This is a genomic window from Anaeromyxobacter oryzisoli, assembly GCF_022690765.1.
In the GTDB taxonomy this organism is placed as follows: Bacteria; Myxococcota; Myxococcia; order Myxococcales; family Anaeromyxobacteraceae; genus Anaeromyxobacter; species Anaeromyxobacter oryzisoli.
Genome location: NZ_JALCZA010000005.1, coordinates 55610 through 143967, shown reverse-complemented (window position 1 = coordinate 143967; position 88358 = coordinate 55610). Strand labels below are relative to the sequence as shown.

Below are 88358 nucleotides of genomic sequence, written 5' to 3'. Positions count from 1 at the left end.
GGGATCGACGGCCGGCCACCGGACTGCTCCAGCTCTCCTGTCGCCCCCCACGACGGTGGACCGGTCGAGAGCCGCGGCGAACGCCTCCATCATGCCGGTGAAGCACGGGCTTCTTCGGGGCCGATCTTGTCACTCCGGTCCCCGCCCGGGGGCGACGCTCCGGCCTCTACCTCCTTCCCGAGCCAGTCCACGCTCGCCGTGCAAGTGCGCTCGTACTTGCGGCCCCCCAGCACGAAACGCCTCGCGGAGCGGATGCGGGACTGGGACGATGTGATGAATGATCAGGCCTGCGGCGGGGTCCCTCCACCCCGCGACGGTTTAGACACCGGAGGCTGCGCCTCCGCCCCGCCGCCCTGAGCCAGTCGAAGGGCGTCGGGGCCCCACCTCCGCTGCGCGGGGCCCGTGACCTCGCGCGCTTCGCTTCGCGACCGGGCCTTCTCCAATCGGCACGAGCCCGAACCCGCACGCGAGCCGAACCCGCGAGGTCGCGACTTCACGTCGTGTCGCCAGGGATTGGAAGGATCCTGTAGGCGACCGATGGCCCGTCACGTATAGTTTCAGTGCGACGAGCGGTGCGGTGGTCCTCGCGTGTCCATCGCCTCCGCTCGCGGAATTCACCAAATCACCTGGGGGAACTCGACATGCCTGGACCGCACTCCGTCCCCGCTACCGTCCGCGTGGGCCTGCTGCTCGGTGTGCTCGCGTTTGCCGGCTGCGCCGGGACGCTGACCACCACGCACGCGTACAAGACCGACGCCTACGAGCTGAACGTCCCGGTGAAGGACGAAGGCTGCTACGACTCCGCGGTGCTGCTCGGCGCGGACGCGCCGCGGACCCAGGACATCGCGGGCAAGGTCGTCGCGGCTCTGGACTCGACCGTGACCGCCGCCACCGACGGGTCCATCGCGGCCCAGCGCAACCGGCACGTCGGCGTGTTCGTCGGCAGTGGCGGCGAGGAGCTGATGGTGACGTGGAAGGCGGTGGACGCGTCGCAGACCTTCGTCACCGCGGCGACCAAGACCGGGTTCGTGGGCGGCGCAGGCCAGCGGGGCTGGTCGTGCGAGATCGTCGACAAGATGGTCGAGCTGGCCACGAAGAAGTGAGCGCGTCCCTGCGTAGGGCCATCCTGGCGCTCGCCGCCGTCACGGCGGCGTGCGCCACGACCACGCGCGTCGATCCCACGACGGCCGCCCGCGCGGCGCGGGAGGAGAACTGCGAGATCCGGTTCTTCGAGGCCGAGAAGCCGAGCGTCCCCTTCGAGACCCTCGGGAAGGTCGAGTCGCACATCGCGCAGAACCGCCTCTTCGGCGGGACCGCCACGCTCGAGCACGAGGGGTACGCGGAGCTGAAGAAGAAGGCGTGTGCCCTCGGGGGAGATGGCGTCGTCATCGACGACCACCTCCAGACGTCGGTGGCCGAGATGAGCCACCTGCACGTCTGGGCGACAGTGATCAAGCTGTCGCCGCCCAAGTGACGGCGCTGCAGCCACCCGACGGCGGCGAACGCTTGCTGTCCTGGCGCGTATCCTCGGCGGCGCGGCGACTGCCGAGCTCCAATACCGAGCGCTTTCGAGCGCCGAAGGCTGCCGAGCTCGGCACGGGAGCGCCGCTCATCGAGCCCGGCCGCTGTCGGCAGGGCCGCCTGCGTCGCCCGGCACCGCCGCCCGCACCAGCCGGAGCCGGCGCGGGCGGTGCGGGGCGGTCGCTTCGTCTTCGTCGGGCTACTTCGCGCCCCCGGCGACCACGGCCGTGGACGAGCCCGCCGGAGCGAGCGCGAGCTTGCCGCCGGTGAGCTGCGCCGCCTTCACCTCGGCCTGGCGCGACAGGTCGATCGACTCGCCGAGCAGGCGCGCCATCTCCTGCGGCGCGTGGAAGCCCATCGAGTTCTCGGCGGCCACCAGGTCGAGGCGCCATTGCGCGGCGCGCTGCAGCTCCTCGAGCTCCTGGAGCGCAGGCGTCCTCTTCACGACCTCGCGCCAGGCTGCGAGGAGGTTCGCCTTCGTCTCCGCGGCAAGCTTCTTGTCCTGCTCGTCCTTCGGCAGCTTCAGGAAGGCCTCCTGCTTCTCGAGCGTCGCCCTCGCCTTCGCGGCCGCCGCCTCGCGGGCCTCGCCGTCGTAGGGCCTCCGGACCGCGACGATCGCGTCGATCATCCCCACGGCGGCCTTCCCGGCGCGGGTGAGGAGCGCGAAGTGGCGGTCCTGGATCCCGAGGACGCGCGCCTTGAGCTCGTCGTCGCCGTACGGGTGGCACCCGGCGCAGGACCGGTTCAGCTCGAGGAGCGGGCTGCGCACCCAGTGCTCCGAGATCTTCTGCGCGCCCTCGCGCTTGTAGGGCATGTGGCAGTCCGGGCAGGACACGCCGCTCCGCGCGTGGATGCCCTGGCTCCACATCTCGAACTCGGGGTGCTGCGCCTTCAGGAGCTCGAAGCCGGTCTCGGCGTGGGTCCAGTCCTTGAAGCGCTCGCCCTTCACCTGCATCCCGTCGTACAGGTGCTCCATCTGCTCGGCCTCGAGCCCCTCGCCCCACGGGAAGAGCAGGGTCATCCCCTTGCCGCAGAAGTACTCGACGTGGCACTGGCCGCAGACGTACGAGCGCTTCTCCTGGCGCGTGCCGTCGCGGTTCGGATCGTAGGGCCGCGCGCGGTCGCCCTTGCGCCAGCGCTCGATCGAGGGGAGGTGCGAGACGTCCGCGCTCGAGGCGGCGAGCTTCTGGATCCCGGCGATGAAGCCCGGGCGCGTCACCCGGAGCTCCATCGACTGCGGGTCGTGGCAGTCCACGCAGGAGACGGGGTGCGCCTTGCCGCCGGGGGAGATCTGCTCCAGCGCCTTGTGCGCGTCCCAGTAGCCCATCTCCCCGACCTGGGCGAGGCCGGCCTGGAGCTGCTCGGCCTCGCTCGCCTGCGGCGCGGCCTCCTTCCCGAGCTTCCGGTAGAGCGGCGTGATCGAGCCGTGGCAGTGGAGGCAGTTGCCGGACTGCTTCCCCTCGGCGGGCACGTTCCGCTTCGTCTTCTCCTGGTCGGTGAGCATGAAGGCGTGGCCGCGCCGGTCGCGGTAGTCCACCGCGAACAGGTAGCCGGCGAAGATCCGCTTCAGCCAGGGATCGCGGTCCGCCTTCTCCGGCGCGGGCTGGCTCTCGCTCGCGCCGGCGGCGCCGCCGTACTTCGTGCTGGTCGGCTCCGCGGTGCGCCTGTAGCCGTCGTACTCGCGGGGCCAGTTGTTGCCCCACTTGGCCGGGTCCGTGTCGTTCTCGGTGACCTCGACGAGCTTGACGTACGCGTACTTCGCCTGCTCCTTGCGCTCGGCGACGTTGACGAGCAGCGCGGCGACGCCGACCGCCACGAGGGCGAAGACGCCGACGACGAGCGCGACGAGGAGCCCGCGCTGCGGCTGGGGCTGTGGGGCGGCGGACATGACGTTGCTCCTTCTGCTGAGGTGCGGTGCAGCGTGAGGAGTGGATCAGCGAAGGTGGCCGACGGAGGCGTGACAGCGGACGCAGGAGACGCCCTCGCCGTGCGCGACGTTCTCGACGAGGGCTGCGTGGCAGCGGCGGCAGTTCGCCTCGACGACGGCGCTGCTCTCTGGCCGCGCGCGGATCACGTCGGGGTAGCCGCCGAGGGTGAACGCCATGGAGTGGTGGTACCCGTTCAGCGCCTTCACCACGTACTTCGAGATCGGGCCGGCGGGCGTGTGGCAGTCGTTGCAGGTCGCCACGCGGTGGTGCGGCGCGGCCTGCCAGCCCGCGTAGTGGCTCGCCATCACGTGGCAGTTGGCGCACGTCGCGGGATCGTTGCCGACGTACGAGGAGCCCTTCGCGTACTGGAAGGCGTAGGCGCCCATGCCGAGGGCGACGCCAGCGACCGCGGCCAGCGTGAGCGGGATCGGGAGAAGGGTCGTGCCGCGGCTCGTCGTCATGGAGTCCTCGAGGTCGCCGTCGCTCTCCTCGAACCGCGCGCCGACGCTCGGGGACGCGCCGGCCCCGCAATCCTACGGGACCGTGAACGGCCGGGGGTGGGAACGGATGGGCGGCGCAGCGTTCGGATGCGCGCACCCGACCTCGCCGACGTGCCCGGCTCCGGGAGGGCCGGTGTGCGGCCAGTTGCCGCAGCGCGGACGCGGAGCGCGAGCGCGGCCTACGAGCGGAGGCCGAACTCAGGCGCCCGCGTCCTCGCCGACGAACGTCGGGAACACCCCGAGAAGCTCGGAGCACCCTCCGAGGAGCCGCTCCGCGGGCGCCTGGAGGGTGGCTCCGTCCGGCGCCTCCCACACCGCGGCGAGCGGAACCGAGGTCTGATGATCGGAGCCGCGACGGACTTACGGGGCCCGCCCGGCACGTCCCGCCGCCGCACATGACGAGCACAGGCCGTACAGCTCGAGTCGATGAGACGTGATCCGGAATCCGAGCCGCCGGGCGACCTTCTCCTGGAGCTCCTCGATCGCCTTCTCCTCGAACTCCCGGACCGCCCCGCACTCGACGCAGACGACATGATCGTGGTGGTGCGAATCCGCGGGCTCGAACAGAGCATGCGCGCCACCGAAGTCCCGCTCGGTCGCGTCGCCGCTCTCGACCAGGAGCCGGAGCGTCCGGTAGACCGTGGAGTAGCCCGTCGCCGGCTCCCGCTTGCGCACGCGCTCGAGGAGCTGCTCGATGGAGACGTGGGTCCCGGCGCGGAAGAACTCGTCGAGGATCACGTCGCGCACGGCCGAATGCTTGAGACCCCGCGCCTTCAGGCGGGCAGAGAGCGCTGACACGCGCGCCGAGACGTCCTTCTCCGGCGCAGATCGGGCGGGTCGGGGCGGGGTGGCGGGAGAACGCGGCACGGGCAACCTCGAGGAGGGCACCGTACCGCAGCGGTGAGCGAGTTTCCACGCGGACGCGTCGCCCCGGACCACCAGCGGACGGGGCGCTGGGCTCCTTCCCGATCAGGCGGCCTCGACGAGGACGCCGCCGGCCTTTCGGACGTTGCCGCCTGCTGCAGGATCCGAGCGTTCGCCAGCGTGAATCCGCGCGATCGGCGAGCCGGCAGGCGCCGCACGCAGAGCCAGCGTCCGCCTCCGTCGCTCGCGCGCGATCGAGCCTTCGCGCGCGTCGCGCTCCTGCGCACCGTTGACCGCGGTCAAGGATCGCCCCTCGTCGTCCTGATAATGAAAGTGACTGTCAGAATCGTTGATGCGATCCCGCCGCCGCCCCCACACGCCGGCCCACTCGAAACGCAGGGAGCCCAGCATGCCCGTGAACCGACTCTTCACCCTTCTCGCCTTGGCCGTCTCGGCCTCTCTCCCCGCTGCCGCGTCCGCGGGCGACGGTCCGATCCAGGACAACAGCTTCCTCGTCGAGGAGGCCTACAACCAGGAGCCGGGCGTCATTCAGCACATCAGCACGTTCAATCGATCCCTCGAGACCGGCGCGTGGGGCTACTCCTTCACCGAGGAGTGGCCGGTCCGTGGCCAGACGCACCAGGCGAGCGTCACGTTCAACTTCTCCGACCTGCGTGCCGGGCCCGGCACGCGCGGCGTCGGCGACGTCCTCCTCAACTACAGGTGGCAGGCGGTCGGTAGCGGCGAGACGCCGGTGGCGTTCGCCCCGCGGCTCTCGGCCGTCCTCCCGACAGGCGACGGCCGGCGCGGGCTCGGCAACGGCGGCGCCGGGGGCGAGGTGAACCTGCCACTCAGCGTCGTGCTGTCCGACCGCTTCGTGTCCCACGTGAACCTCGGCGGCAGGTTCGTGCCCTCCGCGCAGACGGCTCTCGGTCACGGCAACCTGGCCAGCTTCACGGTCGGGCAGAGCCTGATCTGGCTCGCACACCACAACCTGAACTTCCTGGTCGAGGCGGTGTACTCGTCGACCGACATCGCCGCGCGCGACGGGAACCTCCGCACCGAGAGCCTGACCGTGAACCCTGGCCTGCGCGCCGCGCTCGACATCGGCGGGCTCCAGATCGTGCCGGGCTTCTCCGTTCCGATCGGGGTCGGGCCGAGCCGCGGCGACAACGGCCTCTTCTTCTACCTGAGCTTCGAGCACCCGTTCCGCCTCGCGGGCCCCACCGCGCCCGAACCGGCGGCGAACTCCCGGACGTGAGTGGGGGATGGCGATGCTGCCGCTCGGGCTCCTGGGTGATGGCGAAGTCGGGGAGATCGTCGCAGTCGCGGGTGCGGATCAGAAGACTGGCGCGGCGCGCGCCGAGGACATGGGCCTTCGGATCGGCAAGCGCGTGCTGATGCTGAACAACGGCGCCGGCCCGCTCCTGGTGAAGGTCGACGAGTCGCGCATCGCGATCGATCGAGGCGTGGCCATGAAGATCAAGGTGAGGACTGCGTGAACACGAACCTGGCGAGGCTCGCGGTCGGAGAAACCGGCCGCATCACGGCGATCGGATCGACCGGCGCGATGAAGCGGCGACTCATGGACATGGGGCTCCTCCCAGGCGCCGAGGTCCTGGTCGAGAAGGTCGCGCCGCTCGGCGATCCGATCGAGGTGCGCGTCCGGAGCTACTACCTGTCGCTCCGCAAGAAGGAAGCGGAAGGCATCATGGTGGAGGTGAAATCGTGACCGCCGCGCCGAAGCTGCGCACCTCCGCGGCCGCCGATCCGCCGGGCGACGCCCGCGCCATCACGGTGGCCGTCGCGGGCAATCCGAACTCCGGCAAGTCCACGCTCATCAACGCGATCGCTGGCACGCGGCTCCAGGTCGGCAACTGGCCCGGCGTCACGGTGGAGAAGAAGGAGGCGTCGTTCGAGCACGCCGGTCGGCACATCCGCCTCGTCGATCTTCCCGGGACCTACTCCCTCTCGCCTTACTCCCAGGAGGAGATCGTCGCGCGCGACTACCTCGCCCACGAGCGTCCAGACGTCATCGTGAACGTCGTCGACGCGACGAACCTCGAACGCAACCTCTATCTCACGGTGCAGCTCCTCGAGCTCGGCATTCCCGTCGTGATGGCGCTGAACATCCACGACGAGGCCGAGGCGAAGGGATACCGCATCGACGTGCGCCGCATCGAGGAGCGGCTCGGCATCCGGGTCGTGCCGACCTCCGCGACGAAGAAGAAGGGGCTCGAGCAGCTCCTCGAGGCGATGGTCGGGACCGCGCTCGCGCGCGGTGCACGCAAGCCCGTCGACCTCTCCTACGGTCCGGACCTCGACGCGGCCGTACGCGACGTCGCGCGCGAGCTGGTCGCACGGCACCCGCAACTCGTCGATCGATACCCGCTCCGCTGGCTCGCCTTGAAGGTGCTCGAGGACGACGAGCGCGTCAGCGCCGAGACCTCGCTCGATCGCGACGCCTTCGCCGCGGCGACCCTCGAGCACCTCCGCACCGCCCACGGGGAGGACCTCGAGGCGCTCCTCGCGGAGGCGCGCTACGCGCTCGCCGCGGGCCTCGCGCGCGAGGTCCTGCAAAAGCCCGAGCTCCAGAAGATCGAGCTCACCGAGCGAATCGACCGGATCGTCCTGAATCGCTTCCTCGGCATCCCCATCTTCCTCGCCACGATGTGGATCGTCTTCAAGCTCACGTTCGATCTCTCGTCGCCCTTCGGCGAGTGGATCCAGGGGATGACGAGCGGTCCGTTCAAACGGTGGGCGGCGACCCTCCTCGGCGGCGTCGGGGCGCCAGGCTGGACGGTGTCGCTCGTGAACGACGGCATCATCTCGGGCGTGGGATTCGTCCTCGTGTTCGTGCCGGTCATCTTCGCGATGATGTTCTTCATCACCCTGCTCGAAGGTTCCGGCTACATGGCCCGCGCCGCCTTCGTCATGGACAAGGCGATGCACGCCGTGGGGCTGCACGGAAAGTCCTTCATTCCGATGGTGCTCGGCTTCGGCTGCAACGTCCCGGGCGTCTACGCCACGAGGACGCTCGAGAACCAGCGTGACAAGGTGCTCACCGCCCTCCTCGTCCCGCTCATGTCCTGCGGCGCCCGGCTCCCCGTGTACGTCGTCTTCGTCGGCGCCTTCTTCCCGCAGAACCCGGGCACCGTGATCTGGTCCCTCTACGTCATCGGCATCGTCCTCGCCCTCGTCATGGGGGTGGTCTTCAAGCGGACGCTGTTCCGCGGCGACGCCCCCGCGTTCATCATGGAGCTCCCGCCATACCGCATGCCTTCCTTCCGGAGCCTCTGTCTCCACACCTGGGAGAAGGGGAAGCACTTCCTCACGAAGGCGGGGACGTACATCCTGGCGGTCTCCGTCATCGTCTGGTTCCTGCTCCACCTCCCCTGGGGCGTCGAGAGCAAGAAGGACTCTTACCTCGGGAAGGCGGGGCAGGTGATGGCGCCTGCGCTCGCGCCGCTCGGCTTCGGCACCTGGGAGGCGGCCTCGTCGCTCATCACCGGCGTCATCGCCAAGGAGATCGTGGTCGGGACGATGGGCGAGATCTACGCGCCGGCGCCCGAGCACGCGGAGGAGGCTCCGACGCTGGGCGAGGACCTGAAGGAGATCGTGACGTCCTTCGGCGCGGCCGTGGGGGAGTCGGTCGGCAACGTCGTCTCCACCGTCGGCATCTCCTCGCTGTCGTTCGAGGAGAAGGAGGACCACTCCGCGCTCAAGGGCGCGCTCCGGGGAGCGTTCACGCCGCTCACCGCCTTCGGCTTCATGGTGTTCGTGCTCCTCTACATGCCATGCGTCGTGGTCGCGATCGCCATGCGTCAGGAGTTCGGCGGGTGGAAGTGGTTCGGGGTGGCGTTCGCGTATCAGACGGCGCTCGCCTGGGTGGCGGCGCTCCTCGTTCATGAGGGCGGACGCCTCCTCGGGCTGGGGGGTTGACCGTGGGAGCCAGCGATTTCCTCGCCTCCGTGCTGATCCTCTCGGCAGCCGTGTACCTTCTCTACCGCTCCGTCTGGAAGAACCAGGGGGCATGCCACGGCTGCGCGTCCGGCGGGTGTCGGCGCCCGCCGCCGCGCGAGCCGGCCGAGCTGGTGCGTCTGGGCCAGCCCCGGCGACCAGCCGCTGGCGAGGACGCACCGCCGCGCACCGACGCATGAGGAGGACCCGGGGTCCCGGTCGTCTCCGAGACCGGGACCTCGCCGCATCGTCGCCAGCTCGGGCGCCCGGGGGCGGGCGCTTCGTGCGCGCTCGAGTAGTAGACGTTGGGGCCGCGAGAAGTGCGCGAAGGCGAGCGGTCTCACCCCGCGCGAGCTCTCAGGCCGACGGCGGGCCCGCGCCGCCGCCCGGACGCGGCGGCGCGAGGCGGCCGGAGCTACTTCGCCTGGAGGTACCCCTCGGACGCGAGCAACTCGGCCGTCAGCACCGCGCCGCCGGCGGCGCCGCGCACCGTGTTGTGCGACAGGGCGACGAACCGGTAGTCGAAGATCGCGTCGGGGCGGAGGCGGCCGATGGTCACGCCTTGGCCGTTCCCCGCGTCGCGATCGAGCCGGGTCTGGGGCCGGGAGTCGTCCTCGAAGTAGGTGAGGAACGGCTTCGGCGCGGAGGGGAGCCCGAGCTGCTGCGGCTTGCCGGCGAAGCTCCTCCAGCGCGCGAGGACCTCCTCCCGCGAGGGCTTCCGGTCGAACTGGACGAACACCGCGGCCAGGTGACCGTCGGTGACGGGCACCCGGATGCACTGCGAGCTGATCACCGGATCGCGGGCGGCGACGATCCGGTCGCCCTCGACGCGGCCCCAGATCTTCATCGGCTCCTTCTCGGACTTCTCCTCCTCCCCCTTGATGAACGGGATCACGTTGTCCACCATCTCGGGCCAGGACTCGAAGGTCTTCCCGGCGCCGGAGATCGCCTGGTAGGTGCAGACCGCGATCTTCCTCGGGCCGAACTCGAGGAGCGGGTGGATCGCCGGGACGTAGCTCTGGATCGAGCAGTTCGGCTTCACCACGATGAACCCGCGCCGCGCGCCGAGCCGCTTGCGCTGCGCCGCGATCACCTGGACGTGCTCCGGGTTGATCTCCGGGATCATCATCGGCACGTCGGGCGTGGCGCGGTGGGCGGAGTTGTTGGAGACGACCGGGGTCTCGTGCCGGGCGTAGTCCTCCTCGAGCCTCGCCGTCTCCTCCTTCGTCATGTCCACCGCGCAGAAGACGAAGTCCACGGCGTCGGAGATCGCGGCGACGTCCGACGCGTTCTTCACGGTGAGGGCGGCGGTGGCGGCCGGGATCGCGCCCTTCATCGCCCAGCGCCCCTTCACCGCGTCCGCGTACTTCTGGCCGGCGGAGTTGGCGCTCGCCGCGACGAGCGTCACCTCGAACCAGGGGTGGTTCTCGAGGAGCGAGACGAACCGCTGCCCGACCATGCCGGTCGCGCCGAGCACGCCGACCTTGAGCTTCTTCTGCGACATCCGGGGGCCTCCGGGAAGGTGAAAGTCAGGAAGTGTAACACGGGGAGCGGGGGAGCTCTGCCCGGGTCGAGGTCCCATGTGCCCGCACGCGTACCCGCACGCGTACCCGCACGCGTACCCGCACGCGTACCCGCACCCGTACCCGTGACCCCGCCTCCCGTGTCCCTGGCCCGTGCCCCGATATCCCCCGGGTCCCTTGGCCGCCTCCTGTACCCGCATGGCAGGCAGGCTGTCGGGGCCACGGGGGCCACGCGAGGCACCCCACGCGGGGACAGGGGACGGTCACGGGATCAATAAAAGACCTCCTCCAGGCACAGCCCCTGCGGCGGCGCGGTGGGGCCCGCGAGGGTCCGGTCACGCGACTCGATGAGGGTCGGAATGCTCCCGGCGGCCCGCTTCCCCCGGCCGACCTCGACCAGGGTGCCGACGATGTTGCGGACCATGTGCTTCACGAAGGCGGTCGCCTCGACCACGACCTCGATCCGCCCCCCGGCCTCGCCGAGGACCTCGAGCCGGCGCACCTCGCGCACCGCGTGAGCGCAGGCGCAGTCCGAGGCCTGGAAGGCGGCGAAGTCGTGCCGGCCGACGAGGGGCGAGGCGGCCGCCCGCATGGCCGCGACGTCCAGCGGCTGGAAGATCTGCCAGGCGACCCGCCGGGTGAGCGGCGCGCGGGTGTCCACGTTCTCGATCACGTAGCGGTAGCGCTTCCCGCGGGCGCTGCGGCGGGCGTCGAAGCCGTCCGGCTCGAGGCTCGCCGCGCGCACCGCGACGTCCGCCGGCAGCAGCGCGTTCATACCGCGCACGTAGGCCTTCTCCGGGAGCGGATGGTCCTCCGGGAAGGACACCACCTGCCCCCGCGCGTGCACCCCGGCGTCGGTGCGTCCCGCGGCGGTGACGCGGCGCGGCCCCTCGTGCAGGGTGGCGAGCGCCCGCTCGATCTCCGCCTGCACCGACGGGCCGTTCGGCTGGACCTGCCACCCGACGTAGCGGGTGCCCTCGTACTCGACGATGAGCTTCACCACTGACACGGAGGCGAACTTAGCACCCGTCTCACCGAATCCGAACCCGCACCCGTCGTACCCGTGCCCGTCACCGTCACCGGCCTGGCGTGACCCGTGAACCGGTTCCCGTGGCCCGTGGCCCCGATCCCCGTGATCCGACGGAGATACGGGCCAAGGGAAACGGGACACGGGAGGCGGGCACGGAGACGGTCACGGTCACGGTCACGGTGACGGAACACGGATCGTCGGTTTCCCGCTCGCGGAGACCGCGGAGACCGGTCGCCGATCACAGCCCGCCCGCCGCGCAGAAGGCGTCTCCCGCCTTCGCGACGTTGTTCGACTCGTCGCACTCGCCCACCACGCCCTTCCCGCTCGCGTCGCGATCGACCTCGACCTGGACGCCCACCGGCGTGCGCGGCGGGGGCGCGATCCGGATGGTCACGTCCTCGAAGCCTCCGGGGAGGATCGTGGTCGTCGTCGAGACGGTCACGTACGCCGCGCCGGCCGGATCCGCCCTGAAGGTGACCGGCACCCCTTCGGCGACGGGCACCGCGCCGCGGTTCCAGACCCGCGCCGTCACGACGAGCGCCCCCGGGCACGAGGAGAGGTCCACCGTGACGTCGCGCGACTCGACGGCGAGGTCCGGCGCCGAGTAGTTCGGATCGCCCACCGGGTTCTTCCGGAAGGCGTTCAGCCCGGCCATCTGCCAGAAGTTCGGGATCGGCCAGGGCAGCCGGCCGTCGTCCTCGACGTTGGTCACGCTGTAGGCGTGCTGGTTCCAGAGCGGGCGCGTCCCGACCCAGCGATCGTTCAGATCCTTGTAGACGGTGATCCCCTTCTTGCTCGAGCCGTACTGGTTGCCCCACGGGCACACGTACGCGCAGACCGAGTTGGTCGCCACCACGATCTCGGCGCGCCCGTCCCGGTTGACGTCGGCGATCACCGGGTTCTCCTGCGTGGTGCAGCTCGGGTTCTCCGCCTCGAAGAGCGGGTCCCCGGTCGCGCCGTCGTAGACGTGCGTGTAGCACTCGTCCCCGTACACCACCTGCGAGTGGCCGTCGTTCATGAAGTCGAACACCGAGCTGGCGGTCACCTCCGAGTGGTCCTGCGTCGGCCGCGACCAGAGCACCGGGTTCGCCGCGAACGGCTTGAACACGGAGTAGGTGAGCTTCGAGGCGACGCCGATCTCGAGCGCTCCGTCGGCGTCGAAGTCCGCCACCGTGGGCGGGCCGCCGCCGCCCCCCGGGAGCGGCGCCGGTCCCCAGAGCAGGTTCCCCTGGAAGTCGTGCAGCCGCACGAACCCGGCGCCCACCACCACGATCTCGGGGTGATCGTCGCCGGTGAAGTCCGCCACGGCGACGGTGCCGTCGTCCCAGAGCGATCCGTCCGGCTGCCGCGCCGGCCACCCCGGCTTCGGCTGGCAGGCCGCGTCGTAGACGGTGTTCCCGGCGACGATCTCCGGCTTCCCGTCGAGATCCACGTCGGCGACGACCGAGATCGGCCCCATGAAGTTCGAGCCCTGCCCGGACGTCCCCTGGCAGACGACCTTCCCGTCCGCGTCCAGCACGATGGCGCCGACGATCACGTTCCCGCGCGGACCGCCGGTGAGGTTCGCCATCGTCGGGGCGCCCCACCGGATGCGCGGCCCGACGGTCTCCCAGAGGAAGCGCCCCTGGTCGTCGAAGGCCACCACGCCGTCCTTCGACGGGTCGAACCCGGAGAAGCGGCCGGTCACGAAGACGAGGTGCCCGTCGCCGCGCAGGTCGCCCGCCGCGATCCCGGTGAGCCCGTTCACGAGGTGATCGGGGTCGCTCGTCCAGAGGAGAGCGCCCGTGTCGCCGCGGACGGACCGCATCACGCCGGGCACCTCCTCGGCGGCGCCGAGGTCGCCGCGGATGCTGTTGAAGACCACCTGCGGCGGGGTGAACACGTCGCCCGCCGTCGCCGGCCGGAGCGGCACCACCACCGGCGTCATGAGCACGTCGCGGTACTCGGACAGCACGCTCGAGCCGGTCCACTCCCAGGCGACGCGCGGCGCGAACGGCCCCTTCTCCGGGACGAACCGGCACGACGGGTCCGAGGTCATGCAGGACCCGCTCTTGCACGTCTGCTGCGCGCTGCAGTCGCTGGAGGCGCTGCACGGCTTGCCGCGACAGACGCCCGGCTCCGCGCAGGTCTGGTCCGACGCGCAGCAGATCCCGCCGCACTGCTGGGTGCCGGCGGCGCAGACCGGGGCGGCGACGCAGCCGTCCCCCTGCCGGAGCTGCCCGGCCGGGCAGTCCTTGTGCGTGCCGCCCCCGCAGCCCACGACGAGCTGCGCCACCGCGAGCACGGCGACACCACCGAGCCGGTTTCCGCGTCCGTCCACGGTGCCTGCCCCCCGCGCGCCCGACCGAGGGCGCGCGCGCTCCTCGGTGCACCGCGCGCGCCAGCGGGTGCGCCCGCGAGCCGACGGGGGGCACCCGCTCGCGTCGCAGCGCACGCCCGCGACGGCGCGGTCGCGTGTGCCAACGATCGCCGGCGGCAGGTGTTGCCCCGCGACGCCGAACGCAAGCGGGTCGTGCCGTGGGCGCGGGAGGGAACCTCCCTTCACACTGCGAGAAGCGCCTTGCTCCGGCGCGGACGCCGGGCGGGTCGATCCGGTCCCGGGCGGTGCGGCCGGGTCCGCCCGAGCCGCGCCGGCGCGGGTCGCGCGCGGGCCCGGCTTCCGTTGACCCCGCGACGGAACCCGCGCTATATCGCGCTTCAACTTTTCTTGAACGGCGGTTCGGGAGGTCGTCGCATGGCGAAGGAGCAGGCCATCCTCGCGCAGCTCGACTCGAGCGCGCAGCGCGGCGTCCGTCCCGAGCGCGCCCAGGCCGCCCTCGCCGACGTCCCGTCGCTCGCCGAGAGCCTCTTCGAGCTGGAGACGGAGCTCACCCGCGCGACGCACGACGCCGAGGAGAAGCTCCGGGCCGCCGCGCGCCACCTCGTCGCCGCCGGCGGGAAGCGGATCCGGCCGATGGTGACGCTCCTCTCCTGCGGCGCCTGCGGCGGGGACATGCGCGCGGCGGTGCCGTACGCCGTCGCCGCCGAGCTGACGCACTCCGCCACGCTGCTGCACGACGACGTGATCGACGACGGCCCGGTGCGCCGGGGCCAGCCCGCCTCGCGGGTGATCTGGGGGAACGCGGTCTCCGTCCTCTCCGGCGACTGGCTCCTCACCCGCGCCCTCGAGATCGTCTCCGCCGAGGACGGCAGCGCCGCCGCGCTCCCGCCGCTCCTCTCGACGATGCGTCGGCTCGTGGAGGGCGAGGTGCTCCAGCTCTCGCTCCGCGGCTCGTTCGCCGCCTCCGAGCAGGACTACATGGAGGTGGTCATGGGGAAGACCGCCTCGTTGTTCGGCTGGGCGGCCGCCGCGGGCGCCTGGGCCGCCGGCGAGAGCGGCCGCATCCCCGAGGCGCTGGTCCGCTTCGGCGAAGGGATCGGCATCGCGTTCCAGCTCGTGGACGACGCGCTCGACTACGCCGCCGATCCCGTGCTCCTCGGCAAGCGGCTCGGCACGGATCTCATCGAGGGGAAGGCGACGCTCCCGCTCATCCGCGCCTGCGAGGCCGACCCGAAGCTCCGCGAGCGGCTCTCCGGCGTCGTGGACGGGCTCGAGCCGGCCGAGGCGGTCGCCGGCGCCGTGCTCGAGTCGGTGAAGAAGGTCGGCGGCGTCGAGGCCGCGCGGGCCCTCGCCCGCGAGCACACCGTCGCCGCCATGAGCGCGCTGGACGAGATCCCCGACGGCGTGCACCGCCGGGCGCTCCACGAGGCGGCGGCGTCCCTGACCGAGCGGGCGTTCTGACTCGCCTTTCGCTGTTTTTCGAGCATGCGAACGCAACTCGAGGCGAGTCAAATGAGCGACACCGGAGTCTGAGCCGAAGAAGCGGCGCGGACGTCCCCTGACGCCGGCGCGCCGCAGCGGCGCGCGCCCCCGCCACGGCGTGCTACCCTCTCGCCGATGTCGTCGCCGATCGGCTTCGTCGTCCTCACCTACTCGGACCCACCCCAGATCGTCCGGCTCCTCACGCGTCTCCGGGAGCTCTACGGGCCCGCTGCGCCGATCGCGCTCCACCACAACTTCGGACAGTCTCCGCTCGACGTCTCGGCGCTCCCGGCCGGCGTGCGCGTCGTGCAGCCACACCTCTCGACGGGGTGGGACTCCTGGAACACCGTGGAGGCGACGCTCGCCGGGCTGCGGCTGCTCTACCGCGAGGCCGAGGGGCCGGACTACGTCGTCCACCTCTCCGGGTCGGACTACCCCGTCGCGCGGCCGGAGCGCGTCGTCTCCGACCTGCGCGCGGTGGGAGCCGACGCCTACGTGAAGGCCACGCCCGTCAGGCCCTGGCGCCGCGATCGCGGCGCCGTCGCCGGCCCGCTCGGCTTCGGCGTCAACGAGGGCGCCGCCAACCAGAAGGTCTGCTACCGCCGCTATTTTCCGACCACCTTCCGGCCGCTCGGGATCCGGCTCCGGATCCGTTCGCCGCTCCTCGCGCCGCTCCTCTCCCCCTTCTCGTCGCGGCTCGGCTGCCACGCCGGAGAGCACTGGTGGACGCTCGGTCGCCGCGCGGTGGAGCACCTCCTCGCCACGCGAGAGGACCGCCCCGAGCTCGCGCGGTGGTTCGCGGAGCGTCCCATCCCGGAGGAGGGGTACGTGCAGACCGTGGTCTGCAACGGGCCCGGGCTCCGGATCGAACGCCGGAACTTCCGGCACGTGGACTGGAGCTCGCGCGCGCGGAGCCCGCGGACGATCGGCGTCGCCGACGTGCCGACGATCCTCGCGGGCGGAGCCCACTTCGCGCGCAAGTTCGCCCCCGACGACCCCGCGCTCGACGCCATCGACGCCGCGCTCGGGCTCCCGCCCTGGCGCGGGGCGAGCGCGCGCTGACGGGACCGATCCGGCGCGGCGATCCCGCTGCGCCCGACCGGCCGGGCTGGCAGACGCCCGCCCGATCGCCGACAATGATCCCTGCCGTTCACCGGGAGGGAACTCGGCATGCTCGCCGTCGCCGTCACGCTCGCCGCCGCGCTCGCGGCCGCCGCTCCGAAGCCCGCAGCCCTCGAGCCCGCCGCGGCCGCCCCCTGGGAGCGGCCCGGCTTCAGCGCCTCCGCCGCCGAGATCGCGCGCGCCGCCGCGGCGCTCCCGGACCCCGCGAGCCGCAAGGGCGGGATCGACGTGCTCTTCGAGGAGGGGATCTTCTCCTTCGACGAGGCCGGCCGGGTCACCTACACGTACCGGCTCGTCTACCGGCCCCTGACGCGCGCCGCCGCCGAGAGCTGGGCGGAGACCGCGCGCGCCTGGTCGCCGTGGCACGAGGAGCGCCCGTCGGTCCGCGCCCGCGTCGTCCTCCCGGACGGCACCGAGCACCTCCTCGATCCCAGGACGCTGTCCGAGGCCGCCGACGACGACGGGACCGACGGGCTCATGTACTTCGATCGCCGCGTGCTGCGCGGCCCGATCCCGCACGTCGCCGAGCGGAGCGTCGTCGAGGAGGAGTCCACGGTGCGCGAGACCGCGCCCACCTTCGACGGCGGCACCGTCCACCGCTGGTGGGTCGGTCGGCCGGTGGTGACCCGGAAGATCCGGCTCGTGGTCTCCGCGCCGGAGAAGCTCCCGCTCCGGTTCGCCCTCCGCGGCGGCCTCGGCGGCAAGCCCCTCGAGCGCCGCGAGCAGGGGCGGCGGGTGCTCGAGTGGAGCTGGACGGACGTCCCCGCCCGCAGGTCGCCCGAGCCGAACCTCCCGCCGGAGCGCGCCGCGAACCCTCACCTCGCCTTCGGCACCGGCCGGTCCTGGCAGGCGATCGCGGCCGGCTACGCCGAGCTCGTGGACCGGCAGCTCGCCGGCGCCGATCTCGAGGCCCGCGCCCGGGAGCTCGCCGGCGGCGCCCGCGACCGCCGCGAGGTCGCGCAGCGGCTCCTCGCGTGGATCGGCGGGAAGGTCCGCTACACCGGGCTCGAGCTGGGGCAGGCCGCGATCGTCCCCGTCCCCCCCGCCGAGGCCCTGAAGCGCGGCTACGGCGACTGCAAGGATCTCTCGCTGCTCCTCACCGGGCTCCTGCGCGCGCTCGGTCACCCGGCGGAGCTCGCGCTCGTGCGGACCGGCGTGGACGACCCGGCGGACCTCCCCGGCCTCGGCGAGTTCGACCACGCGATCGTGCACGTCCCCGGCTCGCCCGAGCTCTGGATCGACCCGACCGACCCCGACACCGCCGCCGGGGAGCTGCCGCCCGGCGATCAGGGCCGGCTCGCGCTCCTCGCGAACCGCGGCGCGACGAAGCTCGTCCGCACGCCGGACGCCGGCGCGGCGGCGAACCGGATCGAGCTCGACCGCGAGCTCGTCCTCGCCGAGGCCGGCCGGGCGCACGCCACGGAGACGCGGCTCCTGCGCGGCTCCCGAGCGGCGGCCGAGCGCCAGGCGCACCGGCGCATGCGCGCCGCCGACCTCGCGAAGGAGGACGAGGAGACCGCGAAGCAGGTCTTCGTGGACGCGAAGCTCGTCTCGGCGCGCCGGGACGGGCTCGAGGGGGCGGGCCCGGTGACCGTCCGGCTCGAGGCGGACCAGTCCCGCTGGGCGGTGACCGCCGACGCCGAGGCCGAGGCCGTCGCGGGGCCGGCGCTGGCGTTCGCCCGGCTCCCGGAGCCGCTCCAGCCGAAGGGGTCGTCCGACAAGGACAAGGACAAGAGCGACGCGGCCGACGCGGGCGGGCCGGACGGAGCCGACGGCGCGGGTGACGACGGCGAGGCGGACGGGGACGAGGACGAGCGCGCCGCGTCCCCCGCGAAGCGCACCGCCGACTTCCTCGCGGGCGAGGCCCACGAGACGGTGGTGCGGTACCGGGTGGTGCCCCCGCCCGGCTTCACCGCCGGGCCGCTCCCCGAGCCGGTCCGGATCTCGGTGGGGCCCGCCCGCTACGAGCGATCGTTCGCGGTCGAGAAGGACGGCTCCGTCACGGGCGTGCACCGGTTCGTGCTCGCCTCCCGGCGGATCGCCGCGAAGGACGCGGAGGCCCTCCGCGCCGCGCTCGCGCCGTTCGCGGAGGACGGCCCCCGCGTGAAGTTCGAGCGGATCTCCGAGCGGCTCCTCGGCGAGAACAAGGGGCGCGAGGCGATCGCGGAGATCCGCCGGCTCGCCGCGCTCCACCCGACCGAGGCCCGCCACCACGCCCACCTCGCCCTCGCCCTGCTCCGGCTCGGGATGGGCGAGGCGGCGCGCAAGGAGGCGCGGCGCGCGGCCGAGCTCGAGCCGTCGAACGGCTGGGCGCACCGGGTGGTCGCCACCGCCCTCGAGCACGACCTCATCGGCCGCTACCTGGAGCCCGGGTGCGATCTCGCGGGCGCCGCCGCCGCGCAGCGCCGCGCGGTGGAGCTCGAGAAGGACGCGCCCGCGACGCGCGCGCACCTCGCCTTCATCCTCGAGCACGGCGCCGGGTGCGTGCAGTGGGCGAAGGGGGCGAAGCTCGACGAGGCGGCCCAGGTCCTCCGCGCCATCCGCACCCAGCTCAAGAACAAGGAGCACGACGACGAGCTCCTCGAGGTGTACCTCCGCGCCGAGCGGTTCGCCGACGCGCGGGCCCTCGCCCGCGAGATGAAGGACGGCCCCGCGACGCGCGTCGCGCTGCTCGCCGCGATCGCCGCGCTGGACGGCGCGCCGGCGGCGGTCCGCGAGGCCTCGCGGATCCCCACCGCCGATCGGCCCGCCGCGCTCCAGGGCGCGGTGGCGCCGCTCCTGCGCGCGCGCCGCTACGCCGAGGCCGCGGCGCTCCTCGAGGCCGCCGGGCAGGGGTCGGCGAGCTCCGCCGAGCTGCGCTCGCGCGCGGCGCTCATCGGCCGCATCCAGCGGAGCGATCGGATCCGCTTCGACGCGGCCGACCCCGCCACGCTCTTCCCCCGGGCCGTGCGGGACCTCATCGCCGGCGCGGGCGCGGCCAAGCTCTCCTCGTACCTCCTCGGCGGCGGCGCCTCCGACCGCGAGGCGCTGGAGGCGTTCCGCACCGGGTTCGAGGCTGCGCTCCGCACGGACCGCAGCGGCAGCGTCACCCCCGAGACCGCCGGCGACATCGCGCTCTCCCTCGTCGAGTGGTCGAAGGACGGCGACGCCGAGGCGGGGTACCGGTTCCGCTACTCCTTCCCGTTCGCGCCGAAGCCGTTGGTGCTCCACGCGCTCCCCACCGACCGCGGCTTCCGCCTCGTCACCGACGAGCCCGAGCACGCCGTGCTCGCCGCGTCCGCGCGCCGGCTCGTCGAGGCGGGCAAGCTCCCCGCCGCCCGCCGCCTGCTCCGGTTCGCGCGGGACGCCGCGCCGCAGGGCGCCGAGCAAACCGCCGGCGCCGTCCTCGCCGCGCTCTGGACGCACGGCGACGAGGCCGGCGCGGACGAGCTCCGCGTCGCGGCCACGGCCCTCGCCGCCATGAAGGGCGACGCGGAGCTCGCGCGACGGCTCGAGGACCTGCGCGCGCAGGAGCGTGACCCCGCCCGGCGGCGCGCGCTCGGCTGGGCCCTCGCGCAGTCGCACAGCGCCGGCGAGCGCTGGGAGGCGCTCCTCCGGATCCTGCCGGAGCTCGCCGACGCCGACGCCGGTGGCCGGACCTTCGGCCTCCGCGCGATCGCCCTCGTCCGGCTCGGCCGGAGGGCCGAGCTCGCGCAGCTCGCCGAGGCGCGGCTCCGGAGGTCGCCGGACGAGGTGGAGCCGCTCCGCTGGCTGCGCCGGGCCGCGATGGCGGCCGCCGACGTCGAGGGGGTGCTCCGGGAGGGGCGCCGGCTCCTCGCGACGGGCCGCGCCGAGCCGGAGGACTGGAACGAGGTCGCGTGGGTGGCGCTCTTCCGGGATCCGCCCGCGCCCGACGCGCTCGAGCAGGCGCGCAAGGGCGTGATGCTCACCCAGGAGAAGTCGGCCGCGGTCCTCCACACGCTGGCGATGGTCCACGCGGCGCGCGGCGAGGGCGCCGAGGCGCTGCAGGTCCTCGTGAAGTCGATCGCGGCGCGCTCCGGCCGGGAGCCGGAGTCCTCCGACTGGCTCGTCGTCGGCCGGATCGCCGAGGGCTACGGCCTCGTGGACGAGGCGATCGCCGCCTACCGCCGCGTCACGCCGCGGAAGGGCGACACCCTCGGTTCGGACGTCCTCGCGGCCCGCCGCCTCGAGAAGCTCGGAGCGAAGGTGACCCCCGCCACGGCGACGGCGCCGCGCGCCCAGCGCGGCACGTGAAGGACGGCCCCGGCGTGGCGTGGCCGGGGGTCCCTTCCCGGCCGCCGTCGCCCCGCCTCGGTCGGAGCGACGCGCCGTCCGCACGGCGCGCAGCCGGTCGAGGCGGTCGAGCCGCTCGCCGCTCGCCGCGGGGAGGAGGCTCGACCCCTCGCACCTTTCAACGAACGTTGAAACATACCGGGAGGTGGGGTACAGACGGGCATGGCCTACCGCTCGCTGCGCGCGTTCCTCGATCGGCTGGAAGCGGCGGGGGAGCTCGTCCGGGTCCGGGAGCCGGTCGACCCCGTCCTCGAGATGGCCGCCCTCGCCGACCGCGCCGCGAAGCAGGGCGGCCCCGCGCTCCTGTTCGAGAACGTGCGCGGCGTGCCGGGGTCGATGCCGGTCGCGATGAACCTCTTCGGGACCCGGCGGCGCACGAGCTGGGCGCTCTCCTCCGACGACCTCGAGGATCACGCCCGGGAGCTGCGGGAGCTGCTCCACATGGCGCCGCCGCAGTCGCTCTGGGAGAAGCTCAAGCTGCTGCCGAAGCTCGGGAAGCTGGCCTCGCTCGCGCCGAAGCACGTCGCCTCGGGTCCGTCGCAGGAGGTGATCGATCGCGAGCCCGACCTCCGCGCCCTCCCGGTGCTCACCACCTGGCCGCACGACGGGGGGCCGTTCATCACGCTCCCGCAGGTGATCACGCGGGACCCGGAGACGGGCGTCCGCAACGTCGGGATGTACCGGCTCCAGGTCCTCGGGCCGCGGCGGCTCGCGATGCACTGGCAGCTCCACAAGACCGCCACCGCCCACTACCGCGGGTACCAGCGGCGCGGCGAGCGGATGCCGGTCGCCATCGCCCTCGGCGGCGATCCCGCCCTCACCTACTGCGCCTCGGCGCCCCTCCCGCCCAACGTGGACGAGTACCTGCTGGCCGGGTTCCTGAGGGGCGAGGCGGTGCAGACGGTGAAGGGCGTCGCGACCGGGCTCGACGTCCCGGCCGACGCCGAGCTCGTCATCGAGGGCTTCGTGGACACCGCGGCGCCCCTGGTGCGCGAGGGGCCGTTCGGCGATCACACCGGCTTCTACTCCCTCGCGGACGACTACCCCGCCCTCGACGTGGTGGCGGTCACGCACCGGCGCGACCCGATCTACCCGGCCACCGTGGTCGGCCCGCCGCCGGTCGAGGACCAGTGGCTGGGCAAGGCCACCGAGCGGCTCTTCCTGCCGCTCATGCAGATCGTCGCGCCCGAGATCGTGGACATCTGCATGCCGGTCGAGGGGGCGTTCCACAACCTCTGCCTCGTGTCGATCCGGAAGGAGCACCCCGGCCAGGCGAAGAAGGTCATCCACGGCCTGTGGGGCTCCGGGCAGATGGCCCAGACCAAGACGCTGGTCGTCTTCGACGAGGACGTGGACGTGCAGGACGTGTCCCAGGCCGCCTGGCGCGCCTTGGCCAACGTGGACGTCCAGCGCGACCTGGTGATCGCCGACGGCCCGGTGGACGCGCTCGATCACGCGGCCGCCCACTTCGCGTTCGGCGGGAAGCTCGGCGTGGACGCCACGCGGAAGTGGGTCGAGGAGGGCGGACGCGAGTGGCCGGAGGTCTGCGTCCACCCGCCCGAGGTGATCGCGCGGATGGACGCGCTCTACGACCGGCTCGTGCCCGGCGCCGCTCCGCTCAGGCGCCCCCGCATCCCGCCGCCGCCGGCGGCGGCCTGGACGCCGCGCCGGGGAGGGAACCTCCAGTGAACGTACCGCTCCCCGGGGAGGCCCACCGCGCGAAGGCGGTGCGGGCCATGTTCGACCGGGTCGCCCCGTCGTACGACCTCCTGAACCGGGTCATGACCTTCCGGATCGACCAGGTCTGGCGCCGCCGCCTCCTCTCCGACCTCGCGCCGCGGGACGGCGAGGCGCTCCTCGATCTCTGCGCCGGGACCATGGACGTGGCGGCGCTCGCGCGGCGGCGCGCCCCGGGCCTGCGGATCGTCGCCGCCGACTTCTCGATGGAGATGCTGCGCCGCGGCGTGGAGAAGACCGCGCTCCCCGCCTCGCAGGCGGACGCGATGGCGCTCCCCTTCCTCGACGCGCGGTTCGACCTCGCCACCGTCACCTTCGGCATGCGCAACCTCGACGCCTACGAGGTCGGCCTCGCCGAGCTGGCACGCGTGCTCCGCCCGGGGGGCCGGCTGGGCGTCCTCGAGTTCTTCCGCCCCGAGTCGAGCGGCTCGCGGTTCGTGCACGGTGCGTACAACCGCCTCGCGCTGCCGGTGTTCGGCCGGATCCTCTCGCCCGATCCCGAGGCGTACCGCTACCTGGTCGCCTCGATGGAGCGCTTCGCCTCCCGCCCGGAGTTCGAGGCGGCGGCGCGCCGGACCGGGTTCCGCGACGTCCGGGGGACGACGCTGTTCCCGGGCGTCTGCGGCCTCGTCACCGCGGTGAAAGCATGAAGCTCGTCGTCGGGATCTCCGGCGCCTCGGGCGCCCCGTACGCGCGGCGTCTCCTCGACTTCCTCGCCGCGGACGGCGTGCGGCACGGGGTCGAGGTGGACCTCGTGTTCACGCGGACCGGCCGGCAGATCTGGCGCCAGGAGATCGGGGACGAGCCGCGCTACCCGTTCCCGAGCTGGGACGACCAGGACTTCACCGCCCCGTTCGCCTCGGGCTCCGCGCTCTACGACGCGATGGTGGTCGTCCCCTGCTCGGCGGGGGCCCTCGCGCGGATCGCCCACGGCGTCTCGATCGACCTCGTCGGCCGGGCCGCGGACGTGATGCTGAAGGAGCGCCGGCGCCTCGTCCTCGTGCTGCGCGAGACGCCCCTGAGCCTGGTGCACGCGCGGGCGATCACCCAGGTCCTCGAGGCCGGCGCCGAGGTGCTGCCCGCGTCGCCCTCGTTCTATTCGGCGCCGGCGACCGTCGACGCCCTGGTGGACACCGTCGTCGGCCGCGTCCTCGACCGCCTCGGCCTGCCGAACGACCTCATGAAGCGCTGGGAGGGGAGCGCCCCTCGCGCGCAGGGGCCCGTGGAGGAGCCCTGAAATGACGATCTCGACGCTCGCGCACCGCGCCCTCGAGCGCGACGGCCTCGGCCCGATCCGCGACAAGGTCCTCGCCGGGGAGCGCATCTCCGACGACGACGCGCTGAAGCTGTTCGAGGTCGCGGACCTCGCCGCCCTCGGCGCCCTCGCGAACCACGTCCGCGAGGCGCGCCACGGCGACCTCACGTTCTACAACCGGAACGTGCACCTCAACCCGACCAACGTCTGCGTCGCGTCGTGCAAGTTCTGCTCGTTCGCGCGCAAGGACGACCAGCGCGCCTCCGACGGGTACACGATGAGCCTCGACGAGGCCGTCGAGAAGGTGCTCTCGCGGCGGCCGCTCGGGATCACCGAGGTGCACATCGTCTCGGGGCTCCACCCGGACCTGCCGTTCGAGTACTACACCGAGCTGCTCTCCCGGATCCGGAAGGCGTGGCCCGAGCTCGCCATCAAGGCGTTCACCGCGATCGAGCTCAACTTCTTCGCGGAGAAGTTCGGGATGACCTACGAGCAGGTCATCCGGCGCCTCATGGACGCCGGGCTCGACACCATCCCCGGCGGCGGGGCGGAGATCTTCGCGCCCCGCGTCCGCAGGAAGGTCTGCGACGACAAGGCGACCGCGGAGCAGTGGCTCGAGATCCACCGGACCGCGCACCGGCTCGGCGTGAAGACCAACGCGACGATGCTGTACGGCCACATCGAGCGGCTCGACGAGCGGATCGATCACATGCGCCGGCTCCGCGCGCTGCAGGACGAGACCCACGGGTTCCAGGTCTTCATCCCCCTCGCCTTCCACCCCGAGCACAACATGATCGGGAAGGCCTTCCCGAAGCCCACCGGGTACGACGGCCTCCGGACGCTCGCGGTCGCGCGCCTCTACCTCGACAACTTCGACCACATCAAGGCGTACTGGGTGGCGCTCGGCGAGCGGCTGGTCCAGACCGCGCTCGCGTTCGGCGTGGACGACCTCGACGGGACCGTCCTCGAGGAGCGCATCTACCACATGGCGGGGTCCACGGTGCCGCAGGCGCTCAGCGAGCGGACCCTCCACCAGCTCATCCGCGCCGCGGGCCGGGTGCCCGCCGAGCGTGACAGCCTGTACCGGGTGCTGAAGGTCCACGAGGCGCCGGTGCCGAAGATGACCGCGTAGCCTCCGCTCGCCCCGAGCGCGGGCCCGCCGAGCGGGCCGGCGTCGAAGGGCGAACCGCCGCCACCGGACAGAGAGCCCAAATGCGAAAGATCCGCGCCGCCGCCGTCTCCTTCCTGAACGCCTGGCCCCTCACCGCGGGGCTCGAGGGCTCCGAGCGCGTCGAGCTCGTCCTCGCCGAGCCCTCCCGCTGCGCCGCGATGCTCGAGGCCGGCGAGGTGGACCTCGCCCTCGTCTCGGTCGCCGCGCTCACCAAGGGCGAGTACGAGATCGTGCCCGGGATCGCGATCGGCGCGGACGGGCCGGTGCAGACGGTGGTCCTCGCCGGCGAGCAGTCGCCGGCGATCTGGGACGAGGTGTTCCTCGACACCGCGTCGCGGACCTCGCACGTGCTCGCGAAGCTCGTCCTCGACGGCATGGGCGTCCACCCGAAGTTCACGCCGGCGCCCGCCCTCGAGGGGCTCGCCCGGGCGAAGGGGACGAAGGGCGCCCTCGTCATCGGCGACCGCGCCTTCGACGTGCGCGCGAGCCACGTCCTCGACCTCGGCCGCGAGTGGACCCACCTCACCGGGCTCCCGATGATCTTCGCCCTCTGGATGGCGCGCCCGGGCACGGTCTCGCCGGCGGACGTCCAGGAGCTCACGCGCGCCGCGCAGCACGGGCTCGGGATCCGCACCGAGCTCGCCCGCAAGTTCGCGGCGCAGAAGGGGGGCGATCCGGAGAAGTACCGGCGCTACCTCACCCGGCGGATCCGCTACGGCTTCGGGCCGTACGAGCTGCAGGGGCTCGAGGCGTTCCTCGAGCGCGCCGCCGCGAAGGGCTTCCTCCCGAAGATCCAGGTCCGCTTCGTGGACGACCGCGCCCCGGCGGTGCGGCCCCGCCGCGCCGTCTCCCTCGACACCGCCCTCCAGAAGGGGGCCGACGGCGAGCGGCTGGACGCCGACGAGGCGGAGCGGCTCGACGCCGAAGCGTCGCTCCTCGATCTCGGCGTCGCCGCCGACCTGCGGCGGCGCGCCCTCCACCCCGGCCGCCGCGTGACCTACATCGTCTCGCGGAACGTGAACTACACGAACGTCTGCACCACCGCGTGCCACTTCTGCGCGTTCTACCGGCCGCGCGGCCACGCGGAGGCCTACGTCCTCTCCCGCGAGGAGCTCGCCCGGAAGATCGACGAGACCGTCGCGCTCGGCGGGATCGAGCTCCTCCTCCAGGGCGGCCTCCACCCGGACCTCGGCGTCGAGTGGTACGAGGACCTGTTCCGCTGGGTGAAGGCGAAGTGGCCGGTCATCAACCTCCACGCGCTCTCGCCGGAGGAGATCTGGCACATCGCCCGGACGAGCGATCTCTCCCTCGACGCGACCATCGACCGGCTCGTCGCGGCGGGGCTCGACTCGATCCCGGGGGGCGGGGCGGAGATCCTCGACGACGAGGTCCGGCGGCGGATCGCGCCGCTCAAGTCCTCGACGGACGAGTGGCTCACGGTGATGGAGGCGGCCCACCGCAAGGGGCTGCGGAGCACCGCCACCATGATGTTCGGCGTGGGCGAGGAGCCGCGTCACCGCGTGAACCACCTGCTGCGCCTCCGCGACCTGCAGGACCGGACCGGCGGCTTCACCGCCTTCACCTGCTGGCCCTTCCAGCCGGCGAACACCCGGCTCGCCCCCGGCGACGGGAGCGCCCAGGCGTACCTCCGCACCAACGCCGTCTCGCGGCTGGTCCTCGACAACGTCCCGAACCTGCAGGCCTCGTGGGTCACGATGGGCGGCGGCGTCGCCCAGGCGGCCCTGCACATGGGCTGCAACGACTTCGGCCAGGTGATGATCGAGGAGAACGTCGTCTCCGCCGCGGGGACCACGTTCCGGATGGACTCGGAGGAGGTCGAGCGCCACATCCGCGACGCGGGGTTCGAGCCGGCGCGGCGGAACATGAAGTACGAGCTCCTCGAGGGGGCGCGCGCATGACGGCCAGGGTGTACGGCGCGCCCTGGGTGCTCACCGGCGCCCGCGCGGACGGCCTCGCCGGCGCCGTCGCCGACGGGGCCGTCGCCCTGGACGGCGACACCGTCGTCGCCGTGGGCCCGCGCGCCGAGGTCGAGGCGCGCCACGGCCGGGCCGAGCGGCTCGACGCGGTGCTCCTCCCGGCCCTCGTGAACGCCCACCTCCACCTCGAGCTCTCGCACATGAAGGGCTGGGTCGCCGGGGGCGAGGGGCTCCCCGCCTGGATCCAGCTCTTCGTGGCGGCCCGCGCCAGGACGCGCGCGGGCGAGCCGGAGGAGGCGATGGGGATGGCGGCGGAGGACCTGGTCCGCGCCGGCGTCGCCGCCGTCGGAGACGTCACGAACACGCTCGGCTCGCTCCGCCCGCTCGCCTCCGCCGGCCTCGCCGGCACGCTCTACCACGAGGTGTTCGGCTTCACGCGTGAGCGGTTCGACGCCGCGCTCGCCCGGGCCCGCGCGGCGCGGGCGGCCGCCGGGGCGCCGCCTCCGGGGCTCCGGGTCGTGGAGAGCCCGCACGCGATCTACTCGACCCACGCCGCCGGCCTGGCCGCGCTGCTCGCGGGCGGCCCGGGCTCGCTCCACCTCGCCGAGGATCCCGCCGAGCGCGAGTTCTGCGCGGGGCGCGGGAGCGCGTTCGGGCGCATGTACCAGGCGCTCGGCGCCGCGCTGTTCGACGCGCTGCGCGTCTCCGGCCGCTCCCCGGTCGCGGCGGTCGCCCCGCACCTGCGGCCGCACCACCTCGTGGTCCACTGCGTGGATCTCGACGACGACGACCTCGCCCTGCTCGCCGCGAGCGGCGCGACCGCGGTCCTCTGCCCGCGCTCGAACCGCTACATCGTCGGGAAGCTCCCGCGGGTCGAGGCGCTCCTCGCCGCGGGCGTGCCCCTCGCGATCGGCACCGACTCCCTCGCCTCGTCGCCCTCCCTCGCGCCGCTCGCCGAGCTGGCGGTCCTCCGGCGCGAGCTCCCCGCGATCCCCGCGCGCCGCCTCCTCCCCCTCGCCTGGAACGGCGCCGCCGTCGGCGCGCCGCACGTCGGGCGCCTCGAGGCCGGCCGCGCCCCCGGCGTGCTGGCCGCGCCGCTCGACGGCGCGCGCGTGGACGATCCGTTCGAGTTCCTCGTCTCCACGTTCGGCGCCGACGAGCGCCCGTTCACGTGGATCTCCCGCCAGCGTCCGGAGCCCGCCGCATGACCGTCCGTCCCCCGGCCGCCGAGGCCGTCCGCCCCGCCGCCGGCCCGGGCGGGCTGGTCGCCCTCGCGCGGATGGTGAAGCTCAGCCACTCGCTGTTCGCCCTCCCGTTCGCCGCGGCCGCGGTGGCCCTCGTCGCGCGCGACGCGCGGCTCGACGCGCTCCGGCTCGGGCTGGTCGCGCTCGCGGTGGTCGCCGCCCGCACCGCCGCCATGGCGATGAACCGGATCGCCGACCGCGCCTTCGACGCGAAGAACCCGCGCACCCTGCGCCGGGAGCTCGTGACGGGCGAGGTCTCGCTCGCCGCCGCGTGGGCGCTCCTCGCGGGCGCCGGCGGCGCGTTCGTGGCCGCCGCCACGCTGATCTCGCCGCTCTGCGGCCTGCTCGCGCTCCCGGTCCTCGCGATCCTGCTCGGCTACTCGTACGCGAAGCGCTTCACCTGGGCGTGCCACCTCTGGCTCGGCGTCGCGCAGGCGCTCGCGCCGGTCGGGGTCGCCCTCGCGCTCACCGGCCGGGCGCCCCTCGCGTCCGTCGTCCTCGGGGTCGGCGTCGGCGCCTGGATCGCCGGCTTCGACGTCTTCTACTCGCTGCAGGACATGGACTACGACCGCGGCGCGGAGCTCGCCTCGATCCCCGCCCGCTTCGGGGTCCGCGGCGCGCTCGCCTGGGCGCGCGGTCTCCACCTCCTCGCGGTCCCCTGCGTGCTCGCCGCCGGCGTCCTCGCCGGCCGCGGTCCCGGGTGGCTCGCGGGGGCGGCGATCCTCGCCGCGACGCTCGTCGCCGAGCACCTCCACGTGGCGCCCCGCGGCCAGCTCCGGCCCGAGCGGATCAACGTGGCGTTCTTCAACTACAACGCGTTCGCGTCCGTCGCCTTCGCGGTCTGCGCGCTCGGCGACCTCGCGCTCCGGTGATGGACGGGAGGGGGGCCATGACCGCCGACGGGCCGCGCGCCGCTCCGACGTCGTACGCGCTCCAGAAGGTGGACCTCTCCGTGGCGGACGCGGTGGGGGCGCTCATGGAGCTGTGGGGCTTCCGCCGCCAGCTCGGCCGGATCTGGGCGGTGCTGTTCCTCTCGGAGCGCCCCCTCGCCGCGCCCGAGCTGTGCGATCGGCTCCGGATCTCCACCGGGCTGCTCTCGATGAGCCTCGCCGAGCTGCGCCGGTGGGGCGTCGTCCACCGGGTCGAGATCCCCGGCGACCGCAAGGAGCACTTCGAGGCCGAGACCAACGTCTGGCGGCTCGTCACCCGGGTGCTCCGGGAGCGGGAGGGGCGCGCCGTGGAGGGCGCGCTCGCCACCTTCGAGCGCGCGCTCGAGGACGTCCGCGCCGCCCTCGCGGACGTGGATCCCGCGGTGAAGGCCCTCGCGCGCTTCAAGCTCCGGCGGCTCGAGGTGCTCGCCGGGCTCTCGCGCGCGGCCCTCGGCGTGCTCCGGGTCCTCGTGGACTCGGCGCGCGCCGACGTCGGGCCGATCAAGGCGCTCTCCGACGCGCTCGGACGGCGCGGCTAGCCCGCGAGCTCCCGTGCGGGCTCCGGCGTCGCCACCTCCGCCGGCGCCGGCAGGGCCACCCAGAAGGTCGCGCCGCGCCCGGGGGCGCTCTCCACGTGGATCGCCCCGCCGCTCGCGTCCACGAGCTGCCGCGCGATCCAGAGCCCGAGCCCGAGCCCGCCGTAGTGCCGCGCCGAGACGGCCCGCTCGAACTGCTCGAAGATCCGGGCCTGGTCCTCCGGCGCGATGCCGATGCCGTGATCCGCGACCTCGAGGATCGCGAGCGCCCCCTCGCGCCGCAGCGAGACGCGCACCGGCGCGCCGGCCCCGTACTTGAGCGCGTTCGCGAGGAGGTTGGTGAGCACCTGCTCGATGCGGAGCCGATCGCCGTCGACGGCGATCCCGGGCGCGACCGCCACCTCGAGCTCGCAGCCGGCGCGGCGCGCCGCGTCGCCGTGGCGCCCCGCCGCGTCGCGCACGGTCCCGGAGAGGTCGAAGCGGGCGCGCTCGAGGACCAGGCGGCCCATGGCGATCCGCGAGACGTCGAGGAGGGCCTCGACCAGCCCGCCGAGCCGGGCCACGCTCGCCGCCGTCGCGGAGAGCCGCTGGCAGACGGCCTCGGCCGGCGCGCCGTCGCGGCGGAGCAGCCGCTCGGCGTGCTGCACCTGGAGGAGCGCGGAGGCGATGGGCGTCTTCAGCTCGTGGCTCGCCACGGACATGAAGACGTCGCGCGCCGCGATCGCCTCCGCCTGGGCCTGCTCGCTCTCCTTCTGCGCCTGGATGTCGGTGCAGGACACGAACCAGTGCGCGTCCCCGGCCAGCGCGTGGAGCGGCACCGCCGAGATCAGGAACCAGCGGTGGCTCCCGTCGGCGGAGCGGAGCCGGTGCTCGGCGGTCGCGGCGGCGCCGGACGCGAGGAGGCGGTTCCACTCGGCCCGCGCCCGCTCGCGCTCCTCCGGGTGGAAGAGGTCGCCCAGGCGCGCGGCGGCGAGGTCCTCCGAGGTCCGGCCCGTGAACGCGAGGAGCTGCGGGTTCGCGTAGTCCACCTCGCCGTCGGCGGCGATCACCAGCACGAGCTGCGGGATGGTCTCGAGGACGAGCCGGAGCCGCCGCTCGGACTCGCGGCGGTCGGCGTAGCCGGCCCGGATCGAGGCGCTCGCGAGCACGAGCAGGGCGCCCATGAGCGTGAACAGGAGCGTGGCGCCGAGGGCCTTCGGCGAGGACGCCCACGCCCCGCTCAGCGGCAGCACCACGCGGTTCGCCAGGACCGCCGAGAGGGCGGTCGCGAGCCCCCCCGGGCCGAGGCCGCCGAGGTAGGCGGCCACGAGGACCGCCGGGTAGAAGAACACGAACGGGGTGGACTCGGCGACGGGCTCGAGGAGGAGCTTGAGCGAGAGGGCGAGCAGCGGGAGCGCGACGGCGATCGGATAGGTCGCGAACGCCGGCAGCCGCGGCGGGGGTGGCAGGCGGAGGGCGATCATCCTGTCGGGACGGCCGGCGCGGCCTCGAGCGACCCCGCATCCGGTCGGCGGAGCCTACCCTCGCAGCCGGGGCGGCGCACGCCCGATCCCCCTCCCGCCCCGCCCGGGGCCGCCCGATCGCAAGAGGCCGCGCTCCTCGACCCCGCCGGCCGGCGTGACACCCGCGCGCGTCCGTGCGGCTTCCGCCCGCGCCCCGGATCCTTGCCCACCCCGCGCGGGAACGGTAAGAACACCCCTCCATGCTGTCCCCAGACGTCCTGAAGAAGCTCGAGGCGATCGAGCGCCGCTTCGAGGAGCTGACCGCCCAGCTCTCGGACCCGGCCGTCGCGTCGAGCGGCGAGCGCTTCCGCAAGGTGTCGAAGGAGCGGGCCTCGATCGAGGCGACCGTGACCGCCCTGCGCGCGTACCGGCGGCTCGTCCAGGAGGTCGAGGACAACGAGGCCCTGCTCGAGGACGCCGAGCTGCGCGAGATGGCGAAGGAGGAGCTCGGCCAGCTCCGGCCGCAGATCGAGCCCGCCGAGGAGCAGCTCAAGACGTACCTGCTCCCGAAGGACCCGAACGACGAGAAGGACGTGATCCTCGAGGTCCGCGCCGGCGCGGGCGGCGACGAGGCCGGCCTCTTCGCGGCCGAGGTGCTCCGCGCCTACCTGCGCTACGCCGAGCGGCGCGGCTGGAGGACCGAGGTGATGGACACCTCGGGCGGCGCGCTCGGCGGGATCAAGGAGGCGACCGTCACCATCTCGGGCGACGCGGTCTACTCCTCCCTCAAGTACGAGTCCGGCGTACACCGCGTCCAGCGCGTCCCCGCCACCGAGGCCCAGGGGCGGATCCACACCTCGACCGTCACCGTCGCGGTGATGCCCGAGGCGGAGGACATCGACGTCCAGGTGAACCCGGCGGACGTCGAGATGGACGTGTTCCGCTCCACCGGCTCGGGCGGCCAGTCGGTGAACACCACCGACTCCGCGGTGCGCCTCACCCACAAGCCGACCGGCATCGTGGTGAAGTGCCAGCAGGAGAAGAGCCAGCTCAAGAACCGGAACATGGCGATGAAGATGCTCCGGGCGAAGCTCTACGAGATCGAGCAGGAGCGGCAGCGCAGCGCCCGCGACGCCGCCCGCAAGAGCCAGGTCGGCACCGGCGACCGGTCGGAGAAGATCCGCACCTACAACTTCCCGCAGGACCGGCTCACCGATCACCGGGTGAACTTCACCCGACACAACCTGCCGGCGGTGATGGACGGCGACGTGCAGGACGTGATCGACGCCTGCCGGACCTTCTACGCGGCGCAGGCGCTGCGCGAGGCCGCGCGGGGCGACGCCTCGGTCGCCGTCGAGAAGCGGGCGTGAGCGGCGGTCCCTCCTCCTGGACGCCGCTGAAGCTCCTCACCTGGACGCAGGGCTTCTTCGCGCAGCGGGGCGTGGACGCGCCGCGCCTCACCGCCGAGGTGCTCCTCGCGCACGCCCTCTCCTGCGATCGCGTCCGGCTCTACCTCGACTTCGACAAGCCGCTCGGGGAGGCCGAGCTGGCGCGCTTCCGGGACTTCGTCCGGCGCCGCGCCGACGGCGAGCCCACCGCCTACCTCGTCGGGAGCCGGGAGTTCTACGGGCGGCCCTTCGCGGTGGACCCCCGGGTCCTCGTCCCGCGCCCCGAGACCGAGCTCGTGCTCGAGGCGGCGCTCGCCGCGCTGCCCCCCGACGGCGCCGCCCTCGACCTCTGCACCGGGTCCGGGATCCTCGGCGTCACCCTCGCGCTCGAGCGGCCGGGCGCCCGGGTGCTGGCGACCGACCTCTCCGACGACGCCCTCGCCGTCGCCCGCGCGAACGCCGCCGCCCTCGGCGCCGAGGTGGGGTTCGCCCGCGGCGATCTCTGGGAGGCGGTCCCGGCGGACGCCCGCTTCGACGTGATCGTGTCCAACCCGCCCTACGTCCCCCGCGGCGAGCTGGACACGCTCCAGCGCGAGGTGCGCCGGGAGCCGCGCCTCGCCCTCGACGGCGGCCCGGACGGCGCCGACGTGCTCCGGCGGATCGTGGCCGGGGCCCCGGGCCGGCTCGCGCCGGGCGGCACCCTCGTCCTGGAAATGCACGAGTCGCACCGCGAGCTCCTGCCGCTGCTGTGCCGCGAGGCGGGGCTCGAACGCGCGGAGGCGCGGATGGACCTCGCGGGCCTCCCGCGTTACACGGTCGCCCACGTGGCGAGCGGGCCGGCCCCGGCGTAGAATCGCGCGCGTCTCTCGCGCGCTTCTTGCAAACATCGGGACCTCGTCGCCGGACAGCCCGGCACCGCGCGCCCCACCCGGCAGAACGGAGAGAAGTCGTTGGACAAGATCGTCGTCGAGGGAGGCGTGCCGCTCCGCGGGACCGTGGAGGTCTCCGGCGCCAAGAACGCCGCCCTCCCCATCGTCGCCGCCTCGCTCCTCGCCGAGGGCGACCACCTCGTGCGCAACGTCCCGGACCTCGCGGACGTGCGCACGCTCGGCCGCCTCCTCGGCCACATGGGCTGCCAGGTGGAGCGGAACGCCGGCGAGCGGCGCGCGGTCGGGATCCGGGTGCCGCGCGCGGTGACGCCCGAGGCGCCCTACGAGCTCGTGAAGACCATGCGCGCGTCGGTGCTCGTCCTCGGGCCGCTCGTCGCGCGCTGGGGCAAGGCCCAGGTCTCGCTCCCCGGCGGCTGCGCCATCGGCGCGCGCCCCATCGACCAGCACCTCAAGGGCCTCACCGCGCTCGGCGCGGAGCTCCGCCTCGATCACGGCTACGTCCACGCCACCTCGCCGCGCGGCCGGCTCCGGGGCGCGGTCTTCACCTTCGACGGCCAGACCGTCACCGGCACCGAGAACGTCATGATGGCCGCCGCGCTCGCCGACGGCGAGACGGTGCTCCGCAACTGCGCCCGCGAGCCGGAGGTGAAGGACCTCGCCGACGCGCTCGTCGGCATGGGCGCGCTGATCGAGGGGGCCGGCACCGACGAGATCTGGATCGAGGGGGTCGAGCGGCTCCGGCCGCTCGACCACGACGTGATCGCGGACCGGATCGAGGCCGGCACCTTCCTCGTCGCCGGCGCGCTCCCCGGCGGCGACGTGGTCGTGAAGGGCGCGATCCCCGCCCACCAGGAGGCCCTCGTCGAGAAGCTCCGCGCGGTGGGCGCCCAGGTGAGCGCCGTCCCCGGCGGCCTGCGCGTCGTCGGCGACGGGCGGCCCCGGCCGGTGGACGTCCGGACCCAGCCGCACCCGGGCTTCCCCACCGACATGCAGGCGCAGATGATGGTCCTGCTCTGCCTCGCCGACGGGACGTCCCGGATCACCGAGACCGTCTTCGAGAACCGGTTCATGCACGTGCAGGAGCTGCTGCGGCTCGGCGCCGACATCTCGGTGGACGGCCGGGTCGCGCTCGTGAAGGGGGTGCCGGGCCTCTCCGGCGCGCCGGTGATGGCGAGCGATCTCCGCGCCTCCGCCGCCCTCATCCTCGCCGGGCTGGCGGCGAAGGGCACGACCGAGGTGCAGCGCGTCTACCACCTCGACCGCGGCTACGAGCGGATCGAGGAGAAGCTCGCGCCCCTCGGGGCGCGGATCCGGCGGGTGAAGGGCTGATCGCAGTTCACTCCGGGCGCGAGGGCGCCCCGGCCACAGGGCAGATCGGCGGACGCATGACGACGGCGGAACTCATCACCGTGGCGGTCCCGAAGGGGCGGCTCCTCGAGGAGTCCTCCCTCCTCTTCGAGCGGGCGCTCGGGGTCTCTCCCAGGAAGCTCCTCGAGGGGACGCGCAAGCTGGCGGCCGACGCGCCGGAGGCGGGGCTGCGCTTCATCTCGATCCGGGCCGCCGACGTGGCGAGCTACGTCGAGCACGGCGCCGCCCAGGTCGGGATCGTCGGCCTCGACGTGCTCCGCGAGGAGCCCCGGGACCTGTACGAGCCGCTCGACCTCGGGATCGGCCGGTGCACCGTCATGGTCGCCCGGCCGAAGGACGCGCCGCCGCTCCCCCGCGGGGTGGCGCCGCGCGTCGCGACCAAGTACCTCTCCCTCGCCGCCCGGCATTTCGCCGCCAAGGGCGTCCCCGCGGAGATCATCCCGCTCCACGGGTCGATCGAGGTCGCCCCCTCGCTGGGGCTCGCCGACGCGATCGTGGACATCACCGAGACCGGGGAGACGCTGCGGGCGAACGGGCTCGTCATCGAGGAGGAGGTCCTCCAGGTGTCCGCCCGCCTGGTAGTGAACCGGGTCGCCCTGAAGCTCCACGCCGAGCGCCTCCGCCGCCTCATCGGTGCCCTGCGGGCGGTCGTCGCACCGCCGGTCCGGAAAGCACGTTGAAAGCCGGCGCCGCTTCTGTCTAGTATCAGTTGTCCGTACACTGGTCTTCGGCTTGAGCCCCCGTTCACGCTGATCATCGTCTCTACCGGTCCCGAGGAGGACCCGTTCACGTCATGGATTGCCCGCGGTGCAGCGTCGAGATGCAGGAGATCACGCACGAGGACAGCACGCTGCAACGGTGCCCGGAGTGCGGTGGGATCTGGGTCGTGGACCCGGCCGACCTGAACAAGATGCTGCTGCACGCCAACCTGCCCGCCCTCTCCACCATCGGCGGGTTCGTGAACGTGGACGAGATCTCGGGCATGTGCCCGGCCTGCAACGTGGACCTCGTGGTCGTCGAGGGCGGCGAGAAGCGCTCGCTCGCCTACGACACCTGCGAATCCTGCGGCGGGGTCTGGATCGACGGCGACGAGGACGAGCCGGCGGCCGAGCTCGACTGGGACCGCGCCAACGCGCAGGTCGTGGACTTCTTCAAGCGCTTCTCGAAGAAGAAGTAGCTCACCAGATCCGGTCGTCCCGCCACGGGTACGCGGTGTTCGAGTACCCGCGGATCTCCCAGTAGCCGCGCCGGTCGGCCTTCATGAGCTCGAGGCGCGAGACCCACTTCGCGCCCTTCCACGCCCAGAGCTGCGGGACGACGATCCGCACCGGGCCGCCGTGGTCGCGCGGGAGCGGCGCGCCGTCCACCTCGTGGACGAGGAGCACGTCCGGCTTGAGCGCCTCCTCGAGCGGGAGGTTGGTCGAGTAGCCGTCCGAGGCGTGCGCCATGAGGTGGGTCGCCTCCGGCGCCGGGCGCGCGAGGGCGAGCACCGTCTCGAGGCGGACGCCGCGAAGGCGCAGGTCGAGGATCGACCAGCCGGTCACGCAGTGGAAGTCGGCCTCCTGCTCCACCTGCGGGAGCGCGAGGAGGTCCGCGTAGGAGAGCGTGAGGGGGTGCTCGACCGGGCCGTCCACCACGAGGCGCCAGCGCTCCGGCGCGACGTCCGGGGTCTCCACGCCGAGGTCGAGCACCGGCCACTCCCGCTTCTCGAAGACGTTCTGGCCCGGCGGCTCGCGCGGCATCCCGTGCCGGTTCTGCGGGCCCTCGCCCTGCGGGTGCGGGTCGGAGAGCGACGGCGTCGCCGCCATCTTCGCGCCGAAGCGGGCGCGGAGGAGGGCGACCCCTTCGTCGATGCGGCGCTGGAGATCCTCCACGGTGTCCACGGTGTCCTCCGGCCAGGGTCGGGCCGGCCACGGAGCTTAGCGTCTGGCCGGATCCCCCGCAGCCCGGCGTCGCGCCCGCCGGCCTCGGAACGGCCGCCCCCGGATCGCGGGCCGGCGCCCCCTCCGGTCCCCATCGCCCCCCGCGCCGAACTCCTTGACTCCCGCCCGCCTTCGCGGCAAAAACTCTGACCGCGACGCGGGAATAGCTCAGTTGGTAGAGCATCAGCTTCCCAAGCTGAGGGTCGCCGGTTCGAATCCGGTTTCCCGCTCCAAATTACGAGGGGTTCCGTCGAGAGGCGGGACCCCTCCTCGTTTTCGGACAAGGTGGCGGACAAGGGTTCTGGGCCGGGGAACGTCCGCTTGGATCGCGCCGGGCCCAGGGATCAGCGAGGTGTTGGTCCCACGCAACCTCCGTCCCGCGGTTCCAGGGTGACCGTCCGCTCATCCCCACGACGGAGATCCACCACGGCCATGGCGCAGGCGGCCCCCTTTCCTCGTTGCACGACCACGTACCGGCCGGCGGGCAGGTTGTCCAGGCGGCGATCGGCCAGGTAGTAGGGCTCCGTCGTCGCGCGCGAGCTGGAGATCGCCTCGAGCACGCGCGGGGTCGCGGGATAGACCTGCACTGGGGGCAACTTCGCCGTACCGGCAGAGTCCACGACCGCGACCGTGAGCCGGTTCGGCGACAGGGGCCACCGGATGAGGAGCGTACGATCCTCGTCCGCGCCCAGGCCTGGGACGTGGAGCGAGGGCGGGACGGGGAGATCTCTGCGCGTGCGTCCGAACAGCGAGGGCCCCACGACCGCCTCCCCCGGCGGGATCCCGCGGAGCTCGCAGCGGCCACCGGGGTCCGTCTTGCACGGCGCGGCGCCGATCGCGAGCAGGGCGAGGTCGGCGACGGGCTTCTCCTCCTCGTCGAGCACGAGGACCTTCAGCTGGGCGCCCTGGGAGAGTGTCACGGCGACCTCGGTATCGCCTGCGCCGATCTGTCGGGTCGCGGCCAGGAAACCCTGACGCCAGACATTCAGCTCCACGGGACCGTCCTGAATCTCGATCTCGAACGTGCCGTCCACGACCGTCTTCGCGAGTTCCTGCCCGGTGACTGTCCGGATCGCAGCCTGCCAGAGCGGGTTGCCCGCGCGGTCCACCACTCGACCCCTGAGCTTCCGCCCCGCCCCGATCACGATCTCGCCGACGTCGATCTCATCCCCGCGGACGTCGAGGGTGCGGTACACGGGCGGTCGGCCAGGGACGGAGAACGACACGGCCGAGTTCCGTGAACGCTCGCTGAAACGGAAGGAGAACCGCCCCTCCGTCGTCGGAGCGCTCCTCGGACCGTAGCCGAGCCCGGTCACCACCGCCTCGGGTGCCGGTACCGGCCCATTCGGACTGGTCAACAGCAACCGTCCCCGGAGGACCTGATAGCGCTGCACGGGGACCACGACGTCCGGCCCGTTCCCCGCGGCGGCGACTCCGGTTCTCGGTCCGGCGTGGAGGTCGCTGTGAGTGAACACCCGGTACGGACCTCGATCGACCCCCCGGATCGCAAAGGAGCCATCCTCCAGCGACGTCGCCGCGGCGAAGCTCCGCGCCCGGGCGTCCGCCTTCTCGACCACGGGAATGGCCCACACTTCGACCCCGGCGAGCGAACGACCGCCCGGGTCGAGCACTCGGCCCGCGATCCTGCCCAGGCCCGCGGGCGTGATCGAGGTCGTTCCACCGCTGGGAGGAACGTCGACCCGGACGACGGCTCCCCGCAGCGCTTCCCCGGAGAGGCGCGCCATGACAAGCGTCGGGCCGACCTGGACTGGCAGCCGAACCATGCCAGCCGCGTCGGTCACCGAAGCGTCCCGCGGGTGCTCCAGGGAACGGAAGAGATCCCACGCGGTCCCCAGGTGGGAGAGGGCGACGACGGCCGCGCCGGGCGTGGGGCGGCCGGCTTCGTCCCGCACGACGAGCGTGAGGCTGGGCCGTTCGTCCTCCAGTCCACCAGGACTGGGACCAGCCGTGCCTGACGACAGCTTACGCGCCTGCGCCGCGTTGAGCGCGAGGGCTTCGTTCGTGGGGGCGAGCTCGCGGGCGAGGGCGTACAGGCGCTCCGCGTCATCGGTCCGGCCCCCCTGACCCGCCTTCCAAGCCAGGGCCGCGAGCGCGTTCACCACGCGCTCGTGGAGCCGAGGGGCGGCGGTCGGGCTCGTGCGGAGGACGTACAGGAGATCGCGGCCCGCTTCCTCCCACCGCTTCATCGCGGCGAGCGCGCTCGCGCGGGACAGGCGGACCTGGTCATCCCCGGGGTGAGCTTCCGCCGCACGGTTCAGGTCCGAGAGCGCACCCGACAGATCAGAAGCGTGACGCCGCTCCCCAGCGCATAGGATCGCGATCGCTGCGTCCCCGCGCCCGCTGGCGCAGGCCCGCTCGTGGAAGGTCTTCGCATCATCCATCTTGCCGAGGAAGCGTGCCTCCTCCCCCCGGTCCCAGGCCACGAGCGCATCCAGAAACGGGCGACGCGGATCGGCGGGGTCCGAGCGCTCCTTCACGAAACGCTCCATCTCCTCGAAACTGCCGCCCCAGCGCGGCCGGATCGACTGGAGCCAGATAAAGCGCGGGAAGTAGCAGCTGGGGCAGCGGGCGAGGGCCCCCTCCATGGCGCGCCGGGCCTCCTCGCGCGAGCCACGCAGCAGGTGGACGCTGATGAGCTCCTGCAGCGCCAGCGTGAGCCCAGGCCGGAGGGAGCTGGCCCGATCGAGGTCCGTCCGGGCGCGCTCGACGGCCTTCGACATCGCCTGGAGCTCCCGGTCCGACGTGTCCGCCACGATGCGGGCGCCGCGCCAGAGGAACGCCGTCCGTTGCCAGTAGATCCCGCGAGCCAAGCTGGGCGCGAACGACCGCGGCGAGGCCGCGATCCATGCCTCGATGAGCTCCAGCTCCTTCGGGTGCGGGGTACCGAGCGCATCTCCCACGCTCACCATCCAGCCCTCGTACCGTGGGTCGGCCTCGAACCTGGCCTGGACCGCCTCCACGAGCCTCGTGACGCGCTGGAACTCCCGGCGGACGAGCAGACCGTGGACGGCGGCGCGATCGACGTCCTGGCGTGGGAACCCCGCCTCGTCGACGCCGGCGCGCCCGATCAGGGGGATCTCCTCCGCGGCGATCCGCGCGGGCACGACCTCGGTCCAGGTCAGGCTGCGCGTAGCCTCGACGGCCGAGTTCTCCTCGGCAAAAGCCGAGCCGCGATGCTGAAGACCAGCAGGATCGCGAGCAGCCGGGCACACCTCACTCTGTACATGGGGCCCCTCCCCTCCGTGGGACTATAGCAGCCTGGAACCGTTGCCCCAGTCGGCTTGAACGCGCTGCAGCTCGACACCACGGACGGTCACTTCTCGGTTCACCGCAACCCTTCAATACACGTTGAGGAACATCCCCCGAGACGCCGGCGTCTGGGCGTCCGCGAGCAACGCGTGGCCAGCCTTATTCTCAGGGTCGAACGCCCTTGCGCCCCAGTCGATGAACCTCCTCGCTGGTGAGCCCGGTGGGGAACCGAACTTGCACCAGCCGAAGCCCGCACGGCTGCAACCGTGGCGGGCACTTTACTGTCGGGCCGGGCCCCATGCCCGACACGCGCCGGCAGGCTCACCCGGAGTCAGGCGGTGTCTCCGTGCGATCCCGTGGCTGCGCTCACACCTGCGCCGCCTCGAGCCGCCCGGTGACAACAGATCACGCTCCTGTAGGTGCGAGACCTCGGCCGCTTCCATGCGCCCGAAACTTCCCGGTCTCTGCGATCCGCTCAACTCACGATCGGACCACCGCATCGACCAGACCGGGAAGCGGTCGCCTGCGATGGTGAAGGATTATGACGGACGGACGGTGAAATAGCGTGGGAAGCAACACCTCGCGGCGCGAGACGCACCGCCTCGTCGCGTCTGCTGGCGGAGTGGCCCGCCCCATTCAGGAAGGGTAGCGTGCGAGCATGCACGCCCGCCTCGAGCAGCCGAGCCGCTCCATCCAGGAAGTCCTCGACCGCCTCCACGCGCGACTCTCGGAGCCGGAGGTCCGCGCGCTGTTCATGGGGGCCCAGGCCTCCACGAGCATCCGGATCGGCCCCCAGCACCTCCTCGAAGACATCTTCGGCTCGGAGCTGGAGCTCGGCGAGGACGTCAAGGACGCCAACGAGAACCTCCAGGCGGTCATGTGGCTGTGGAACTCCATCGTGCACGACCACCATGGCGATGGGGTCCGCTTGTCACGCTTCGATCATCCGTCGCCGCCGACCGTCGAGAGCGTGTCCGCGCTGGTCGCTCGCCGGAGGACCGAGCTGACCTGGTTCCTGCGCGGGATCGACGCCGGCGGCGATGACCCGATGGAGCTCGGGGAGGAGGGGCAGCGCCTCTTGAATGGGATCGCGGAGGGGAGCGCATTCCTGGAGGCGTATCAGGAGCTCTTGGCCAGGAAGACGAGCCATACCGCAGAACAGATCCGGGAAGCCATGAAGTCGATCGACGACCTCACGAGTACCCTCGAGTCGCTGATGAACGACCTCATGTCGGTCGGCGACGACGTACGCAAGAACGCCCTGGCGGAGTACCAGCGGCGCGAGGGGCGCGGCACGGATGACGGGTTGCAGGCGTCCAGGCCCACCCGGGTGGGCCGGAACGATCCCTGTCCTTGCGGCAGCGGCAAGAAGTGGAAGCGCTGCTGCGGGGGACCGGCCCCGCTGCAACACTGATGGCGACCCTCTCGACGACCTCCAGAACCTGTTGATGGATGGGGTGCGCCGGCTGACGAGTATCGGGCCGTCGCGAGCCGGCTCCCACCCGCTCGACACCGTGCTGCACCTCGCCCCGACCGACGCCGCTCAGCCCGACATGCGCCTCGCGCGGTCGGAGTGGCTCGCCCTCTCGCAGGTGAACGGACGCCGGATTCGGAGGGGGTGCTCCAGCTCGCGGGCGGCGCCGAGGCTTCCCGCGGCGTGGTAGACGGATGATGACATGAACCTCCGCGCTCGCTCCGTCGCCGCCGCCATCCTGTTCACCGCCTGCGCGCACCACCACCCGACATCCCCGCCGGTCGCGTCATCCGCCGCGACTCCGGCCCCGGCGAAGGAGCGCACGATCTTCGTGGACGGCACCGCTGGCCGGCTCCGGGTGTCGGACGGCGGCGTCGGCGAGCCCGCGGTGGTCCTCCTCCACGGGCTCGCCGCGGACCTGGAGGTCTGGCGCGGGCAGCTCGATCACCTGCGCGCGAGCCGCAGGGTCGTCGCGTATGACCAGCGCGGCCACGGCCGGTCCGAGAAGGCCCGGGATGGGGTCTACACCGTGGAGGCGCTCGCCGCCGACCTCGAGGCGGTGCGGCGCGCGATGGGGCTCGGGCGCGTGATCCTGATCGGCCACAGCATGTCGGGCGCGGTCCTCACGACCTATGCAGTGGCGCACCCGGACACCGTGGCCGGGCTCGTGTACCTCGACGCGATCGGCGACTTCCACGCGGTGCCGCCCGAGGCATTCCAGCCGATCATCGAGCAGGAGGCCTTGCCTTCGTTCGACGCGAGCGCGCGGCGCACCGCGCTCGAGGGGATGCTGGGGCCGAAGGCGAGACCCGCGACCCGGGAGGCGGTGCTCGCCTCCGCCGATCGCATGGATCCGCCCGCGTTCGCGGCGCTTCGGCGGAGCATGTTCGCGCTCCGGGACGCGCGCGCACGCATCGCCGCGTATCGGGGGCCGTCCGTCGCGATCGAGGCGGCCGACAATCCGTACGCGGAGAGCATGGCCGGCCAGGTCCTCGACCTCCCGCTCACCCGCGTAAGCGGCGTCTCGCACTGGCTGCAGCTCGACGATCCGGACGCCGTGAACCGCGCGCTCGACGCCTTCCTCGCCAGGCTCTCCGTCGCGCGCTGATCGACGACGAAGCCGACACCGGCTCGCGCTGCTTCATGTCCGATCGTGAGGTGGATCGCCTGGTCCGACGACGGCAGCCGCCTTCGAGGCTAGAAGCGCGTCCGAGGCTGTGACGCCTCCCGGCCGTTCACCGCCATGCTCCAGTGGTGAACCTCTCCCTCGTCGACCACGAAGAGGACGAGCTCCGTGCCGGGGAGGTCGCGCTGGACGCTCGCGAGCCAGGGCCGGTCGGCGAGGAGGCGGTCCCGGAGCGCGGCGTCCTCCAGGGAGCGCACGCGGCCGGTGACGCGCATCATCCGGCCTCCCGCGGGTGACGGCTCGAAGAAGGCGACCTCGACGCGAGGGTTGCGGCGGAGCTGCGCGGCCAGGCTCTTGGTCGACGCGGTGTGGAAGTGGAACCCGCGTTCGTCGGCGTACCACAGGAGCAGCCCGCGCACGCGCGGTTGCTCTCCGTCGCACGTGGCGAGCCAGCAGGCGGGGTTCCGGTTGGCGAAGTCGATGATCTCGCGGCTGAGCATGGCGGAACGCTACCGCCCCGCCGCGCCGCCGCGCTTCCACGCGCGTGCGGCGGAGTTCAGCGCCGCTGCGGTCGATGGTGACCGCGCCGCAGCATCGCGCGGTAACGCGAGGGCGGCAGGTTGAACGCGCGCGTGAACGAGGTCGCGAGGTGGGAGGCGCTGCAGAAGCCGCACTCGAGCGCGACCTGCGTGACGGGTCGATCGTCCGCTGCGAGCAGCCGCTTCGCACGCTCGAGCCGCGCGCGCCGCAGGTACGCCCCGGGGGGCCACCCCGTCTCGCGCTTGAACTCGCGGGAGAAGTGGAAGGGGGACATCCCGGCGGCGCGCGCCAGGTCGGGTACGGTGAGCGCTTCGGCGACGTGCGCGTCGGCAAGCTCGACGGCGCGCCGGATGGCCCGGCGCTCCGGCACCCGATCGGGGGCCGCCCCTCGCCCAGCACCGCCCGGAGGATGAGGTGCACGAGCCGAGTCGCCGCCGCGTCCACGACGGCGTCGTGCCCCGGGAGGCGCGCCGAACGCTCGAGCATGATCTCGCGAACGGCGCCGACGATCTCCTGCGTCCCCGCGAAGCAGTCGCCTCGCATCGGCGGGAGCGCGTCGAGGCCGTGGTGTCGCAGCGCGCGCCTCAGCAGCCCCGGCGCGACGAACACCGCCGCGTACCGCGCCGGCGCGGTCCCGGTGAGCTCCTCGTGCGGCACGCCCGGGCCGATCGCGCAGAGCTGCCCGGGCCGCGAGCGGACGACGGCGCCGTCGATCCGGACGCGGCAGTGATCGTCGAACGGCACGATGAAAGACCACGCCGGATGCGTGTGCCCCGTGGTGATGGCGTAGCCGCACGGGCCAGCGACGGGGATGAACACGCCCAGGTCACGCGCCAGCGCCCAGTCCACGTACCGCAGTTGATCGGCGGTGATCTCGCCGACGAGTTTGCAGATACGCCTCATGGCGGACATCCTACCGCCGCGTCCAGCGTCGGCGCCGAGAGGCTCGGGCGTCGCCTGCAAGGCGCATCGTCCGCACCGGTGTGGACGCGACCCGCTCGAGCCGGTCACGGACCGTGCGGGTCACGGAGGCACGCGCTTCCGGTCCGGATGCACGCCGACGTCTCCGTTCGTCTAGCGACGGCGCTCGCCCCGGCCACCGGGGCGGACCGGCGCCGGCCTGACGCCGGGCCGCGCGGGGTGACCGCGGACCGGCGCGGGTCTGTAGTGCCAGCGCGACGGGGATCGCCACCAGCCGTGCCCGTACCAGGCGAACCGCCTCGGGCCGAAGGTCCCGAAGTACGGCCACGGGCCGCTGCCCCAGATCCACGGCGCGACGACCCAGCTCCAGCCGAAGGACGGGTAGAAGACGTACTCCAACGGTTCGCCGTACCCGTTCGGCGGCACGTACGTGAAGGCATCGCCGTACGGCATCCAGATCCAGCCGTACTGCTGGGTGTAGACCCATTGACCTGCGGGCAACGGTGCAGCAGGAGCCTGCTCCTGCGGAGCCGGTGGGGTCGAAGACGGAGCCGGAGGGGGCGGCTCGGTCGGAGGCGGAGAGGGCGGCGTGACCTGCGAGCGGGGCTCGTCGGAATCCGGCGCAGGTGCCGGCCGAGCCAGGGCAGGGACGACGCCCAGCATCGCGCACACCGCCAGCTTTCGAAGCGACGTCATCTGAACGTTCGACCCACCGCCGAGCCGCGAGTTAAGAGCCGGCCCCCTCGGGGTACCGTCGCCGCGGTTCGGTTCGCGTCCCCGAGCTCGTGCGAATCGGGACGTGGCGCGGGTGCGATACCCTCGGCGCGTGCGCCTCGCCCTCCTCGCGGCCGCGACGCTGCTCCTGGCCGGCGTCGCCCTCGCCGTGCTCCCCACGGTCGAGCGCCGCTTCCTCTACTTCCCGCTCCGCGAGCCCCGCGCGGGCGCCGAGATGCGGGCGCGCGCCCTCGGGCTCGAACCGTGGGTGGACGACGCCGGGGCGCTGCTCGGGTGGCGGGTCCGCCACCCCTCGGGCGCGCCGCGGGCACGGCTCGTCGTGCTCCACGGCAACGCCGGCTCCGCGCTCGAGCGCACCTACTTCGCGGAGGCGTTCCGCGACGCGGATCCCGCGTGGCCGCTGGACGTGCTCCTCCTCGAGTACCCCGGGTACGGTCCGCGGCCTGGCGAGCCGACGGAGCGCGCGCTCGTCGCCGCGGCGCTGGAGGCGGTGCGGGCCGCGCGGCGCGAGGGGAGCGGCCCCGTGTGGCTGGCCGGCGAGTCGCTCGGCTCCGCGGTCGCGGCGCTCGCCGCCGCCGCGGCGCCCGGTGAGGTGGACGGCCTGATCCTGGTGACGCCGCTCGCGAGCGTTCCGTCCGTCGCGCGCCGCCACTACGGCCCGCTCCCGGGCTGGCTCTTCCGCGACGCGTACCGCGCGGACCGGGCGCTCCCGCGCTACCGCGGGCCGGTGGCATTCCTCGTCGCGGGCCGGGACGAGGTGGTGTTCCCCGACCTCGGCCTCGCGCTCTTCCATGCGCAGCCCGCGCCGAAACGGCTCTGGGTGGACGCGCGGGCCGGGCACAACTCCGTCGACTGGCGGCCGGGGCTCGGCCGATGGCGAGAGATGGTCGGGTTCCTCGCGCGGTGAGCCGGTGAGGCGCACGCGCAGCGCGCCCGGCCACGCCGACGCCTGTCCGGCGAATGGCCAGGCGGCCGCCCGCTCGGCGGCGCGCGCGCCCGGAAGAGCGCGGCGCCGCCCCGGCCCGGAGCGCATCGACGTGGCAGTCCCATCCTCGGGAGGTGAACGATGGACGTGCAGGCCTTGGTCGCGCAGACGCGAGATGCGCTGTCGGTGAAGCGGGTCTTCGGGGATCCCATCCAGCAGGGAGACGTCACCCTCATCCCGGTGGCCATCGTGGGTGGCGGCGCGGGCGGCGGGGGCGGCGCGGGGCCGTCGGGACAGGGCTCCGGCGAGGGGGGCGGCTTCGGCGTCAGCGCCAGGCCCGCCGGCGTGTACGTGGTGAAGCACGGCGAGGTGAGCTGGCGACCGGCAGTGGACGTGAACCGGATCGTGCTCGGGATGCAGATCGTCTGCGCGATCGGCCTGCTCGCGCTGCTGCGAGGGCTGCGGAGGAGGTAGCGGGCTAGCTCGCGACGCCGCTCCGCGCGTAGACCTGCACGAGGTAGTCGCGCATGGTGCGGGCGGTGTTGAAGGCGGGGCCGAGGCTGCGGAGCGACGCCTTCACCCGCCGCACCCAGCCGCGCGGCACGCCGCCGGCGTCGCGCTCGTAGAAGAGCGGCACCACCTCGCGCTCGAGGAGGCCGTAGAGCGCGTCCGCGTCGCGGGCGTCCTGCAGCGGGGCGTCCAGCATCGTGTCCGAGCGGATCGCCCAGCCGTTCGCGCCGTCGTAACCCTCGCACCACCAGCCGTCGAGGATGCCGAGGTTGAGCCCCCCGTTCATCGCCGACTTCATCCCGCTCGTCCCGCTCGCCTCGAGCGGGGGGCGCGGCAGGTTCAACCAGACGTCGCAGCCCGCGACGAGGAGCTTCGCCATGGCGAGATCGTGATCCTCCAGGAAGACCACGCGCGCCGCGAGCTGCTCCTTGAAGCCGAAGACGTGTCGAACCATCGCCTTTGCGGCGTCGTCGCGCGGGTGCGCCTTTCCGGCGACGAGCAGCTGGACCCGGTGGGCGCCGCCAAGGAGCGCGACGATCCGCTCCGTGTCGGCGACGAGGAGGTTCAGGCGCTTGTAGGAGGCGACGCGCCGGGCGAAGCCGAGCGTCAGCACGTCGGGATCGAAGGAGCGCGAGGCGCGCTCGACGTACTCGATGGGCTCGCCGCGGGCGAGCCGATCCGAGACGGAGCGCGCCCGCGCGAACGCGACCAGGTCGGCGCGGAGCCGGCAGCGCGTCGCCCACAGCTCCTCGTCCGGGATCGCGTCGATCGCCGCCCAGCGCCAGGGATCGGCGGGGTGCTCGATCCACTCGGGGCCGAGGTGGCGGTCGAGCAGCGCGCGCATGGGCCCCGCCATCCAGGTCGGGACGTGGACGCCGTTCGTCACGTGTCCGATGGGGATCTCGTCCTCGCGCCGGTCGGGCCAGTGGTGCGCCCACATCGCGCGGGCCACCTCGCCGTGCCGACGGCTCACCGCGTTCGTCGATCGGCTCGCGCGCAGGCCGAGGTCCGTCATCCCGAACGGCTGCGAGGGGGCGGCCCCCTCGGGCCGGCCGAGGGCGAGGAGCGCGGGGGCCGCTGCCCCCACCTCGGCCCCGAACGTGCGGAGCGCGTGCTCGATCTCGGCGACGGGATAGGTCTCGTTGCCCGCCGCCACCGGAGTGTGCGTGGTGAAGACGACGCGCCCGCGGGCGGCGGAGAGGGCGCGCTCGATCGGCTCGCCGCGGGCGAGCCGATCGCGGACGAGCTCCAGCGCGGCGAGCGCGGGGTGCCCCTCGTTGAGGTGCAGCAGCACGGCGTGGACGCCCATCGCCTCGAGCGCCCGCACGCCGCCGATCCCGAGCACGACGTACTGCAGGAGGCGGTACTCGCGCCCGCCGATGTAGAGCTGCGCGGTGATGAACCGCTCGACGCCCGAGTTCTCCGGGACGTCCGTGTCGAGCAGGTAGAGCGGCACGCGTCCGACGTCCGCGCGCCACACGCTCGCGTGCACCATCCGGTCCCGCACCGGGATCTCGACCGCGAGCGGCGCACCGCTCGCGCCGAGGACGCGCTCGACCGCGAGCTGCTCCGGGGCCGAGACGGTCCAGCACTCGTGCTGCCACCCCGACCGGTCCAGCCGCTGGTGGAAGTAGCCTCGTCGGTAGAGGAGCCCGACCCCGACGAGCGGGACGCACCGATCCGACGCCTCCTTGAGGAGATCGCCCGCGAGGACCCCGAGGCCGCCCGCGTACACCGGGAGCGAGGCGTGGACGCCGTACTCCGCGCAGAAGAACGCGATGGGCGCGTCGGGCATGGCTGGGAGCGCGGGGGTGCACGGCCGCGCCAGCGCTTCGTCGAGCCCGCGCGAGAGCCGCTCCATGCGCTCGAGGATCGCCGGGAGGGCCGCGGCGCGGTCGAGCGTGTCCTGCGGCGCCTCGCGGAGGAGCCGCACCGGGCTCTGCCCGCACGCGTCCCACCACTCCGGGTCGATCGATCGCCAGAGGGCATCGCCCTCGGGCTGCCACGACCACCAGAAGTTGTAGGCGAGGCGAGCGAGCGGGCGGAGCGGCTCGGGGAGCCGCGCGGCGAGCGTCTCGCGTTCGCTGCGCGCCGTGGTCTCTGCCATCGCCGCCTCGCCGTCGGCACGAGGCCCTGCGCCGGGCCAAGCGCCGTCCTCGCGAAGGTGCGACGGGCAGCCGCCGGAGGCCAGGGCGAGATGCGCGGTCGCGGCGCGCCTGCTCCTAACGGCTCGATAGCCCGAGGGACGAGCGCGCCCCACGCCGGACGCTCTTCGCCGAACGGCTCGCACCGGACGATCCCGGCGGCTATGCGCAGGGGCGTGAAGACCTACCGTCGAGCGGGGGCGAGGCCATGAAGACCGCGGCGCTGCTCGGCGCGCTCGCCCTCGCGGTGGTCGCGGTGGTGAAGGCCGGCGCGCCCGCGCTGGCGGCGCGTGGAGGGAAGCCGATGATCGGGAACCCGAGCCTCGGGACCAACCCAGGCCACGTCGGCCGCGGCACCCCGCTCGTCCCCTCTGGGAGGAACCAGCTCGCCGTGTTCGCGCAGGGCTGCTTCTGGGGCGTGGAGGAGCGCTTCCGGAGGGTGCCCGGCGTCGTCGCCACCGCGGTGGGCTACACCGGCGGCCACGCCGCGAACCCGACCTACGACGAGGTGAGCTCGCACCGGACGGGGCACGCGGAGGCGGTCCTCGTCGAGTTCGACCCCACCCGGGTGACGTACCGGCAGCTCCTCGACTTCTTCTGGCAGACCCACGACCCGACCAGCGGCGATCGGCAGGGGCCGGACGAGGGCAGCCAGTACCGCTCGGCGATCTTCACCTTCGGCCCCGAGCAGCAAGCGGAGGCGCTCGCGTCGCGCGCCGCGGAGCAGGCGCGGCTCGCCGACCCGATCACGACCGAGATCGCCCCCGCCGGCCCGTTCTGGCGGGCGGAGGACTACCACCAGCAGTGGGACGAGAAGCACGGTTACCTGTCCTGCCCGGTGCCGCATCGCCCGCGGGACAAATCCTGACAGCAAGCGGCAGGACGGCGGAGGCTGAGCATGAGGATCGGCTTCGTGGGGCTGGGCCGGATGGGGAGCGGCATGGCGGCCCGGCTCGTCGCCGCCGGGCACCAGCTCGTCGTGTTCAACCGGACGCGCGGCAAGGCCGCGTCGCTCGCGGCCCGCGGCGCGGCGATCGCCGAGGCGCCGGCCGAGGCGGCGCGCGGGGTGGACGCGCTCGTGACCATGCTGTCGGACGACGCCGCCGTCGAGGAGGCGCTCTTCGGCGGCGACGGCGCGGCGCGCACCCTCCCCCGCGGCGCGGTGCACGTCTCGTCGAGCACGATCAGCCCGGAGCTCTCCGCGCGGATGGCGGAGCGGCACGCCGCCGCCGGCCAGCGCTACGTCGCGGCCCCCGTCCTGGGACGACCCGGCATCGCCGAGCGCGGCGAGCTCGTCGTGCTCGCGGCGGGGGCACCGGACGCGCTCGAGGCGAGCCGCCCCATCCTCGACGCGATCGGGAAGCAGGTGCGCGTGGTCGGGGTCGAGCCGCCGAAGGCGAACGTGGTGAAGCTCGCCGCCAACTTCGTCATGGCCGTGACGCTCGAGGCCCTCGGCGAGGCCTACGCCCTCGTCGAGAGCGGGGGCGTGGACGACGCCACCTTCCTGGACGTGCTGAACGGCGCGGTACTCCAGTCGCCCTTCGTCGAGGCGTACGGAAAGAGGATCGCCGGGAACGCCTTCGCGCCGGCGGGGTTCCGGCTCGCGCTGGGCGCGAAGGACGTCCGCCTCGCGCTCCAGGCCGCCGAGCGCGCCGCCGTGCCCATGCCGCTCGGGAGCGTCCTCCTCTACCGCTTCGTCGCGGCGATCGCGGGCGGGCACGCCGACGAGGACTGGGCGGCGGTGGGGCGCGTGAGCACGGCCCGGCGCGGGACGATCGTCTGATCTCCACCGATCGGCAGCCCGATCGCGAGCTCGGCCGCACGTGCGGGCGCTCGCCCGGCCGCGAGTCTCCGCGGGTCGTCCCCGAACCGTCGCTCGACACCGCGCGGCGCGGGGCGCTCGAATCTGGCGTTCCGGGCGCGGGAGGTCTCCCCCGCGCTCGCCGAGCGAAGCCGAGGAGGGAACGTGAGCCCGAACGCCGCCGCCGAGGCGAAGCCGACCCGCCGCGCGTGGCTGTCCTGGCTGCTCGGGACCTCGCTCGGAGCCGTCGCGCTCTCGATCCTGTACCCGCTCGTCCGCTACGTCCTGCCTCCGCCCAGCGCGGAGTCGCAGACCGGCCGCGTCCTCGCCGGCCGCCGCTCCGAGCTGCCGCCGGGCTCCGGGAAGACCTTCCGCTTCGGGGCGAAGCCTGGGATCGTGGTCGCCACGCCCGGCGGCGAGATCCGCGCCTTCTCCGCGGTGTGCACGCACCTCGCCTGCACCGTCCAGTACCGCAAGGACCTGCAGCACATCTGGTGCGCCTGTCACGACGGCCACTACAGCCTGGAGGGCGTGCCGATCGCCGGCCCGCCTCCGCGGCCGCTCGAGCGCTACGACGTGGCGGTGAAGGGCGACGAGATCTGGGTCTCGCGGCAGCAGGGGTGAGCATGAGGTCGGCCCGCTCCGCCTGGCGATTCCTCGACGACCGGCTCCGGCTCGAGCCCGTCGTCGCGTTCCTCCGGGAGAAGGAGGTCCCCCGTCACCGCCTCACGTGGGCGTACTTCTTCGGCGGGCTCTCGCTCTTCTTCCTCGCCGTCCAGGTCACGACGGGGATCCTCCTGCTCCTCTACTACCGGCCGACACCCGAGGCCGCGTACGAGAGCGTCGAGTTCGTGATGACGCGGGTCGAGTTCGGCTGGCTGGTGCGCTCGGTCCACGCCTGGTCGGCGAACCTGATGGTCCTCTCCGTCGTCGTCCACATGTCCAGCGTGTACCTGATGCGCTCGTATGGGCGCCCCCGGGATCTCACCTGGTGGACGGGGATGCTGCTCCTCGCGGCGACCCTCGGGTTCGGGTTCTCCGGGTACCTGCTCCCCTGGAACACGCTCGCCTTCTTCGCGACGCGGGTCGGCACCGACATGGTGGGCAAGGTCCCGCTCGTCGGGGGATCGCTCCTCCGCGTCCTGCGCGGCGGCGAGGACGTCTCCGGCGCGACGCTCACGCGCTTCTTCGGGCTGCACGCGGCGGTGCTGCCGCTCCTCGCCTTCGTCCTCCTCGGCCTGCACCTCCTCCTCGTGCAGCGCCACAACGTGCACGTGCCGCCGTCGCTGCGCGAGGAGGCGCGCCGCCGCCCGGGGATCCCGTTCCTGCCGGACTTCACGCTCCGCGAGCTGGTCGTGTGGCTCATCGGCCTCGCGCTCCTCGCGGCGCTCGCCGCGTTCCGTCCGTGGGAGCTCGGCGCGCGCGCCGATCCGTTCGCCTCGGCGCCCGCCGGCATCCAGCCGGAGTGGTACTTCCTCTTCGTCTTCCAGACGCTGAAGCTCCTCCCCGCCCGGATCCTCGGCGTGGAGGGAGAGCTCCTCGGGCTCGCCGCGTTCGGCGCGGCGGCGGTGCTGTGGTTCCTCGCCCCGGTGCTCGACCGCGCGTCGCGCCGCGGCGAGCCGAGCCGCACGGCGACGGTCGTCGGGCTCGCCGTCCTGCTCTACGCCGCCGCGATGACGCTCTACGCGGCGCTCGCCGGGAGGCGGTCGTGACCGCCGCGGCGCGCGCGGCGATCGCGCTGATTCCGCTCGCGCTCGTCGCGATCATCCGGATCGCCGCCGCGGCCGAGCCCCCGACCGCGCCGCCCGGCGGCACGTGCGTGGAGTGCCACGCCGGCCTCGGGGGCGAGCTCGCGAAGCCCGTCGAGGCGTTCACCCGCGACGTCCACTCCCAGCGCGGCCTCGGCTGCACCGCGTGCCACGGCGGCGACCCGACCTCCCCCGACCAGGAGGTGGCCATGTCGCGCGCGAAGGGGTTCCGCGGCGCGCCCGCGCTGCGCGACGTCCCCACGCTCTGCGGGGGCTGCCACGCCGACGTGGTGTTCATGAAGCGCTACGCGCCGAACCTCCCGACCGACCAGCTCGCGCGGTACGTCACGAGCCGGCACGCGACCGAGCTCGCGCGGGGCAACCCCCGCGCGGCGGTGTGCAGCTCGTGCCACCAGGCGCACGGCATCGTCTCGACCCGGGACGCGCGCTCGCCCGTGTACCCGACGCGGGTCGCCTCGACCTGCGCGCGGTGCCACGCGCGGCCAGGTGGGCAAGGCCCGGTGGAGCGGTGGGAGCGCTCCGTGCACCACGCGGCGCTCGTCGCGGGCGATCTCTCGGCGCCGACCTGCCCGCGGTGCCACGGCTCGCACGGCGCGGCGCCCCCCGGCGTCGAGTCGGTGCCGGCGGTCTGCGGACAGTGCCACCCGCGGAACATGCAGCTCTTCCGCGGCTCGCCCCACCTGTCCGCGTTCGAGGCGGGGTCCCTCAGCGCGTGCGGCGAGTGCCACGGTCACCACGACATCCTCCACCCCGACGACGCCTGGGTCGGCGTGGGGAAGGGGGCGGTCTGCGCGAGGTGCCACGCGCCCGACGATCCGGGCGGAGAGGCGGCCGCGAAGCTGGCCGCCGATCTCGGCGGCGCGACCGCGCTCCTGAGGAACGCCGAGGCGCGGGTGGAGGCGGCGCGGGAGCGGGGCATGCTCATGACCGACGCGCAGGTCGCGCTCGAGGACGCCCGCCAGCAGATCGTGCAGGCGCGCACGCTCGTCCACGCCGCGTATCCGCGGCAGGTCGACGAACAGACGCGGCAGGCGAGCGTGGCGTCTCGGAAGGCGCTCGACCTGGCGAGCCGCGCCTTCGGCGAGATCCGCTACCGGCGAACGGGGCTCCTCGTCGCGCTCGTCGTCATCCTCGTGACGATCGTGGCGCTCCTCCTCCAGATCCGCGTGGTGGACGCGCGGCGGCGCCAGGCGAACGCCGGTCGCCGCTGACGCCTTCAGGCGAGAAGAGCCGGCTGGCGCCTCGGTCACGCGAGCAGGAACGGGCTCGTCGCGACGCCGCTCGAGGAGCGCCGGCCCCCCGAAGCCGGGGCACCTCTGGCAGCGGCCGCCGTCGCGGGGCCCTGAGACCCGTCGTCACCCCGCCCAGCTCACCTCGTACTCGGACTCGAGGAACCCGGTCTCGCGGCCCTTGACCTCGACCCCGTGGACGCCGGTCGTCTCGAGCGCCGCCGTGAGCACCCCGCAGTGGAACGGCGGGACGAGGAAGTCCCTGCGGAAGACGAGCCGGGCGTGGCGATCCCCGAGCCATTCGGTCCGTCGCTGACCGTAGCTCACGGTCGCGCGGTAGCCGTGCGCGGCGTTCGACATCATCCGGCGCGGATCCCGCCCGACGAACGAGGTGAAGGCGCGCCCGATGAGGGACGCGAGCTCGGAGCGGGCCGCGCGGTGCCCGAACAGCCAGAACGCGCGATCGACGCCGTGCTCGGCGCGCTCGAGCGCGTCCGCGCCGCACCAGGCGATCTGCAGGTACTCGACCACCGGGTAGCCGAAGAAGTCCGTGCGGTGCCCCTCGTGACGCGGGTCGCAGCCCCGCGCCGCCGCCTCGCCCGCGCGCTCGCGGATGACGTCGAACATCGCGTTGAAGATGAGGCCGCGGACGGTGTCGCGCGTCGAGGCCGCGGCGATGCGTCGCCGGAGATCGGCGGGGTCGCAGGGCATGGAGTGCGCGTCCTCGCTCGAGAACATCTGCTTGCCGCGCGCCCCCCGCGACTGCCCTTCCCGCCACCCGCCGCAGCGGCAACCGCCCCGCGGCGCGGCCCGGCTTCACCCGGAGCGGGAATGCCTCGGAGGGCGACCGCGGTTCCTTCCGCATGATCGAGCTCACGTCGAACGCCCTGCCGATGCATGCCCACGATCCCCTCGCCGGTATCCAGGCGGCCGCCGATCGGGTCGCCGCCGCCTTGCGACCGGGCGCAGCCTCAGCCTCATCCGACGTGCTCGAGCGCGCGCTCGCCGCGCTCTCGAGCGAGCTGGTCCTCGCCGATCGGGCGCTCGCGCTGGACCCGGAGGGTCGCCGAGCCGCCCGGGAGACGGCCCACGCGCAGCTCGGCCGCCTCCTCGCCGTGAGCCCGCTGCTCGCGCGGGCGATCACCAAGCCGCGCGGCTACGCGGGCGACCACGCGATGATCGACATGCTGTATCGGGGAGAGCGCGCACCGGACGGCGCGGCGCTCGCGCTCGACGAGGTCGTGCTGAAGCTCGCCACGGTGGTCGCCGTCGTGCGCCGCAAGGAGTACGCCGTCGAATGGCTCGCGGACCGGCTGCGCACGCCGGGCGTCCACGTCGTGGACCTCGCCTGCGGGCCGTGCCGGGTCGAGCGCGAGGTGCTCGAGCGCGGCGTCACGGCGCGGCTCGTCGGGATCGACAGCGATCCCGAGGCGCTCGCCTACGCCCGCGGGGTGCTCGGTCCGCACGCCGGGGCGGTCGAGCTGGTGAACGACAACGCCGTCCGGATCGCCCGGAGCGCCACCCCCACCCCGGCGCTGGCGGGCGCGCGCCTCGTCCTCTCCCTCGGCCTCTTCGACTACCTGCCCGACACCATCGCGATCCGCGTGCTGCGCGCCCTGCGCCGCGACATGGATCCGCGCGGCGAGGTGCTGATCGGGAACTTCGCGGCCGGGAGCCCGGATCGCGCGTTCATGGACTGGGCGCTGGACTGGCCGCTCATCTACCGGACCGAGCGCGAGGTCCGCGCGCTCCTGGTCGCGGCGGGCTTCCCCGCCGGCGGGATCTCCGTCGAGCAGGAGGCGCTCGACGGGCTCGTCCTCATGGCGACGGCGCGCTGCGCGTGACCGGGTTGGCAGGACGGCGCGGCACGCGCACGGTGAACACCGTGCCGGCCGCGTCCGTGGAGGTCGCGCCGATCGAGCCGCCGTGTGCGCGCGCGATCTCCCGCGCGATGAACAACCCCAGCCCGAGCCCGTGCCGGCGCGCGCCGGCGGCCCCCTGACGGAAGGGCTCGAACACGCGGGCGAGGACCTCGGGCGGGATGGGAGCGCCGCGGTTCGCCACCGAGACGACGACCTCGTGGGCGGCGGCGCCGTCCCACGTGACGACCACCGGGGCCACCGGATCGCCGTGGCGCAGCGCGTTCCCGACGAGGTTCGAGATCGCCTGCTCCAGCCGCCCGGGATCACAGACGAGCCGCGGGTCTCCGCCGCCGGCCAGGCGGACGCGCCCCGGCGCGGACGCCTCCGCCTCGTCCACCACGACCCGCAGCAGCGCGTCGAGGCGCTGCTCCGACGGCTCGAGCGGGAAGCCGCCCGCGTTCGCCCGGGTGTAGTCGAGCAGATCGCCGATCATCCGGTCCATCCGGTGGACGCTCGCCACGATCGCGGAGAGCCGCCGCTGCTGCTCGGGAGCGAGCCTCCGATCCCGCAACAAAAGAGATGCGTGCCCCTGGACCGCCGACAGCGGGTTGCGCAGGTCGTGCCCGACGATGCCGAGCAGGTGCCCACGGATCGCCTCGGCCCGCTTCTGCGCGGTGATCTCCCGGGCCACGATCCCGACGCCCAGCGCGCTCCCCCCGAGCATCACCGGGTACCAGCTCTCCAGCCACGTGCGGGGCGCGCCGGGGGCCTCCCCCGGGCGCTCGACCTCGACCTCGAGGGCGGGCCGGCCCGTCTCGAGCACGTCGCGCCAGAGCGCGGCGAGCTGCTCGCCGGCGGGCGGCGCGAGCACCTCCTCGACCCTGCGCCCCGCGAAGGCGGTGGGCGGCTGGAGGTTGGCGGCGGCGAAGACCGCGTTCACGTGCAGGAAGCGGAGCTCGCGGTCCACGAACGCGAGGCCGATGGGCGCGCTCGAGAGCATGGTGTCGAGGACCGCGGCGGTCCGCTGCGCCTCGGCCCGCAGCGCGGCCTCGCGCTCGAAGGCCCACGCCCGCTCGAGCGCCTGGGCGCAGGCGCCGGCGAGGGCGAGCATGAAGGCGCGGTCCGCTTCGTCGAACGCGCGCGGCTCGGCGAAGTCGATCCCGACGACGCCGAGGATCCGCCCGCGCGCCGGGAGCGGGAGCGCGACCGTGGCGCCCTGCTCGAAGGGGCGCGCCGCGCGCGCGAGCCGGGGGTAGCGCGCGCGGAACGCGGCCGGGCTCTCGAGACAGATCGGCTCCCCGGTCCGGTACGCCTCCGCGAGCGGGGCGGGCAGGTCCGCCGCGTACCGCCGCCAGGCGACGAGCGCGCGCTCGGGGTAACCGACCGCGTCGAGCACCTCGAGCTCCCCACCCTCATCGACGCGTGACACGCTCCCCGCGGCGGCGTCGAGGAGGCCGACGGCCGCCTCGAGGATCACCCGCGCGACCTCCGCCGGGCTCTCGGCCTCCGCCAGCCCGGTCGAGACGGCCTCGAGACGCAGCAGGATCTGGGTCGAGCGCTCCGCCTCGGCGTCGGCCCGCTCCGCCCACTCCTCGATGCGCCGCGCCTCCGTGACGTCGCTCGCGAACACCGCCGCGACCGGCCCGCCGTCGCCGCGGATCGGCGCGGCGCTCACGAGCCAGCGGCGCGTGCCCCGCAGCCCCGGCACCTCGCCGCCGACCTCGCACTCGGCCATCGCCTCGCGCCGCTCGATCGCGCGGCGGAGCTCGCGCGTGTCCGAGAGCGGCGACCGGCCGAGGAGCGTGGCGAGCGGCAGCCCGCGCGGAGGGCGCTCCACCGCCGCCATCCGGGCGAGCGCCTCGTTCATCGCCACCACGTGGAGGTCGGCGTCGACCAGGACGATCCCGACGGGGGCGCTCCACAGCGCGCTCACGATCCCCCATGCCGCCGCGTGCTGGGGCAAATCCAGGGCGGGCGGCGCCGAGGCTCCCCCGTCGAACGGCTGCAGGTCCCCCACGTCCTCCATGTAGCGACGACGCGGCGCCCGGGCACGAACGCGCGCCGCACGCATCCGAGGGCGACGGACTGTCGCCTCATCGCGGCCGGCGGCGGCGCCGCGCCGCCGAGGGCGCGACCGGGCGCCGGCGTGCCGCGCCGTCCTGCCTCGTGAAGCGCGAGGGGCCTCGCGGTGGACACGCCGCCCGCCGGGCGACATGCTCCACGGCCATGCCGGCCTCGCGCCCCGCCATCCCCTCCCGCCTCCCCGACGTGGGCACCACGATCTTCACGGTCATGTCGCGCCTCGCGGCGGAGCACGACGCGATCAACCTCTCGCAGGGCTTCCCGGACTACTCGGCCCCGCCGCTCCTCTACGACCTCGTGTCGAAGCACATGCGGGCCGGCTCGAACCAGTACGCCCCGATGGCCGGGGTCCCCGCCCTGCGCGAGGCGATCGCCGCCAAGGTCGAGGCGCTCTACGGCGCGCGATACGACCCGGAGCACGAGATCACCGTGACCGCCGGCGGGACGCAGGCGATCTACACGGCGATCACCTGCCTGGTCCGTCCCGGCGACGAGGTGATCGTGTTCGAGCCGGCGTACGACTCGTACGCTCCGTCGGTCGTCCTGAACGGCGGGAAGGTGGTGCGGGCGCGGCTCGCGTACCCCGACTACCGGCCCGACTGGGCGGCGGTCCGGCGCCTCGTCACCCCGCGCACCCGCGCCGTCATCGTGAACACGCCGCACAACCCGAGCGGCACCACCTGGACCCAGGCCGACCTGCGGGCCCTGGCCCGCCTCGTGGACGGGACGGACATCGCCGTCATCGCGGACGAGGTGTACGAGCACATCGTCTTCGACGGCCTCCGCCACGAGAGCTGCGCGCGCTACCCCGAGCTCGCGGCCCGCTCGTTCGTCGTCTCCTCGTTCGGGAAGACGTACCACGTCACCGGCTGGAAGATCGGCTACGTCCTGGCGCCCCGCGAGCTCACGACCGAGTTCCGCCGGGCGCACCAGTTCGTCGTCTTCACCGTGAACACGCCGGTCCAGCTCGCCCTCGCCGAGTACCTGCGCGACGCGAGCCGCTACCTCGAGCTCGGGGCCTTCTACCAGCGCAAGCGCGACCTGTTCCGCGCCGCCCTCTCCGCGTCGCGGCTCCGGCCGCTCTCCTGCACCGGGACGTACTTCCAGCTCGCGTCGTACGCAGGGCTCACGGACGAGCCGGACGCGGCGCTCGCCGAGCGGCTCACGCGCGAGCTCGGCGTCGCCTCGATCCCGGTCTCGCCGTTCTACGAGGAGCCGCCCGGCGAGCCCGTGCTGCGGTTCTGCTTCGCGAAGAACGACGACACCCTGCTCCGCGCCTGCGAGAGGCTGGCGCGGGTCTGAGGGTCGTCGGCGCGAGCCCGGCTCGCGCGAGCTGCGCTTCGCGCCCGGTCACCTCCTGGCTCGAGGGCACCGCGACGACGACCTGAGCGCGCAGCCCTGCACCGCCTCCCGGGGGAGCGAGCCGCTCCACGATCCGGTCCACGTCGCCGATTGGTGAATCGACCTGCGCGTCGGCGCCGCGTACGTCGATGGGGCGCCCTCACGGGTAGTGGACAGTCCCCGCTCCCGCACGGTTCTATTCGGCGGCCTGGCTCGCGAGGGCCGGGCCGCACGGCCGGTGCCGCTCGGTGAAGAGCGCGCTCCGGCAGCGCACCGAGGGCGCGAAGCCGCCCGGACCGTGGGGGGAACATGAACCGTCGAATCCTCTGCGCGACCGCGGCGGTCGTGCTCCTCTCGTGCGGCCATCAGGCCGAGGACGCGCAGCGCACGCTCTCGAGCAGCGCGCGGACGCTCGCCGTCCACGTGAACGGGTACGTCCTCGATCTGAAGGCGTCGCCGCCTGCCGTGCCGCCCGAGCTGGACGCGCTCGAGCCGGAGCCCGGGAGCTGGGTGGCGATCACGAAGCAGCCCGACGGTCGGCTCGAGCGGATCGATCTCCCCCCGGTCGAGCCCGGCGTCCGGCCGGCGTCCCTCGTCGGGCAGGACCCGCCCCCGGCGCCGCTGGTGCCGGGCGCCAGGCCAGGGAAGGACGGCGAGCGCGTCCGCCCGAAGAAGTGGATCGTCCAGTTCGAAGGGCCCGTCGGCGCCACGCAGCGCAGGCAGCTCGAGGCGCTCGGCGCCACCGTCGGCGACTACCTCCCGGACTTCGCCTTCCTCGTGACCATGGACGACACGGCGCGGCGCGCGGCCGAGCAGCTCGCCGGCGTGCACGGCGTCGCCCGCTACAGGGCCGCCTACAAGATCGCGCCGGGGCTCAAGGACGAGGCCGGCGCGATCCGGCTCCCGAAGGACGGCGCGCCGGCGCGGCTCCACGTCCGCGTGCACGGCGACCTCGGCACCGCGCTGGCCGAGGTGCTCCGCTCTCGCGGGAAGGTGACGAGCGCGGCCCGGGACGTCGCGCGGGTCGAGCTCGACCGCCGCGCCATCGCCCGGCTCGCGCAGGTCGAGGACGTGATCTTCATCGAGGAGGCCCTGCAGCCGCAGCTCTTCAACGACACGTCGCGCTGGGTCATCCAGACCAACGTGCAGGACCAGACCCGGATCTGGAGCGCCGGCCTGCACGGCGAGGGACAGATCGTGGGCGTGGGCGACACCGGCCTCGATCACGACATGTGCTACTTCCGGGACCCGACGGGCGCGCCCATCGGCCCGACCCACCGCAAGGTGGTCGGCTACGTCGCGCTGACGGACGACTACGACGGCGACATGGGACACGGCACCCACGTCTCCGGGACGGTGGCCGGCGATCAGCGGCCCATCACCGGCAAGGACACCGCCAACGGCATGGCGCCGCTGGCGAAGCTGTTCCTGACCGACCTGACCCCGGGCGAGTCGAACGGCATCTACCCGCCGGCCGATCTCGGCGACCTCTTCATCACGCCGTACCAGGCCGGCGCGCGCCTGCACACGAACAGCTGGGGCGCGTCCGTCAACATGTACGACACGATGGCCTGGAGCGTCGACCGCTTCATGTGGCAGCACAAGGACTTCCTCGCGCTCTTCGCGAACGGCAACTCGGGGCCGGGCACGGGGTCCGTCGGGACGCCGGCCAACGCCAAGAACGCGGTGAGCGTCGGCGCCACCCAGAACGGCGTCGGTGACGAGATCCAGGCCTGGTTCAGCAGCAACGGTCCGACCTGGGACGGCCGCGTGAAGCCGACGATCTCCGCGCCCGGCGTGAACATCGTCTCGGCCGACTCGGACGGCCTCCGCGACAGCTTCAACTGCACGACCGTCTCGTACAGCGGCACGTCCATGGCCACCCCGACCGTGGCCGGCGCGGCCGCGCTGGTGCGCCAGTACTACCTGGAGGGCTTCTGGCCGAGCGGGATCGCCACCCCCGCCGACGCCTTCGTCCCGTCGGCGGCGCTCGTGAAGGCCACCCTGGTCAACACCGCCGAGAACATGACCGGCGACTACGTCGGCGGGCCGATCCCCGGCACCGGCCAGGGCTGGGGACGCGTCAACCTCTCCGACGCGCTCCGCTTCCAGGGCGACCCGAAGCTCCTCGAGGTGGTGGACTTCGCGAGCGGCCTCGAGACGGGCGCCACGTGGACCCGGAGCTGGTTCTCGCCGGGCGGCGCGCCCCTCAAGATCACGCTGGTCTGGACCGACTACCCGGGCAGCACCGCGGCGTCCAAGGCGCTGGTGAACGATCTCGATCTCGAGGTGGTCGCGCCCGACGGCGGCGTCTACACCGGGAACGTCTTCGCCGGCGGCGTCTCGATCCCGGGCGGCACCCCGAACCGGCTCGACGTGGAAGAGCAGGTGCTGATCCAGGCGGCGCCGCGGGGGCAGTACACGGTGCGGGTGGTCGGCTACAACGTCCCGTACGGCCCGCAGCCGTTCGCGCTCGTGGTGAGCGGCGCCGGCGGGGTCACCTCCACGGGCTTCGTCACGCTCGATCGCGCGCGCTACGGCGCCGTCCCCGCCCTCGAGGTGAAGGTGGCGGACGCGGACCTGAACCAGGATCCGACGGTGGCGGAGGAGCTGACGGTGACGATCCGGAGCGCCACCGAGCCCGCCGGCGAGACGGTCCGCCTGGTCGAGAGCGGCCCGGACGTCGCGACCTTCATCGGCTCGCTGCCCATCGCGATCGCCGCGGGGATCGCGGGCGACGGCGTCTTGCAGGTCGCGGACGGCGACTCGATCACGGCGGAGTACCGCGACGCGGACGACGGGAACGGCGTCCCCGCCACGGTCACCGCCAGCGCCGTGGTGGACCTGACGCCGCCGGTCATCAGCGGCGTCCAGACGCGCGACCTCGGGCAGGGCGCCGGGACCGTCACCTGGAGCACGAACGAGCCCGCCTCGGGCGCGGTGGAGTACGGGAAGACGCCCGCCCTCGGCGCCACCCTGTCGGAGGCCTGGCTCACCACCGGCCACGCGCTCCAGATCGGCGGCCTCGAGGAGGCGACCCGCTACTACTACGCGGTGCGCGCGGTGGACGAGGCGGGCAACGTCGCCCGCGACGACGCCGGGGGCGCGCTCTACGGCTTCACCACCACGAGCGAGCCGCCCGAGCTCTCCGTCTACTCCTCGAACTCCGTCTACACGCCGCAGCCCGACACGCTCGTCTTCGGGACGGCCACCGATCCGTCCGGCGTCGCCTCGGTGACGGTCAACGGCGTCGCCGCGCCCTGGCGCGCGACGGACGGCTACTACGAGCTGAAGGTGGCGCTCTCCCTCGGGGACAACCCGATCACGGTGGTGGCGACCGACGGGATCGGGAACGCCAGGACCCTCTCCTTCACCGTGACCCGCCACCTGCCGCCCGACCTGGTGCTCCGCGACCTGGTGGGTCCGACGACCGGCGGCATGGCGGAGGCGGTCCACGTCGAGCAGACCCTCTGCAACGTCGGGCTCGGGAGCGCGCCGGGGTCGGGCTGGATCGGCTGGTTCCTCTCCGAGGACCAGGTCCTGTCGTTCGAGGACGATCTCGGCTTCCAGTCGATCCTGGCGTGGGGCGACGAGATCGCCCCCGGCGAGTGCGTCGCCCTGCCGACCGACGTCCGCACCCCGGTCTGGGCCTACACCGCGGAGAGGACCTACTGGCTCGCCGCCTACGTCGATCTCTGGAACCAGGTGTGGGAGTCCGACGAGACGAACAACGCCGTCTTCGGCAACCAGATACGGATCAAGGGCGGAGATCCGGTGATCTCCTCGTCCACCGCGCCGTCCCAGGTCGGGACCGCGGTCGCGTTCCCGATCACCCTGACCGGCAAGAACCTCGGCCCCGGCGCGACGTACGGGGCCGACATCGGGCTCTACCTCTCCACCGACGCCACCATCACGTCGGACGATCGGTTGATCGGCTCGGTCCCGACCGGGTTCCTGTACGCCGGGTACCCGTTCGACCTCACCGTCCAGGTGACCCTCCCCGACGAGATCGCCGCCGGGAGCTACCACCTGGGCGCGATCGTCGATCCCAGGGGGCTCGTGACCGAGTCGAACGAGGAGGACAACGTCCACCTGATCGGGCCGCTCACCGTGGCCGGACCGAATCTCCACATGACCGCGGTCCAGGCGCCCGGCGCCGCCCTCACCGGCGGCACCGTCACGATCCACCACACCGTGGCGGCGGCGCCGACGGGCGGGAGCGCGGGCGGGTTCGACGTGGCGCTCTACCTGTCGCCCGATCCCGTCATCACGACGTCCGACGTGTGGCTCGCGAACGTCCCGGTGACCGCGCTCGCCTCGGGCGCCTCGCTCACCGCGGACACCCCGGTGGTCATCCCGACCACGATCGCCGGCGGGACCTGGTACGTCGGGGCGATCGCCGACTCGCGCGGCGCCGTCCTCGAGATCGACGAGACCGACAACGCGCTCGCGGGGAACACCGTCACCGTGACCGCGCCGGATCTGATCCTGACCTCCGCCAGCGCGCCCGCGACAGGGGTCACCGGCGGCGTCCTCACGGTCCCGAACACGGTCGTCGCCTCCGCGACGGGCGGGGGCGCACCAGCGTTCCACGTGGGGGTGTTCCTCTCGGCGGACCCGGTGATCACCGCCTCCGACACGCTCATCGGCTCGCGCGAGGTGGGACCGATGGCGCCGGGGGCCACCAGCAGCGACGACACGGTCGCCACCCTCCCCACCAACCTGCCGGCCGGGACCTACTACGTCGGCGTCATCGCGGACGACTTCGTCATGACGATCTGCGACTACGTGAACGACTTCTGCACCAGCACCGTCGACGTCGCGAAGGAGCCGGACGAGACGAACAACACCTACCTCGCCGGCGCCATCACCGTGACCGGCCCCGACCTGACGGTGGACGCGGTGAGCGCCGACGGCACCGCCTACACGGGCAGGCCCTTGACCGTGCACGACATGGTGCGGGCGACCGGCGGCGGCACCGGCCCGTTCGCGGTCGCCTACTACCTCTCGTCGGACGCGGTCATCACCACGTCCGACGTCCTCCTCGGCCGTCGGACGGTCCTGGCGCTCGGACCGGATCAGACCAGCACCGCCGACACCACCCTGACGGTGCCGCTCGGGCTCGCCCCCGGCACCTACTTCATCGGCGCCCTCGTCGACTCGTACGACGGGGTGCTCGAGAGCATCGAGGGGAACAACGCCCTCGCCGGCAACGCCGTCGCGGTGATCGGCCCCGACCTGCGCGCGACCGCGGTGAGCGGGCCGGCGAGCGTGAACGCCGGGACGACGGTGCCGGTGACCTTCACCGTCGCCGCCGCGGCGGGCCTGGGGGACGCGGGCGCGCTCCGCGTCGGCCTGTACCTGTCGCAGGACCAGGTGATCACCTCGACGGACCAGCGGCTCGGGGAGGCCTACGTGGCGGGGATGACCGCCGGCGCGAGCGTCACCTCGACCGTCCAGGTGACGATCCCGGGCCACCTCGCCCCGGGCACCTGGTACCTCGGCGCGATCGCCGACAGCTGGAGGCAGTACGCGGAGCCGGACGAGACCGACAACGCGGTGGCCGGCGGCGCGGTGTCGATCACGCCGCCCGATCTCGTGGCGGTCGCCGTCTCCGGCCCCTCCGCCGCGCGCACCGGGGAGACGGTCTCCATCTCGTCCACGCTGACCGCGGCCCCGACCGGCGCGATCGCGAGCGGCGTCACGTTCGCGTTCTACCTCTCCTCCGACGCGACCATCACCACCGGGGATCGCTACGTCGGAGCGCGCTGGCTCTCCAGCCTGGCGTCGGGCGCGAGCAGCACCGCCGACGTGACGGTGACGATCCCCCTCGACGTCCCGGGCGGCACCTGGTACCTGGGCGCGATCGCGGATCCCTCCGGCTCCGTGCCGGAGTCGGACGAGACGAACAACACGATCGTCGGGGGCACCGTCGCGATCGCCGCGCCCGACCTCGTCGCCAGCGCCGTGACCGGTCCCGCGAGCGGCGTCGCGGGGAGCACCATCGTGATCGACGACCTCGTGGGCGCGGCCGTCGGCGGCGGCGCCGCGGGCGAGTTCTACGTCGGCCTGTACCTCTCGGCGGACCCGGTGATCACGCCGTCCGACACGGTGGTCGGGACCCGCTGGGTGTCGGGGCTGCAGCCGGGGGCGGCGAGCAGCGGTTCGACGGCGGTCACCCTCCCGGCGTCGCTGCCGGCGGGCACGTACTACCTCGGGGTCATCGCGGACGACTTCCCGATGTACGTCGGCGACGCGCTGGACGGCTACTGGGTCGAGAACGCGGTGCTCGAGCCCGACGAGGGCAACAACGCGCTCGCCGGTCCGCTGATCACGATCACGCGACCGTGACGGGTCACGAAAACGACCGACCTTCGCGCGCGGACCTGCGCGGAGGTCAGAGGCTGTACGGCGCGCCCGCACACGCCCAAAGGTGAACCTGTTGAAGAACGTCACATGATCGCGCGACACTCGGGCAGATGCCCGACGGCTCGGCAGGCTGCGATTCGAAGCGGATCGCCTTCGAGGCGGTCTCCTCCGCCTTCGGCTCGCTCGGCCGCGTCTGCCTCGCCTTGAACGCGGCGTTCGAGATCGCGCACGTGTCGCCGCGGATGGAAGCGCTCCTCGGGCCGGGCGTCGCCGCTCGATACCGCGGGCGCCCGGTCGAGGAGCTGCTCGGGCCGGACCTGCTCGGGCCGAGCAGCGCGATGCGCGCGGCGCTGGAGGCGGGAGAGCGGCGCGAGGGGTGGCGCGCGTGGCTGCGGACGGAGCCCGCCGGCTCGCGCCTCGTCTCCGTGAGCGCGGCGCCGCTGGATCACGTCAGCGACGCGTGCGATCCCGACGCGAGATACCTGCTCGTGCTGCGAGCGGCCGAGGAGGACCCCGGCGCGGGCGGCGCGGCCCCGACGAGCTTCTCCGGCGTGATCGCGCGATCGCAGGCGATGGTCGGCGTCATGCACCTCCTCGAGAACCTGCAGCACTCGGACGTCTCGGTCCTCATCACGGGTGAGAGCGGCGTCGGGAAGGGGGTCGTCGCGCACGCGCTGCACGCCAGCTCGTCGCGGCGGGCGCGCCCGTTCGTCGCCGTGAACTGCGCCGCGCTCCCGGACACGCTCCTCGAGTCGGAGCTCTTCGGGCACGTCCGCGGCGCGTTCACCGGTGCGGTCCGCGATCGCGTCGGGCGGTTCGAGCTGGCGCACGGAGGGACCATCTTCCTGGACGAGATCGGCGACATCCCGCTGCACCTGCAGGCGAAGCTCCTGCGCGTCATCCAGGAGCGGACGTTCGAGCGGGTCGGCGACAGCCGGACCATCAAGAGCGACGTCCGGATCGTCGCGGCGACGCACCGTGATCTGCACCGCGGCGTCGCGGAGGGCCGCTTCCGGGAGGACCTGTACTACCGCCTGCGGGTGTTCCCGATCGAGATCCCGCCGCTGCGCGAACGGCCCGAGGACATCGAGCCGCTCGCGCGGCACCTCCTCGCGCGCGTCGGGGCTCGCAGCGGGCGCGCGCTGCGGTTCTCCCCCTGCGCGCTGCGCGTGCTGCTGGCGCACCCCTGGCCGGGGAACGTCCGCGAGCTCGAGAACGCCATCGAGTACGCCGCGACGGTCGCGCTGGGACAGACACTCCAGCCCGAGGACCTGCCGCCCGACCTCGCGGGTCCCAGGGACCTCGCGCACGCCGGCGCGACCGCGGCGGCGCTGCCCGCGAGCGACCAGGGCGAGCCCGCGCCGCGAGCGCCGGCGTCCACCACGGCACCGGCGACCCCGCCTTCGACGTCGCGGTCGCCGCGGAGGCCCCCGCCCCGCGCGGAGCTGCTCGACGCCCTCACGAACTACCGGTGGCACATGACGAAGACGGCCTGTCACTTCGGCGTCTCGCGCACGACCCTGTGGCGCTGGCTCCGGGCCGAAGGCATCTCCTGCTGACGGAACGTTTCGTTCGGCCGCGTGCAACGTTTCGCACGCGACGCGGTCGCGAACGAAGCGTTGCAGCGCCGTCAACCCTGGATAACGCCGGCGATCCCGCGCCGGGCCTGCGCTGGCACGCCGCACGCTCCTCCCGGCCGCGCGCTCCAGGCGGACTGGAGCGCCGCGGCGGGCAGTTGGGCCGCCGCGCATCGTTCACAGCTGAGCGAGGTTCACGGATGATGAAAGGCTTCAAGCGACTGGCGCTCGCGCTCTGCGCGGCGTCCCCGGCCGCCGCGATCGCCGCAGGCGGTACGACGTACGGGTACATCACGGGCACGGTGAAGGACATCAAGCTGGGCGGCGCCATGTCCGGCGTCACCATCACCGACGGCAGGCAGTCCGTCACGACCAGTGGCAACGGCAGCTACACGCTGAAGGAGGCGGCGGGCAGCACCTACACCCTCAAGGCCTCCACCCCGGGCTACCAGACCACCTGGCAGATCAGCAGCGTGACGGCGAACGTCTCGACCATCGTCGATTGGGCGCTCACGCCCGCCTACGGCACGCAGCCGATCCCCGCGGCGAACATGCGCTACGCCGTGTTCTCCTGGAACGACCTCGGGATGCACTGCGACCAGGACGACTACTCGTACTTCATGGTGCTCCCCCCGTACAACACGCTCCACGTGCAGGTGATGGATCGCTCCGCCGACGCGCTGGTGACGAGCGGGATCACGGTCAGCTACTCCTTCCCGAAGAAGACCAACTCCACCCTGCACACGAACTTCTGGAGCTACGCGTCCCAGTACGGCTTCAACGTGGCCCCGAACGTCGGCATCACCGGCTCGCCCCTCGCCGGCACGATGCACCTCGACGCGAACGGCCTCGGCTTCGTGGCCGAGGGCATTCCGATCACGCCGTACGACGACGACGGGACCTGGGATCCCTACGGCACGGCGGTCATCACGGTGAAGGACGCCGCCGGGAACGTCCTCCAGACCACGAACGTGGTCGCGCCGGTCTCGACCGAGATGATGTGCGTGAACTGCCACGCGGCCTCGAACCCGCAGCTGGACATCCTGCAGCGGCACGATCAGCACCAGGGGACGACGCTCGCCGCCGACCAGTCGAAGGGGATCGTGCACGCCTGCTCCGAGTGCCACCCGGACAACGCGCTCGGCCGCGCCGGGAAGCCCGGCGTGGAGAACCTCTCCCTCGCGATGCACAACTTCCACAAGGACAAGATGGCGGCGACCTCGACGGCGGTGAGCACGACGCCCGACTGCTACAACTGCCACCCCGGGCCGAAGACGCAGTGCATGCGCGGCATCATGTTCCGCGCGGGGAAGAGCTGCCACGACTGCCACGGCGACATGTCCTGGATGGCGAGCTCGCTCCAGAACGGGCGCCGCGACTGGCTCGACGAGCCGAAGTGCGGCGGCTGCCACGACGCCAAGCACGCCGAGAACTCCGGCACGCTGTACCGGAACTCGATCCTGAGCAACGCGCCGAACAGCCTGATGAACGGCAAGCTCTACTGCGAGGCGTGCCACAACTCGACGCACGGTGAGCTCACCACGGCCAACGCGGCGGATCCGACGATCCCGCAGCAGCTCCAGGGCGACTCCTACTGGATCTGGAACTGCACCGTCTGCCACGCGAACAAGACCATCCAGCAGATGCACCGCTGATCACCTCGGAGGGAGCCCGCGCGGCGCTCGCCGCGCGGGCCGCCCTCCAGGAGCGCACGCGCATGACCCGCTTCGTCTCCATCACGAGCACCCTGATCGTGGCGGCCGCGCTCGCGGTCGCCGCCTGCCGGCGCGGCGACGACCCGCGCGCGGCCCTCGATCGCTTCTTCGGCACGGCGGTCCGGCACGACTACGCCGCGACGTACGACTGCTACGACGCCGCCTACCGCGCCAAGGTGAGCCGCGAGGACTTCGTGCGGCACCGCGCGGACGCGTCGCCGCTCCAGGGCTACCGCGTCGTGTCCCTCGAGCAGCACGGCGACCGCGCCCGGGCGACCGTCGCGCTCGACTTCGGCCCGTCCGCGAAGGCCGGCCGGCTCGCGCCGGTCTCGACCACGGTCGAGGAGAACCTCGTCCGCGAGCGCGGCGGCTGGAAGATCTCCGTGTTGTGAGGCACCGGCGCGAGCGCGGCGCGCGAGCCGCTCCTCGCTCGCCGCGCTCCCGCTCCCGGGCGGCGTCGGCCTTTGCGCCTCGAGCTCGCTTGATGCCGGGCCGCGGTTCTGCTTACCTGCCCGGTCCCGAGGAGGATCACCGCGTCCATGTCCCAGCAGAGCTCGACCGCCGAGAAGCAGCAGCAGCCTGTACCCGACGTGAAGCCGCCCAGCCCGCCGAGGGATCGCTGGACGCAGTGGGTCGCCCTCACCACGACCGTGCTCGCGGTGTGCGCCGCCATCTCCTCGCTGAAGGGCGGCGGCTACTCGACCCGGGTGCAGCTCGCCACCACCCGCGAGAACGACCGCTGGTCGCAGTACCAGGCGAAGAGCATCAAGGAGACGCTGCTCGTCGCGGAGCGCGATCTGCTCCAGGTCCAGGCGCTCGAGGCGCGGACGCCCGAGGCCCGGGAGGCGATCGCCGGCCGCGTCGCGAAGCTCGAGAAGGACATCGGGCGCTACGAGGGCGAGAAGGCCCAGATCCGGGCGGAGGCGGAGGGCGTCCAGCGCGACGAGGCCCGGTTCCAGCGCATCGGCGCCGCGTTCGGCCTCGCGGTGATGCTCCTGCAGATCGCGATCATGCTCTCGTCGGTCGGCGCCCTGATCAAGCGGCCGATCATGTGGGTCATCGGCCTGCTCTTCGGCGTCGTCGGCCTCGCCTACATGTTGAACGGCTTCTTCGGGAAGCTGTAGACCGACCCGACCGACGGCGGGGCGGGCCGTCAGCGCGCCGCGCCCGCTCCCGCGCCGCCGCACCACTCCAGGGCGCGCGCCTCCGCCAGCGCTTCCTGGAAGCCGCGGTCGGCCAGGAGCGCCTTCGCGATCTCCGCGCCGAGCCGCTGCCCGGCGGCGACGTCGCTCGGGTAGTGCACGCCGGCGATCACCCGATCCTCGCCGATCTGCGCCCCCCGCCGGAGCAGCGCCTCCCGCCGCGCCGGCGCGAGCTCGGCGAGCACCGCCGCGAAGAGCGCGCCGCGCGTGGCGTGGCCGCTCGGATACGAGAAGGTGCGCTCGCGCTCCGCCGCCGGCGCGACGCGCGCGTCCGCGACGTAGGGGCGCTCGCGCGCGTAGGCCCGCTTCACCGTCCCGATGCAAGGACGGGCCGCCCGCGCCGCGCGCGCGAGCAGCGCCTCCGTCCGCGGGTGGCGCCCCGCCTCGAACCCCGGGGCGAGCGCGCCGGCGAAGTCCTCGAGGGAGAGCTCCTCCTCCGACCCCGCGCGGGCGACCTCCTCCGGCGTGCGGGTCCGCTGCTCCCACAGGACCACCGCGAGATCCGCGGCCGCCTCGGGCGAGCCCGCCGGGGGGTACGGCCCGAGGAGCGCCGCGGGCCCGCCCGTCGCCCCTGGGAGGGGGCAGGCGTCATCCGCCAGGGCCGGCAGGGACAGGGCGAGGAGCAGCGCGAAGCGGACCAGTCGCATCTGGCGATTCTACGCCAACGGCCGAGGAGCCCCCTCCGGAGGTGTCGACAAGCGTCTCCCGTCCCGGGCACAACGGTCATCGTCCCCGCGCGGCTCCGCCGCATACAGTCCGAGCACGAACGTCACACATACCCGCCACGCCGAGGTGCCCATGAGCTCGTCACGGTCCTTCCTCGAAGCGCGTGATCTCCTGCTCGCCCGCCGCACCGACTACGACGCCGCCCGCCGGGAGTTCCGGTGGCCGAAGCTCGAGCGGTTCAACTGGGCCCTCGACTACTTCGACGAGATGGCGAGGGGGAACGACCGCCCCGCGCTGTGGGTGGTGGACGAGAACGGCGGCGAGCTCAAGCTCTCCTTCGCCGAGATGTCCAGGCGCTCGAGCCAGGTCGCGAACTTCCTCCGGCGCCACGGGGTCCGGCGGGGCGACGGCGTGCTCCTCATGCTCGGCAACGTCGTGCCGCTCTGGGAGGTGATGCTCGCCTGCATGAAGCTCGGCGCGGTGATCATCCCCGCGACGACGCTCCTCGGCACCGACGACCTGCGCGACCGGTTCGAGCGCGGCGGCGTCCGCCACGTCGTGGTCGGGGCGACCGACGCCGGCAAGTTCGACGCGCTCCCGGGGGACTACGGCCGGATCGTGGTCGGCGGCGAGCGCGCCGGCTGGACGAGCTTCGGGGAGTCCGCGGCCGCCCCCGCGGCGTTCACCCCCGACGGCCCGACCGACGCGACCGATCCGCTCCTGCTCTACTTCACCTCCGGCACGACCGCGAAGCCGAAGCTCGTCTCGCACACGCACCAGAGCTACCCGGTCGGCCACCTCTCCACCATGTACTGGATCGGCCTGCTGCCGGGCGACGTCCACTACAACGTGAGCTCGCCGGGCTGGGCGAAGCACGCCTGGAGCAACGTCTTCGCGCCGTGGAACGCCGGCGCGACCGTGTTCGTCTACGGCTACGCGCGGTTCAACGCGAAGGCGACGCTCGACGTCATCACCCGGTGCGGGGTGACCTCCCTGTGCGCGCCGCCCACCGTGTGGCGGATGCTGATCCAGGAGGACCTCGCCGCCTACCCGGTGAAGCTGCGCGAGCTCGTGGGGGCCGGGGAGCCGCTCAACCCGGAGGTGATCGAGCAGGTGAAGAAGGCCTGGGGCCTCGTCATCCGCGACGGCTACGGCCAGACCGAGACCACCTGCCAGATCGGCAACTCGCCCGGCCAGAAGGTGAAGGCGGGCTCGATGGGCCGGCCGCTGCCCGGGTACGAGGTCGCGATCCTCGACGACGACGATCGGCCGGCGCGCGAGGGCGAGATCTGCCTGGCGCTCGACCCGCGCCCGCTGGGGCTCATGACGGGCTACAAGGACGACCCCGCGAAGACGGCGCAGCTCATGCGCAACGGCCACTACCACTGCGGCGACGTCGCCACGATCGACGACGAGGGTTACCTGACGTACGTGGGCCGGCGGGACGACGTGTTCAAGTCGTCCGACTACCGGATCAGCCCGTTCGAGCTGGAGAGCGCGCTCATCGAGCACGAGGCCATCGCGGAGGCGGCGGTCGTCCCGAGCCCGGATCCGCGCCGGGCGGCGGTGCCGAAGGCGTTCCTGGTGCTGCGCGACGGCTACGCGCCGAGCCGGGAGCTGGCGCTGTCGATCTTCCAGCACATCCGCAAGGTGCTCGCGCCCTACAAGCGGATCCGCCGGATCGAGATCGCCGAGCTGCCGAAGACCATCTCGGGGAAGATCCGCCGGAGCGAGCTCGGCCGCTCCGAGAAGCAGCGGCGCCTCGGGCCCGAGCGGGGCCCCCACGAGTACTTCGAGGACGACTTCCCCGAGCTCAAGTCCTGATCCGGCACGAGCTGGCCTGTCGGGAAACGCCAGCCGACCCGGGCGCATCGGGCATCGCCCCGCCGCCCGGGCGCGCATAGAGTCGCCTGAGGGAACCCCATGACTCACGCGCACGCAGAGCTCGCAGCCCTCGCCGAGTACCGGCCGAAGCACAAGGTCCGCGTCGTCACCGCCGCCGCGCTGTTCGATGGCCACGACGCCGCCATCAACATCATGCGGCGGATCCTCATGGACCGCGGCGCCGAGGTGATCCACCTCGGCCACGACCGCTCCGTGGACGAGGTCGTCACCGCCGCGCTCCAGGAGGACGTGCAGGCGATCGCGGTCAGCTCTTACCAGGGCGGCCACCTCGAGTACTTCAAGTACGTGGTGGACTCGCTCCGGGCGCGGGGGGGCGAGGACATCCAGGTCTTCGGCGGCGGGGGCGGCGTCATCGTCCCGGCGGAGATCCGCGAGCTCCAGGAGTACGGGGTCGCGCGGATCTACAGCCCGGAGGACGGGCAGCGGATGGGGCTCCACGGCATGATCGGCGAGATCGTGCAGCGCTGCGACGTGGACCTCTCGCCGCGCGCCCCGCGGACGCTCGACGCGATCGCCGGCCACGGCGAGGCGGCCTGGCGCGCCCTCGCCCGGCTCGTCACCGCGCTCGAGGACGGGCACGCCGATCCGAAGCTCGTGATGGCGCTCCACGCCCAGGCGCCGGCCCGGCGGGTGCCGGTGGTGGGGGTCACCGGCACCGGCGGCGCCGGCAAGTCCAGCCTGACCGACGAGCTGATCCGCCGCCTCCGCCTCGACCAGGACGACGCCCTGCGCGTGGCGGTGATCAGCATCGACCCGTCGCGGCGCAAGAGCGGCGGCGCGCTGCTCGGCGATCGGATCCGGATGAACGCGATCGGCCCGTGGGCGCGGGGACCGCGCGTCTTCTTCCGGAGCCTCGCGACGCGCGCGATGGGCGGCGAGCTCAGCCGCGCCCTCCCCGACGTGGTGGCCGCCGCGAAGGTCGCCGGGTTCGACCTCGTGATCGTCGAGACCCCCGGCATCGGCCAGGGCGACGCCGCGATCGCGCCGCTCGTGGACGTCCCCCTCTACGTGATGACGCCCGAGTTCGGCGCGGCGAGCCAGCTCGAGAAGATCGACATGCTCGACTTCGCGGAGCTCGTGGCGATCAACAAGTTCGACCGCCGGGGGGCCGCCGACGCGCTCCGGGACGTCGCCCGCCAGGTGCAGCGGAACCGGGGCGCCTTCGACGCGCCCGCCGAGTCGATGCCGGTCTTCGGCACCATCGCGAGCCGCTTCAACGACGACGGGGTGACCGCGCTGTACCAGGCGCTCCTCGCCCGCCTGCGCGCGCTGGGGCTGCCGGCGAAGGAGGGGCGCCTGCCGGCGGTGCAGACCCGCCACAGCACGCACCAGGTCCCGCTCGTGCCGGTCGGGCGCGTGCGCTACCTCGCCGAGATCGCCGACGCGGTGCGCGGCTACGAGCGGCGCGTCCGCGAGCAGGCGGCGCTCGCGCGCGAGGTGCAGCAGCTCCGGGCGGCGCAGCGCATGGCGCGCACCGAGCAGCCGGACCGGCCGGAGGCCGCCGAGGCGCTCGAGCCGCTCGTCCAGGCGCGCGAGGCGCGGCAGGATCCGGCGGCGCGGGCGCTGCTCGCGTCCTGGCCGGAGCTGCAGCAGGCCTACGCCGCCGACGAGTTCGTCATGAAGATCCGGGGACGCGAGGTGCGCACCGCGCTTTTCCACACCTCGCTCGCCGGGACCCGGATCCGCAAGGTCGTGCTGCCCCGCTGGGAGGACGACGGCGAGCGGCTGCGGTGGCTCATGCTGGAGAACGTCCCCGGGGCGTTCCCCTACACGGCCGGCACCTTCCCGTTCAAGCGCGAGCGGGAGGATCCCACCCGCATGTTCGCGGGCGAGGGCGACGCCTTCCGCACCAACCGGCGCTTCAAGCTCGTGTCGGAGGGCATGCCGGCGCGGCGGCTCTCCACCGCGTTCGACTCGGTGACCCTCTACGGCCAGGACCCCGACCCGCGCCCGGACGTCTACGGCAAGGTCGGCAACTCCGGCGTCAGCATCGCGACGCTCGACGACCTGGAGGTGCTGTACTCGGGGTTCGACCTCTGCGACCCCGCCACGTCGGTGAGCATGACCATCAACGGGCCGGCGCCGACGATCCTCGCGATGTTCATGAACGCCGCGATCGACCAGCAGGTCGAGCGGTTCACCGCGGCGCGCGGGCGCGCCCCCACCCGGGACGAGGCGGCGGAGCTCCGGCAGCGCGCGCTCTCCACGGTGCGCGGCACCGTGCAGGCCGACATCCTCAAGGAGGATCAGGGGCAGAACACCTGCATCTTCTCCACGGACTTCAGCCTGAAGGTGATGGGCGACATCGCCGAGTACTTCGTGCGCCACGAGGTGCGCAACTTCTACTCGGTGAGCATCAGCGGCTACCACATCGCCGAGGCCGGCGCGAACCCCATCACCCAGCTCGCCTTCACCCTCGCGAACGGCTTCACCTACGTCGAGGCGTACCTCGCGCGCGGGATGGACGTGGACGACTTCGCGCCGAACCTGAGCTTCTTCTTCAGCAACGGGATGGACCCCGAGTACACGGTGCTCGGCCGCGTCGCGCGCCGCATCTGGGCGGTGGCGATGCGCGATCGGTACGGCGCAAGCGAGCGGAGCCAGAAGCTCAAGTACCACGTGCAGACCTCCGGGCGCTCGCTGCACGCCCAGGAGATCGCCTTCAACGACATCCGCACCACGCTCCAGGCGCTGGTCGCGATCTACGACAACTGCAACTCGCTCCACACGAACGCCTACGACGAGGCCATCACCACGCCGACCGAGGAGAGCGTCCGCCGCGCCATGGCGATCCAGCTCGTCATCAACCGGGAGTGGGGGCTCGCGAAGAACGAGAACCCGAACCAGGGCGCGTTCGTGATCGAGGAGCTCACCGACCTCGTCGAGGAGGCGGTGCTGGCCGAGTTCGAGCGGCTGGCCGACCGCGGCGGCGTGCTCGGCGCGATGGAGACGGGGTACCAGCGCAGCCGCATCCAGGAAGAGAGCATGCACTACGAGCTGCTCAAGCACACCGGCGAGTACCCGATCATCGGGGTGAACACCTTCCGCAACCCGCACGGCGAGCCGGTCCCGGACCACGTCGCGCTGGCGCGCTCGACCGAGGAGGAGAAGCGCTCCCAGCTCGAGCGGCTGCGCGACTTCCACGCGCGTCACGCGGCGGAGGCGCCGCTCCAGCTGCGCCGCCTGCAGCAGGCGGTGATGGAGAACCGGAACGTGTTCGAGGTGCTGATGGACGCGGTACGGGTGTGCTCGCTCGGGCAGATCACGAGCGCGCTCTTCGAGGTGGGTGGGCAGTACCGGCGGAACATGTAGCCCGCCGGGTCGGCCGTGGACGCTTCGCGCACTGGAGATCGATCATGAGGGAATACGCCGCCCCGCTTCGCGACATGCAGTTCGTCCTGCGCGAGCTCGCGCCGCTCGAGGAGATCGCGCGCCTGCCCGGCTGCGGCGACGTCACGCTCGACGTCGCCGAGGCGATCCTCCAGGAGGCGGGGAAGTTCGCCGCCGGCGTGCTCTCCCCCCTGAACGCGAGCGGCGACCGCGCGGGCGCCCGCGTGCAGGACGGCGAGGTCTCGACCGCCCCCGGCTGGCGCGACGCCTACCGCCAGTTCGTCGATGGCGGCTGGAACGCGCTGTCGCCCGATCCGGCGCTCGGGGGCCAAGGGGTGCCCCGGCTCGTCTCCGCGCTCGTCGAGGAGATGTGGAACGGCGCGAACGTGGCGTTCGCCCTCTGCCCCATGCTCACGCGCGGCGCGATCGAGGCGATCGAGCTCCGCGGCTCCGAGGAGCTGAAGCGCACCTACCTGCCGAAGCTCGTGAGCGGCCAGTGGACGGGCACGATGGTCCTCACCGAGCCGCAGGCGGGCTCGGACCTCTCCGCGGTGCGCACCCGCGCGACGCCGCAGCCGGACGGCACCTACCGCCTCGAGGGGCAGAAGATCTTCATCACCTACGGCGAGCACGACCTCGCCGAGAACATCATCCACCTCGTGCTCGCCCGCACGCCCGACGCGCCGGAGGGCGTGAAGGGGATCTCGCTCTTCGTCGTGCCGAAGTTCCTCGTGGGCGCGGACGGGCGCCCCGGCGCCCGGAACGACGTCCGCTGCGTGTCGCTCGAACACAAGCTCGGGATCCACGCGAGCCCGACCGCGGTGCTGGCCTTCGGCGACCGCGGCGGCGCGGTGGGCTGGCTCGTCGGCGAGGAGCACCGCGGCCTCGAGTACATGTTCATCATGATGAACGCCGCCCGGTTCGCGGTGGGGATCGAGGGGATCGGGATCTCCGACCGCGCGTACCAGCTCGCCCTCGCCTACGCGCGCGAGCGGCTCCAGGGGACCGAGCTCGGCGCGCGCAGCAGGGAGAAGGTGGCGATCGTGCGCCACCCCGACGTCCGCCGCATGCTGATGCTGATGAGGTCGCGCACCGAGGCGATGCGCGCCCTCGCGTGCGTGGTGGCGGCGGCGACGGACACCGCCCGCTGCCACCCTGAGGCCGACCGGCGCGCCCGGAGCCAGGCGTTCGTCGATCTCATGATCCCGGTCGTGAAGGGCTGGAGCACCGAGACCGCGATCGAGGACGCCTCGCTCGGCGTGCAGGTCCACGGCGGCATGGGCTACATCGAGGAGACCGGCGCGGCCCAGCTCCTGCGGGACGCGCGGATCACCACCATCTACGAGGGGACCACCGGGATCCAGGCGTCCGATCTGGTCGGCCGCAAGGTCGCGCGCGACGGCGGCGAGGCGATCCGCCGGGTGATCGCCGAGATGCGCGACGTCGGGGGCCAGCTCGAGCAGGCGCGGCTCGAGACCCTGTCGGCGATCGCCGCGCGGCTCGAGGACGGCGTCGTCGCGCTCGAGCAGGCGGTGGACTTCGTCGTGGACACGTACGCCACCGACGTCCGCGCCGTGGCGGTCGGGGCGGTGCCCTTCCTCGAGCTGTTCGGCGTGGTGGCCGGCGGGTGGCAGAGCGCCCGCGCCGCCCTCATCGCGCACCGGCGGCTGGCCGAGGGCGCCCCCGAGGCGGGCTTCTACCGGGCGAAGCTCGCCACCGCCCGCTTCTACGCCGACCACGTGCTCGTCCGCGCCCCGGGGCTCTCGCGTACCGTGGTGTCCGGCGCCGAGGGCGCGCTCTCGATCGAGGACGATCAGCTCTGACTCGCGCGCTCGCGCTGCAGGCCTGGGCCGCGTGACCGTCATCGTGACCGTGACCCCCCGTGCCCGCCTCCCGTGTCCCCCTGGCCCGTGATCCGTCCGTCCGTCGGTCGACGGGGATCGGGCCACGGGCCACGCGACCCGGTTCACGGGTCACGGAGAAGCCGGTGACGGTGACGGGCACGGCTCACGCCGAGGCCTATCCGGCCGCCCCGGGCCCGAGGCTCGAGGGCCGAGCCTCGTCGCCCTCCCGGCCCGCCCGGCGCCGGTACTCGCCGGGCTGCACGCCGCTCCACCGCTTGAACGCACGGTGGAACGCGCTCGTCTCCTGGAACCCGAGGGCGCTCGCGATCTCGGCGATGCTGAGCCGGGTCCCGCAGAGCTGGTGGACCGCCGCGTCCCGCCGGAGCTCGTCCTTGATCGCCTGGTAGCTCGTCCCCTCGGCCTCGAGCCGCCTCCGCAGCGTCGTCGGCGCCACGTGGAGCTCCCGGGCGACGTCCTCGAGCACCGGCCACTCCGGCTTCCCGATGCTCCCGCGGAGCCGGCGGCGGAGGCGCGCGGCCCAGCCCGCCTCGTTCTTGTACTTGAGGAACACCGAGCGCGGGGCGGTGCGGAGGAACGTCGCGAGGGACGCCTCGTCCTGGATCACCGGCGCGGCGAGCTGGGCCGCGTCGAAGCGCACCGCGGTGCGCGCCGCGTCGAAGCGCAGCCGCTGCGAGTACATCACCGCGTACTCCTGCGCGTGCGGCGGCCTCGGCTCGGAGAACTCCGCGAGCGTGAGGGGGATGCGCCGCCCCGCGAGCCAGCACGTCAGCCCGTGGACGAGGATGAGCAGCGTCTCGTCCGCGAAGCGCCGGGCCTCGAGGGGCTCGATCGAGCTCACGAGCTCGACCACCGCCTCCCGCCCCTCGACCCGCAGCTCGCCGTGGACGTCGTCGAGGAACACCGCGAACCCGCGGAGGATGCGCTTCAGCGCGTGCGCGACGGTCCCGGTGTGCAGGGCGGCGTGGCAGAGCAGCGCGAAGCTGCCGCACTTCATCCGGCGCCGGTCGAGCCCGAAGAACTCGTCGTCGAGCTCGCGCGAGACGGCGAGCCACAGCGCCGAGAACGCGTCCGCGGTGACCCGGGCCTGCGGCGCGCCGAGCAGCTCGGCCGGGATGCCGGCGGTCGCGAGGACCCGCGCGCGCGCCTCGCCGGACAGCCGGGCGACCGCGGCTTCGACGAAGTGCATCGAGACGGTGTCCTTCTCCGCCGTGTTCATGAGGAGCGGGGATCCTACCGCCGCCGCGCGCGGGGTGGCAAAGCGCGGCCCCGGTCAGGGGGCGGCCGGCGCCGCCCCGAGCGCCTTCTCGATGAGGAAGACGTCGGGCTCCTCGGGATCCCGCCGGAAGGAGTACCCGAGGCGCGCGAGGAGCGCCCGGACCCGCTCGTTCTCGGCGAGGATCTCCCCCTCGAGCCGGACGGCGCCGCGCGCCCGCGCCAGCTCCGCGAGGAGCTCGAGCAGCCGCCCCCCGAGGCCCCGCCCCTGCCATTCGTCCGCCACGACCACCGAGATGTGCGCGCTCTCCGGATCGGTGAGGGTGTACCGCGCCACCGCGATCTGGACCTCCCGGCCCTCCCGCTCGACCAGGCCGACGAGCGCGAGCTCCCGGTCGTAGTCGATCTGGGTGAAGCGGACCAGCATCTCCCGGGTGAGCTCCTTCACGCTCGTCATGAAGCGGAAGAAGCGCGCGTGGTCGGAGAGGTTGCGCACGAAGCTCGCCTCCAGCTCCGCGTCCTCCGGGCGGATCGGGCGCACCGTGACGGTGGTCCCGTCCCGCAGCTCGAAGCGCGCGCCGACGTCGCTCGGGTACGGGTGGATCGCCATGTGGCCGTAGCGGTCGGCCCCCGGCGGCGGCGGGGCGATCGCCGCCCGCGCCCCCGACGCGTAGACCTCGCTCCCCGCCACGACCAGCGGCGAGAGCTCGAGCTCGCGGAGCTCCGGCAGCTCGGAGACGAGCTCGGAGATGGCCCAGAGGGTCCGCTCGAAGGCGGCCCGCTCGGGCGCGGCCAGCCCGCCGGCGGCGGTGAACGCGGGCGCGGCGCGGCTCGCGCGCACGAGCGTCTGGATGATCGCGGTGTCGAGCGGCGGCAGCGCCACGATGGGCTCCCCGACCAGCCCGGCGGCGCTCCCCCGCCCGAACCGGACCACGGGCCCGAAGACCGCGTCGCGCGCGACGCCCACCCACAGCTCGGCCCCGCTCACCCGCTGCCCGGCGGCGGCGAGGTCGCGCACGCCGACCGCGGCGAGGAGCCGCTGCAGCTCGCCGGTGGTGAGCCGGTCGCGCCCGCGCTCGATCGCGCGCCGGACCACGTCCCGTGCGCGATCGAGCTGCGGGATCGCGTCGGGCGCGAGCGGCCCCGGGAGCTGGCGGAGCAGCCGCTGGTTGTGCGCGTAGCTCGCGAGCAGCCCGAACGCCTCCACCGCGCTCTCCGGCGTGTCGAGCGCCGGGATGCCCGCCTCCACGAAGCGGGCCCGGGCGCTCCGGACCCGCTCCCCGCCCATCCAGCAGGCGACGATCGGCTTCGCCCCGCCCCGGCTCGCCGCGACGACCGCCTCGGCGCACGCGTCGGGGCGCGCCAGCGCCTGCGGCGCCAGCATCGCGAGCACCGCGTCCACCTCCGGAGCCCCGAGGCAGGCCTCCGCCGCGGCGCCGTAGCGCGCCGGCGCGGCGTCCCCGAGGAGGTCCACCGGGTTCGCGTGCGAGCCGACCGGCGGGAGGACCGCGTCGAGCCGCCGGCGCGTCTCGTCCCCGAGCGGCGGGACCTGCACGCCGAGATCCGCCGCGCGGTCCGCGGCGAGGACGGCTGGCGCGCGGGCGTTCGAGAGGATCGCGAGGCGGTTGCCGCTCACCGGCCGCGCGGTGGCGAGGAGCTGGGCCGCGGCGAACATCCGCTCCATGGAGGAGACGCGCACGGCGCCGGTCCGCGCGAGCGCGGCGTCGAACGCGTCGTCGGACGGCGCCCCCGCCCCGCCGCCGTACCGGCCCGCCTTCACCACCACCACCGGCTTGATGCGCGCGGCGAGCCGGAGCCCGCTCAGGAACGGGCGGGCGGCGCGGACGGTCTCGACGTAGAGGAGGACGCTCCTCGTCTCGCGGTCGAGGGCGAGGTACTCGAGCACCTCGCCGACGTCCACGTCGAGCGCGTCCCCGAGCGACACCACGGTCGAGAACCCGATCCGGCGGGACGCCGCCCAGTCGAGCGCGGTCGCGCAGATGGCGCCGGACTGCGAGACCAGGCCGATCGACCCGGGGATCGCGCCGCCGTTCGTGAACGTCGCGTCGAGGCGCGCGCCGGTGCGGACGAGCCCCACGCTGTTCGGGCCGAAGAGCCGAAGCCCGCCGCGCCGCGCCTCGGCGAGGAGCGCCCCGGCCGCGCCGCGATCGCGCTGCGCCGGCGCCCCCGGCACGCCCGCCAGGATCACGGCGCCGCCGACGCCGCGCTCGGCGCAGGCGCGCACGAGCTCCGGGAGCGCCGCGGCGGGGTAGGCGAGGACGGCGAGGTCGATCTCCCCCTCGACCTCGGAGAGCGTGGCGCTGCAGCGCACGCCGGGGAGGGCGCCGGCGTCGCCGCCCACCGCGTGGATCGGCCCTGCGAACCCGCCGGCGACCAGGTTCCGCAGCACGCGGCCGCCGGGCGAGTCGAGGCCGGCGGCGCCGAGGACGGCGACGGCGCGGGGGGCGAAGACGCGCTCGAAAGGGTGCGGGCGCACGCGCTCGGTTTGCCCGTCGCCTGGACTCGCACCGCGGCGACGAGCCGGCCTCCGCCCACCGTTATACCAGCCGGCGCGCGCGCTCGCCTCCGCGCGAGGGCCGGACCGGGCGGGGGTCCCCGCCCCACCTCCGCGCAGCGCGGGACCGCCGCAGCGGCCCGCCCGGACGGGTCCGGCCCGCGCCGCCGCCGGGCTACGCGAGCCGGATCACGCCCAGGCTGTTCAGCAGGATGAGCAGGATGAGCACGGGCGCCACGTAGCGGATGAGCGCGTAGAGCGGGCGCTCGTACCGGGGCGCCGAGGCGTACCCGCGGTCCATCTCCTCGACGAACGAGCGCCGCGACACCAGCCACCCGCCGACGATCGCGATGGCGACCCCGCCCACCGGGAGGAGCACGTTCGAGGACGCGAAGTCGAACAGGTCGAAGAACGTCTTCCCGAAGAGCTTCACGTCGGCGAGCACCGGGCTCTGCGAGAGGGTCGCGAGCACGCCGAGCGCGAACATGATCGCGGCGGTGACGATCGCGGCGGCGGGGCGGCGCAGGTGGCCCTTCTCGACGAACCACGCCACCGGCACCTCCATCAGGCTCACCATCGCGCCGATGGTCGCGATCGCCGAGAGCACGAAGAAGAGGAAGGTGAAGAGCCCGCCCGCGGGCATCCGGCTGAAGACCAGGGGGATGGTGTTGAAGAGCAGCCCCGGCCCCCCGGCCGGCGTGCCGCCGAAGGCGAACACGGTGGGGAAGATGGCGAGCCCGGCGAGGAGGGAGACGAGCGTGTCGGCGAGCGCGACGCGCGCCGCGTTCGGCACGATGCGGGTCTGGTCGGGCAGGTACGACCCGTAGGTCGTCATCGTGCCCATGCCGAGCGAGAGCTTGAAGAACGCGAGGCCGAGCGCGGCGAGCAGCACGCTGGCGGTGAGCTTCGAGAGGTCGGGGCGGAAGAGGTACGCGACCCCGTGGGCCGCGCCGGGCAGCGTGAGCGCGCGGACGTCGCAGACGAGGAGGAGCGTGAAGAGGACCGGCATGAGGGTCTTCGTGACCCGCTCGATCCCCTTCGAGACGCCGGTCGCGATGATCCAGCAGGTGAGGACCGTCACCAGGGCCTGCCAGAGGAGCGGCTCCCACGTGCCGCCCGCGAGCGCCCCGAACGTCGCGGAGGTGAGGGGCGCGCCCGTCCGCAGCGCGGCGGCGGACTTGAACACGTACGCGAACACCCACCCGGCCACGTCCGTGTAGAACGCCATGATGAAGACCGCCGAGACGAACCCAGCCCAACCGATCGCCGCCCAGAAGGGCTGACCAGGGACGGCCCGCCCGTAGGCGCGGACCGCGTCCAGGCGCATCCGCCGGCCGATCGCGTGCTCGACCACCATCACCGGCACGCCGACGAGGGCGACCGCGAGCAGGTAGGTGAGCACGAAGGCCGCCCCGCCGTTCGAGCCGGTGAGGTACGGGAACTTCCAGATGTTGCCGAGCCCGATGGCCGAGCCGACGGTGGCGGCGAAGGCCCCGAGGTTGGAGGCGAACGCGTCGCGGCGCGCCTCCGTTCGTACGGCGGCGGAGGGGTTGAGCTGAACGTCGGGTGTCACGGTGATCCTCGAGGTCTATCCGGTGCGGAGGCGGGCGGAGTTTCCCGCGCTTCGGCCTCGAACGCCAGCCCGGGCGGGCGCCCGCCGCGAAGGCAGGCGCTGCGGCCGCACGCGACCGCGCGAGCGGCGCCGTTCGGTCGATCGCGACCGACCCGGGCGATCCCCCACATCGGCGCACCTCGTGCCGCTCACGCCTCCGGCCGCCAGGCCACCGCCGTCAGGCTCTCTCCTCGTTCCGGGCAGCGCAGCGCCGCCCGGTCCATCCGGCGCGCCTCGGCACCGATCCGCGCCCGCGGCGCGCGGCCGCTCCGATCGACGGAGGCGCCCCGCCGCACCATCAGGCTCTGGGCGACGTAGAACGCGGCCTCGCGGCGCGGCGGCAGCAGCGCGATGCGCTCGAACCCGACGGCGCCGAGCGCTCGCCGCAGGCTCTCCGGACCGAAGAGGGTGAGGTGGCGCGGCGGCTCGAGGCCGCGCCAGTCCGGGCCGAAGCGCCTCAGCCCCTCGGCTTCCACGTTCGGCGTCTGGATCCAGACCCGCCCGCCGGGCCGCAGCAGCGCGTGGACCCGCCGGAGCGCGCCCACCGGATCGTGCACGTGCTCGAGGACGTGGCTCAACGTGACGTGCTCGAACGTGCCCGGCTCGAGCGCGACGTCGTCGAGCGTCCCGACGTGGACCGCCAGGCCGGATGCTCGGGCACGCGCCGCGGCCACCTCGTCGAGGTCGAGGCCGACGACGTCGAACCCGAGGGCGCGGCCGATGCGCAGGAAGTCGCCGTTCCCGCAGCCGACGTCGAGCAGCCGCGCGCGTCCGGACGGCGCGGGGAGGTGGCGGATCAGGTGATCGGCGCGGGCGCGGCGCGCGGCGCTCCACCGCGTGAGGAACGCCGCCCCGGGGGCCGCGGGCCGGAGCGCGTATCCGAACGCGTCGTCGTAGTAGGCGAACAGCCGGAGCCGCCTGAGGAGCAGCCCGACCCCGGTCCCCTCCGAGAAGACGTGCCGCGCCCGTGACGCGTCGTGGGTGTAGTAGCACCGGTAGGCGAGCCCGATCCCGCCGAGGGTCGGACGCGGGTCGAGGAAGGCGGCCCCGCACCCGGCGCAGCGCCACAGCGTCCACGTGCCCGGCGCGACCCGGAAGATCCGATCCGTCAGCCCCTCGTACAGGGTCGTCCGCTCGCTCGAGCCGCAGACCGCGCAGCGCGGGACCGGCTCCAGCTGCTCGCGGGGCCACTCGGTCTCCCACGGAGCCGCCGCTTCAAACGTGCCTGGAGACGCCGTCATCGCGCGCACCCAGCCCCCGGCTCGGGCCGCAGCGCGACGTACGCCCCCTCGTACGCCCCGCCGACGCCCCCGGGGGATTCGACCGCCCCCCGCACGTGCACGCGGGCGCGTCCCCGGCGCTGGAATGTCGCGAGGAACCGCTCCCAGTCCGCGGGCGCCGGGAGCCGGGCGATGGCGCTGAAGTCGCCGTCGATCGGCCTGTCGAAGTCGAGCGCGCTGCGCTGGATGACGACGCTGGCCTCGAGCCCATGCTCGCGGAGCGCGAGGTGCAGCAGGGTCCACCCGGCCAGGATCGCGAGCGCGGACAGGCTCCCGCCGAAGGCGGTGGCCCGGTGGTTGACGTTCGGCGCGAGCGGCGCCTCGAGGCGGATCGAGGTCCCGTCGTAGTCCGCGACGACCGCCCCGAGGTGACGGGTGATCGGGATCTGCTCCTGGACGAGCCGCGTGATGTCGGCGAGGGTCATGCTCGGATCCTCCGGGGCGAGCGGGCGCACGGCGAGGCGGGCCGAGGAGGATAGCGCGGTTCCCGCAGCGCGCGGGCGTCCATCCTCCATGGCACAGTTCGATCCCGCATCGCGGTACGCGCGATCGCGAACGCCCGGCCTCCGCCCCTGGCGCGCGCCGCAGTGGGCCGCGAGCGCCTGGCCGCCCGCCTCGCCGGGCCTCGGCCACGCCTCCGGTGCCGACGGATGCTACTGTGCCGGCTCCGGCCGGAAGGCCGGCCCGCCCTCATGATCCCCATCACCCGCTTCAGCGTCGACCTCGCTCCCCTCACGACCGCCCTCGATCTCGCCGGCACGTTCGCGTTCGCCCTGAGCGGCGCGGCGGCGGGCGTGAAGCACCGGCTCGATCTGTTCGGCGTCCTCGTCCTCTCCTTCGCCGCGGCGACCTCCGGCGGGATCTTCCGGGACGTCGTGATCGGCGCGGTCCCCCCGGCCGCGCTCCGCGAGCTCCCCTACATGGCGATCCCGCTCGCGGCGGGGGTGGTGACGTTCTACTGGCACCCGCTCGTCGAGCGGCTCCGCCACCCGGTCCTCCTCTTCGACGCCGCCGGGCTGGCGTTCTTCGCCGTCTCCGGGACGCAGAAGGCCCTCGCCTTCCACCTCGATCCCCTCCCCGCGGCGATGCTCGGGATGGTCACCGGGATCGGCGGCGGCATGGCCCGCGACCTGCTCGTGGCCGAGGTCCCCTCCGTGCTGCGCGCCGAGATCTACGCGGTCGCGGCCCTGGCCGGCGCGGGCGTGGTGGTCCTCGGCGGCCTCGCCGGGCTGCCCTCGGCGGTGGTGACGCCCGTCGGGATCGCGCTCTGTTTCCTGCTGCGGGTCGCCGCCCTGCGGTACGGCTGGAGGCTGCCCGTCGCGGGAGGACACCCGCCCGCCTCGGACGACGAGCCCGGCCAGGGTCCCGGCTCGCGCGGGCGCGCGTGAGCGACGGCGCGCCAGGGTCGGCGCGCGACGAGCCGGCGCGGGCGGCTATTTCACCGTGAAGTACACGCGCGCGCCCTTCTCCTTCGCGTGCTCGCCGCCCTGGACCAGGAAGAGCCGCGCCTGGTCGAGCCCCGCCCCGAGCAGCGCCTCGCGGGCCCGCTGCGCCCGCGCGGCGGCGAGCGCCCGGTACGTGTCGGGCGCGATCTCCGCCGCGGCGGCGAGCCGATCCTCCATCTCCTGCGCCGTGGGCGCCGGCTCCCGCGGCTTCCGCGCGCCCGGGAACGCGGCCTCGTACGCCGCCCGGACCAGCCGGGCGCGCTCGTCCGGGGCCACCGTCACCTCGTCCGGCGACGCGGGCGGCGGTCGCAGCGCGGCAGCCTTCGCGCGACGGAGGCTCCGCTCGAGCGTGGCGCGCCGGAGCGCCGGCCCGTCCTGATCCGGGTCGGTCACCCCCTCGAGCTCGAGCCCGAGCGCGGGGCGCTGCGCGAGCGACCGCGCGAGCAGCGTGAAGCGCTCCTGCGCGGCCGGCACCGGGTCGGCGGTGCCCGGCGCGAACTCCACCATCGACAGGTCCGCCTGGTCGCCGCCGACGAGCGAGGCGAGCGCCCGGAACGGCGAGGTCCCCACCTTCACGAGCACGTTCAGGACCGTGTGCCAGATCACCTTCCCGAGGTGGAAGTCGGGATCGTCGAGCTGGCCCTCGACGGGCACGTCGAGCAGGATCACCCCGTCCTTGTCCTGGAGGAGCGCGAGCGCGAGCCGCACCGGGATCTTCGTCGCGTCGGGGCTGTCGGTCCGATCCCCCAGGGTGAACTGGTTCACCTTCACGACGTTGGTCGAGACGAGGCGCCGGTGCTCGATCTTGTAGCGGAGGTCCAGGTCGAGCTTGCCCTTCCGCACCCCGTACCCGAGGAACTTGCCGGAGTACGGATCGAGGGGCGAGAGATCCACGCCCTGCGACGCCACCGTGAGCTCGGTGTACGCGTCGTTCTGGAGCGGGTTCGTCGTGCCGGTGATCCGGACGGGCGAGGCGCCCTCGAGCTGGAGCCGGATGTCCGCCGCGGAGCGGGCCCGTGGATCGGAGGAGAGCCCCGTCACCTTCGCGTCCACCGCGGTGACGTCCACCACCGCCGCCGGGGCGATCGAGCGGTCCACGACGCTGGCCCGCCCGCGGACGACCTCCACCGCGCCGATCGCGGTCCGCCAGGCGGGCTCCGCGGCGGCCGCGCGCGCCTTCGCCGGGGGCGCCTTGCCCGCCGGGGCCGTGGGCCGGAGCGCGCGCTCCACGCTGGTCTGGCCGTCCTCCCAGACGTAGGCCTTCACCCGCGGCTCGAGGAGGCGGACGAGCCGCGCGCTCGCCCGGGGCGGCGTGGACGCCGCGTCGATGCCGGAGACCTCGAGGGCGCGCCAGCGGAGCAGGTCCTCGTTGCCCTTCTCCGCCACGGAGAGGCCGTCGAGCCGCGCGTCGCCTGCGAGCGTCCAGCGGGTCGCCGCCCCGGAGGCGTCGTAACCGACCTTCACCTTCGCGCCGGCGCGGCCGCCGGTGAGGCGCGCGGCGACGTCGCGCTCGAGGTACGGCGCGAGGGGCGCGAGGTCGAGGTCGGCCGCGTCGAGCTCGAGCGTTCCCTTGTCCCCAAACGGCTTGACCGGCCCCTTCACCGCGAGCCGGCCGCGCCCGTTCCACACGAGGGAGAGGTCGAGCGGGGAGACCGCGTCCGCCCCCTTCCGGAGCTGCTCGAGCCGGAGCCGGACGTCGGAGAGCGGGAGGACCACGGGGCGCGGCGGGGTCCGGTCCTCGAGGTCCACGGAGAGGCCGGTGACGTCGATCGCCTTCACCGCCCACGACCAGGGGGTCGGCGACGGGGGCGAGGGCGGCGGCTCCATCCGCGCGAGCTCGAGCCCGCCGCCGGCTTCGCGCAGCACCCGCACCGAGCCGCCGCGGAGCGCGACCTCCGCGACCGTCGCCGTCCGCGCGAGCACGTCCGCGTCGACCCCGGTCACCTCGAGCCGCGCGAGCTTCACCGGCGCGTCGGTGGCGCCGCGCGGCCCCACCGCCAGGTCGTGCACCGCCACCTTCCCGCCCGCGAGCTGGAGAGAACGCCGGGCGGCGCCCCACTCGAGGTCGTACCGGGTCTCGAGATCGAGCCGCCCGTCCAGCAGGTCGATCGGGTAGTCGTCGTGGAGGTAGGCCGCGTACCGGGGGAGCTTGATCCGCTCGAAGGCGAGGGTCCCCGCCGAGCGGAGCGGCTGGGTCCGGATGGTGCCGGTCCATCGGAAGGTCTCGCCAGCGTCGGTCGTCCCGGCGAACGAGTACGGGCTGTCGCCGCCGCCCTTCGTCCGGAAGGACTCGAGGCGGATCGTGAGCGGGCCGAGCACGCTCGCGAAGGCGGGGTGGCGCGTCGCGTCCCGGAAGGTCAGGCGCGCCTCCTCCACCGCGAGCCGCCCGATCGAGACGCCGAGCCCGCCCTCCTTCTTCGACTCCCCCGGCCTCGCCGGCGCCCCGCCTGCGGGCTTCTCGTCGCCGAGCAGGTCCTGGAAGCTCAAGGTCCCGTCGGCGCGCAGCCCCACGTCCACCGCGGGCCGCACGAGCCGGATCTCCGCCAGCCCCACCTCTCCGGCGAGGAGCCGCAGCGGGGCGAGCCGGACGAAGAGCGACTCGAAGCCCAGGAACGGGGCACCGTCCCGGTGCTTCACCGCGAGCCCCTCCACGAGGACGGAGAGGGCGAGCGGGTTCACGCGGACCTTCGCGATCGAGACCTCCCGGTGGAGCGCCGCCGACGCCTCCTTCACGATCACCCGGCGCAGGATCGCCGGCCCGGCGAGGAAGCCGAAGGCGGTGTACGCGACGAGGAGGGCGCCCAGGACGGCGGACGCGCGAAGCAGGCGCCGGCGGCGCGGCGAGGCGGGCGTGGGGTCGGACATGCGCCCCCATTTACACACGACCGGGGCCGGCGCCAACCTGCGCTGGGTCGGGGCCCGGCCTCGCGACGCTCGACGCAAGCGGGTGCCGCCATGAGCCGCCTGGCCGTGCGGTATGCTGGCCGGCGCAGCCACGGACGTGCGGGGCGACCGCGGTGGAGCGCGCGCGCCGAGGAGGCGAGACATGAGCGGGAACCTCTTCTCCCTGGTCGCGGGGCGGGCCGCTCCCGGCGCCACCTTCGTCGAGGCCGAGGCGGGGGCCCGGTGGACGTACGCCGACCTGTTCGCGCTGACCGGTCGGTACGCGAACGCCCTCGCCGCGTCCGGCGTGGCGCCGGGGGATCGGGTCGCCGTCCAGGTGGAGAAGTCGCCCGAGGCGTACGGCCTGTACCTCGCCGTGCTGCGGCTCGGCGCGATCTACGTCCCCCTGAACCCGGCGCACACGCCCGCGGAGGTCGAGTACTTCCTCCGCGACGCGGCGCCCGCCGCGTTCGTGTGCGATCCCCGCGGCGTCCAGACGATGCGCCCGCTCGCCGAGGCGTGCGGGGTCCCCGCGCTCCTCACGCTCGACGCCGCCGGCGGCGGCACGCTCGCCGATCGCGCCGCCGCGCAACCCGGCGCCTTCGCGACCGCGATCTCCGCGCCGGACGACGTGGCCGCGATCCTCTACACGTCGGGGACGACCGGCCGGCAGAAGGGCGCCCTCCTCTCG

The 88358-nt window shown here is 73.6% G+C and carries 67 protein-coding genes, 1 tRNA gene and 1 pseudogene (1 of these 69 cut by a window edge); 45 read left to right on the top strand and 24 right to left on the bottom strand.

From position 1 onward, the window contains the following. The first annotated feature begins 641 nt into the window (after nt 1-641). Complete coding sequence (locus MNZ27_RS03165; protein WP_242392579.1) at nt 642-1103, top strand: hypothetical protein; 462 nt, start codon at nt 642-644, stop codon at nt 1101-1103. Continuing rightward, nucleotides 1100-1474, top strand: coding sequence for a hypothetical protein (locus MNZ27_RS03160; protein ID WP_242392578.1), 375 nt, complete (start codon nt 1100-1102; stop codon nt 1472-1474). The genes MNZ27_RS03165 and MNZ27_RS03160 overlap by 4 nt, the downstream gene beginning before the upstream one ends. A gap of 246 nt (nt 1475-1720) precedes the next feature. Here the strand turns inward: MNZ27_RS03160 and MNZ27_RS03155 are convergent, their stop codons facing one another. The 4 genes from MNZ27_RS03155 to MNZ27_RS03140 all read right to left on the bottom strand — a co-directional run bounded on the left by MNZ27_RS03155 (nt 1721) and on the right by MNZ27_RS03140 (nt 5224). Further along, nucleotides 1721-3409 carry an ammonia-forming cytochrome c nitrite reductase subunit c552 gene (locus tag MNZ27_RS03155; protein ID WP_242392577.1) on the bottom strand — a complete coding sequence of 563 codons (1689 nt, stop codon included), beginning with the start codon at nt 3407-3409 and terminating at the stop codon, nt 1721-1723. Between the two features lie 45 nt (nt 3410-3454). Next, on the bottom strand, nt 3455-3910 hold the full coding sequence (nrfH, locus tag MNZ27_RS03150; protein ID WP_242392576.1) for a cytochrome c nitrite reductase small subunit: 456 nt from the start codon (nt 3908-3910) through the stop codon (nt 3455-3457). A gap of 399 nt (nt 3911-4309) precedes the next feature. After that, nucleotides 4310-4747 carry a Fur family transcriptional regulator gene (locus MNZ27_RS03145; RefSeq protein ID WP_308197900.1) on the bottom strand — a complete coding sequence of 146 codons (438 nt, stop codon included), beginning with the start codon at nt 4745-4747 and terminating at the stop codon, nt 4310-4312. A gap of 171 nt (nt 4748-4918) precedes the next feature. Next, complete coding sequence (locus MNZ27_RS03140) at nt 4919-5224, bottom strand: hypothetical protein (RefSeq protein WP_242392574.1); 306 nt, start codon at nt 5222-5224, stop codon at nt 4919-4921. Between MNZ27_RS03140 and MNZ27_RS03135 the strand changes: the two genes are divergently transcribed. The 4 genes from MNZ27_RS03135 to feoB are packed head-to-tail and all read left to right on the top strand — an operon-like array spanning nt 5223 to nt 8755. Next, nucleotides 5223-6074: a hypothetical protein gene (locus MNZ27_RS03135; protein ID WP_242392573.1), complete on the top strand. Its 852-nt coding sequence runs from the start codon at nt 5223-5225 to the stop codon at nt 6072-6074. The two genes, MNZ27_RS03140 and MNZ27_RS03135, sit on opposite strands and share 2 nt — an antisense overlap. Nucleotides 6075-6081: 7 nt before the next feature. Beyond that, nucleotides 6082-6315 carry a FeoA family protein gene (locus MNZ27_RS03130; RefSeq protein ID WP_242392572.1) on the top strand — a complete coding sequence of 78 codons (234 nt, stop codon included), beginning with the start codon at nt 6082-6084 and terminating at the stop codon, nt 6313-6315. Further along, nucleotides 6312-6545: a FeoA family protein gene (locus MNZ27_RS03125; protein WP_242392571.1), complete on the top strand. Its 234-nt coding sequence runs from the start codon at nt 6312-6314 to the stop codon at nt 6543-6545. Before MNZ27_RS03130 ends, MNZ27_RS03125 begins: the two co-directional genes overlap by 4 nt. Then, entirely contained in the window at nt 6542-8755 is a 2214-nt protein-coding gene (feoB, locus tag MNZ27_RS03120; protein ID WP_242392570.1) for a ferrous iron transport protein B, read from the top strand. The genes MNZ27_RS03125 and feoB overlap by 4 nt, the downstream gene beginning before the upstream one ends. Before the next feature lie 433 nt (nt 8756-9188). Here the strand turns inward: feoB and asd are convergent, their stop codons facing one another. The 3 genes from asd to MNZ27_RS03105 all read right to left on the bottom strand — a co-directional run bounded on the left by asd (nt 9189) and on the right by MNZ27_RS03105 (nt 13646). Continuing rightward, nucleotides 9189-10277: an aspartate-semialdehyde dehydrogenase gene (asd, locus tag MNZ27_RS03115; protein ID WP_242392569.1), complete on the bottom strand. Its 1089-nt coding sequence runs from the start codon at nt 10275-10277 to the stop codon at nt 9189-9191. Between the two features lie 290 nt (nt 10278-10567). Further along, on the bottom strand, nt 10568-11305 hold the full coding sequence (truA, locus tag MNZ27_RS03110; protein ID WP_242392568.1) for a tRNA pseudouridine(38-40) synthase TruA: 738 nt from the start codon (nt 11303-11305) through the stop codon (nt 10568-10570). 259 nt (nt 11306-11564) lie between these two features. Next, nucleotides 11565-13646, bottom strand: coding sequence for an FG-GAP repeat domain-containing protein (locus tag MNZ27_RS03105; RefSeq protein ID WP_242392567.1), 2082 nt, complete (start codon nt 13644-13646; stop codon nt 11565-11567). Nucleotides 13647-14060: 414 nt separating this feature from the next. Between MNZ27_RS03105 and MNZ27_RS03100 the strand changes: the two genes are divergently transcribed. The 11 genes from MNZ27_RS03100 to MNZ27_RS03050 all read left to right on the top strand — a co-directional run bounded on the left by MNZ27_RS03100 (nt 14061) and on the right by MNZ27_RS03050 (nt 29355). Beyond that, nucleotides 14061-15107 carry a polyprenyl synthetase family protein gene (locus tag MNZ27_RS03100; RefSeq protein ID WP_242392566.1) on the top strand — a complete coding sequence of 349 codons (1047 nt, stop codon included), beginning with the start codon at nt 14061-14063 and terminating at the stop codon, nt 15105-15107. Nucleotides 15108-15263: 156 nt separating this feature from the next. Then, a complete protein-coding gene (locus MNZ27_RS03095; RefSeq protein WP_242392565.1) occupies nt 15264-16190 on the top strand; it encodes a beta-1,6-N-acetylglucosaminyltransferase in 927 nt (308 codons plus the stop codon). Between the two features lie 108 nt (nt 16191-16298). Beyond that, complete coding sequence (locus tag MNZ27_RS03090; protein ID WP_242392564.1) at nt 16299-20504, top strand: DUF3857 domain-containing protein; 4206 nt, start codon at nt 16299-16301, stop codon at nt 20502-20504. A 201-nt stretch (nt 20505-20705) separates the two neighbouring features. Beyond that, complete coding sequence (locus MNZ27_RS03085) at nt 20706-22232, top strand: menaquinone biosynthesis decarboxylase (protein WP_242392563.1); 1527 nt, start codon at nt 20706-20708, stop codon at nt 22230-22232. Continuing rightward, the gene (locus MNZ27_RS03080) at nt 22229-22930 is read left to right on the top strand and encodes a ubiquinone/menaquinone biosynthesis methyltransferase (RefSeq protein WP_242392562.1); all 702 of its coding nucleotides are present in this window, start codon (nt 22229-22231) and stop codon (nt 22928-22930) included. The genes MNZ27_RS03085 and MNZ27_RS03080 overlap by 4 nt, the downstream gene beginning before the upstream one ends. Next, nucleotides 22927-23517, top strand: a complete 591-nt coding sequence (locus tag MNZ27_RS03075) for a UbiX family flavin prenyltransferase (RefSeq protein ID WP_242392561.1) — start codon at nt 22927-22929, stop codon at nt 23515-23517. Before MNZ27_RS03080 ends, MNZ27_RS03075 begins: the two co-directional genes overlap by 4 nt. Nucleotide 23518: 1 nt before the next feature. Further along, a complete protein-coding gene (gene mqnE, locus MNZ27_RS03070) occupies nt 23519-24667 on the top strand; it encodes an aminofutalosine synthase MqnE (RefSeq protein ID WP_242392560.1) in 1149 nt (382 codons plus the stop codon). An 80-nt stretch (nt 24668-24747) separates the two neighbouring features. Continuing rightward, a complete protein-coding gene (mqnC, locus tag MNZ27_RS03065) occupies nt 24748-26625 on the top strand; it encodes a cyclic dehypoxanthinyl futalosine synthase (protein WP_242392559.1) in 1878 nt (625 codons plus the stop codon). Further along, nucleotides 26622-27851, top strand: a complete 1230-nt coding sequence (locus MNZ27_RS03060; protein WP_242392558.1) for an amidohydrolase family protein — start codon at nt 26622-26624, stop codon at nt 27849-27851. The genes mqnC and MNZ27_RS03060 overlap by 4 nt, the downstream gene beginning before the upstream one ends. Then, nucleotides 27848-28759 carry a UbiA-like polyprenyltransferase gene (locus tag MNZ27_RS03055; RefSeq protein ID WP_242392557.1) on the top strand — a complete coding sequence of 304 codons (912 nt, stop codon included), beginning with the start codon at nt 27848-27850 and terminating at the stop codon, nt 28757-28759. Before MNZ27_RS03060 ends, MNZ27_RS03055 begins: the two co-directional genes overlap by 4 nt. Nucleotides 28760-28776: 17 nt before the next feature. Continuing rightward, complete coding sequence (locus MNZ27_RS03050; RefSeq protein WP_242392556.1) at nt 28777-29355, top strand: GbsR/MarR family transcriptional regulator; 579 nt, start codon at nt 28777-28779, stop codon at nt 29353-29355. On the opposite strand, the gene MNZ27_RS03045 is transcribed toward MNZ27_RS03050, so the two are convergent. Then, entirely contained in the window at nt 29352-30815 is a 1464-nt protein-coding gene (locus MNZ27_RS03045; RefSeq protein ID WP_242392555.1) for a PAS domain-containing sensor histidine kinase, read from the bottom strand. The genes MNZ27_RS03050 and MNZ27_RS03045 overlap by 4 nt on opposite strands. Before the next feature lie 239 nt (nt 30816-31054). Here MNZ27_RS03045 and prfA point away from each other — a divergent pair, with 239 nt between their 5' ends. The 5 genes from prfA (at nt 31055) to MNZ27_RS03020 (ending at nt 35617) form a co-directional block, all read left to right on the top strand. After that, nucleotides 31055-32164 (top strand): peptide chain release factor 1, encoded by a 1110-nt coding sequence (gene prfA / locus MNZ27_RS03040; RefSeq protein ID WP_242392554.1) that lies wholly within the window; start codon nt 31055-31057, stop codon nt 32162-32164. Beyond that, a complete protein-coding gene (gene prmC / locus MNZ27_RS03035) occupies nt 32161-33033 on the top strand; it encodes a peptide chain release factor N(5)-glutamine methyltransferase (protein ID WP_242392553.1) in 873 nt (290 codons plus the stop codon). The genes prfA and prmC overlap by 4 nt, the downstream gene beginning before the upstream one ends. A gap of 99 nt (nt 33034-33132) precedes the next feature. Then, nucleotides 33133-34401 (top strand): UDP-N-acetylglucosamine 1-carboxyvinyltransferase, encoded by a 1269-nt coding sequence (gene murA, locus MNZ27_RS03030; protein ID WP_242392552.1) that lies wholly within the window; start codon nt 33133-33135, stop codon nt 34399-34401. A gap of 56 nt (nt 34402-34457) precedes the next feature. Beyond that, entirely contained in the window at nt 34458-35120 is a 663-nt protein-coding gene (gene hisG / locus MNZ27_RS03025; protein WP_242392551.1) for an ATP phosphoribosyltransferase, read from the top strand. A 113-nt stretch (nt 35121-35233) separates the two neighbouring features. Then, nucleotides 35234-35617 (top strand): zf-TFIIB domain-containing protein, encoded by a 384-nt coding sequence (locus MNZ27_RS03020; protein ID WP_242392550.1) that lies wholly within the window; start codon nt 35234-35236, stop codon nt 35615-35617. Between the two features lies 1 nt (nt 35618). Here MNZ27_RS03020 and MNZ27_RS03015 read toward each other — a convergent pair whose 3' ends face one another. Further along, nucleotides 35619-36323: a molybdopterin-dependent oxidoreductase gene (locus MNZ27_RS03015; RefSeq protein ID WP_242392549.1), complete on the bottom strand. Its 705-nt coding sequence runs from the start codon at nt 36321-36323 to the stop codon at nt 35619-35621. 196 nt (nt 36324-36519) lie between these two features. Between MNZ27_RS03015 and MNZ27_RS03010 the strand changes: the two genes are divergently transcribed. Then, a tRNA-Gly gene (locus tag MNZ27_RS03010) sits at nt 36520-36595 on the top strand. A gap of 111 nt (nt 36596-36706) precedes the next feature. Here the strand turns inward: MNZ27_RS03010 and MNZ27_RS03005 are convergent. Together MNZ27_RS03005 and MNZ27_RS24205 are read right to left on the bottom strand one after the other, a co-directional pair. Next, a complete protein-coding gene (locus MNZ27_RS03005) occupies nt 36707-38968 on the bottom strand; it encodes a carboxypeptidase-like regulatory domain-containing protein (RefSeq protein WP_242392548.1) in 2262 nt (753 codons plus the stop codon). 57 nt (nt 38969-39025) lie between these two features. Next, nucleotides 39026-39292, bottom strand: a pseudogene (locus MNZ27_RS24205) (DUF4034 domain-containing protein); the annotation flags it as partial. 998 nt (nt 39293-40290) lie between these two features. On the opposite strand from MNZ27_RS24205, the gene MNZ27_RS03000 reads away from it, so the two are divergent. Together MNZ27_RS03000 and MNZ27_RS02995 are read left to right on the top strand one after the other, a co-directional pair. After that, a complete protein-coding gene (locus tag MNZ27_RS03000; protein WP_242392547.1) occupies nt 40291-41046 on the top strand; it encodes a YecA family protein in 756 nt (251 codons plus the stop codon). A gap of 262 nt (nt 41047-41308) precedes the next feature. Then, entirely contained in the window at nt 41309-42214 is a 906-nt protein-coding gene (locus MNZ27_RS02995; RefSeq protein ID WP_242392546.1) for an alpha/beta fold hydrolase, read from the top strand. Between the two features lie 89 nt (nt 42215-42303). On the opposite strand, the gene MNZ27_RS02990 is transcribed toward MNZ27_RS02995, so the two are convergent. Both MNZ27_RS02990 and MNZ27_RS02985 read right to left on the bottom strand, forming a co-directional pair. Next, complete coding sequence (locus tag MNZ27_RS02990) at nt 42304-42732, bottom strand: pyridoxamine 5'-phosphate oxidase family protein (protein ID WP_242392545.1); 429 nt, start codon at nt 42730-42732, stop codon at nt 42304-42306. 56 nt (nt 42733-42788) lie between these two features. Next, complete coding sequence (locus MNZ27_RS02985) at nt 42789-43142, bottom strand: helix-turn-helix domain-containing protein (RefSeq protein WP_242392544.1); 354 nt, start codon at nt 43140-43142, stop codon at nt 42789-42791. 114 nt (nt 43143-43256) lie between these two features. On the opposite strand from MNZ27_RS02985, the gene MNZ27_RS02980 reads away from it, so the two are divergent. Continuing rightward, nucleotides 43257-43502 carry a hypothetical protein gene (locus tag MNZ27_RS02980; protein WP_242392543.1) on the top strand — a complete coding sequence of 82 codons (246 nt, stop codon included), beginning with the start codon at nt 43257-43259 and terminating at the stop codon, nt 43500-43502. A gap of 344 nt (nt 43503-43846) precedes the next feature. Here MNZ27_RS02980 and MNZ27_RS02975 read toward each other — a convergent pair whose 3' ends face one another. Further along, the gene (locus MNZ27_RS02975) at nt 43847-44194 is read right to left on the bottom strand and encodes a hypothetical protein (RefSeq protein WP_242392542.1); all 348 of its coding nucleotides are present in this window, start codon (nt 44192-44194) and stop codon (nt 43847-43849) included. 325 nt (nt 44195-44519) lie between these two features. Here MNZ27_RS02975 and MNZ27_RS02970 point away from each other — a divergent pair, with 325 nt between their 5' ends. Both MNZ27_RS02970 and MNZ27_RS02965 read left to right on the top strand, forming a co-directional pair. Further along, entirely contained in the window at nt 44520-45335 is an 816-nt protein-coding gene (locus MNZ27_RS02970; RefSeq protein WP_242392541.1) for an alpha/beta hydrolase, read from the top strand. Between the two features lie 159 nt (nt 45336-45494). Then, complete coding sequence (locus MNZ27_RS02965; protein WP_242392540.1) at nt 45495-45827, top strand: spore germination protein GerW family protein; 333 nt, start codon at nt 45495-45497, stop codon at nt 45825-45827. 4 nt (nt 45828-45831) lie between these two features. On the opposite strand, the gene glgP is transcribed toward MNZ27_RS02965, so the two are convergent. After that, nucleotides 45832-47970: an alpha-glucan family phosphorylase gene (gene glgP / locus MNZ27_RS02960; RefSeq protein WP_242392539.1), complete on the bottom strand. Its 2139-nt coding sequence runs from the start codon at nt 47968-47970 to the stop codon at nt 45832-45834. Between the two features lie 245 nt (nt 47971-48215). Between glgP and msrA the strand changes: the two genes are divergently transcribed. The 5 genes from msrA to MNZ27_RS02935 all read left to right on the top strand — a co-directional run bounded on the left by msrA (nt 48216) and on the right by MNZ27_RS02935 (nt 52788). Then, nucleotides 48216-48875, top strand: coding sequence for a peptide-methionine (S)-S-oxide reductase MsrA (msrA, locus tag MNZ27_RS02955; protein ID WP_242392538.1), 660 nt, complete (start codon nt 48216-48218; stop codon nt 48873-48875). Nucleotides 48876-48905: 30 nt separating this feature from the next. Next, nucleotides 48906-49790, top strand: coding sequence for an NAD(P)-dependent oxidoreductase (locus MNZ27_RS02950; protein ID WP_242392537.1), 885 nt, complete (start codon nt 48906-48908; stop codon nt 49788-49790). Between the two features lie 183 nt (nt 49791-49973). Next, on the top strand, nt 49974-50432 hold the full coding sequence (locus tag MNZ27_RS02945) for a QcrA and Rieske domain-containing protein (RefSeq protein ID WP_242392536.1): 459 nt from the start codon (nt 49974-49976) through the stop codon (nt 50430-50432). A 2-nt stretch (nt 50433-50434) separates the two neighbouring features. Next, nucleotides 50435-51520, top strand: a complete 1086-nt coding sequence (locus MNZ27_RS02940; protein WP_242392535.1) for a cytochrome b — start codon at nt 50435-50437, stop codon at nt 51518-51520. Next, nucleotides 51517-52788, top strand: a complete 1272-nt coding sequence (locus MNZ27_RS02935; protein WP_242392534.1) for a cytochrome c3 family protein — start codon at nt 51517-51519, stop codon at nt 52786-52788. The genes MNZ27_RS02940 and MNZ27_RS02935 overlap by 4 nt, the downstream gene beginning before the upstream one ends. A 144-nt stretch (nt 52789-52932) precedes the next feature. On the opposite strand, the gene MNZ27_RS02930 is transcribed toward MNZ27_RS02935, so the two are convergent. Then, nucleotides 52933-53517, bottom strand: coding sequence for a TIGR02265 family protein (locus MNZ27_RS02930; RefSeq protein WP_242392533.1), 585 nt, complete (start codon nt 53515-53517; stop codon nt 52933-52935). A 152-nt stretch (nt 53518-53669) separates the two neighbouring features. Here MNZ27_RS02930 and MNZ27_RS02925 point away from each other — a divergent pair, with 152 nt between their 5' ends. Next, entirely contained in the window at nt 53670-54650 is a 981-nt protein-coding gene (locus MNZ27_RS02925) for a methyltransferase domain-containing protein (protein ID WP_242392532.1), read from the top strand. On the opposite strand, the gene MNZ27_RS02920 is transcribed toward MNZ27_RS02925, so the two are convergent. Beyond that, complete coding sequence (locus MNZ27_RS02920; protein ID WP_242392531.1) at nt 54625-56685, bottom strand: sensor histidine kinase; 2061 nt, start codon at nt 56683-56685, stop codon at nt 54625-54627. The genes MNZ27_RS02925 and MNZ27_RS02920 overlap by 26 nt on opposite strands. 209 nt (nt 56686-56894) lie before the next feature. Between MNZ27_RS02920 and MNZ27_RS02915 the strand changes: the two genes are divergently transcribed. From MNZ27_RS02915 to MNZ27_RS02890, 6 genes are all read left to right on the top strand, one after another. After that, nucleotides 56895-58052, top strand: a complete 1158-nt coding sequence (locus MNZ27_RS02915; RefSeq protein ID WP_242392530.1) for a pyridoxal phosphate-dependent aminotransferase — start codon at nt 56895-56897, stop codon at nt 58050-58052. Between the two features lie 348 nt (nt 58053-58400). After that, complete coding sequence (locus tag MNZ27_RS02910; protein WP_242392529.1) at nt 58401-64442, top strand: CARDB domain-containing protein; 6042 nt, start codon at nt 58401-58403, stop codon at nt 64440-64442. Between the two features lie 128 nt (nt 64443-64570). After that, nucleotides 64571-66019 carry a sigma-54 interaction domain-containing protein gene (locus tag MNZ27_RS02905; protein ID WP_242392528.1) on the top strand — a complete coding sequence of 483 codons (1449 nt, stop codon included), beginning with the start codon at nt 64571-64573 and terminating at the stop codon, nt 66017-66019. Between the two features lie 218 nt (nt 66020-66237). Next, a complete protein-coding gene (locus tag MNZ27_RS02900) occupies nt 66238-67692 on the top strand; it encodes a carboxypeptidase-like regulatory domain-containing protein (protein WP_242392527.1) in 1455 nt (484 codons plus the stop codon). A gap of 62 nt (nt 67693-67754) precedes the next feature. After that, a complete protein-coding gene (locus MNZ27_RS02895; protein ID WP_242392526.1) occupies nt 67755-68144 on the top strand; it encodes a hypothetical protein in 390 nt (129 codons plus the stop codon). Between the two features lie 147 nt (nt 68145-68291). Continuing rightward, nucleotides 68292-68876 (top strand): DUF4337 domain-containing protein, encoded by a 585-nt coding sequence (locus MNZ27_RS02890; RefSeq protein ID WP_242392525.1) that lies wholly within the window; start codon nt 68292-68294, stop codon nt 68874-68876. A 29-nt stretch (nt 68877-68905) separates the two neighbouring features. Here MNZ27_RS02890 and MNZ27_RS02885 read toward each other — a convergent pair whose 3' ends face one another. Then, complete coding sequence (locus MNZ27_RS02885) at nt 68906-69601, bottom strand: phosphatase PAP2 family protein (RefSeq protein WP_242392524.1); 696 nt, start codon at nt 69599-69601, stop codon at nt 68906-68908. Between the two features lie 151 nt (nt 69602-69752). Here MNZ27_RS02885 and MNZ27_RS02880 point away from each other — a divergent pair, with 151 nt between their 5' ends. The 3 genes from MNZ27_RS02880 to MNZ27_RS02870 all read left to right on the top strand — a co-directional run bounded on the left by MNZ27_RS02880 (nt 69753) and on the right by MNZ27_RS02870 (nt 76678). Next, nucleotides 69753-71444, top strand: a complete 1692-nt coding sequence (locus tag MNZ27_RS02880; protein ID WP_242392523.1) for an AMP-binding protein — start codon at nt 69753-69755, stop codon at nt 71442-71444. A gap of 99 nt (nt 71445-71543) precedes the next feature. After that, a complete protein-coding gene (icmF, locus tag MNZ27_RS02875) occupies nt 71544-74837 on the top strand; it encodes a fused isobutyryl-CoA mutase/GTPase IcmF (RefSeq protein WP_242392522.1) in 3294 nt (1097 codons plus the stop codon). 44 nt (nt 74838-74881) lie between these two features. Continuing rightward, nucleotides 74882-76678 carry an acyl-CoA dehydrogenase gene (locus MNZ27_RS02870; protein ID WP_242392521.1) on the top strand — a complete coding sequence of 599 codons (1797 nt, stop codon included), beginning with the start codon at nt 74882-74884 and terminating at the stop codon, nt 76676-76678. 196 nt (nt 76679-76874) lie between these two features. Here the strand turns inward: MNZ27_RS02870 and MNZ27_RS02865 are convergent, their stop codons facing one another. The 5 genes from MNZ27_RS02865 to MNZ27_RS02845 all read right to left on the bottom strand — a co-directional run bounded on the left by MNZ27_RS02865 (nt 76875) and on the right by MNZ27_RS02845 (nt 83764). Then, nucleotides 76875-77936 carry an AraC family transcriptional regulator gene (locus tag MNZ27_RS02865; RefSeq protein WP_242392520.1) on the bottom strand — a complete coding sequence of 354 codons (1062 nt, stop codon included), beginning with the start codon at nt 77934-77936 and terminating at the stop codon, nt 76875-76877. A gap of 54 nt (nt 77937-77990) precedes the next feature. Then, complete coding sequence (locus MNZ27_RS02860; RefSeq protein WP_242392519.1) at nt 77991-80429, bottom strand: bifunctional acetate--CoA ligase family protein/GNAT family N-acetyltransferase; 2439 nt, start codon at nt 80427-80429, stop codon at nt 77991-77993. Between the two features lie 193 nt (nt 80430-80622). Next, nucleotides 80623-82020, bottom strand: coding sequence for a sodium-dependent transporter (locus tag MNZ27_RS02855; protein WP_242392518.1), 1398 nt, complete (start codon nt 82018-82020; stop codon nt 80623-80625). A gap of 188 nt (nt 82021-82208) precedes the next feature. Further along, nucleotides 82209-83300 carry a class I SAM-dependent methyltransferase gene (locus MNZ27_RS02850; protein WP_242392517.1) on the bottom strand — a complete coding sequence of 364 codons (1092 nt, stop codon included), beginning with the start codon at nt 83298-83300 and terminating at the stop codon, nt 82209-82211. Continuing rightward, nucleotides 83297-83764 (bottom strand): thioesterase domain-containing protein, encoded by a 468-nt coding sequence (locus MNZ27_RS02845; RefSeq protein WP_242392516.1) that lies wholly within the window; start codon nt 83762-83764, stop codon nt 83297-83299. The genes MNZ27_RS02850 and MNZ27_RS02845 overlap by 4 nt, the downstream gene beginning before the upstream one ends. 267 nt (nt 83765-84031) lie before the next feature. Here MNZ27_RS02845 and MNZ27_RS02840 point away from each other — a divergent pair, with 267 nt between their 5' ends. Further along, nucleotides 84032-84727 (top strand): trimeric intracellular cation channel family protein, encoded by a 696-nt coding sequence (locus tag MNZ27_RS02840; RefSeq protein WP_242392515.1) that lies wholly within the window; start codon nt 84032-84034, stop codon nt 84725-84727. A 45-nt stretch (nt 84728-84772) separates the two neighbouring features. Here the strand turns inward: MNZ27_RS02840 and MNZ27_RS02835 are convergent, their stop codons facing one another. Next, entirely contained in the window at nt 84773-87649 is a 2877-nt protein-coding gene (locus MNZ27_RS02835) for a DUF748 domain-containing protein (protein WP_242392514.1), read from the bottom strand. 181 nt (nt 87650-87830) lie between these two features. Here MNZ27_RS02835 and MNZ27_RS02830 point away from each other — a divergent pair, with 181 nt between their 5' ends. Then, nucleotides 87831-88358: the beginning of an AMP-binding protein gene (locus MNZ27_RS02830; RefSeq protein WP_242392513.1), read on the top strand. The gene runs 975 nt beyond the window's last position; 528 of the gene's 1503 nt are visible here — the first part of the coding sequence; it begins with the start codon at nt 87831-87833; the stop codon falls past the right edge of the window.

Excerpts from the sequence above, each read along its gene's own strand:
- MNZ27_RS03165 (WP_242392579.1), top strand. The coding sequence starts at position 642 with ATGCCTGGACCGCACTCCGTCCCCGCTACCGTCCGCGTGGGCCTGCTG.
- MNZ27_RS03155 (WP_242392577.1), bottom strand. The coding sequence starts at position 3,409 with ATGTCCGCCGCCCCACAGCCCCAGCCGCAGCGCGGGCTCCTCGTCGCG.
- nrfH (WP_242392576.1), bottom strand. The coding sequence starts at position 3,910 with ATGACGACGAGCCGCGGCACGACCCTTCTCCCGATCCCGCTCACGCTG.
- MNZ27_RS03135 (WP_242392573.1), top strand. The coding sequence starts at position 5,223 with ATGCCCGTGAACCGACTCTTCACCCTTCTCGCCTTGGCCGTCTCGGCC.
- MNZ27_RS03140 (WP_242392574.1), bottom strand. The coding sequence starts at position 5,224 with ATGCTGGGCTCCCTGCGTTTCGAGTGGGCCGGCGTGTGGGGGCGGCGG.
- MNZ27_RS03130 (WP_242392572.1), top strand. The coding sequence starts at position 6,082 with ATGGCGATGCTGCCGCTCGGGCTCCTGGGTGATGGCGAAGTCGGGGAG.
- asd (WP_242392569.1), bottom strand. The coding sequence starts at position 10,277 with ATGTCGCAGAAGAAGCTCAAGGTCGGCGTGCTCGGCGCGACCGGCATG.
- MNZ27_RS03100 (WP_242392566.1), top strand. The coding sequence starts at position 14,061 with ATGGCGAAGGAGCAGGCCATCCTCGCGCAGCTCGACTCGAGCGCGCAG.
- MNZ27_RS03095 (WP_242392565.1), top strand. The coding sequence starts at position 15,264 with ATGTCGTCGCCGATCGGCTTCGTCGTCCTCACCTACTCGGACCCACCC.
- MNZ27_RS03090 (WP_242392564.1), top strand. The coding sequence starts at position 16,299 with ATGCTCGCCGTCGCCGTCACGCTCGCCGCCGCGCTCGCGGCCGCCGCT.
- MNZ27_RS03085 (WP_242392563.1), top strand. The coding sequence starts at position 20,706 with ATGGCCTACCGCTCGCTGCGCGCGTTCCTCGATCGGCTGGAAGCGGCG.
- MNZ27_RS03075 (WP_242392561.1), top strand. The coding sequence starts at position 22,927 with ATGAAGCTCGTCGTCGGGATCTCCGGCGCCTCGGGCGCCCCGTACGCG.
- mqnE (WP_242392560.1), top strand. The coding sequence starts at position 23,519 with ATGACGATCTCGACGCTCGCGCACCGCGCCCTCGAGCGCGACGGCCTC.
- mqnC (WP_242392559.1), top strand. The coding sequence starts at position 24,748 with ATGCGAAAGATCCGCGCCGCCGCCGTCTCCTTCCTGAACGCCTGGCCC.
- MNZ27_RS03060 (WP_242392558.1), top strand. The coding sequence starts at position 26,622 with ATGACGGCCAGGGTGTACGGCGCGCCCTGGGTGCTCACCGGCGCCCGC.
- MNZ27_RS03055 (WP_242392557.1), top strand. The coding sequence starts at position 27,848 with ATGACCGTCCGTCCCCCGGCCGCCGAGGCCGTCCGCCCCGCCGCCGGC.
- MNZ27_RS03050 (WP_242392556.1), top strand. The coding sequence starts at position 28,777 with ATGACCGCCGACGGGCCGCGCGCCGCTCCGACGTCGTACGCGCTCCAG.
- MNZ27_RS03045 (WP_242392555.1), bottom strand. The coding sequence starts at position 30,815 with ATGATCGCCCTCCGCCTGCCACCCCCGCCGCGGCTGCCGGCGTTCGCG.
- prfA (WP_242392554.1), top strand. The coding sequence starts at position 31,055 with ATGCTGTCCCCAGACGTCCTGAAGAAGCTCGAGGCGATCGAGCGCCGC.
- hisG (WP_242392551.1), top strand. The coding sequence starts at position 34,458 with ATGACGACGGCGGAACTCATCACCGTGGCGGTCCCGAAGGGGCGGCTC.
- MNZ27_RS03020 (WP_242392550.1), top strand. The coding sequence starts at position 35,234 with ATGGATTGCCCGCGGTGCAGCGTCGAGATGCAGGAGATCACGCACGAG.
- MNZ27_RS03005 (WP_242392548.1), bottom strand. The coding sequence starts at position 38,968 with ATGGAGGGGGCCCTCGCCCGCTGCCCCAGCTGCTACTTCCCGCGCTTT.
- MNZ27_RS03000 (WP_242392547.1), top strand. The coding sequence starts at position 40,291 with ATGCACGCCCGCCTCGAGCAGCCGAGCCGCTCCATCCAGGAAGTCCTC.
- MNZ27_RS02995 (WP_242392546.1), top strand. The coding sequence starts at position 41,309 with ATGAACCTCCGCGCTCGCTCCGTCGCCGCCGCCATCCTGTTCACCGCC.
- MNZ27_RS02990 (WP_242392545.1), bottom strand. The coding sequence starts at position 42,732 with ATGCTCAGCCGCGAGATCATCGACTTCGCCAACCGGAACCCCGCCTGC.
- MNZ27_RS02980 (WP_242392543.1), top strand. The coding sequence starts at position 43,257 with ATGATCTCGCGAACGGCGCCGACGATCTCCTGCGTCCCCGCGAAGCAG.
- MNZ27_RS02965 (WP_242392540.1), top strand. The coding sequence starts at position 45,495 with ATGGACGTGCAGGCCTTGGTCGCGCAGACGCGAGATGCGCTGTCGGTG.
- glgP (WP_242392539.1), bottom strand. The coding sequence starts at position 47,970 with ATGGCAGAGACCACGGCGCGCAGCGAACGCGAGACGCTCGCCGCGCGG.
- msrA (WP_242392538.1), top strand. The coding sequence starts at position 48,216 with ATGAAGACCGCGGCGCTGCTCGGCGCGCTCGCCCTCGCGGTGGTCGCG.
- MNZ27_RS02950 (WP_242392537.1), top strand. The coding sequence starts at position 48,906 with ATGAGGATCGGCTTCGTGGGGCTGGGCCGGATGGGGAGCGGCATGGCG.
- MNZ27_RS02940 (WP_242392535.1), top strand. The coding sequence starts at position 50,435 with ATGAGGTCGGCCCGCTCCGCCTGGCGATTCCTCGACGACCGGCTCCGG.
- MNZ27_RS02930 (WP_242392533.1), bottom strand. The coding sequence starts at position 53,517 with ATGCCCTGCGACCCCGCCGATCTCCGGCGACGCATCGCCGCGGCCTCG.
- MNZ27_RS02925 (WP_242392532.1), top strand. The coding sequence starts at position 53,670 with ATGATCGAGCTCACGTCGAACGCCCTGCCGATGCATGCCCACGATCCC.
- MNZ27_RS02915 (WP_242392530.1), top strand. The coding sequence starts at position 56,895 with ATGCCGGCCTCGCGCCCCGCCATCCCCTCCCGCCTCCCCGACGTGGGC.
- MNZ27_RS02910 (WP_242392529.1), top strand. The coding sequence starts at position 58,401 with ATGAACCGTCGAATCCTCTGCGCGACCGCGGCGGTCGTGCTCCTCTCG.
- MNZ27_RS02905 (WP_242392528.1), top strand. The coding sequence starts at position 64,571 with ATGCCCGACGGCTCGGCAGGCTGCGATTCGAAGCGGATCGCCTTCGAG.
- MNZ27_RS02900 (WP_242392527.1), top strand. The coding sequence starts at position 66,238 with ATGATGAAAGGCTTCAAGCGACTGGCGCTCGCGCTCTGCGCGGCGTCC.
- MNZ27_RS02895 (WP_242392526.1), top strand. The coding sequence starts at position 67,755 with ATGACCCGCTTCGTCTCCATCACGAGCACCCTGATCGTGGCGGCCGCG.
- MNZ27_RS02890 (WP_242392525.1), top strand. The coding sequence starts at position 68,292 with ATGTCCCAGCAGAGCTCGACCGCCGAGAAGCAGCAGCAGCCTGTACCC.
- MNZ27_RS02885 (WP_242392524.1), bottom strand. The coding sequence starts at position 69,601 with ATGCGACTGGTCCGCTTCGCGCTGCTCCTCGCCCTGTCCCTGCCGGCC.
- MNZ27_RS02880 (WP_242392523.1), top strand. The coding sequence starts at position 69,753 with ATGAGCTCGTCACGGTCCTTCCTCGAAGCGCGTGATCTCCTGCTCGCC.
- icmF (WP_242392522.1), top strand. The coding sequence starts at position 71,544 with ATGACTCACGCGCACGCAGAGCTCGCAGCCCTCGCCGAGTACCGGCCG.
- MNZ27_RS02870 (WP_242392521.1), top strand. The coding sequence starts at position 74,882 with ATGAGGGAATACGCCGCCCCGCTTCGCGACATGCAGTTCGTCCTGCGC.
- MNZ27_RS02865 (WP_242392520.1), bottom strand. The coding sequence starts at position 77,936 with ATGAACACGGCGGAGAAGGACACCGTCTCGATGCACTTCGTCGAAGCC.
- MNZ27_RS02850 (WP_242392517.1), bottom strand. The coding sequence starts at position 83,300 with ATGACGGCGTCTCCAGGCACGTTTGAAGCGGCGGCTCCGTGGGAGACC.
- MNZ27_RS02845 (WP_242392516.1), bottom strand. The coding sequence starts at position 83,764 with ATGACCCTCGCCGACATCACGCGGCTCGTCCAGGAGCAGATCCCGATC.
- MNZ27_RS02840 (WP_242392515.1), top strand. The coding sequence starts at position 84,032 with ATGATCCCCATCACCCGCTTCAGCGTCGACCTCGCTCCCCTCACGACC.
- MNZ27_RS02835 (WP_242392514.1), bottom strand. The coding sequence starts at position 87,649 with ATGTCCGACCCCACGCCCGCCTCGCCGCGCCGCCGGCGCCTGCTTCGC.